Annotated in this window: 79 protein-coding genes and 2 pseudogenes; 38 read left to right on the top strand and 43 right to left on the bottom strand. The window is 54.7% G+C overall.

What is annotated here, in order from left to right; translation table 11 throughout:
• Positions 1-115 precede the first annotated feature (115 nt).
• The 10 genes from yiiM to rhaS form a co-directional block, all read right to left on the bottom strand.
• Positions 116-790 (bottom strand): 6-hydroxyaminopurine reductase, encoded by a 675-nt coding sequence (gene yiiM / locus RT197_RS18170; protein WP_312952548.1) that lies wholly within the window; start codon positions 788-790, stop codon positions 116-118.
• Between the two features lie 69 nt (positions 791-859).
• On the bottom strand, positions 860-1,480 hold the full coding sequence (gene sodA, locus RT197_RS18165; protein WP_103676840.1) for a superoxide dismutase [Mn]: 621 nt from the start codon (positions 1,478-1,480) through the stop codon (positions 860-862).
• Between the two features lie 189 nt (positions 1,481-1,669).
• Positions 1,670-3,745: a metallophosphoesterase gene (locus RT197_RS18160; protein ID WP_312952547.1), complete on the bottom strand. Its 2,076-nt coding sequence runs from the start codon at positions 3,743-3,745 to the stop codon at positions 1,670-1,672.
• Between the two features lie 72 nt (positions 3,746-3,817).
• The gene (gene ptsP, locus RT197_RS18155; protein ID WP_312952546.1) at positions 3,818-6,301 is read right to left on the bottom strand and encodes a phosphoenolpyruvate--protein phosphotransferase; all 2,484 of its coding nucleotides are present in this window, start codon (positions 6,299-6,301) and stop codon (positions 3,818-3,820) included.
• Positions 6,294-8,897 carry a glycoside hydrolase family 38 C-terminal domain-containing protein gene (locus RT197_RS18150; protein WP_312952545.1) on the bottom strand — a complete coding sequence of 868 codons (2,604 nt, stop codon included), beginning with the start codon at positions 8,895-8,897 and terminating at the stop codon, positions 6,294-6,296. Before RT197_RS18150 ends, ptsP begins: the two co-directional genes overlap by 8 nt.
• A 78-nt stretch (positions 8,898-8,975) precedes the next feature.
• Entirely contained in the window at positions 8,976-10,100 is a 1,125-nt protein-coding gene (locus RT197_RS18145) for a PTS fructose transporter subunit IIC (RefSeq protein ID WP_312952544.1), read from the bottom strand.
• Positions 10,093-10,407, bottom strand: coding sequence for a PTS fructose transporter subunit IIB (locus tag RT197_RS18140; RefSeq protein WP_312952543.1), 315 nt, complete (start codon positions 10,405-10,407; stop codon positions 10,093-10,095). The genes RT197_RS18145 and RT197_RS18140 overlap by 8 nt, the downstream gene beginning before the upstream one ends.
• Positions 10,408-10,427: 20 nt before the next feature.
• Positions 10,428-10,871, bottom strand: coding sequence for a hypothetical protein (locus tag RT197_RS18135; protein ID WP_312952542.1), 444 nt, complete (start codon positions 10,869-10,871; stop codon positions 10,428-10,430).
• Positions 10,872-12,095: 1,224 nt separating this feature from the next.
• A complete protein-coding gene (gene rhaR, locus RT197_RS18130) occupies positions 12,096-12,968 on the bottom strand; it encodes an HTH-type transcriptional activator RhaR (RefSeq protein WP_312952541.1) in 873 nt (290 codons plus the stop codon).
• Between the two features lie 75 nt (positions 12,969-13,043).
• Positions 13,044-13,880 (bottom strand): HTH-type transcriptional activator RhaS, encoded by an 837-nt coding sequence (gene rhaS, locus RT197_RS18125; RefSeq protein WP_312952540.1) that lies wholly within the window; start codon positions 13,878-13,880, stop codon positions 13,044-13,046.
• A gap of 290 nt (positions 13,881-14,170) precedes the next feature.
• Here rhaS and rhaB point away from each other — a divergent pair, with 290 nt between their 5' ends.
• From rhaB to rhaM, 5 genes are all read left to right on the top strand, one after another.
• Positions 14,171-15,634 (top strand): rhamnulokinase, encoded by a 1,464-nt coding sequence (gene rhaB, locus RT197_RS18120; RefSeq protein WP_312952539.1) that lies wholly within the window; start codon positions 14,171-14,173, stop codon positions 15,632-15,634.
• Complete coding sequence (gene rhaA, locus RT197_RS18115) at positions 15,631-16,890, top strand: L-rhamnose isomerase (protein ID WP_312952538.1); 1,260 nt, start codon at positions 15,631-15,633, stop codon at positions 16,888-16,890. Before rhaB ends, rhaA begins: the two co-directional genes overlap by 4 nt.
• A gap of 325 nt (positions 16,891-17,215) precedes the next feature.
• Complete coding sequence (gene rhaD, locus RT197_RS18110) at positions 17,216-18,046, top strand: rhamnulose-1-phosphate aldolase (protein WP_312952537.1); 831 nt, start codon at positions 17,216-17,218, stop codon at positions 18,044-18,046.
• Positions 18,047-18,199: 153 nt separating this feature from the next.
• Positions 18,200-19,348, top strand: a complete 1,149-nt coding sequence (gene fucO, locus RT197_RS18105; protein ID WP_312952536.1) for a lactaldehyde reductase — start codon at positions 18,200-18,202, stop codon at positions 19,346-19,348.
• Positions 19,345-19,659, top strand: coding sequence for an L-rhamnose mutarotase (gene rhaM / locus RT197_RS18100; RefSeq protein ID WP_312952535.1), 315 nt, complete (start codon positions 19,345-19,347; stop codon positions 19,657-19,659). Before fucO ends, rhaM begins: the two co-directional genes overlap by 4 nt.
• Positions 19,660-19,764: 105 nt before the next feature.
• Here rhaM and RT197_RS18095 read toward each other — a convergent pair whose 3' ends face one another.
• Entirely contained in the window at positions 19,765-21,159 is a 1,395-nt protein-coding gene (locus RT197_RS18095) for a carbohydrate porin (RefSeq protein ID WP_312952534.1), read from the bottom strand.
• 461 nt (positions 21,160-21,620) lie between these two features.
• Between RT197_RS18095 and RT197_RS18090 the strand changes: the two genes are divergently transcribed.
• From RT197_RS18090 to RT197_RS18075, 4 genes are all read left to right on the top strand, one after another.
• Positions 21,621-22,946: a 6-phospho-beta-glucosidase gene (locus RT197_RS18090; protein ID WP_312952533.1), complete on the top strand. Its 1,326-nt coding sequence runs from the start codon at positions 21,621-21,623 to the stop codon at positions 22,944-22,946.
• Positions 22,947-22,991: 45 nt separating this feature from the next.
• Positions 22,992-24,218, top strand: coding sequence for a PTS sugar transporter subunit IIC (locus RT197_RS18085; protein WP_312952532.1), 1,227 nt, complete (start codon positions 22,992-22,994; stop codon positions 24,216-24,218).
• A 164-nt stretch (positions 24,219-24,382) separates the two neighbouring features.
• Entirely contained in the window at positions 24,383-25,627 is a 1,245-nt protein-coding gene (locus tag RT197_RS18080) for a PTS transporter subunit EIIC (RefSeq protein ID WP_312952531.1), read from the top strand.
• Between the two features lie 110 nt (positions 25,628-25,737).
• Positions 25,738-26,466 (top strand): GntR family transcriptional regulator, encoded by a 729-nt coding sequence (locus RT197_RS18075; protein ID WP_312952530.1) that lies wholly within the window; start codon positions 25,738-25,740, stop codon positions 26,464-26,466.
• A gap of 3 nt (positions 26,467-26,469) precedes the next feature.
• Here the strand turns inward: RT197_RS18075 and RT197_RS18070 are convergent, their stop codons facing one another.
• From RT197_RS18070 to RT197_RS18035, 8 genes are all read right to left on the bottom strand, one after another.
• The gene (locus tag RT197_RS18070) at positions 26,470-27,732 is read right to left on the bottom strand and encodes an MFS transporter (RefSeq protein WP_312952529.1); all 1,263 of its coding nucleotides are present in this window, start codon (positions 27,730-27,732) and stop codon (positions 26,470-26,472) included.
• A 246-nt stretch (positions 27,733-27,978) separates the two neighbouring features.
• The gene (locus RT197_RS18065) at positions 27,979-30,114 is read right to left on the bottom strand and encodes an alpha-galactosidase (protein ID WP_312952528.1); all 2,136 of its coding nucleotides are present in this window, start codon (positions 30,112-30,114) and stop codon (positions 27,979-27,981) included.
• 116 nt (positions 30,115-30,230) lie between these two features.
• Positions 30,231-31,226, bottom strand: coding sequence for a substrate-binding domain-containing protein (locus RT197_RS18060; RefSeq protein ID WP_312952527.1), 996 nt, complete (start codon positions 31,224-31,226; stop codon positions 30,231-30,233).
• Positions 31,227-31,320: 94 nt separating this feature from the next.
• Complete coding sequence (locus RT197_RS18055) at positions 31,321-32,400, bottom strand: sn-glycerol-3-phosphate ABC transporter ATP-binding protein UgpC (protein WP_312952526.1); 1,080 nt, start codon at positions 32,398-32,400, stop codon at positions 31,321-31,323.
• Between the two features lie 17 nt (positions 32,401-32,417).
• Positions 32,418-33,233, bottom strand: a complete 816-nt coding sequence (locus tag RT197_RS18050; protein WP_312952525.1) for a carbohydrate ABC transporter permease — start codon at positions 33,231-33,233, stop codon at positions 32,418-32,420.
• A complete protein-coding gene (locus RT197_RS18045) occupies positions 33,230-34,114 on the bottom strand; it encodes a sugar ABC transporter permease (RefSeq protein ID WP_312952524.1) in 885 nt (294 codons plus the stop codon). The genes RT197_RS18050 and RT197_RS18045 overlap by 4 nt, the downstream gene beginning before the upstream one ends.
• Before the next feature lie 49 nt (positions 34,115-34,163).
• Entirely contained in the window at positions 34,164-35,411 is a 1,248-nt protein-coding gene (locus RT197_RS18040) for an extracellular solute-binding protein (protein WP_312952523.1), read from the bottom strand.
• A gap of 407 nt (positions 35,412-35,818) precedes the next feature.
• Positions 35,819-36,367, bottom strand: coding sequence for a helix-turn-helix domain-containing protein (locus RT197_RS18035; RefSeq protein ID WP_312952522.1), 549 nt, complete (start codon positions 36,365-36,367; stop codon positions 35,819-35,821).
• Positions 36,368-36,472: 105 nt separating this feature from the next.
• Here RT197_RS18035 and RT197_RS18030 point away from each other — a divergent pair, with 105 nt between their 5' ends.
• The gene (locus tag RT197_RS18030; protein WP_312952552.1) at positions 36,473-37,132 is read left to right on the top strand and encodes an AzlC family ABC transporter permease; all 660 of its coding nucleotides are present in this window, start codon (positions 36,473-36,475) and stop codon (positions 37,130-37,132) included.
• A complete protein-coding gene (locus RT197_RS18025; RefSeq protein ID WP_312952521.1) occupies positions 37,132-37,455 on the top strand; it encodes an AzlD domain-containing protein in 324 nt (107 codons plus the stop codon). The genes RT197_RS18030 and RT197_RS18025 overlap by 1 nt, the downstream gene beginning before the upstream one ends.
• A 20-nt stretch (positions 37,456-37,475) precedes the next feature.
• On the opposite strand, the gene RT197_RS18020 is transcribed toward RT197_RS18025, so the two are convergent.
• From RT197_RS18020 to RT197_RS17990, 7 genes are all read right to left on the bottom strand, one after another.
• Positions 37,476-38,030: an AAA family ATPase gene (locus RT197_RS18020; RefSeq protein WP_312952520.1), complete on the bottom strand. Its 555-nt coding sequence runs from the start codon at positions 38,028-38,030 to the stop codon at positions 37,476-37,478.
• Positions 38,027-38,464: a PTS sugar transporter subunit IIA gene (locus RT197_RS18015; RefSeq protein WP_312952519.1), complete on the bottom strand. Its 438-nt coding sequence runs from the start codon at positions 38,462-38,464 to the stop codon at positions 38,027-38,029. The genes RT197_RS18020 and RT197_RS18015 overlap by 4 nt, the downstream gene beginning before the upstream one ends.
• Positions 38,465-38,473: 9 nt before the next feature.
• Positions 38,474-38,743, bottom strand: coding sequence for a hypothetical protein (locus RT197_RS18010; protein ID WP_312952518.1), 270 nt, complete (start codon positions 38,741-38,743; stop codon positions 38,474-38,476).
• 63 nt (positions 38,744-38,806) lie between these two features.
• The gene (locus RT197_RS18005) at positions 38,807-39,649 is read right to left on the bottom strand and encodes a class II fructose-bisphosphate aldolase (RefSeq protein ID WP_312952516.1); all 843 of its coding nucleotides are present in this window, start codon (positions 39,647-39,649) and stop codon (positions 38,807-38,809) included.
• Positions 39,636-41,003: a PTS sugar transporter subunit IIC gene (locus tag RT197_RS18000; RefSeq protein WP_312952515.1), complete on the bottom strand. Its 1,368-nt coding sequence runs from the start codon at positions 41,001-41,003 to the stop codon at positions 39,636-39,638. Before RT197_RS18000 ends, RT197_RS18005 begins: the two co-directional genes overlap by 14 nt.
• Complete coding sequence (locus tag RT197_RS17995) at positions 40,996-41,310, bottom strand: PTS sugar transporter subunit IIB (protein WP_312952514.1); 315 nt, start codon at positions 41,308-41,310, stop codon at positions 40,996-40,998. Before RT197_RS17995 ends, RT197_RS18000 begins: the two co-directional genes overlap by 8 nt.
• Positions 41,311-41,321: 11 nt before the next feature.
• On the bottom strand, positions 41,322-42,302 hold the full coding sequence (locus RT197_RS17990) for a 6-phosphofructokinase (protein WP_312952513.1): 981 nt from the start codon (positions 42,300-42,302) through the stop codon (positions 41,322-41,324).
• A gap of 508 nt (positions 42,303-42,810) precedes the next feature.
• Here RT197_RS17990 and RT197_RS17985 point away from each other — a divergent pair.
• From RT197_RS17985 to RT197_RS17960, 6 genes are all read left to right on the top strand, one after another.
• Entirely contained in the window at positions 42,811-43,257 is a 447-nt protein-coding gene (locus RT197_RS17985) for a PTS fructose transporter subunit IIA (RefSeq protein WP_312952512.1), read from the top strand.
• Between the two features lie 8 nt (positions 43,258-43,265).
• The gene (locus tag RT197_RS17980) at positions 43,266-44,705 is read left to right on the top strand and encodes a PTS fructose-like transporter subunit IIBC (RefSeq protein ID WP_312952511.1); all 1,440 of its coding nucleotides are present in this window, start codon (positions 43,266-43,268) and stop codon (positions 44,703-44,705) included.
• The gene (locus RT197_RS17975) at positions 44,695-45,756 is read left to right on the top strand and encodes an aminopeptidase (protein ID WP_312952510.1); all 1,062 of its coding nucleotides are present in this window, start codon (positions 44,695-44,697) and stop codon (positions 45,754-45,756) included. The genes RT197_RS17980 and RT197_RS17975 overlap by 11 nt, the downstream gene beginning before the upstream one ends.
• 8 nt (positions 45,757-45,764) lie before the next feature.
• Positions 45,765-47,510 carry a putative frv operon regulatory protein gene (locus tag RT197_RS17970; RefSeq protein WP_312952509.1) on the top strand — a complete coding sequence of 582 codons (1,746 nt, stop codon included), beginning with the start codon at positions 45,765-45,767 and terminating at the stop codon, positions 47,508-47,510.
• 383 nt (positions 47,511-47,893) lie between these two features.
• Complete coding sequence (locus RT197_RS17965) at positions 47,894-48,178, top strand: hypothetical protein (protein WP_312952508.1); 285 nt, start codon at positions 47,894-47,896, stop codon at positions 48,176-48,178.
• A gap of 53 nt (positions 48,179-48,231) precedes the next feature.
• Positions 48,232-48,378 carry a hypothetical protein gene (locus RT197_RS17960; RefSeq protein ID WP_312952507.1) on the top strand — a complete coding sequence of 49 codons (147 nt, stop codon included), beginning with the start codon at positions 48,232-48,234 and terminating at the stop codon, positions 48,376-48,378.
• Positions 48,379-48,444: 66 nt separating this feature from the next.
• Here RT197_RS17960 and fdhD read toward each other — a convergent pair whose 3' ends face one another.
• Complete coding sequence (fdhD, locus tag RT197_RS17955) at positions 48,445-49,209, bottom strand: formate dehydrogenase accessory sulfurtransferase FdhD (protein WP_409529704.1); 765 nt, start codon at positions 49,207-49,209, stop codon at positions 48,445-48,447.
• Between the two features lie 419 nt (positions 49,210-49,628).
• Between fdhD and fdnG the strand changes: the two genes are divergently transcribed.
• The 4 genes from fdnG to fdhE are packed head-to-tail and all read left to right on the top strand — an operon-like array spanning position 49,629 to position 55,152.
• Entirely contained in the window at positions 49,629-52,679 is a 3,051-nt protein-coding gene (gene fdnG / locus RT197_RS17950) for a formate dehydrogenase-N subunit alpha (RefSeq protein ID WP_312952506.1), read from the top strand.
• A 12-nt stretch (positions 52,680-52,691) separates the two neighbouring features.
• Complete coding sequence (gene fdxH, locus RT197_RS17945) at positions 52,692-53,594, top strand: formate dehydrogenase subunit beta (RefSeq protein WP_312952504.1); 903 nt, start codon at positions 52,692-52,694, stop codon at positions 53,592-53,594.
• Complete coding sequence (gene fdoI, locus RT197_RS17940; protein WP_312952503.1) at positions 53,591-54,226, top strand: formate dehydrogenase cytochrome b556 subunit; 636 nt, start codon at positions 53,591-53,593, stop codon at positions 54,224-54,226. The genes fdxH and fdoI overlap by 4 nt, the downstream gene beginning before the upstream one ends.
• Positions 54,223-55,152, top strand: a complete 930-nt coding sequence (fdhE, locus tag RT197_RS17935) for a formate dehydrogenase accessory protein FdhE (protein ID WP_312952502.1) — start codon at positions 54,223-54,225, stop codon at positions 55,150-55,152. The genes fdoI and fdhE overlap by 4 nt, the downstream gene beginning before the upstream one ends.
• 175 nt (positions 55,153-55,327) lie before the next feature.
• On the opposite strand, the pseudogene RT197_RS17930 reads toward fdhE, so the two are convergent.
• Positions 55,328-55,514: pseudogene (locus RT197_RS17930) on the bottom strand (helix-turn-helix domain-containing protein).
• A 241-nt stretch (positions 55,515-55,755) separates the two neighbouring features.
• Here RT197_RS17930 and RT197_RS17925 point away from each other — a divergent pair.
• Entirely contained in the window at positions 55,756-56,679 is a 924-nt protein-coding gene (locus RT197_RS17925) for an alpha/beta hydrolase (protein WP_312952501.1), read from the top strand.
• A gap of 82 nt (positions 56,680-56,761) precedes the next feature.
• Positions 56,762-57,214 carry a helix-turn-helix domain-containing protein gene (locus RT197_RS17920; protein ID WP_312952500.1) on the top strand — a complete coding sequence of 151 codons (453 nt, stop codon included), beginning with the start codon at positions 56,762-56,764 and terminating at the stop codon, positions 57,212-57,214.
• A gap of 12 nt (positions 57,215-57,226) precedes the next feature.
• Here the strand turns inward: RT197_RS17920 and fabY are convergent, their stop codons facing one another.
• The 5 genes from fabY to RT197_RS17895 form a co-directional block, all read right to left on the bottom strand.
• Positions 57,227-58,168 carry a fatty acid biosynthesis protein FabY gene (gene fabY / locus RT197_RS17915; RefSeq protein WP_312952551.1) on the bottom strand — a complete coding sequence of 314 codons (942 nt, stop codon included), beginning with the start codon at positions 58,166-58,168 and terminating at the stop codon, positions 57,227-57,229.
• Between the two features lie 44 nt (positions 58,169-58,212).
• Positions 58,213-58,650, bottom strand: a complete 438-nt coding sequence (dtd, locus tag RT197_RS17910) for a D-aminoacyl-tRNA deacylase (RefSeq protein WP_312952499.1) — start codon at positions 58,648-58,650, stop codon at positions 58,213-58,215.
• A complete protein-coding gene (locus RT197_RS17905) occupies positions 58,647-59,507 on the bottom strand; it encodes a virulence factor BrkB family protein (RefSeq protein WP_312952498.1) in 861 nt (286 codons plus the stop codon). The genes dtd and RT197_RS17905 overlap by 4 nt, the downstream gene beginning before the upstream one ends.
• A complete protein-coding gene (gene yihX / locus RT197_RS17900; RefSeq protein ID WP_312952497.1) occupies positions 59,501-60,100 on the bottom strand; it encodes a glucose-1-phosphatase in 600 nt (199 codons plus the stop codon). The genes RT197_RS17905 and yihX overlap by 7 nt, the downstream gene beginning before the upstream one ends.
• Positions 60,101-60,217: 117 nt before the next feature.
• Positions 60,218-61,114: a sugar kinase gene (locus RT197_RS17895; RefSeq protein ID WP_312952496.1), complete on the bottom strand. Its 897-nt coding sequence runs from the start codon at positions 61,112-61,114 to the stop codon at positions 60,218-60,220.
• Positions 61,115-61,272: 158 nt separating this feature from the next.
• Here RT197_RS17895 and yihT point away from each other — a divergent pair, with 158 nt between their 5' ends.
• The 7 genes from yihT to RT197_RS17860 all read left to right on the top strand — a co-directional run bounded on the left by yihT (position 61,273) and on the right by RT197_RS17860 (position 71,091).
• Positions 61,273-62,151 (top strand): sulfofructosephosphate aldolase, encoded by an 879-nt coding sequence (yihT, locus tag RT197_RS17890; protein WP_312952495.1) that lies wholly within the window; start codon positions 61,273-61,275, stop codon positions 62,149-62,151.
• A gap of 15 nt (positions 62,152-62,166) precedes the next feature.
• Positions 62,167-63,408, top strand: a complete 1,242-nt coding sequence (yihS, locus tag RT197_RS17885) for a sulfoquinovose isomerase (protein WP_312952494.1) — start codon at positions 62,167-62,169, stop codon at positions 63,406-63,408.
• 902 nt (positions 63,409-64,310) lie between these two features.
• The gene (locus RT197_RS17880; RefSeq protein WP_312952493.1) at positions 64,311-65,198 is read left to right on the top strand and encodes an aldose-1-epimerase; all 888 of its coding nucleotides are present in this window, start codon (positions 64,311-64,313) and stop codon (positions 65,196-65,198) included.
• A gap of 65 nt (positions 65,199-65,263) precedes the next feature.
• Positions 65,264-66,139 carry a sulfite exporter TauE/SafE family protein gene (locus RT197_RS17875; protein ID WP_312952492.1) on the top strand — a complete coding sequence of 292 codons (876 nt, stop codon included), beginning with the start codon at positions 65,264-65,266 and terminating at the stop codon, positions 66,137-66,139.
• A 76-nt stretch (positions 66,140-66,215) separates the two neighbouring features.
• Positions 66,216-68,252, top strand: coding sequence for an alpha-glucosidase (locus RT197_RS17870; RefSeq protein WP_312952491.1), 2,037 nt, complete (start codon positions 66,216-66,218; stop codon positions 68,250-68,252).
• Between the two features lie 45 nt (positions 68,253-68,297).
• The gene (locus tag RT197_RS17865; protein WP_312952490.1) at positions 68,298-69,686 is read left to right on the top strand and encodes an MFS transporter; all 1,389 of its coding nucleotides are present in this window, start codon (positions 68,298-68,300) and stop codon (positions 69,684-69,686) included.
• A gap of 19 nt (positions 69,687-69,705) precedes the next feature.
• Positions 69,706-71,091 (top strand): MFS transporter, encoded by a 1,386-nt coding sequence (locus tag RT197_RS17860; RefSeq protein ID WP_312952489.1) that lies wholly within the window; start codon positions 69,706-69,708, stop codon positions 71,089-71,091.
• A 50-nt stretch (positions 71,092-71,141) separates the two neighbouring features.
• Here RT197_RS17860 and yihU read toward each other — a convergent pair whose 3' ends face one another.
• On the bottom strand, positions 71,142-72,032 hold the full coding sequence (gene yihU / locus RT197_RS17855) for a sulfolactaldehyde 3-reductase (RefSeq protein WP_312952488.1): 891 nt from the start codon (positions 72,030-72,032) through the stop codon (positions 71,142-71,144).
• 304 nt (positions 72,033-72,336) lie between these two features.
• Here yihU and RT197_RS17850 point away from each other — a divergent pair, with 304 nt between their 5' ends.
• Positions 72,337-73,134 carry a DeoR/GlpR family DNA-binding transcription regulator gene (locus RT197_RS17850; protein ID WP_312952487.1) on the top strand — a complete coding sequence of 266 codons (798 nt, stop codon included), beginning with the start codon at positions 72,337-72,339 and terminating at the stop codon, positions 73,132-73,134.
• Between the two features lie 51 nt (positions 73,135-73,185).
• On the opposite strand, the gene typA is transcribed toward RT197_RS17850, so the two are convergent.
• Complete coding sequence (gene typA / locus RT197_RS17845) at positions 73,186-75,009, bottom strand: ribosome-dependent GTPase TypA (RefSeq protein ID WP_312952486.1); 1,824 nt, start codon at positions 75,007-75,009, stop codon at positions 73,186-73,188.
• A 377-nt stretch (positions 75,010-75,386) separates the two neighbouring features.
• Between typA and glnA the strand changes: the two genes are divergently transcribed.
• The 4 genes from glnA to RT197_RS17825 all read left to right on the top strand — a co-directional run bounded on the left by glnA (position 75,387) and on the right by RT197_RS17825 (position 79,621).
• A complete protein-coding gene (gene glnA, locus RT197_RS17840) occupies positions 75,387-76,796 on the top strand; it encodes a glutamate--ammonia ligase (protein ID WP_312952485.1) in 1,410 nt (469 codons plus the stop codon).
• Positions 76,797-76,932: 136 nt separating this feature from the next.
• A complete protein-coding gene (glnL, locus tag RT197_RS17835; RefSeq protein WP_312952484.1) occupies positions 76,933-77,982 on the top strand; it encodes a nitrogen regulation protein NR(II) in 1,050 nt (349 codons plus the stop codon).
• 12 nt (positions 77,983-77,994) lie between these two features.
• Positions 77,995-79,404 carry a nitrogen regulation protein NR(I) gene (gene glnG / locus RT197_RS17830; RefSeq protein WP_312952483.1) on the top strand — a complete coding sequence of 470 codons (1,410 nt, stop codon included), beginning with the start codon at positions 77,995-77,997 and terminating at the stop codon, positions 79,402-79,404.
• 109 nt (positions 79,405-79,513) lie between these two features.
• Entirely contained in the window at positions 79,514-79,621 is a 108-nt protein-coding gene (locus RT197_RS17825) for a YshB family small membrane protein (RefSeq protein ID WP_312952550.1), read from the top strand.
• Between the two features lie 68 nt (positions 79,622-79,689).
• Here RT197_RS17825 and hemN read toward each other — a convergent pair whose 3' ends face one another.
• The 3 genes and pseudogenes from hemN to RT197_RS17810 all read right to left on the bottom strand — a co-directional run bounded on the left by hemN (position 79,690) and on the right by RT197_RS17810 (position 82,104).
• A complete protein-coding gene (hemN, locus tag RT197_RS17820; RefSeq protein ID WP_312952482.1) occupies positions 79,690-81,063 on the bottom strand; it encodes an oxygen-independent coproporphyrinogen III oxidase in 1,374 nt (457 codons plus the stop codon).
• A 188-nt stretch (positions 81,064-81,251) separates the two neighbouring features.
• Positions 81,252-81,758: a Der GTPase-activating protein YihI gene (gene yihI, locus RT197_RS17815; protein WP_312952481.1), complete on the bottom strand. Its 507-nt coding sequence runs from the start codon at positions 81,756-81,758 to the stop codon at positions 81,252-81,254.
• Positions 81,759-81,908: 150 nt separating this feature from the next.
• Positions 81,909-82,104, bottom strand: a pseudogene (locus RT197_RS17810) (hypothetical protein).
• Between the two features lie 239 nt (positions 82,105-82,343).
• Between RT197_RS17810 and yihA the strand changes: the two are divergent.
• Positions 82,344-82,979, top strand: coding sequence for a ribosome biogenesis GTP-binding protein YihA/YsxC (gene yihA, locus RT197_RS17805; protein WP_312952480.1), 636 nt, complete (start codon positions 82,344-82,346; stop codon positions 82,977-82,979).
• A gap of 296 nt (positions 82,980-83,275) precedes the next feature.
• Here the strand turns inward: yihA and polA are convergent, their stop codons facing one another.
• From polA to RT197_RS17780, 5 genes are all read right to left on the bottom strand, one after another.
• A complete protein-coding gene (polA, locus tag RT197_RS17800) occupies positions 83,276-86,062 on the bottom strand; it encodes a DNA polymerase I (RefSeq protein WP_312952549.1) in 2,787 nt (928 codons plus the stop codon).
• A gap of 369 nt (positions 86,063-86,431) precedes the next feature.
• The gene (locus tag RT197_RS17795) at positions 86,432-87,865 is read right to left on the bottom strand and encodes a YdgA family protein (protein ID WP_312952479.1); all 1,434 of its coding nucleotides are present in this window, start codon (positions 87,863-87,865) and stop codon (positions 86,432-86,434) included.
• 182 nt (positions 87,866-88,047) lie between these two features.
• A complete protein-coding gene (gene dsbA, locus RT197_RS17790) occupies positions 88,048-88,680 on the bottom strand; it encodes a thiol:disulfide interchange protein DsbA (protein WP_312952478.1) in 633 nt (210 codons plus the stop codon).
• 26 nt (positions 88,681-88,706) lie between these two features.
• Complete coding sequence (locus RT197_RS17785; RefSeq protein ID WP_312952477.1) at positions 88,707-89,693, bottom strand: serine/threonine protein kinase; 987 nt, start codon at positions 89,691-89,693, stop codon at positions 88,707-88,709.
• A gap of 73 nt (positions 89,694-89,766) precedes the next feature.
• A complete protein-coding gene (locus tag RT197_RS17780) occupies positions 89,767-90,036 on the bottom strand; it encodes a YihD family protein (RefSeq protein WP_312952476.1) in 270 nt (89 codons plus the stop codon).
• 69 nt (positions 90,037-90,105) lie between these two features.
• Here RT197_RS17780 and mobA point away from each other — a divergent pair, with 69 nt between their 5' ends.
• Both mobA and mobB read left to right on the top strand, forming a co-directional pair.
• Positions 90,106-90,693 carry a molybdenum cofactor guanylyltransferase MobA gene (gene mobA, locus RT197_RS17775; protein WP_312952475.1) on the top strand — a complete coding sequence of 196 codons (588 nt, stop codon included), beginning with the start codon at positions 90,106-90,108 and terminating at the stop codon, positions 90,691-90,693.
• Positions 90,690-91,220, top strand: coding sequence for a molybdopterin-guanine dinucleotide biosynthesis protein MobB (gene mobB / locus RT197_RS17770; RefSeq protein ID WP_312952474.1), 531 nt, complete (start codon positions 90,690-90,692; stop codon positions 91,218-91,220). Before mobA ends, mobB begins: the two co-directional genes overlap by 4 nt.
• Positions 91,221-91,281: the final 61 nt, after the last annotated feature.

Raw genomic sequence — 91,281 nt, 5'->3', positions numbered from 1 at the left:
CGCTGGCTTAAGCGATCCACATCTCCCAGCCGTGGCACCGATCACTCCCTCTCCCTCCGGGAGAGGGCTGGGGTGAGGGCTCACGGCGCACAGGCTTTAACAACAACTTAACCCGCTACTTACCCCACAATCTCCGGGAGCTATCCTCGATCCTCCCGCTAATACGCCGCTTTTGCATCGTGCGCGTCCAGCTCGCCGACAGCCCCGCCGCTGACAGCAGTCGGTGGTACTGCTCGTCGTCAAACGGCATACGCCACGCAATCACCCCGGCGTCATAAACGCTCACATCGCTTACCCGCGAAGCCAGCTCCAGCGGCGCGTCGGCGGCAACTTTGCCGCCAGCAATCACCCGGTACAGCCAGCCGGTTTTACCGCTGTTCTGCATAATGGTTGCCATGTCGCTGATAGCAAAATGAAAATTGAGTTTGAAGCATGGCGAGCGCGGCTGCGTCACCTGAATGAGGGTCTCTCCCCAGCGGAAAATATCGCCGATGTAAACCGTCTGCTCGGTCAGCCCGTCGGTTGACAGGTTCTCGCCAAAGGCGGGCGCGACGAACAGTTCGGCCTGTTCGGGGAATTCCTGCGCCCAGTGGCGGTAATGCTCGCGGGGATAATGACACAGCGCGCGATCCGGGCCGCCGTGGATCTTCTTCTCTGCCTGCTCATCGTTTTGCAGGCCCCGTTCGGTCAGGGTGAGTTCACCATCGACCTGCACTTTGTCTATCGCGCTGGGGCGGCTTCCGGGGTAATCCCGCACCTTGCCTGTAAAAACATCAACCGGGTAGCGCATCGCAGCTCCTTATGCGGATACAAAAAAAGCGAGTCATCAGACTCGCTTTTCAGGTTTCAGAATGCAACCTTATTTTTTAGCGGCAAAACGCGCTGCGGCTTCATCCCAGTTCACCACGTTCCAGAACTCTTTGATGTAGTCCGGGCGGCGGTTCTGGAATTTCAGGTAGTAGGCGTGTTCCCACACGTCCAGACCGACGATCGGGAAGCCGGAAACGCCTGCGACAGCTTCACCCATCAGCGGGGAATCCTGGTTCGCGGTAGAAACCACGGCCAGCTTGTCGTCTTTCAGCACCAGCCATGCCCAGCCGGAGCCGAAACGGGTGGCAGCAGCTTTCTCAAACTCTTCTTTGAATTTGTCTACGGAGCCGAAATCACGCTCGATAGCCGCTTTCAGATCGCCCTGAAGCGTGGTGCCTTTTTTCAGGCCTTTCCAGAACAGGCTGTGGTTAGCGTGACCACCCGCGTTGTTACGCAGAACGGTTTTCTTGTCAGCAGGGACCTGATCCAGTTTGGTAATCAGTTCTTCTACCGGCAGGTTAGCCAGTTCCGGCAGGCTTTCCAGCGCGGCATTGGCGTTGTTAACGTAGGTCTGGTGATGTTTGGTGTGATGGATTTCCATCGTCTGCTTGTCGAAATGCGGTTCAAGGGCATCATAGGCATACGGCAGGGATGGCAGTGTATAACTCATAATCATCTCCATTATTGTCGGGCGGCAGATGTGTTAACGCCGCGTAAGCAGTTGGTTCATTATAGTTAATTAAATGATATTGAAAATGTTTATCAATGCCGTAGTTTTAATAAGGTTATAACTTTTGGTTATGTGCCGTGATGCACAGGGAGACTGGCGGCGTTTTCGCCGCCAGTCTGGCAGGAAGAATTAGCGTGCTTTCATTTCCCCGGTTTCGCTATCAAGATGGAAATTGCGGCTCGGGCTGCCCTGAAGATATTTATCGATAACGCGGAAAATACTGCCGAAGCGCAGGCGGAAAATCGTCTCAAAATCACTGTCGGCGGTCACGGTCGGCATTTTAGCCGGTAAGGACTGCGCCAGGGTCCGGGTCAGCAGGCGATATTCACGCAGGCGAGTCGCCGTGATATCGCGCAGCGCCAGTTCATCCGCATTGCGCAGTCGATAGAAATCGACCGCCAGATCAAAACCGTTCCAGGCAGCAAACGCCTCCAGCGTCATACCGTTCTGCTGCACCAGCGCGCGGGCTTTGTCCTGCGCCTTGCGCCAAGCGGCGGCGTTTTTCTGCACGTACTGCGCCGGGAGATCGACTCGCGAGGGTGCACAAATCGCATGATTGTCGCTTTGCGGTACGCTCATTACCTCACGATACGGAACCTGCCCGTCAAGCTGGCTTAACGTCAACATGTCGGCACCGTTGAGGCTAAACAGCATCTGGCGGATTTCACACGGCCACTCTTCCGGGATAAAACGTAGCCGGGTCAGTTCAGTCATATGCCAGTTAGTAAAGTCGTAATAGTCCTTCGCCCCCAGCACGGCTTTGTTCCACAGATGCGGCGAATGGATCGCGTTCAGGTGATCCCATTCCTGCTGATAATGCTCAAACAGCTCGTCAAAGCGCGGCACGCTGTTAAGGATCACCGTATCGACATCAATGCTGCTACGGCTGATAACGTTAAGCGTTTTATAGGCCGGGACGTAGGCCGCCATTGAAGGTGCCTGAATATTAAACAGCAGGCTGCCATCCGGGTATTTGCGCACCCCGGTATCGTTGAAATGCATATGCCCGCCCACATGCACGCCAATTCCGGTTTTTGCCAGGGCGTGACTGGTATCCTCCTGCGGCGCACGCGCGAGCTGGAATTTACCTTTGCCAAAAATCTCTTCCAGATCCCCCGCCGCGCCGTTATCGAACTCCACCATCGGAAAATGGCTGAACGTGAGCAGCGTTTTCCCCTGCTGCTTAGCACGGCGAGCGACGTCGGTCATCCACGCCAGGGTCTGCTGTTTGTGGGTCAACATCTTGTTATAGCCCGCGTCGCCGGAACCGGCAAAATTGCTGGCCTGCGCGGCCTGGCTGGCATCGGCGTCTTTCGTCGGCAGATAGACGTTGGCATCCACTGCCATCAGCCACAGTCCCGGCACCGGCTCGACCAGATAGCTACTGTCCGCCACGGTGAAGCAGGGGCCGTAGCCCGGCTGTTTATATTTCCCACCGGTCCCCTGGGCGCAAATTTCATACTGCCGCTGACGGAAATCGCTCGCCCGTTTTGCTTTTTCCAGACTGTACGTTTCCGGGGTCCAGGAAGAATAAGGTGTTTCCCAGTAGATGTCGGCAGGCTGGGGTTCCATACCAAAGGGAGCCATCATTTTCATGATGTATGCATAACCGCTGCTGACCATCTCTTCGCTGCAAATCGTCGGCAGTTCCGCATCGGTTTTGATTACCGCCGTGCGCCCTTTATAGCCTTTGCACTCCTTCGCACCAGCGCTGAAGATGCGCTGCGTTTTACCCTGCGGCCCTAAGAAATCTTCTTCGCCGCCGGGCACATCAAAAGGCCGGTTGGGATCGTGATTACCGGGCGTGGCAAAAAAGCGCATACCGTATTTCTGCTGGTATTCCTGAAGGAGTTTGACCAGCCCGCGAATATGCACTGGCTGCCCGTCATCGCTGAAGTCGCCCGGTAACGCAATCAGGGTAATGCCTTTGCGCCCGGCATCATCAAGCGCAGCGCGCAGGGCAAAGTAGTTTTCATTGAATAAACGCGTGGAGGTGAGCTGGGCGTACATGGTGCGGATCATTGCGTTTTGCCCGCTTTTTTGATTTTTCAGGCCGCTGAATGCGCCATCCTGAAAAGTGCCGTAAACATCATGGAAATGAATATCCGGCATAAACGCGACACGGTACTGATAATTTTCCGCCGCGCACGCAGAGCCGATCAGCAAAAAAAGCGTGGCGACAGATGAAATCACTCGTTTTTTCATTCAGTTATCCTTACATAACAACAACATCCCGTCATACGGCCCGCCCGACAACCTTGCCGGGCGGGCTGTACGTTACCCTGCCAGTTCCTGTTCAAGCCGTGCGGTTATGGCGGCGGCATCACTGCCCGTCAGCAGTTGCTGGCGGAACGCTTCATGCATCAGCTTACGGGCGAGGCGCGAGAAGATTTTCATGTGATCGCCCTTCTCCTGCTCGCTGACCGTCAGCATGATCACCAGCGACACCTCCACGTCTTCGCCCCACATCAGCGGCGTGGTCAGGCGCATCAGCGATACGCTGCTGCTGAGTACCGCTGCCGATTTACAGTGCGGAATAGCGACGGCAAAACCGAGCGCCGTTGAAAAGACCGCTTCCCGCGCCCAGATCGCCGCTTCCACTTCCGCCCCTGAACGCACCCGCTGCTCAACCTCCAGGTTGTCCGTGAGGATTTTGATAACGTCCGCCTTACGGGTGGCAGGGTTATCCAGCAGCACCAGCGCCGGGTCGAAAATGGACCGCGTGCTGCCGCCAGCCTGCGCTTTCAGCAGGGCATCCACCTCCGCCGCGCTGTCGCACAAGAAAGCGCTTTGCTGCGTGTGCCAGCAGGCGGTGGTATCCAGCAAAGCCAGGCGCTGTTTCGCCTTGCCGATGCGCCCCGCAGACATGCTGATTTGCCGCAGTCCAGCCCCTAACAGCAACGGTATCGCTGCCGGATCGCCCCCCATTTCGCCGCACAGACAAATATCCAGCTTCGCCTGACGCGCGCGGGTGGTGAGATCGTCCAGCAGCATCAGAAACGCGGGATCGCAGTAGTTATACAGATGGCGCACCTGGGCATTCCCCCGGTCGCAGGCGAGGAAATACTGCACCAGATCGTTACTGCCGATGGAGACAAAATCGATGTACGCCGCCGCTTTTTCCAGCAGGTAAAGCACCGACGGCACCTCTGCCATAATTCCCAGATGCCATTGCCCAACGACCGCCCCTTCCGCCTGTAACTGCGCCGCCGTGTGCTGAAAGCGGGCGTGCAGCCATTTCACTTCTTCAAGCGTGGCGACCATCGGTACCATAATGTGCAGCGGTCCGGCGGCGCTGGCACGCAGCAGCGCCCGCATCTGGCGGGTGAAAATGGCCTCGAATGCCGGATAGAGCCGCACCGCGCGCCAGCCGAGGAACGGGTTATCCTCCGGCGGCAGGTTGAGATAATCACAGGGTTTGTCGCCGCCGATATCCAGGGTGCGAATAACCACTTTTTTGCCCTGCGCCTGCTCCAGTACGTGCCGATAAGCAAGATACTGTTCCTCTTCATCCGGCGGCGCGCTACGTTCGCAGAACAGCATTTCGGTGCGGAACAGGCCGATGCCCTCCGCGCCTGCGGCAAAAGCGCTTTCCGCTTCGGCGGCAAGGGCGATGTTTGCCAGCACCTGCACACGCTCTCCGTCGCGGCTGACGCCCGGCTGCTGCGTCAACGGCTGTAAGCGCTGCGCGATGCGCGCGATTTTCGCCTCTTCCATTTCGCGCCACCGCTGCGCGCAGTCATCGGGTGCGATCACCAGTATGCCGTAGCGGGAATCGATCAGCAGCGGCGCGCCGGCAGGCACCCGCGCGTCGGGCGCGCACAGCAGCGGAATGCCAAACGAGCGGGCGAGGATCGCCGTGTGCGAGGTTTCTCCACCCTCACCCATCACGATACCTTTCAGATACGGCCCGCGCAGCGCCAGAAACTGACCCGGCGTGATAAGTCCGGCGCTAATGATCACCGCATCCTGGGTGAATTCCGGCAGGGTAAACAGCGGCCGGGCGGTCAGATGCGCCGCCAGGCGCAGCCCCAGATCCTGTAAATCCAGCGCCCGCTGTTGCAGATACTGGCTGCGACTTTCGCGCAGCGGCTGGCTGAGCTGGTCAACGATCAGCCCCAGCGCTGCCAGCGCGTTACCTGCCTGCGGCGGCGCGCGCAGCGCGTCTTCCAGCAGAGTGTCGTTCAGCAGTTTCAGGTGTGCGCCCAGCACGGAAGCGGCCTCGCCCTGCGCGTGGCGCATCTCTTCCTGTACCTCCACGCGCACGCGGCTTAGCGCCTGTGCCAGCGCCTGACGTTGTGAGGCGGCATCCTGAACTGGCTCCCGGGCTGCAAGCGTGGCGAAATCTACCGCCCCCAGCGGCACCGCGATGCCGGTTGCCAGTCCCGGACTGACGCCGTTCCCGCGCAGGTAGCGGGAGGTCGTGGCCGCCAGAAAGACCGGCAACGGCTGCTGGTGCGCGTCAGATGCGGACGCAGGCAGCGCCTCATCGCACCCGGCCAGCTCGTTGACGATAAACGCCTCCAGCGCCTGATGCGCCGCCTGCTCGTCTTCACCGTCAATCAGCAACTCGCAGGCATCCTGATACAGCACGTCCGCGCCAATCAGCGCCAGCACGCTGCGCGCGTCAACCTGCCGCTGGTTACGCAGGTTATGGAAAGTAAAGCGGGCGCGAAACGCCATTACCCGCTGTTCAAACTCGCTGGCGGGCCTGGCGTGCAAACCGTTTTCCAGCGGGAAGATAAATGAAATTTTACGCACGGGCGTCTCCTTTCTCCGCAGGGGTGATGCGCCAGCTTACCGGGGCGCAGGGAGCGACGTCAGACGGGCAGGTGAAAACCGGCGCTTCCGCCAGTGTAACTTCCTCCACGCCGCCCGTGGTCACAGGGAACGTTTTATCGGTGGCGATCGCGCCGGGATTCCAGCCGCGCAGGATCAGCGCCTCGCCATTTTGCGCTTTTTTAAGCGTGCTGAAATGCAGCGGCGTCTGCCAGTTCAGCAGGCTAAAGTTCGTCGGGAAGCGGTGACCGTGCGGATTGGTTTTAAAGCGCGACCAGCCGGAATCCAGCCAGCCCGTCGCAGGCGTGCGCCAGTGTTCAATTTCCTGCCAGAACGCGCTGTCGGCTCCCTGATGCAGCGGCAGCAGCGCAAAATGGCAGTGAAACAGGCCCGGCAACTGCGAATCCGGCGACGGCAATACCATCCCGGAAGCGCGGCCCGGTCGCCACGGCATATTGGGCAGCCCCAGCCAGCCGACGCTGCGCAGCAGGGTGATCGCCAGCACGTCGGGTTTATCCGCCGGAATTTCATACTCGCGCAGCCCTTCCGTCACTACGCTCATTCCGTGCTGGCGATCGTGCATCATCACCATGCTTTGCATCGGCCACAGCGCGGCGGGCGCTTCCGTCCACTGCTCCTGCTGCCAGAGATCCAGCATCTGCGGACGATTTTCCCGACGGATCAGGCCGAACGGCTGATCGGCAAAATGGAACAGCTCGCGCACGCCGGTCGGGATTTCAACCTGCAACCGGTGATCGTGCAGCTTGTTGTCCACGGTAATGCGCACGTCCAGCAACGGACGCTGGTGATCGAGGGCGATGACCATGCTGACGTCCAGACGCGCGTTGCATAAATGCTGCTGACGGGCGGATTTATCCTGCGGCGCGGCTATTGATACACTAAGCGTCAGCGTATCGGCGAGGGTTCCGCGCTGCCATTCGGCGGCGGTCAGCGCGCCGTCGCTGGTAACGCGCCAGTCATCTTCCGGCGGCGAATAGTTGTAGGTATCCCCGGCATCGCCGCCGTCAACCAGCCGCAAAATATCGTCCCAGCGTTTACCGCTGCGCTTGTCGATAAGCGCGAGGCAGCCTTCGTCGAGCGAGAGGCGCAGCCAGGTGTTTTCCAGTGCGGAGATGGCGTCGTCCGGCGCACTAAATCCGGCGGCGATATCCTGCCGGAGATACAGCGTCAGATAGCCGCAGGCAGGCAGCGCCTTCGCTTCCAGCAGGATGTCGCACTTGCGATACCAGACCGTAGTGGTGCTGTTGGAAAGCTCCTGCACGATGACCGACATATCCTGCTGCGCCTCGTGAACGATTTGCCAGCGGCACGGCTGACCGTTTTCATCCACGATGCAAAAATCGCTGCCGGGCACGTAGAGAGTCAGCGCCACCTGCGCGTCGCGAACGTGCGGCAGCGGGTTAAAGACGACGATTTTTTTGCCCTGCTGACGCGCGGTGATCCCTTCCGCCAGCATTTTCATATTCAGTTCGAAAAGCTGGCTGGCGGTTTCCTGACCGGAGGTGAGACGCGCTTTAACCATCGCGTTTACCCGGTCGGCATTGCAGCCGCCGATGCTGTCATGAGCGTGGGACTTCATCGCTTCGCGCCAGATGTTATTCACCGCCTGCTGCGGATACGGTAGCCCCAGCCGCCAGACCACACTGAGCAGCGGCTCAAGCTGCTGGCTGACAAACTGCTCCAGCCGGGCGTTCGCCAGCTTGATATCCATCCGGGTTGAAAAAATCCCCCGGTGAATGCGCATGTATTTCGGGCTGAGCAGTTCGCCCTCAAACTCGGTCAGCGGTGCGTCTGCCAGCGCCTGAAAGTAGCGACTGAAATCGCTGCGCACAAAACGGTACTCTGACTGCTGCGCGTTGAGCGCATCGAGCATCGCCGGAACGCCGAATTCATAAGGCGACTGGTCGTTGCCGTTGGGCAACAGGATTTGCGCGGAGGTGCTGAATCTGGCCTGCTTTTGCAGGATCGTTGGCAGCACCTGCCACGCGTCCTGCGCGTCGGTTGGCAGCCATTTCGCGCAGCCGTAGCCCCACGGCAGCACCGCCGTGGTGACGCAACTGCCATCAGCACTGCGCCAGCGAAACTCGCTGTTCGCCACATCGTGCTCACACCAGCCGCGCCAGATCACCGCGTGGTCAATGGCAAACTGGCTGAGAAACATCGGCAGTTGCGCGCTCTGCCCGAACGAGTCGGGCACGTAGCCAACCGGCATCCGACTGCCCAGCGCGTTGCAGTCCGCCATGCCCAGCAGCAGGTTACGGGTGATCGACTCTGCGCCGACCACCAGAAAATCGGTCTGCGTATACCAGGGGCCAATCAGCAACCGTCCGTCGTCGATCAGTTTTTGCACCCGCGTGCGGTTTTCCGGGGCGATCTGGAAATAGTCCTTCAGCACTACCGTTTGCCCGTCAAGTATAAATGGCCCCAATGATTCGTCGGCTTCAAGACGCTGGAGCAAGTCCGCCATAAAATAATAAAGCACGGCGCGGGAATCATTTTCGGTGAAATACCATTCCCGATCCCAGTGGGTATGTTGAATCAAATGTACGGTTTTCATTTTTGTTCCTGCTTTTTCAGGCGCGAGCCAATCCCACGGAAAAATTCCGTTTATTTTTCTGGTCAGTAAAAGAAACGATTAACGGCTGGCTTTAAATTTCGGGGCTGCCGCCTCTTTTTTATTTTCATGCGTTGCGTCTTCCTGCGCGCCACGGAAGACAAATAACGATCCTCCGGCAACAATTGCTGAACCGCAGGCGATCGACAGCACATAGACTGGCCAGCTATTGACCGCCAGCCAGCCGTAGAAGCCGGAAATCGGTGCATGGTTGACCGCGCCCAGCCCGACCGCCATCGACGCGCCGACCGCAGAGCCGACCACGTTGACGATGATGATTTTCGGGTTAGACAGCGCAAACGGGATCGCCCCTTCCGAGACGCCAATCAGCCCCATCAGCGTGGAAGCTTTGCCCGCTTCGCGCAGCGATTCCGGGAAGCGTTTTGCCCACATCAGCGTGGCAATGCCGAGGCCGATAGGCGGAATAATAATCGCCACCTGCGCGGCGGTGTTGGGATCGTAAATGCCGGACGCCAACAGCGCCATCGCCGTCGTCACCGCCGCCTTGTTGACCGGGCCGCCGAGGTCAAAGCCCACCATCCCGCCGATCACCGCCGCCAGCAGGACTTTATTGGTGCCGGACATCGACAGCAGCCAGCTTTCCATCCCGTGATTCAGTGCCGCCAGCGGCGTGCCGATCACAAAGGCCATCACGATACAGGTCAGCAGCGTGCCGCCAACGGGCAGGATAAATATCGGCCCGGCGGAAGCCAGCGCTTTCGGCAGCTTAATGTATTTGATCAGCGCCCGGACGATGTAGCCCGCCACAAAACCCGCAGCCAGCGCGCCCAGAAAGCCCGTTCCCAGATTGCTCGCCAGCAGCCCACCGACCATACCGGGCGCGATACCCGGCTTGTTAGCCAGCGCAAAGCTGATATAGCCCGCAACAACCGGCAGCATCAGCGACAGCGCCAGACCGCCGAAGCCGTCAAACTTATGCAGTATTTGTATCACCAGACCCGCCTGTTCATGGCTGGCATCCCAGATGTTATCAATGCCGTACATCGACGCGCCAATACGCGCGATGCCCATGATCACCGCCCCGGCGATGACAAAAGGCAGCATCCACGAGACGCCGGTCATGATGGCATTTTTGACTTCCGCCCCCGTCGAGGGCTTCCCGCCTCCTCCCTGAAATTTAGCCATGCGACACCTCCTGCTCCACGGCTTCAAACACCGCGTCGCCGAATTTGATCGGATCGGAGACGCTGCACTCCAGTTTTACCATGCCGTCAAAACGCTCTTTCCCGCTGATGGCAACGTCGGCGGCGATGATCACCGCGTCGGCGCGCGCCAGGTCTTCAGCATCAATTTCGTTTTCGGCTCCCATACTGCCCTGGGTTTCCACTTTCACCTCGTGACCGCGTTTTTTGCCGGTCATTTCAAGCGCTTCAGCGGCCATATAGGTATGGGCAACTCCGGTCGGACAGGCGGCTACACAAACAATAAACATCATTTATCCTCTTGATTTCGTTAAGACAAAAAAAAGCACAATGGCGAAAACGCGCATTGTGCTTTGGGTATAAAAAGGGTTTGAGCGACGGCATCGCCGTCGGCCCCGCTCGCATGGCGGCAGGCCATTAACTGGTGCAGGCTGGAAATACGGAAGCTAAAACCTAACTCGTCACGCTTGCGAAGGAACAGCAGGCGCTGGCGCACGCGATGCCGTGATTTGATGACCTGACGCACCTGGCGGCGCACGCCGCTTTGCAGCGCCAGCCCGGCGCAGTCCCATAAACGCGACCACTCCAGCGCTATTTGTGTATCAGGGCAATCGTCGGTGGATAATTCGCTTTCTGCGAGATCGTCAGGAGAATTGAGCCAGCAAATATCATCCAGCGCAGCTTTAACGTTGTTATCCAGCAATAACAAAAAAGCTGCGAGAGTAATAAAGAATAAGATGATAAAAGCCAGCATTTCACCTCCGCATAAGAATCCTCACATTATAAAAGCGAAATCCGTTCGTCGAATGTGATTTATTGCACAGAGTTTCGATTAAATTTATTTTATAAAAAAAGCACCCACTATTAATGTCACAATATTATTCATGTCATAAATGAGTTGAAGCCACGGAAGGAACGGTAACGAATTGCCTCAAAATAGCTAAGTCAAAAGACCACACAATTCCGTTTCCTGATGGGAATATGGCAGATGCTCATGCTGAAATTGGTACTATTCAGCAGGTTTCACAAAAGGATCTGATATGCCAATGAAAGTGACAGGTCAGGCGGTTTGTGGTTATTTTCGTAGGGACATTGCCGCAATGGCTTCCAAAGCAGAGGTTAAGTCATTGAAAATATTGTAAGTAGCAGCAGGTAAAACCTGGTACTGGCAGCCTAAAATGCGAAGTATTAAAGAGGTTGCAAAAGGAAACCAGGCCTGATGATCCGAGCCTCAGAAAAAGATAAACCTGGCTGAAAGCCCGGTGACAATTTTCCCCCTCTCCCTAACCCTCTCCCTCGAGGGAGAGGGAACCGCCCGGCGTTATAACTGAATGTGCAATCTTTACGCAGGCTGAGTTGTCTACTGAATCTGACGCGAGGCACTGACCACTCCCTCTCCCTCGAGGGAGAGGGAACCGCCCGGCGTTATAACTGAATGAGCAATCTTTACGCAGGCTGGGTTGTCTACTGAAACTGACGCGAGGCACTGACCACTCCCTCTCCCTCGAGGGAGAGGGCCGGGGAGAGGGGGAACTGCGGGTACGGAGCCTCCCCTTATCCCTGACCCGGTTTCTCAAAGAAAATAATGTGAGGACTTAAGAAAAACAGGCCCGATGACCCGAGCCTCAGAAAAAGATAAACCAGGCTGAAAGCCCGGTGACGATTTTCCCCCTCTCCCTAACCCTCTCCCTCGAGGGAGAGGGAACCGCCCGGCGTTATAACTGAATGTGCAATCTTTACGCAGGCTGAGTTGTCTACTGAATCTGACGCGAGGCACTGACCACTCCCACTCCCTCGAGGGAGAGGGAACTGCCCGGCGTTATAACTGAATGTGCGATCTTTACGCAGGCTGAGCTGTCTACTGAACCTGACACGAGGCACTGACCACTCCCTCTCCCTCAAGGGAGAGGGCCGGGGAGAGGGGGAACTGCGGTATCTAACCAGCACGGAAAAGATGCTGGCGCTGTCCCGTCTCACGTTAACGCATAACGTCCCTGCTAAAGCGAGTTTCAAGGCAGTGGTTGCGCTGCCGCCATTGTCCTGGCGTCATGCCAGTCTCACGGTTAAAAACGACCGAAAAATAGTTACTGTCTTCAAAACCGCACTGCATCGCGATTTCGCCGATCATCATTTCCGTATGCTGGAGGAGGTATTGCGCGTGACAGATGCGTAACTGACGCAGGTACTGGTTGATGGTCATCCCGGTCTGGCTGCGAAACTGCTGGCGCAGGGTCCGCTCGCTGCATTGCTCCTGTTCGCAGAAGCGATCGAGCACGAAGGCGCGATCAAGGCTGCCCGCCAGCGCGGTAATGAGTTTATCCAGCAGCGGCTCGCGGGAGAGCGCGGAGAGATTATCGCTGGTATAGCGATGCCGTTTGAGGATCATCACCAGTTGCCCAAACAGTAGCCCGGCCATGTCGTGAGTCTGCGCGTCCGGGTGCGCGCTTTCATGCTCAAGCTGGCTAATCAACTGACGGGCCTGATTCATACCGCTGCTGCCCAGCCGCCAGTGCGGGCTGTGCTCGCGCCCGTCAAAACCGGGAATGTGCGCCGCCCAGTCGAGGTTGAGCGTCAGCCGGTCGGGACAGTAAATAATATTTTGCAGCACCAGATCGTTTACCGAGGCATAGGAGTGTTTATCTTCGGCGCGGATATAAAACAGATCGCCGCGCGTGATGCGGTACGGGCGGTCATTAAGCACGTGCAGGCCGTTGCCGCGCCACACCAGCACCAGTTCACAGAACTCGTGGGTATGTTCAGCAAATACGTTTTGCGGATAGCGATCCGCCACGGCAACCGCCTGGCCGACGTGCGGGAAAAAGTCGGCTTTTCGAAGAATTAACTGGCCCACTACGGGATCACCTCAGCGCCTTAGGATCGGGGATTATTAACCATCCGCCCGCCAAAAACGTTGACTCTCTTCGCGTTACTGAAGAACGGCGTCGCGGCCCTGGCGGATATCACGCGGTGACCAGGAGAACTCCCGGCGAAACAGGGTGGAAAAGTGATTGCTGTCGCCGAAGCCGCAGCGGTAGGCAATATCCGTCACGCTTTCGTCGCTGTGGCGCAGCAGGTGACGCGCTTTGATCAGCCGCAGACGGTTGAGGTAGCGCTGCGGCGTCAGCCCGGTGTACTGCTTGAGCTGGCGGTGCAGCGTGCGCAATGACAGCGAAAAACCGTCGGCCAGCGACTCCCAGCACACGTCTTCCGCAAAATGCTCCTCCAGCCAGACGATCAGCTGGTTCAGGCGGGCATCGTTATCTTCCGCATTCTGCGCGAGGCTGCTTTTACGCAGCAGCACCAGCAGTTGCATAAACAGCAGCTCGCGATTGGCTCTTTCCGGTGCATCCGGCGCGTCATCATGCTGCTCAAGCTGCCCGACAATCTGCCGCACCTGGGTCAGCGCAGTCTGGTTCACCCGCCAGTGCGACGGATAATTCCCGTCCTGCTCCTGCGGCAGCAGTAAATTCAGCCCGGACAAAAACTGGAACGCTTCCGGCGAGCGGTACAGAACATTGGTCAGACACAGATTGTCGGTATGTTCATACAGGTGACGGTCGTGATCGCGGACAAAGCAGATGGTGCCGCCGCTGATGGTGTACGGCTGGCCGTTAAAAACATGAATGCCGGTGCCGTGTTCAACAATCACAATTTCATGAAAATCATGGTGATGTTCCGGGAATGCCGCCTGCGGAAGACGCGGCTCAATCGCCACTGATGCGCTGCCCGACGGAAAAAAATCCACGCTGTGAAGTACGGTCATAAGAGTCGCCACCAGTGAGAAGAATTCTCAACATAGTAAATAAGGCGTGCGCTTCTCACCTTCAAGTTTTGACAGCAAAGCGTGCAAAGCCTGTCAGTTTTTCAAGAAACGGCGACGAATATGCGGAAATGAGGCCGCTGTCACATCCCCGCTTTTGCCGTAATTTGTGAGCTACCTCACGTTCATCTTTGCTTTCTTGCCAGCGGGCAATAACGGCTGTCCGTAGTAAGAAGGTTGCGGGCAGCGTTCTTTTTTAGACTGGGCGTAATCATTCTGAGAAGGACCGCATCATGACTTTTCGCCACTGCGTCGCTGTCGATTTAGGCGCATCCAGCGGACGCGTAATGCTCGCACGCTTTGACCGCCGCACCCTTACCCTGCGCGAAATCCACCGTTTTAGTAACCGCCTGCAAAAAGTGGACGGTTTTGACTGCTGGGACATTGACGGCCTGGAAGCCGAAATTCGCTGCGGGTTGGAAAAAGTCAGTGAAGAAGGCGTGACCATCGACAGTATCGGCGTGGATACCTGGGGCGTGGATTACGTCCTGCTGAACGCGCAGGGCGAGCGCGTGGGCCTGCCGGTGGCCTATCGCGATGACCGCACCACAGGCGTGATGGCGCGCGCGCTGGCGCAGCTCGGTAAGGAAGACATTTACCGTCGCAGCGGCATCCAGTTTCTGCCGTTCAACACGCTTTACCAGCTACGGGCGCTGACTGAGCAGCAGCCGGACGCGCTGAATGACGTCACCCATGCGCTGCTGATTGCCGATTATTTTAGCTACCGTCTCACCGGCAGGATGAACTGGGAATACACCAACGCCACCACCACGCAACTGGTGAATATCAATACCGACGACTGGGATAACACCCTGCTGGACTGGACCGGGGCAAACGCCGCGTGGTTCGGCACGCCTGCGCATCCGGGTAATGTGATTGGTCACTGGCGCAGCCCGCAGGATGCAGAGATCCCGGTTGTTGCCGTCGCCAGCCACGATACGGCCAGCGCGGTGATCGCCGTTCCGCTGGAAAGTAAAGACGCGGCGTGGATCTCTTCCGGCACCTGGTCGCTGATGGGCTTTGAGAGCAAAACGCCGTACACCAGCGACAGCGCGCTGGCCGCCAATATCACCAACGAAGGCGGCGCAGAAGGCCGCTACCGGGTGTTGAAAAATATTATGGGCTTGTGGCTGCTCCAGCGCGTGCTTGCCGAGCAGAGCGTCAGCGATTTAGCGGATTTAATCGCCCGCACCGAAGCGCTGCCCGCCTGCCGTTTCGTGATTAACCCGAACGACGATCGCTTTATCAATCCCGACAATATGAGCGCGGAGATCCAGGCGGCCTGCCGCGAGACGGGTCAACCCGCGCCGCTGTGCGATGCCGAACTGGCGCGCTGCATTTTTGACAGCCTCGCCATTCTGTATGCCGACGTGCTCGGCGAACTGGCATTTCTGCGCGGTCAGCCATTCCGCACGCTGCATATTGTCGGCGGCGGCTGCCAGAACCGGTTACTCAATCAGCTTTGTGCTGACGCCTGCGGAATTACCGTCGTCGCCGGACCGATTGAAGCCTCCACGCTCGGCAATATCGGCGTGCAGCTTATGACGCTGGATGAACTGACCGACGTCACCGATTTTCGTCAGGTGGTCGCCGCCAATTACGAGCTGACCACTTTTACCCCTCATCCTGATAATGAGATCGCCCGCTACGTCGCGCAGTCTCAGACCCAACGACAGACAAAGGAGCTTTGCGCATGACCACTCCACTTGAGCACGCCTGGGAACTGGCGAAACAGCGGTTCGCCGCGGTGAAAATTGATGTTGAGGAGGCTCTGCGCCAGCTCGACAGGTTGCCTGTTTCCATGCACTGCTGGCAGGGCGATGATGTCGCCGGGTTTGAAAACCCGGAAGGCAACCTGACCGGGGGGATTCAGGCCACGGGTAACTATCCGGGGAAAGCGCGTAACGCCGCTGAACTCCGCGACGATCTGGAACTGGCGTTCAGCCTGATCCCAGGACCGAAGCGCCTTAATCTACATGCCATTTATCACGAAGCTGACGCGCCGGTCGCCCGCAATGAGATCAAGCCGGAACATTTCAAAAACTGGGTGCAATGGGCGAAAGCCAACAGGCTGGGGCTGGATTTTAACCCGTCCTGCTTCTCACATCCGCTGAGTGCTGATGGCTTCACGCTGTCGCACGCCAACCCGGAAATCCGCCAGTTCTGGATCGACCACTGCAAGGCCAGCCGCCGTGTTTCCGCCTGGTTTGGCGAGCAGCTCGGTACGCCATCGGTGATGAATATCTGGGTTCCTGACGGCATGAAAGATGTCACCGTTGACCGTCTCGCGCCGCGCCAGCGTCTGCTTGAAGCGCTGGATGAGGTGATGAGCGAAAAACTAAACCCTGCGCATCACATCGACGCCGTGGAGAGCAAGCTGTTCGGTATCGGCGCGGAGAGTTATACCGTCGGCTCAAACGAGTTTTATATGGGCTACGCCACCAGCCGCCAGACCGCGCTGTGCCTCGACGCAGGCCACTTCCATCCGACGGAGGTTATCTCCGACAAAATCTCTGCCGCCATGCTGTACGTGCCGCGCCTGCTGCTGCACGTCAGCCGCCCGGTGCGCTGGGACAGCGACCACGTGGTGCTACTGGATGATGAAACCCAGGCGATTGCCAGCGAGATTGTTCGTCACGACCTGTTTGACCGCGTGCATATCGGCCTCGACTTTTTTGACGCCTCAATTAACCGCATCGCGGCCTGGGTGATTGGCACCCGCAATATGAAAAAAGCACTGCTGCGCGCGCTGCTGGAGCCGACGGAGCAACTGCGCCAGCTTGAGGCAGCGGGGGATTACACCGCGCGCCTGGCGCTGCTGGAAGAACAAAAATCGCTGCCGTGGCAGGCGGTGTGGGAGATGTACTGCCAGCGGCACGATACGCCAGCGGGCAGCCAGTGGCTGGATAACGTGCGCGGGTATGAAAAAGAGGTGCTGAGGTCGCGGGGATAATACTGCGCCCAGGCTGTTGGGAAGGAGTGCAGACGCTCCCCCTCTCCCCGGCCCTCTCCCTCAGGGAGAGGGAGAAAACCGGCACCGGACGTAACCGCGAACCCGGACAGTCCCCTCTCCCTCGGGAGGGGTACGTGCCACGGTGGGGGTAAGTGGATCACTCAACCCAACAACGACGCCGGACAGTCCCCTCTCCCTTGAGGGAGAGGGTTAGGGAGAGGGGGGAGCACCGAACCCCGAATCCTGAGCGCGAGGGGAAACCCACTCCGTTCTAACCGTAATGATCAGGCCGGGTAACCCGGCATATTGAAGGAAAGTGAACACTATGCAGACCATTATCAACGCCTGGTTTGTCCAGGGCATGATCAAAGCCACCTCCGATGCCTGGCTGAAAGGCTGGGACGAGCGCAACGGTGGCAACCTCACGCTGCGTCTGGATGACGCCGACGTAGAGCCTTACACGGCGGAGTTCCACGCGCAGCCGCGCCATATCGCCTTAAGCCAGCCAATGCCGCTGCTGGCGAACACCTTTTTCATCGTCACCGGCTCCGGCAAATTCTTCCGTAACGTGCAGCTCGATCCGGCAGCGAACCTCGGCGTGGTCAAAGTGGACAGCGACGGCGCGGGCTATCACATTCTGTGGGGACTCACCCACGATGCGGTGCCGACCTCCGAACTGCCCTCTCATTTTCTGTCGCACTGCGAGCGCATTAAAGCGACCGCTGGTAAAGATCGGGTGATCATGCACTGCCATGCCACCAACCTGATCGCCCTGACCTATGTGATGGAAAACGACACCGCACTCATTACCCGCAAGCTGTGGGAAGGCAGCACCGAATGTCTGGTCGTATTCCCGGACGGCGTCGGCATTCTGCCGTGGATGGTGCCGGGTACGGATGATATCGGTCAGGCCACCGCCCGCGAAATGCAGCAGCACTCGCTGGTGCTGTGGCCGTTCCACGGCGTCTTTGGCAGCGGCCCGACGCTGGATGAAACCTTCGGCCTCATCGACACCGCTGAAAAATCGGCGGAGGTGTTGGTCAAAGTGCTCTCAATGGGAGGCATGAAGCAAACCATCACCCGTGACGAGTTGATCGCTCTCGGCAAACGTTTTGGCGTCACGCCGCTGGCAAGTGCCTTAGAACTGTACGCCTAAGTACATTCCCCCTCTCCTTTACGAACAAGGCGAGGGAAACGGATTTCGCAAAATCACTATAAAGAGCCTGGACTCTGGCAGCACGCAAAAATCACAGATTGCGCACCGCCCACGTCAAACAGCCTGATGGGCCGGGCTTAAAGGAGAATTATTATGAGCTTTATGCTGGCACTTCCTAAAATCAGCCTGCACGGCGCGGGCGCTATCGGCGATATGGTCAATCTGGTTGCCGCTAAACAGTGGGGCAAGGCGCTGATCGTCACCGACGGGCAACTGGTGAAGCTGGGGCTGCTGGACAGCCTGTTCAGCGCGCTGGATGCGCAGCAGATGTCTTACCATCTGTTCGATGAGGTGTTCCCGAATCCGACCGAAGCGCTGGTGCAAAAAGGCTACGCCGCGTATCAGGATGCAAAGTGTGATTACCTGATTGCTTTCGGTGGCGGCAGCCCGATTGACACCGCCAAAGCGGTGAAAATCCTCACCGCCAATCCGGGGCCGTCTACCGATTATTCCGGCGTCGGCAAAGTGAAAAATGCAGGCGTGCCGCTGGTCGCCATCAACACCACCGCCGGGACGGCAGCCGAGATGACCAGCAATGCGGTGATCATTAACAGCGAACGTCAGGTGAAAGAGGTCATTATCGACCCGAATATCATTCCTGATATCGCGGTAGATGACGCCAGCGTAATGCTGGATATTCCGGCCTCCGTCACCGCCGCGACCGGGATGGACGCGCTGACCCACGCGGTGGAAGCCTACGTCTCTCTCGGCGCGCATCCGCTGACCGACGCCAATGCGCTGGAGTCTATCCGCCTGATCAACCTGTGGCTGCCGAAGGCGGTTGATGACGGGCATAATCTGCAAGCCCGAGAGCAGATGGCATTTGGTCAGTACCTGGCGGGAATGGCGTTTAACAGCGCCGGACTTGGGCTGGTTCACGCGCTGGCCCACCAGCCGGGCGCGACCCATAACCTGCCGCACGGCGTATGCAACGCCATCCTGCTGCCGGTCATCGAAAACTTTAACCGCCCGAACGCGGTGGCGCGATTTGCCCGTGTGGCGCAGGCGATGGGTGTCGATACGCGCGGCATGAGCGATGACGTGGCGAGCATGGAGGCGATCAACGCCATCCGCGCGTTAAGCAAACGCGTCGGCATTCCGACGGGCTTCAGCCAGCTCGGCGTGACCAAAGAAGATATCGAAGGCTGGCTGGACAAAGCGCTCGCTGACCCGTGCGCGCCCTGCAACCCACGCACCGCCAGCCGCGACGAAGTGCGCGAGTTGTACCTGGAGGCGTTATGATCCGCAAAGCCTTTGTAATGCAGGTCAACGCCGACGCCCATGAAGAGTATCAGCGCCGCCATAACCCCATCTGGCCAGAACTGGAAGAGGTGCTGAAAGCCCACGGCGCGCATCACTACGCCATTTACCTGGATAAGCCTCGCAACCTGCTGTTTGCCACGGTGGAAATTGAGTCGGAAGAGCGTTGGGACGCGGTCGCCAGCACCGATGTCTGCCAGCGCTGGTGGAAGTATATGCGTGACGTGATGCCCGCCAACCCGGATAACAGCCCGCTGAGTCGCGAGCTGAAAGAGGTGTTTTACCTGGCATAGGGGGCGTAGTTTTTCAGTTACCTGTTACGCCCTTGCCGCAGAAGCTAACCAGCACCCATAAAAAAACGCCTGAAAATTCAGGCGTTTTTTGTACTTCATACGTTATCAGAAGAAGTATTTGAAGCGGACGCGTGCACCGTAGCGATCGTCGTCGCTGGAGATTTCTTCGTCGCTCTGGATTTTCGAGTAGTAAGTACCCAGGTAGATGTTGAAGTTCTGCATATCCATCACGTTCGGGATCAGGTAGGAAGCATGAACGGTATGAATATCGTAGGCGCCTTCATCTTCAATCACGCAGTCGTTTTCACAGACAACGCCAGCGAAGTCGTCGATTTTGTTATGAGCATAGATATAGCCCAGTTCGAAGTTTTTCCACAGCACATTGGTTGCCGCAGTGAAGTCCTGCTCGTTTTGCGCATCCATGTAGGCGGTGTTCAGGTTAAAGACAACACCATTTTCCGGATCGGTTGTCAGGCCGTTCCAGGTCATGGTTAAGCCGTAACCGGTACGACCAGACTGATCGACGAGGTCGCCATTGTTGTCGTAGTAGCCATACGCATTATTAACAACGTTGCTTTCCATACCGGCGGAGAAAGCGAGTTCTTTCGTCGGCGTCCATTTAGCAACCGGACGCAGGTAAACCACGTTCTTCTCTTTGGTGATTTCTCGACCGTGATAGGTACGCGAGCCGCCAAAGTTGTCGTTGCTGGCATACAGCGAAGAGCCATCTTCAATCAGCGTGTTCAGCTCCAGATACAGGTCATCGATCTGTTTGCTGAGCATGAAGTTGCCGCCCGCATCAGAACGACCACGGCCTTCTTTCATCATATAGATGTAGCCCTGACCATCGGAGTAGAGATCGTTGGCGGTATTACCCGAGTGCTCAAGGAAGGTATCCTGATTGAGCGGGAACATATCGGCGGCTTCGAAACGACCCAGTTTCACTTTCCAGTCGTTTTCCTGACCGAAGTGGAAGTACGCATCATCAAGGAACATGGAACCGTACATATCGGCCAGCGGCTGAATAGAGAAGCCAGCAAAACGGCCATCGTCCAGTTTACGGTTGCCGTCGAAACCAATCAGGATACGACCGTCCATATCCCACTGCTCAGTGGTGCGGTCTTCACTCATGGTGGTCAACGTACCACGGCGGCTTTCACCATCCATGTTGAATTCCACGTCGCCGTAGATTTTAAGATCGCCGTAACCCGACAGCAAAAGGTTAGGTATAGAGGAATTTTTTTTGGTTTCATCGGCAGGCGTTGAACCGTTTACCGGAGTATTACCCTGTGCCTCTTTAATTTCTTTAATTTCAGTAGCCTGCTTGACCTGCAGTTGTTGAACCTTATTTTCTGCCTGAGCTGCGCGCGTTTCGGCCGCTTCCAGACGGGATTCAAGCTGTTCTAAACGCTGTTCCAACGTCATTTGTTGAGGACGCGCCCAACTGCTGTTGGCAACCGCTAATAAGCCTATTGCAACTGCGAGTGTTGTTTTCTTCATTATTACCATTCCTTTTCAATGATCCATTAATTTCTTAAAAGCCACAGTTGAGTATTGATATATACATGCAGTGAATATTATTTTTGTAATTACCCACATTCTGGAAATCACAGCATTTTCCCTGAAAAAAGAGATTGGTTTCCTAATAAATATCAGCACTCATCGCAGGCCAAAAGAGAGTATTATCAACATCCCCACAAGTAAATATTTTTGGAAACAGGAACGTGAGCGAGATAACACTATTTTCAAAAAAAGATATGAATCATCACTGTGATTTATATATAAACAAAACATAATCATTTGGTGAATATGTTTGGTTATTCTTAATGGCAACACCCGGTATTATATAGTTTTTATCACATCAATAAATTTTGTGATTTATCTCGCGATTTCATCTCGCGCAGGTTGGTATATTTTGCGACAATCTGGCGTATGCCAGTTAAGAATAATTAGGTGAGACGATGAAAAAGTTAAAAGTAGTAACATTGGGTGGCGGTTCTGGTTACACGCCGGAGTTAATTGACGGCTTTATCAAACGTCATGCGGAACTTCCGGTCAGTGAATACTGGCTGGTCGATATTGAAGCCGGGCGCGAAAAACTGGAAATTGTTGGAAAGCTGGCGCAAAGGATGGTGAAAAAAGCCGGTATTCCGATGACGGTCCACATGACAACAGATCGTAAAGAAGCGCTGAAAGATGCTGATTTTGTCACCACGCAAATCCGTGTCGGTCAGTTAGCCGCCCGTATTCAGGATGAAAAAATCCCCCTGAAATACGGCGTGCTGGGTCAGGAAACCACCGGCCCGGGCGGGTTTATGAAGGCGCAGCGCACCATTCCGGTTCTGCTGGAGGTTTGCAAAGAGATGGAAACCCTGTGCCCGGATGCGTGGATGATCAACTTCACCAATCCAGCCGGTATCGTGACCGAAGCGATTGCCAAATACAGCCCGATTAAATCGCTCGGCATCTGTAGCGGTGCCAACAGTATGATGATGGATATCGCCAACGCTTACGGCGTTGGACGCAGCGCCGTCACCGCCCGCGTCATGGGGCTTAACCATCTGATTTTCGCCGACCAAATCGCGCTGGATGGCGAAGATGTCACCGCCGATTTTATCGAGAAACTCGCGCAGGGCGTTGGGGCCAACAAACTGAAAAATATCCCCGATATCGGTCTGCCAGCGGATTTTATCCGCGCGCTGAAACTCTATCCGCTCTCCTACCTGAAGTATTTCTACCTCAATCGTGAAATGGTCGAGCATGAGCTGGAAGAACTGAAAAACGGCGGCACGCGCGGTGAGCGCTCGCTGGGCATTGAACATGCGCTGCTGGAAATCTACAAAAACCCGGAACTGTGTGAAAAGCCTGCCGAGCTTTCCAGCCGTGGCGGCGCGTGGTACTCCGATACCGCCTGCTCTATCATCAGTTCGATTTATAACAACAAGCATGAAGTCCACGTTGTTAACGTCCCTAACCACGGCACCACGCCGGATCTGCCTGACGACGCCGTCATCGAAACCAACGCCGTTATCGACAAACTGGGCGCGCATCCGCTGGCCTATGGTCATCTGCCAGCGCGGGTGCGTGGTCTGATCCAGAGCGTGAAATCCTTTGAGGAATTAACCGTTGAAGCCGCCGTTACCGGCGATAAAGCAACGGCGCTGCTGGCGTTATCCAGTCATCCGCTGGTGCCTTCCGTAGAGGTGGCCGGAAAAATCCTTGAGGATTATCTGGCGGCTAACCGTGAATTCCTGCCGCAATATAGTTTCACCACCGGACGTGGCTGAAGACGTTAAAGGGACTGAGTTATGCAAGACTTTCTGGAAAATAAGATGTTACCGGTCTTAATGAAGATCGGTAATAACGTTGTTCTGGTCGCGGTACGTGATGGCATTTCATTTACATTACCGTTTATCATTGCCGGTAGTTTTTTCCTCATTATTGCTAATTTACCCATTCCTGGATGGAGTGAGTTTCTTGGCAGCTATGCCGAAATGCTTAGCGTGCCGGTACAGGCAACATTTGGGGCCATCGGTCTGATTGCCGCGATTGGTATTAGCTTCAACCTTGCCCGGCATTATAAGCTGGACAGTCTGAGCTGCTGCTGTATTACCGTCGCGGTATTCCTGCTGGCCCAGCTTGATGATACGCATAAAATCAACGTAAATAATTTCGGCGCAGCCGGGTTATTCTCGGCGATTATTCTGTCGGTGCTGACGGTGTATATTGTCCGCTTCTTTGTCGAGAAGAAAATTTACATCCGCCTGCCTGACAGCGTGCCCCCGGCGGTCATGCAATCTTTCATCAGCCTGGCACCCGCGATGGCCTGCCTGACGCTGATCTGGCTGGTGCGGGTGGTGCTGAATTTCGACATCAACGCGTTCTTCACCCTGATCTTAAGCCCGCTGGTAATGGGGCTGGATACGCTGCCCGGCATCTTAATTCTGGTTGCGCTGATCTCCCTGCTATGGAGCTGCGGTATTCACGGGACCAACGTTCTCTCCGGCATTACCAGCCCGATATTCCTTAAGTTTATCGCCGAAAATACCGAAGCTTACCTGAATCACCAGCCGGTGCCGCACATTACCGCCGAAGGGTTTTACAACTTCTTCATCTGTACAGGCGGTTCTGGCGCAACGATGGGCCTGGTGCTGGCCATGCTGATATCGAAAAGCAGCTACTACAAATCGCTGGGCCGCATTTCCATCGCGCCCGCTATTTTTTGCATCAATGAACCGGTGATCTTTGGCGTGCCGATGGTATTCAACCCGGTGATGATGCTGCCGCTTATCATTACGCCAATGGTGATTTGTACCTGCTCATATCTGCTGATGCAGTACGGCATAATCGGTCGCCCGGTATTCCAGATCCCCTGGACCATGCCACCCGTTCTTAACGCCTATTTCGCCACCGGCGGCAACATTCCGGCGGCGATCTGGTCCGGCTGTATGGTGGTGATCTCAACGGCGATGTATTACCCCTTCTTCCGTGTGCTGGAGCGCAAACAGCGGGTGACGGAAAGAGAAGAAGCCGCAGCCGCACTGAACGCTGAAGCCTAAGTATTTAGCCGGGAGATGCTTGTCTCCCGGCTGAAAGTCTGGCGTCGCATATCCGCCCGGCAACGTTTTACTGCCGGGCGCTTTATCACCAGGAATAAAGCTGTACCTGCCCCGATCGACGCTACTGTGAGTCCACTCGCGATGTATTCTAACGGGATGTATAAATGCAAGATTTTCTGGAAAATAAGATCTTACCTGTCTTTATAAAAATAGGTAACAACGTCATTCTGGTCGCAATACGCGACGGCGTTGCCTTCACGATGCCCTGTATTCTCGTCGGCAGTCTGTTTCTTATCATCGCTAATTTACCCATTGACGGCTGGAGCGAATTTCTTGGCAGCTATGGCGAAATCCTCAGCGTACCGGTGCAGGCCACTTTCGGCAGTATTGGGCTGGTTTCCGCCATTGGTGTTAGCGTCAGTCTCGCCAAACATTACAAGCTGGACGGATTAAGCTGTTGTTGTATTACCGTCGTGGTTTTTATCCTTGCCCAGGTCGACGAAAACTATAAAGTCAACGTCGATAATTTCGGCGCAACGGGATTGTTTTCGGCAATTGTTCTGGCCGTGATAACGGTTTACATTGTGCGCTTTTTTATCGTACATAAAATTTATATTCGCCTGCCCGACAGCGTGCCGCCAGCGGTGCTCCAGTCTTTTATTAGCCTCGCCCCGGCGATGGCCTGCCTGACCTTAATCTGGCTGGTCCGCGTGGTGCTCAACTTTGATCTGAATGCCTTTTTCACAATGGTATTTAGCCCGCTGGTGATTGGGCTGGATACCCTGCCCGGCATCCTCATTCTGATCACGTTAATTTCCCTGCTGTGGGGATGCGGCATCCACTCTAATTTGTTCTCAGGCATCACCACTCCGATTTTCCTCAAGTTTATTGTTGAGAATACCGAGGCATACCTTAATCATCAGCCCATCCCGCATATTACCGCCGAGTTTTATATTTCTTTCGTCAGTATTGGCGGGACGGGTGCCACGCTGGGTCTGGTGCTGGCCATGCTGATATCAAAAAGCCGCTACTACAAATCGCTGGGTCGGCTTTCCATTGGCCCGGCCATATTTTGTATTAATGAACCGGTGGTTTTCGGCGTGCCGATGGTATTTAACCCGATAATGATGCTGCCGTTGATCCTCGCCCCCGTAGTGATTTGTACCGGCTCATGGCTGCTGATGTATTTTGACATTATCGGACGCGCAGTATTCCAGGTGCCGTGGACCATGCCGCCCATCCTGAACGCCTATTTCGCCACTGGCGGAAACATCCCGGCAGCCATCTGGTCCGGCTGTATGATCTTTATTTCAATGGCGGTGTATTACCCCTTCTTCCGCATCATGGAACGTAAACAACTGGCGAAGGAAAAAGAGGAAGCCGCAGCGGAGCAAATCGCTGTCGCATGAGTAATGTTGCTTTATACAAAATTTTATCTGTTTTAGACCCGGCGGCTCAGGCTTGCCGGGTCACTAATCCCTGATAAACTATCGCCTTCTTTTCCTGCTGGCCTGACGCTATGGTTGCTCGCTACATTCAAATAAAAAACGCGATTAAAAAAGAGATCCTGAGCAATCGCTGGCAGGTCGGCGAAAAAATTCCGTCAGAGCGCGAGCTGGCGGCGCAATATGGCGTCACGCGGGTCACGCTGCAAAAAGCGATGCATATGCTGGAGCAGGAGGGATTTATTGAGCGTATCCACGGCAAGGGCATGTTCGTCACCCGCGCGCTGGAAGATGATGTGTTTATGCTTAATGACGGCACCGGCGATTCCGTTTTAGGCTTTTCGCGTGAATTCCGCGAGCAGGCGAAAATCTCCAGCCGCCTGGTCTGTCATCAGCTTTTACCTGCCGATAAAACCATTGCCCGCTATTTAGAAATCCACGAAGGCGAGCCGGTGCATTTTATTCGCCGCGTGCGTTTGATTGATGACGTGCCGGTACTGGTTGAGGATTCATGGATTAACCGCAGCGTTATCCCCGTTATTCCGTCGAGACTGCTGGAAGAAGGGTCGCTTTATGAATATATCGAGCATATCACCGGCAAAAAGATAAAGTTTTATAACTCGGTTATTGAAGGCGATCTGTTTGGTGAGGAACTGGCGGCGCTTCTCTGCATCCCGGCCGGTCAGCCGATGCTGAAAGTGTCCGGGGTGACGAAGCTTGAAGACGGCACGGCGTTTAACTACTCCTTCAGCTATAACCGTGCCGATAAATTTAAAATCAAAAATAACTGGGTCGGGAAATAATCGCTATCCGGTAATGCGATCCGCCGCCGGGCGAAGTAACGGTTTCCCCGACAGGGTAAACGCAGAAACCAGCGTCATCATCAGCACGAAGCAGCCGAGGATCAGATAGGTATCATGGAAGCCGATCCGGTCATACATATTACCCGCAAACGCTGACAGAAAAATGGCGGCCATCTGTTTAGCGAACTGAAAACCAATCAAATAGATGGTTGCCGAAAGGCGGGTATCAAACACGCCAGTGATATATTTAAACACGCCAACCAGCAGAAATGGCACTTCCAGCGCATGTAGCATCTTCAGCGCCACGACTTCCAGCGCGGTGGTGGCGAAAGATGACCCGATAATACGCACCGTCATAATAAAACCCGCAATCAGCAGGGTATTCTTCGCGCCAATGCGGTTAATAATCCACGGCGAACAGAACATGATGATGGCGTTGCACAGCTCCCCGGCGGTAGTGGCAAAGCCGAAAGCCTGCGTTCCCGCCTGCGGCGTGGCAAAGAAGGTTTTGAAGAAGGTGGCAAACTGCTGGTCAAAAACATCGTAAACGCAGGCTACGCCGATGACATACAGGATCAGCATCCACATTTTGCGCTGGCGGAACAGCGAGAAAACCATCCGGGTCGTGATTTGCGGCTGGTTTGCGCCGAGGGCGTCCATCACCTGCGCGGTCTGATTGTTTCGCGGCTTCGCCACAATCAGCAGTACCATCAGCAGGAGCGCTGCCGCCGATCCCATCCAGAACACCCATTCAGGATTAATACTAAACAGCATCCCCGCCGTTGAAGCACAAAGTCCCCAGCCCAGGCAGCCAAACATCCGCGCTTTGCCATATTCGAACGCGCTGTTGCGGCTGACGCGTTCAACATAGGCTTCAATGGCCCCCGCTCCGGCAGAGAACACAAAACCGATGTAAATTCCGCCAGCGAGCGCCCCAAGCCAGATGCTGGTTTTCAGCAGCGGCGCAAAAACGTAGAGAAAAAAAGGCGCGAACAGAAAAAGCGCGATGGTGATGACCCACAGCAGATTTTTCTTCAGGCCCAGCTGGTCAGAGATCACGCCGAGGATCGGCTGGAAGCTAATGGCAAATAGCGAAATGCAGGAGAAAACAATCCCGGTCTCCGTTTTAGTCAGTCCGATAATATCCGACAGCCAGATGGGCAGAAATGGAAAACAGGTCGCCATAATAAAAAAGTAGAGAAAGATAAACAGACCAAAAATCCAGAACCTGGGATTATTTTTGTGGTTACATGCAAGCGTTGTCATTGTTGTATTCCTCAGATAACAGCCGGATACCCGCCCCGTTACCGGTGGCTGTGTTTAAACGTATGCGAAACGTTTCGGATAAATAAGGCACAGAGAAAATTGCCGTAAGACAACGGAGATGTCCTGTGCCATCTATTTTTACAATGCCGTTTGTAGAGCAGAAGAATTACGTCTTACACGTCGAATTAAACGTGCTTTATTCAGGCGATCCTCACCGGACCGCCTGAATAAAAGAGACCTGGCGAATTAGTGCTCGCTTTCCTGTTTCTCAATCAAGATCAGAATGGCGGTTTCCGGGTCGAGCACCGGTAACGCCATCCCCGCTTCCATCAGCCATTCACCGCTCGCGGTTTGCGGCGTGAGCATCCATTCCGGTAGCCGACGCATCGTGTGTCCGCCTTCGCCAGTGATGCGAATATCCGGGTGATCGAGCAGCGAAATCCGATAGCGCGCGTCCCTGTCCAACCCCGGTATTCGCAGCGGGGCCATCAGGGTGTAATCGGGCATTGCCAGCTGGCTGACCAGCAGCAGCGCCTGACGTTTATCCTCGCTGACGATGCCCTGCGCCAGGGTGGTGGCATCCGGCATGTCAATGCGCCACTGAGTACCGCTGTGGATCACCTCACGCCACTGTTTGTACAGCGCGGCGTAGTGTTTATACCCTTCGCGCTCCTGCTCATCGGCGCAGATCGGATCAAGCTCCAGCCCCATGTGACCAAACAGCGCGGTCAGGCCGCGAAACGCAATGCTGTGCTGGCGGAAGGTGGCGTGGCAGTGACGGTTGCCAATGTGCGCGCCCATTACCTCCGGCGGGAAGAAGTAGCTCATACCGCGCTGGATGGTGTTACGCTCCAGCGCATCGTTATTATCGGACGCCCAGAAACGGTGGCAGCGGGTCAGAACTTCATAGTCGATACGCCCGCCGCCGGACGCGCAGGATTCAAATTCGATGTGCGGGAAGCGGGCGCGCAGGGTGTCCAGCAGACGGTAATACTGCCGGGTTTGTCCGTCGGCGGCGGCTTTACCCTCGTGGCTGGGCTGCACCAGTTCGCGGTTCATATCCCACTTCACATAATCAATGTCGTGCTCACCCAGCAGCCAGCTCATCCGCTCCAGCAGATAGTCAAAAACCTGCGGAAGATTCAGGTTCAGCACCAGTTGGTGACGCCCCAGCGGCTGCGGATAGCCAGGCATTTCCAGCACCCAGTCAGGATGCGCGCGGTACAGGTCGGAATCCGGGTTAACCATTTCCGGCTCCACCCAGATGCCGAACTCCATGCCGTGTGCTTTGACGTGGCTGATGACAGGCTCCAGCCCGTGCGGGTATTTTTGCTCATCCACATACCAGTCGCCCAGCGCCGCGTAGTCGTCGTTGCGCCCCTTAAACCAGCCGTCATCAATAATAAATCGCTCAACGCCCAGCGACGCCGCCTCTTCCGCCATTTTCATGATCCAGGCCGGATCGTGATTAAAGTAGATCCCCTCCCAGGTATTGAGATGCACCGGGCGCGGTTTGTTATTGGGGAAGCGGATAATATTGTCCCGCAGGTAGCGGTGGAACTGCTGGCTCATGCCGTTGAGGCCCTGCGCGGAATAGCTGGCGTACAGCCGTGGCGTCCACAGCGTCTGGCCCTCGTCGAGCGACATTTCACCCGGCAAATATAGTGCTTCAGCCTGCACGTAGCGGCGACCGTCGGTTTTCACCTCTGCCCGCAGACGGTGATTGCCGCTCCAGCCCAGATGCACGCCCCAGACGTCGCCCTGCATTTCGCTAAAGGCTTTGCTGCCCGTGATTAGCGCCGGAAAGTGCTCATGGGAGCTGCGCCCGCGTCGGCTCTCCAGCACAACGCTGTCGTGCTCAAGCGTCAGGCGATGCGGCTGAAACTCGCGCGTCCAGCGACCGTGAAAAGCCATCACCTCGCGGGCGCGTTCGGCGACCGGCAGGGTTACCGCCAGTCGGTCAACCTGCCACGCGACGGGGCGCAGGTTGGTTACGCCGTGGCGCACCACCAGCACGCCGCTGCCGTCGAGCGTCAGCTCGCTCACCAGCCGCAGTCCTGCCTGCGCATCTTCAGCGGTCAGGGTCAGCGATTGTCCGTTCTGTTCCACCTGCACCGTGTTAAACACCGGCGAGCCGTCCAGCCCCTGACGGTGACCTTCAATACCCGGCGTACCAAACAGGCCGTGACCGGGTTCCGCCATCAGGGTGACGGGCGAATCGACATCCAGCTTGCCGTTAGCAATCGGGCGGATAAGACTGGCGCTATCCTGCGGCGAAAAGTGCTGAAGGTGCGGCCCCCAGTAGAGAATTTCGGCGAAAGGCCGGGTTTTGATCACCACGTCCACGGTGGCGCTTTCAAGGCGTAAGATTGATTCCTGCATCAGACATCTCCTGTCATCGGTATAACAGGAGTGTTGATCCGAAACGTTTCGGTCTACAACCAAAACGTTTTGGATCTGTGATCTGTATTAGAATTTCCCATCAATAATCAATGCGGTCAGGCGGTTTTCGCGGGGATAAATTCAGGCTGCCACAGCACCTGTAGTGAAGCGAGATCGTCGCCAGCGATAAGCTGTCGCACCATGCTGGCAATCTGCCTGCCGACGCCCTGACGGGTGGACTGGATCACCGCCCCCACTTCTGCTTCGACGAGGGTATCCTGCGGCAGACCATCGTAGACCACCAGCGACACGCGGTTGTCGCCTTCCAGCCGCCCCGCCAGGACCAGCGCCATCGCTGCGCCGTCGCCGTGGGTGTTGCAGTCGGTCACAATCGCGGTGGGCGGTTCAGGAAGCGCCAGCAGTTGCTGGGTGGTTTTGAATCCCGCGCGGCGGGAAGGCGGGATCGCCCGCAGTAGCTGGTCAGAAAGCCCGGCTTCGCGCAGCGCGTCGAGATAACCGTTGCGCCGCTGGGTAATAAACGCCTGGCTGTTGTTTTCACCCAGCAGCGCAATGCGTTTATGCCCCTGGGCGATCAGATGGCGCGTGGCCTGGTATGTCCCGGCGTAGTTATCGAAATCAAACCATGCGTAGGGTTTTGGCAACTGGCTGCGTCCCAGCGCCAGAAACGGAAAGCCCGCATTCTGAAGCTGCTCCAGACGCGGATCGCGATCCAGCGTATGGGCCACGATAAGCGCATCAACGCGCCGACTCTGCACCAGCCGCATATAGCTGTGCTTATCGCCCTGGTCATCATCGGCGATCAGCAGCAAATCAATTTCATGCCGCGCCAGTTCGTGGCTGATTTCGCCCACCATGTCCATAAAGACGCTGTTATTTAACGGGACGGGATGCACCGGGAAGACCAGCCCCACCGCGTCGATTTTGCCCATTTTCAGCCGACGGGCAAAGGTGTTTGGACGATAGCCGCGACGCTGCGCTTCTGCTTCAACGCGCGCCCGCGTCTCCTTTGATACATCATCGTATCCATTGAGTGCGCGGCTGACCGTAGTAACAGAGAGCTTCAGTTCTTTGGCAATGGCTTTAAGCGACATAGATCCCCGGTGCAACAGTAAAGAGGCCGTTAGTTTCCCGCAATGTTTACAGGGCGTCTATAGCCGTCATGCAACTTGAAGTATGACGGGTATATTAATAAATCCGCTGCTCATCCTCACCAAACATCAGCAGCGAGTGGCTAAAGAAACGGGCGCGGTACACCGCTCCGGCAACCAGATCCCGACCGCTGCGCGTTTCGAGGGTCAGCGTGCCGCCCTGCTCGCCCCGCGCATAGGCGAATGTTTCGCTGCCCAGATGCTCCAGCAGGTCGATCGTCACCGGCAGCTCACAGTCGCCCGCCTCGTCAAACTGCTTCGGTCGGATCCCCAGCAGCACCTGGCTTCCTTCGGCAACGGCGCTTTTTACCGGCACGTCCAGCAGCACATCAGAGAACTCCGGCAGCCGGACGCGCACGCCGTGCGCATTTTGCGCGACCACCGTACCGCGCAGCATGTTCATGCGCGGCGAGCCGATAAACCCGGCGACGAAGACGTTGGCGGGATTATCGTACAGCGCCAGCGGCGATCCGATCTGCTCGATTTTCCCGGCGCGCAGAACCACGATTTTATCGGCGAGGGTCATCGCCTCCACCTGATCGTGCGTCACGTAGACGGTGGTGCTTTTCAGCTCGCGGTGCAGGCGGGCGATTTCAATGCGCATCTGCACCCGCAGTTCGGCGTCAAGGTTGGATAACGGCTCGTCAAACAGGAAGACTTTCGGATCGCGCACTATCGCCCGCCCGATGGCCACGCGCTGGCGCTGTCCGCCGGAAAGCGCTTTTGGCTTACGCGCCAGCAACGGCTCCAGCTCCAGCGCTTTCGCCGCCAGCGACACTTTTCTCTCAATTTCATCTTTCGCTACGCCCGCGTGCTTAAGCGCAAACGCCATGTTTTCTTTTACCGTCATATGCGGATACAGGGCGTAGGTTTGAAAGACCATCGCAATGCCGCGCCGGGAAGGTTCCGTCTCGTTCATCCGCACGCCGTCAATAGTCAGCTCGCCCGCGCTCAGATCCTCCAGCCCGGAAATCATCCGCAACAAAGTGGATTTTCCGCAGCCGGAAGGACCGACAAAAACCACAAATTCGCCGTCGTTAATCGTCAGATCCACGCCCTTGATGATATCCACGCTGCCGAAAGACTTTTTCACACCGCTGAGTTTTACTTCCGCCATTTTCTCTTCTCCCTGGATTATTTCACTGACCCTAACATTCCCTGCACAAACTGTTTCTGCATGGCGAAAAAGACCACCAGCGTGGGCAGCGTTGCCAGTATCGCTGCCAGCATAATGACGCCAAAATCCGGCGCGTAGGCCGACCCCAGTGAGGAGAGGGCTAACGTAAACGTCTTTTGCTCATTCGATTGCAGAATGATTAATGGCCACAGATAGCTGTTCCAGGCGGTCATAAACGCGATGATAAACGCCGCCGCATAGGTGGAACGCATTACTGGAACATACACGAACAAAAAGATTTTCCACTCTTTCAGCCCGTCAACCCGCGCGGCATCGCGCAAGTCGCCGGGAAAGGCTTTCGAGCTTTGGCGGAAATAAAAAATCAGATACACCGAGGCAACGGTCGGTAGAATCACCGCCAGATGCGAGTCCACCAGGTCGAAGGTCGCCATCAGAATAAACAGCGGGATCATCATGGCGGCGAAGGGGATCATCATCGTCAGCAGCAGCCCCTGATAAATCCGCTCCCGCAGCCGCGAGCGGAAAATTTCAAAGCCGTAGCCCGCCATTGAGGACACCAGCAGCGTCAGCAGCGTGCCTGCAATGGCGATCTTGCTGGTGTTCCAGAACAGCATTCCCACGTCAAACGTCTGGGTAAATTTGACATAGTTAGCCATCAACGCGGCGCCAAAAAAGACCTTGCCCTTAATGATATCGACGCTGGTATTGGTCGCGCCAATCACCATCCAGATAAACGGAAAAATCGAGACAAACGCGGTGACGGACAGCAGCATATAGATAATGCCCTGACGAATATGTCGCATTCTGATCATGCATTACGCTCCCTTGCCAGCCAGAACTGAATGACCGCCAGAATCGCGACCATAAACACAATGAAATACGAGACGGTGGTCGCATAGCCAAAGTTGGGGACGAATTTAAATGAAAGATTGTAGATATACATCGACAGCGTCAGCGTGCTGTCCGCAGGCCCGCCGAGGGTAATATTCATCGTCTCATCAAAAAGCTGGAGCGTCCCGATCGTTGACGTCACGGTGGTAAATAAAATCACCGGTTTTAACATCGGAATGGTGATGGAAAAAAATTGCCGGGTGGGTGAAATGCCGTCAATACGCGCGGCTTCATAAATCGACTTGTCGATATTTTGCAGCGCCGCCAGATAAAAAATCATGTTATAGCCGGTCCAGCGCCAGGTAATGGCTAAAATAATCACCCCTTTTGCCCAGAAGGGATCGGTCAGCCAGGAAATCGGCTCGGCAATTACGCCAATTCCCACCAGCAGATGATTCACTACGCCGTCGTAAGAAAACATGCTTTTGAACAAGACGGAGTACGCCACCAGCGACGTGACGCAGGGCAGGAAAATCGCCGTACGCCAGAATCCTCTCCCCCGCAGGCCGGGCATGTTCAGCGCCGACGCGAGGATCAGCGCCAGCATGATCATGATGGGCACCTGAACGATCAGGAAGATCAGGGTATTAGCTAACGCTTTCTGGAACACCGGATCGTGGGTCAGGCGCAAAAAGTTGCCCAGGCCCACGAATTTCATCATGGCACCCTGCCCGGAATGAAAAGAAAACCACAACGATTTGGCGACCGGGTACAAAATAAAGATGCCCACTAACAGCAACGCCGGAAGGACGAAGCCCCAGCTATTGACGGAGATGGCACGCTTTTTTCGCGCAGAGATCATCAAGAATACCTCGAACGTGGGGGCGGGTTTTATCCCGCCCGGTCAGGATTTACTGAATTTGCGTGGTGACTTGCTGCTCGATGTTTTTCAAAAGCGCATCCACCGACTTACCCTCTTTCAGGGCAGGCAACTGCGCGCCCACCGCTGCATCGGCTTCGTAGGTGTACATGCCATAGTTGACGGCAGGAATGGCTTTCAGCCAGTCGCTGAAGGCGGTCCAGATAGGCGTATTGCTAAAATACGCATCGGGTTGCTGATAGGCCGCGCCCTCGCGTGACAGCAGGTTGGAACCCATCGCGCCATTTTTTTGCAGGATCTGCTGATAAAAATCGATGTTATTCACGTAGATTTCATTGAGGAACTGGATCGCCTGTTCTTTCTCCGCGCTACTTTCCAGCACGTACCAGCTTGAACCGCCGAGGTTAGAGGCGTGCGTTGCGCCTTCCACGTTCAAACCGGGGATCGGCGCGACATTCCACAGGCCGGACTGTTTCGCTTCTGCCTTAATCGAGCCGGTGATCCACACGCCGGTGACAACGCTCGCCACATCGCCACGGTTAAACGCCCCCACCCATTCCGCCCAGCCCATCACTGGCTTGACGATACCGGATTTATTTAACGCCGCCTGGGTTTCAAGCGCTTCTTTCAGCGCCGGGTTGCTGACGATATCCAGTTTGCCGTCTTTATCAAAATACCAGCGCCCGGCGGATTGCATCATGATGCGAATTAATCCGGCGTCATTAGGGTCGATGGCAATCATTTTCTTGCCGGTTTTTTCCTCGACCTTTTTGCCTATTTCAATGAATTTATCCCAGTTAATATTTTGCAGATCTTTGGCGCTATATCCGGCTTTTTCGATCAAATCCTGACGATAATACCAGGCCGTAACGCCGGTATCGAAAGGCACGCCGTAGGTTTTGCCTTCCACCGTCATCAGATCGATTTTGTATTTCGCAAAACGGGTGAAATCGATTTTGCCATTAAGCGGCGCAAAGGCACCGGGGAAGGAGCGCAGGTATTTCGGCGCGTTGTAATCTTCGACCAGCACAATGTCCGGCAGCGCTTTGGTCATCCCGGAGGCCAGCATCGTTTGCAGTTTTTGCTCAAGATCCGCTTTCGCTAAATCGACAATATCGAAGGTCACATCAGGGTGCGTTTTTTGATAAATGTTGGCGGCGTCCTGCATAATAGCCACGTTATAGTTGGGGTCCCATGACCAGACGGTGATTTTTTCAGCCTGTACCGCAAATGCGGCGCATAAAGCAGAAAGTGCGACAACGAATTTACCTTTATTCATAGATTACGTCCCTTTTTGTCGATAACCGGTTGTAAAAAACGTCCGTCATAATTAGATGTTTTATAAATACTTCTAATTATAAATATTCACCCAACCAATAATTCACCCCTTCAACCCCTGTGCCTGGACCTGGTATAACTGAACCGGGTGTTTTGCTGTTCGGGCGTTTTATGGTTGATCCGAAACGTTTCACTCCACAACCGAAACGTTTTGGTAATGTGATCGAGCTAGAATAATTTTTGTGAGCGCATCAAATAAAAGAAGCCGGGTTTATGAGAAAAGTGGCGTTGTTGAAACAGGGGATAAAGCATGTGAGATTAATATTCAGCAAGATCAAGTCACTGAATAAATAATTAATGAAAATGACGTGCTGGTGAGCGGGTCACAAAACTGTCCCGCCCACACGTTTAATTTTGCTCGGCAACCAGAATTGCCTGCGTATCCGGCTCCAGCGCCTGAAAGATGTGCTCTCTGTCGCCCGGATAACAAATATAGTCGCCCTCGCCTAACTCTTCCGCCGCGTCGATCAGCCCGACCAGCGCGCGCCCCTGGGTGATAATAATATGCTCGACCGATCCGGCAGGATGCGGATGCGAGATGCGGTCTGCGCCCGGTTGGGTCAGCAGCAGGTAGATATCGCGCCGCGCACCCGGCGGGCAGGTGGCGAGCAAAATGGCCTGATAGTGCGCCTGCTCCGCCACCACTTTGGTGCCTTCGCCCCGGCGGATCACCTGGGTGGTCGGATGCTGCGGCTCCAGCAGGCGGGCAAAAGGGATATCCAGCGCCACGCACAGTGACCACAGCGTCTCCAGGCTGGGATTGCCGTTGCCCGCTTCCAGTTGGGAAAGCGTCGATTTTGCGATCCCGGCACGGCGGGCGATTTCCGCCAGCGAGAGGCCGGTTCGCGTCCGCTCGCGCACCAGACTTTTGGCGATTGTGCTGATTGGCTGCGTCATACGACGACTCCGTGTTTTATTTACCGAACGAATCGTTCGCCTTGAAAAACGAATGCAATGTGTTCATTATAATGGATACACGTTCGATATGGCGACAATAGTATGTTGAATCATCCCTTCTCCAGCCTGACCGGCGACACGCGGAAAGCCATTTTTCTGGTGTGTCTGGCGGTGGGCGTGGTCGGCGCCTCTTACGGCTCGCTGGCGATGGCCTACGGTTTTCCGCTGTGGCTGCCTCTGCTCCTCTCCGTCATCGTGCTGGCTGGCGCGTCGGAATTTATGTTTATCGGCATTGTTGCCAGCGGCGGCCATCCCCTGGCGGCAGCGGTCGCCGGGCTGCTGGTCAATGCCCGCCATTTTCCGTTTGGCGTGACGGTGCGCGATCTGGTGGGAAAAGGCGCGCTGCGACTGCTGGGCTGCCACATTATGAATGATGAAAGCGTGGTGTTTGGCCTTTCACAGCCGACGCCGGAGCAGCGTAAAGCCGCCTACTGGCTGTGCGGACTGGGCGTAGCGCTGTTCTGGCCCGTCGGCACCCTGCTGGGCGCGGCGGTCGGTAAATTGCTGCCCGCCCCGGAAACCATCGGTCTGGACGCGGTCTTTCCGGCGATCCTGCTGGCGCTGGTCCTTCCGGCGCTGAAAAAGAGAACGACGCTGATCCGCGCCGCCAGCGGTGCCGCGATCTCGCTGGCGGCCGTCCCCTTTGCACCGGTGGGCCTGCCGGTGCTGCTTTCTCTGCTGGGCTTACTGACGAGGAAAAAATAATGGCTGACATCACGCTGATTATTATCGCGGCCGTGCTGCTGTCGGCAGGCACTTATTTGATGCGCCTCGGCGGGGCGACGCTCGGTAGCCGATTGTCACTTTCCGAACGCTCACAGGCGCTGCTTTCAGATGCGGCAACGACCCTGCTGTTTTCCGTGGCGCTGGCTACGGCGATTTACGAAGGCGGGCATTTCGCTGGCATGGCGCGGGTGCTGGGCGTGGCGTTTGCGCTGTTGCTGGCATGGCGCAAAATGCCGCTGATTGTGGTGATCGTGGCAGCGGCAGTGGTCACAGCGCTGCTGCGGCTGGCGGGAATACAGTAAAGCGCCCGCAGGCGCTTTGTTCATTCCAGATAAGGGGCAATCCACGCCATCAGTTCGCCAGGGTCGTACCCCCGATCCTGCTCAATCCGGTACACCGGCCCCAGCACCATCGGCGCGGCGCTGCGGGTTAGCGCGGCCAGTTCCGGCAAATATTCCTCGCCGGGATGACCGGGCTTTCGCTGTTCCAGCCGCTGCGCGTAGCGGGACACCGCCGTTTGTGCGGAGATCTGATTCCAGATCTCCAGCACCCCGCTGACCCCCGCATTTTGCAGAAAGCGCGCCAGCGCCTCGCGCGGCTGAAAACCAAACCAGGCATCAATGACGAACGTACATCCCGCTGGCCCGCGTGCCACGATAGACCAGATCACCTCATAGGCCGCCAGCCCAAGCCGACGGTTAAACCCACGGTCGATATCGGTAAACTGCGCCATAAAAGGCTCTTTAATCTCATCAATGGCGAGCAGCGGCAGGGTAAAGCGGTGGGCGATCTGCTGCGCAACCGTACTTTTGCCAGAAGCCGGAACGCCGTTCACCAGAATTACCGTTTTACCTTCAGAGTGAGAGTGCATGGTCATAGTATTGCTATCACCTCCTCGCGGGTGCGGGCGGCGCGCAGTTTCGCCATTCTTTCATCGTTGTCGAGCAGATGAATAATGGCGCGGATGCCCTCGTCAATGTGCGCATTGCTGTCCTTCGCGCCAAACATAATGACGATATCCACCGCCTCACTGTCGGCAAAACGTATCGGCGCGGTCAGCAGCACCAGGCTAAAACAGTTATGCCTGACACCGCACTCTGGCCTGGCATGCGGGATCGCGACCCCTTCGTCAAAAACGTAATACGGTCCGAAGGATAACGTATTTTCGATTACCGCCTGACCGTATGATTCTTCCAGATATCCCTTTTCGACAAGCGGCCTGGCGGCAAGGTTAATGACTTTTTGCCAGTCTCCTTCCGTTACGCCTGGCTGAATAGCATTAGCTTCGATGAGTAAATCTTTAATCGTCATCTTTGCTCCCTAAATATTACGGCGAATAATATTGCGTAAGCGATCAATACGCAGAAAAAGATCGTCAACCTGCTGGCGGTATTGCTGACTTTTGGCGAAAAGCGGTAGTGCCCGGTTATAAGCAAGCATTAATGCTTTTTGCCATTCGCTATTTTCAGGCGATGCCGCCAGCTTGACCTCCAGCAATGCTATTTCATCGGCAATGATTTTCGCCTGCTGATTATGCGCTTCGCCAGAGTCTTTCTCTTTTTTCAGGAACGATTTTAACGAATTAAACATAGAGCATTCCCATGCCGGTGATAATTATCTACCGGAGTCAATATAAACGCGTTATTGAAAATATTATTTAAACAGGGCAATCTTTTCCATTAATACCTGCGTTACCGCATCGTTAGCCGGAATAAGAAATTTCCGCACGCTGTCGTTAACCTTGCCCTTTTCAAACGCCGATTTACACTGTCCAACCCACTGCACATTCATTTCGGTGCCGACGTTCACTTTATTAATGCCTTCGGTCACGGCCTTACGCATATCCTCATCGCTCACCCCGGTGCCGCCATGCAGCACCAGCGGAACGCGGGCCACTTCGCTAATCTCGGCCAGTCGCTGATGCTGGATCTGCGCCTTCCCGGTATACAGGCCGTGTACCGTGCCGATGGAAACCGCCAGCATATCGACGCCGGTTTCATCCACAAAACGTTTAGCGTCTTCGACGGTGGTAAATGTAATATGCTCTTCAGCCACCGCTTTGCCGTCCTCAGATCCGCCAATCGCGCCTAATTCTCCCTCCACGCTGATATTACGCGGGCGGGCTAATTCCACTACCGCACGCGTATTTTTGATATTTTCATCCAGACTGAGATGAGAGCCGTCATACATCACGGAGCTAAACCCGGCATCGATGGCGGTCTGGATCGCCGCAATATCTGAACAGTGATCCAGATGCAAACAGGTTGGGACATTCTGACTTTCCGCCAGCGAGCAGACGGAATCAACCAATAAGCGATAGCCAAGATATTGCGCGGTGCCGGTAGAAATCTGGATCATTAATGGACTATTTGTCTGCTGCGCGGCGTTGAAAAAAGCGGGAAGCATTTCCAGACAGTGTAAATTAAACGATCCGACCGCCTTAAAATGACGGGCCTGCGCTACCTGATATAATTCATTAAAGTTATACAGAGCCATGAGCTTTCTCCTCTTTAGATTTAGCGGATTTACCATTCACGAACCAGGCAATAACCGCGATAAACACAATAAACAGTGCGACGAATAACCAGTTCCCCTGGAACGCGTGGCCTAATACCAGCCCTGAACTGATGACATCGGAATCGCTGAAGGTCACGCCGGTGAAGCCATAGCTTTCCAGCATCGGCACCAGGATGGCCGGTAAGAAGGTGATAAACAGGCCGTGGATCACCCCGCCGATAATGGCTCCGCGACGTCCGCCCAGCGCATTGCCGAAGATCCCGGCGGTGCCGCCCGCGAAAAAGTTGGTCAACAGGCCCGGCAGGATCATCGCCAGTCCAAACATTGGGAAAACCAACATGCCGATAATTGACCCCACCGTGGTGGCGAGGAATCCGACGATGACCGCATTGGGGGCGTAGGGAAACAGCACCGGGCAATCCAGCGCGGGTTTGGCGTCCGGCACAATGCGCATGGCGATGCCGCGAAAAGCAGGCACCAGCTCGTTCAACAGCAGACGCACGCCGCTGTAAAGGACGAAGACCCCGGCCACAAACTGAATGGATTGCATAAAGGCATACATTAAATAGTTCACGCCGTTCGCATACTGGGCAATAAACGCCGGGCCTGCCGCCAGCGCGGGGATCAGATACATGGGGATCATCACCACCGCCATCGATAAATACGTATCCTGGAGGAATTTGAAATTGTCTGGCAGTTCAATGTCTTCCGTTGAGCGCGAGCCTTTACCCACCACTTTAGCAACGGCGGCCTGCACCAGATAACCGATGGTGCAGAAGTGCCCCAGCGCCACGTCGTCAGAATCAGTGATCCGCCGGACAATCGGCTGCGCCAACGCAGGCATAACCACCGCCATCACGCCGCCAAAAATACCGCCGGTCAGAATTAGCGGCAGACCAGTCAGCCCGGCCTTATAGCCAATTACCGCACCAATCGTCGCCATCCACAGCAGCGCCTGCCCGGTCAGGAAGATGTATTTGAACGGCGTCAGACGGGCGATAAGAATGTTGACGGCAAAAATCACCATCAGCGTTAACGCCACCTCAGATCCCAACTCCCGGTTAGCCAGCCCGGCAATGGCCGCCACGTCGGTAATGTAACCCTTCATCCCGAAACCCTCGGTAAAAATGGTATTCAGGAAGGTCAGCGCGGCGACAATAATATTGATCCCCGCCATCATGATCAGAAAACCGAGCAGAGTTTTAAATGTCCCTTCGGTAATTTTGCCGGGTGATTTTTTCTGCAATATCAGCCCCAGCATGGCAATAAAGGCCACGAGGATAGAAGCCTGACCGAGCAGATCTTTTACGATGAATTCAACGAAGCTATTCATGATCGGCAACCTTCATATTATGCAGCTTTAAAAAGGCGAGGATTTTTTGCTCGATTTCCTCTTTGTCGGTCAGTTTATTCAGCACCACCACGCGTTTAATTTCTTCTTCGCTGGCATCGGCGGTTAAAATATCAGCGAACGTTTTTTGAGTCAGGATCATGTCCGATTTAAACGCATTGGCCTCCGAAACGGTGGTATGTTCTACCTGCGCAGGTATTTCAAGTTTTTTCAATACGGCTTTTGCGCTCATCTCTATTGCGAAGCTGGAGCCTAAGCCGCAGCCACATACACAAAGAACCTTAAGCATACAGAGTCTCCTCAAATAATATTGAGTTGTTTGGCTAATTTATAATGATGTCCTTCGGGGTCGACCAGCCTCTTTTTCATGCTGATCAAATCTATAGGAATAGGTTTATTACTGGAGTTAATAATAATAGCTTTATTTTTCATCCCGGACTGAATACAGCGCACCACTTCATTGGCCATAATCGTTCCCTGATAAATTTCCTCGCAGGTGGGATCGCCATTGCGCAGGCCAAAGCCGACAATCGTTTTGCGTATTCTGACGCCAATCCTGGGCTCCAGTTGGGCAATCATGGTATCTATCGCGCCCTGAAAACCGGGGTAATATTCTTTGGTATAGCCTTCAGAACATAATACGATCACGCTATTTTGCCGGGTCAGGCGATCTTTAATACGCTGCGCCAGCGCTTCTGTAGGGATCTGGCACTCCGGGATCAGCGCAATATCGGCATTACTTTTAAGCGCGGATTGCAGCGTCAATTCGCCACAGTAACCGCCCAGCAGTTCAACCATAAATACCCGGCCAGGCAGCGCTCTGCCGGTATTTCTTAAGCGAGAAACCTCCTTGATGACCTGCTCACAGGCTGTAGAAAAGCCAATCGTATAATCGCTTCCGTAAACGTCATTATCGATGGTCATGCCGACGCCAAAACAGTTCACGTCAAATTCACTGAGGATATTAAGAAACTGGAGTGAACCATCTCCGCCCGCCATGATAAGCACGTCAATACGCAGGGCTTTTAGTTTTTTACTGATTTGCAGATATTCGCTGCGCATCAGTTTGCGGGTCGTTCTCCCGGATGTGATGATCGGAATAGGCGCGATGGAAAAATCCACCAGATCGCGCCAGCAAATATTCTGGTGCTCTTTTTCCATCAGCCCCGGAATACCACCATTAAATAACGTAATTTCTGCACCCGCGATGCGGGCTATCTGAAAGATAAAATTATTGATCCCTGTTACATCACCTCCGCTAATAACGATGCCGATTTTCATTTTTTTAATCCCCAATAACCGTTGGCTGCAAATATTTTTCCCAGAGTTCAAGCTCGGTATTTGCAACGGATGTCACAAAGTGAGGATAAAGTAGCGGCTGATGCGTATTGACAGCGGTGTTGAAGAGGTCATTTTTGTGAAGGATGTCACAGTAGAAAATTCACTTTTTTAGCCGCCTTGCAGAAATAAAGCATAAAAATCATGCCGTTAATTTTTTCCGGTAACAAAAACGTTTTTTCCTGCTGTGGCGGAGACGGCGTTTAAAAATGGCAATGTTATTTTGTGAGTACGCTCTCATTTTTATTCGCCGGATCGGCGAACGATTTCCGGCTTTTTCAGCCGTCCAGGGTCGGCGGCATTTAGCGCTGTCCCTCAAATTGTGCTCCTCCTCACAAATTGATAAGGAGTTGATACGGAAATTGTCACCGCCCAGCGACATATTCTCGCTCAGCGCCGGGTCGTTCACCCGGTAATATGGCATTCGTACAAACATCAAAGGAGTGAACTTGTGGCAACTCTCACACTTAATTGCATCGATCTGAATATTGCTGGCAATAGCGCCTATTCCATCCTCAAACAACTGGCGGAGATGGCGTACCAGAACGGCTATGTCAGTAACCGTAACGCTTTTCTGCAAACGCTGCTGCTGCGCGAAAAACTCCACTCTACCGGCTTTGGCTCCGGGCTTGCCGTTCCGCATGGCAAAAGCGGCTGCGTCAGACAGCCGTTCGTACTGTTTGCCCGCCAGTCGCAGGGCGTTGACTGGAAGGCCAGCGATGGCGAACCGGTAAGCTGCTGGATTTGCCTCGGCGTGCCGCAGGAAGGGGAAGAAGATCAGGTCAAAATGATTGGCACCCTGTGCCGCAAAATCATTCACGCCGAATTTATCGATCAGCTTAAACAGGGTGACGCGCAGCAAATCCTCACCCTGTTAAGCAGTACGTTGAGTCAGTGAGGGAAAATATGAATTTACGTTTAGTCGCCATCACCAACTGTCCGGCGGGCATCGCCCACACCTACATGGTGGCGGAAGCGCTGGAGCAAAAAGCGCGCTCGCTTGCTCATACCATTAAAGTTGAAACGCAGGGTTCCAGCGGTGTGGAAAATCGCCTGACGAATGAAGAAATTGCCGCTGCGGATTATGTCATTCTGGCGACCGGTCGCGGCCTGAGCGCCGAAGACCGCGCCCGCTTCGCCGGGAAAAAAGTGTATGAAATCGCAATTTCCCAGGCGCTGAAAAATATCGACCAGATCTTCGCTCAGTTGCCGACGCATTCGCAGCTTTTCGCCGCCGATAGCGCCGTGAAGCTCGGTAAACAGGACGTGCAGCAGGGCAGCGTGATGAGCCACCTGATGGCGGGTGTTTCCGCCGCGCTGCCGTTTGTCATCGGCGGCGGTATTCTGGTGGCGCTCGCCAATATGCTGGTGCAGTTTGGCCTGCCCTACACCGATATGTCGAAAGGCGCGCCGTCGTTTACCTGGGTAGTGGAATCCATCGGCTATCTCGGCTTCACCTTTATGATCCCGATTATGGGCGCGTATATCGCCTCCTCCATCGCCGATAAGCCCGCTTTCGCCCCGGCGTTTCTGGTGTGCTATCTGGCGAATGACAAAGGCTTGCTCGGCACCCAGTCCGGCGCGGGCTTTCTTGGCGCAGTGGTTTTAGGGCTGGCGGTGGGCTATTTCGTGCTCTATTTCCGCAAGCTGCGTCTCGGCAAAGCGCTACAGCCGCTGCTCGGCTCAATGCTCATTCCGTTTGTCACCCTGCTGCTGTTCGGCGTGCTCACGTATTATGTCGTCGGTCCGATAATGTCCGATCTGATGGGTGGCCTGCTGCACTTCCTGAACACCATTCCACCGTCCATGAAGCTGGGCGCGGCGTTTCTGGTTGGCGCAATGCTGGCGTTTGATATGGGCGGACCGATCAACAAAACCGCGTGGTTCTTCTGCTTCTCGCTGCTGGAAAAACATATTTACGACTGGTACGCCATCGTCGGCGTGGTGGCGCTGATGCCGCCCGTCGCAGCAGGGATCGCGACCTATCTTGCGCCAAAACTGTTTACCGAGCAGGAAAGAGGCGCGGCCAGCAGCGCAATTGTGGTGGGTGCAACGGTCGCCACCGAACCCGCCATCCCTTACGCGCTGGCAGCTCCGCTGCCGATGCTGACCGCAAATACCCTCTCCGGCGGTATTGCCGGAATGCTGGTTATCGCTTTTGGAATCAAACGTTTTGCGCCGGGATTAGGTATCTTTGACCCGCTGATTGGCCTGATGTCTCCGGTAGGTTCGTTTTATCTGGTGCTGGCGATTGGCCTGGCGCTGAATATCTCATTGATTATTTTGCTGAAAGGTTTGTGGCTGAAACGTAAAGCCGCGCAACAGGAGGTTGCCCATGAACACTGATTTACTGCGTAAGTTATGCGATGCCAGCGGCGTCAGCGGCGATGAGCACGACGTCCGCCAGGTGCTGATTTCCACCCTGGAAAACGATGCCGATGAAATTACCTTTGACGGCCTGGGCAGCTTTGTCGCCCGCAAAGGCACGCAGGGGCCAAAAGTCGCCATCGTCGGGCATATGGATGAAGTCGGCTTTATGGTGACGCATATTTGCGAGAAAGGCTTTATCCGCTTCACTACCGTCGGCGGCTGGTGGAGCCAGTCGATGCTGAATCATCGCGTCACGGTGCGCACTCGCGACGGGCAAAAAGTCGCGGGCGTTATCGGCTCCGTCGCGCCGCACGCGCTGACGGAAAAGCAAAAACAGCAGCCGCTGACCTTTGACGAAATGTTTATTGATATTGGCGCGAGCAGCCGTGAAGAAGTGGCTACGCGCGGCGTTGCCATCGGCGACTTTATCAGCCCGGAAGCCAATTTTGCCCGCTGGGGCGAGGATAAAATCGTCGCCAAAGCGCTGGATAACCGCGTCGGCTGCGCGCTGATGGCGGAACTGTTCCAGACGGTGAACAACCCGGAAATCACCCTTTATGGCGTGGGCAGCGTCGAAGAAGAAGTCGGCCTGCGCGGAGCGCAAACGTCCGCCGAGCATATTAAGCCGGATGTGGTGATCGTGCTTGATACCGCCGTGGCGGGCGATGTGCCGGGGATCGACAGCATTAAATATCCGCTGAAGCTGGGCGACGGGCCGGGCGTGATGCTGTTCGATAAACGCTATTTCCCCAACCAGAAGCTGCTGGCCGCGCTGAAAGAGAGCGCGTCCCGCAGCGCCGCGCCGCTTCAGTTCTCCACCATGAAGACCGGTGCCACCGACGGTGGGCGCTATAACGTGATGGGCGGAGGCCGTCCGGTGGTGGCGCTGTGCCTGCCCACGCGCTATCTCCACGCCAACAGCGGCATGATCTCCGGGAAGGACTATGAGGCCGCGCTGACGATGGTGCGTGAATTGCTGATGTCACTGGATCACGAGAGCGTAAACGCCATGAAAGATTTTCGCTAAGGATCGGTATGCTCAACGAACGCCAGCTTGCCCTGCTTGATATTCTTGAACAGCAGCCCAGTGCCTTAAACGAGCTGGCGCGGCAAACTGGCGTTTCCGGGCGCACCGTTCTGCGCGATATCGATTACCTCAATTTTACCCTGAGCGGCACCGCCAACATCCACGCGGCGGGCGGCTCAGGCTATCTTTTAGAGATTTTTGACCGCCGCCGTTATTTTCAGCTTTTACAGCGCCATGATAATGATGACCGGTTGCTGGCGCTGCTGCTGCTTAACGCCTTCACCACGCGCAGCCAGCTGGCCGACGCGCTGAATCTGCCGGAAACGTGGGTCGCTGAAAGACTGCCGCGCCTGAAACAGCGTTACGAACGCGCCTTTAGCCTGCAAAGCCGCCCCGGTGCAGGGCATTTTATTGACGAGCCGGAAGAGAAACGCATTATTCTGCTGGCTAACCTGCTCAGAAAAGATCCGTTTATTCTTCCCCTCCCCGGCGTCAGCCCGCAGGTGCCAGAAGCGCTGGCTGAAATTGACGGCGGGGAACGGCTATTTTCCTTCATTCCCGGTGACTATATTGCCAGCGTGATCCTCGCCGTCTACGCGCTGCGTAATCGCCTGTCCCGCGACTGGCCGGAAACCGGACATGCCGCGCTGCGCCAGGGTATTGAACGCGCCGGATTATATTTAGGCACTGAGGCATTGAATGCGGTACACGGGCTGCTCACGCTGCATCAACAACAGGCCGCCGCCGTCAGTGCAGAAAATATCAAAACGTTATTACGCTCCCTGCCGGATATTGCCCGGCTGAATATTATCGACGACACGCTGGTCAGCGATCTGACCGGGCATATTCTGCGCTGTACCGCCGCTCCGGTCTGGCTGCCGGAGAATCGTCAGGGCAGTATGAATAACCTGAAAGCCGCGTGGCCCGCCGCGTTCGATATGAGTCTGCGCTTTATTAATTGTCTGCATGAACAATGCGATATTCCGCTGTTCGACAGCGATCTGGTAGGGATCTATTTTGCCTGCGCGCTGGAACGCCACCAGGATGAGCGCCACCCGGTGATCCTGCTTTCCGAACAAAACGCGATTGCCACCATCAATAAACAGGCGATTGAGCGTGAGATTATTAATTGCCGGGTCATTATCGCGCATACGCTGGCGGAGCTGCGCAATATCAGCGCTGAAGTTGAGCCCATGCTGATTATTAATAACAGCCACCTCTTCCCCGATGAATCTCAGGTTCAGGTGCTGGTGATTAAAAATATCATCAGCGCCGCCGGAATTGGGCAGATAAAGGATTTTCTGGCCTCGGCGTTTATTCGCCAGCAGCCGGAGCGCTTTTTCCTCGCGGCGGGAAGTTTTCATTATCACAACGCGCCGGATGAAAGCTGGCAGCTGATGATGATGCATATCTGCGAGCGTCTGGTGGCGGATCGGCATTTAACCGCCGATGAAGCCCGGCGAATTTGCCTGCGGGAACTGGATGGCGAAAACCTGATCGTCAATCACGTTGCGATTCCGCACTGCTGGAGCGAGCAGCAAACGCGTTTTCGCGGCTTTTTTATTACGCTTTCCACGGCGGTGCAGGTGAACGGCGAGCCGGTCAATCATGTGCTGATTGCCTGCGCCAGTTCCAGCGCCCGCCATGAACTGAAAATATTCAGCTATTTAGCCAGCGTGCTGTACCGTTATTCGGGCGAGGAAATTATTGCCCTGACGGGGCACGACGCGTTTCTGGCGCTGCTGCGCGAATAATGTCGCCTGGGTTGGATCACCGGAGGCACGATACTTCGTGCCCGCCCGCGTTGATATGTGGCAGCAGCGTTTTCGCTTTCAGAACAGGGAACGTCATTGCGCACGCGACACGTTTTTACAAAATAAGGAGACATCTTTATTTTCATTTTTTTCCATCTGTATAATTCTGGTTATTATTACGTAGTCTGCGCCATTTTAATGACCATACGATTATGCACTGACTCGTCGTGGCAATGGATTATTAACTCATTACCAAAAAATAATCACCCGACATCCCACCAGAAATATTATGGAGATTATAAGACCTGGATCACATTTCCATAGTAATCACGATGCTACTTTGTTTTCTCTTAATAAGAATTAACTCAACAAAGGAATTAAAAATGGAAATTGGCGCATGGAAAATCAACCCGTCGGTAAATACGGAAATTAATGCAGTGAGTGAAGAAGACATGGCTATTTTCAATCAGGCCATGGAGAATCTCACCGGAGTGAATTATACGGCACTGATCCATGCTGGTCAGCAACTTGTCAACGGCATCAATCACTTATACATCGCTCAAGGCAAGTCTATTACCCCTGGCAGCGAAACTATTACGCTGAACAAAGTTATTATTAACCGCCCTCTGCAGGGTGAACCGGTAATCGTATCAATCGAAAATATCTGACGACATCTCATTAATTCAACGTATTTCCCATCCACGAAAAAAGGATTTTTATTATGTGGGAATTAGCTGGTCGTGATGCTTTCATTCCGCTGGATTCACCGGTAGCTGGCTATGAAAATGGCGTACCTGAAATCAATGGATCAGCCCCACTTTTTATCATTCGGACCCGTTTCCACAACGGCGTGCAGCCGGGGAAATAGGTTGTGGGCAATACGGCGTGAGTTCCTTACGGCGGCAGCGCACGCGCCTGAACTGCTCAGGCCCGATTAATACAGCCGCTGCGGATGCGTATAGATCGTCGCCCGGCCCGGCTTGCTAAATCCCACCAGCGTCAGGTTACAGCGCTCCGCCACGTCGACCGCCAGGGTGGTCGCTGCGGAAACGGCAAACAGGATTTCCACGCCGCACATTGCCGACTTCTGCACCATTTCATAGCTCGCACGACTGGAAACCAGCACCGCCCCCGACTGCCAGCTTTCGCCTTCTTCCGCACGATGTCCCAGCAGTTTATCCAGCGCGACGTGGCGGCCCACATCTTCATGTCCGCCGACCAGTTCGCCGGAAGGTTGTACCCAGGCAGCGGCGTGTGTGCAGCCGGTGAGCTGACCGACGGGCTGAAACTGCGTCAGCTGGCTAAGCGCGCGATCGAGATGGTTTAAATCAAACGTTTGGGTAAAAGGTAACGGGGCCAGCGGCTTGCCGATATCATTAAGCTGTTCCACACCGCAGACGCCGCAACCGGTGCGGCCCGCCAGCGCACGGCGGCGCTCTTTTAATCCCATAAAACGGCGGCTGGAAAGCTCGATTTGCACTTCTAATCCATTACAGACCTGAACCACCTCCATACCGTAGATCTCCTGTCGATTTTCAATAATCCCTTCGGAGAGGGAGAAACCGACGGCAAAATAGTGCAGATCCTTGGGCGAGGCCATCATTACCACATGCGAAATACCGTTATAGACCAGCGCGACGGGGACTTCTTCTGCCAGGTGATCCGGTGCAGCAATTTCTCGTTGCGCGCGAGGCCAGATGAGACGTGACGCCGCGCCGACGGGTGGAAGGGTCTGAGACATGGTTTTTCCCGGAAATGAGAGCAAGTACGCCGCTATTTCAGCACGGATAGCCAGCAGGCGCAAACGCGCTGCCGGGGATGAATTTGTTCTGCATCAACGATATTATTCAGCGAAAATATGACACCGTTATATAAATTGATTTATATCACCCAATCCACGCCGAAAATCCCCGTTTTTCGCAAAAAATGTGCTCAAGGCAACAATATCAACCCTGATTGTATACATATCAGAAACACCACAAAAAATTATGGTATTCTCAGAACGGTTATTCCCTGGCGGCACGGCACATATCAAACCCTAAAAGCGGTAGCATCCAAAACCGGTCAGCCAGCAAGATCATAATTATTGATGAGTAATGTCGAAACAAGGAGCAAACCATGCAGGTCAGCAGAAGGCAGTTCTTTAAGATCTGCGCTGGCGGGATGGCAGGCACCACGGCAGCAGCGCTGGGTTTTGCCCCCGGCGTAGCGCTGGCGGAAACACGGCAATATAAATTGCTGCGCACCCGCGAAACCCGTAATACCTGTACATACTGCTCCGTTGGCTGTGGGCTATTAATGTATAGCCTCGGTGACGGAGCCAAAAACGCCAAAGCATCCATCTTCCACATTGAAGGCGACCCGGACCATCCGGTAAACCGTGGCGCGCTGTGCCCGAAAGGCGCGGGCCTGATTGATTTTATCCACTCTGACAGCCGCCTGAAATTCCCGGAATATCGTGCGCCAGGGTCAGATAAATGGCAGCGGATTAGCTGGGAAGACGCGTTTGATCGCATTGCTAAGCTAATGAAAGAAGACCGCGATGCCAACTATATCGCGCAGAATGCGGATGGCGTTACCGTTAACCGCTGGCTCTCTACCGGCATGCTGTGCGCCTCCGCATCAAGCAACGAAACCGGCTATTTAACGCAAAAATTTACCCGCGCACTCGGCATGTTAGCCGTCGATAACCAGGCGCGTGTCTGACACGGACCAACGGTAGCAAGTCTTGCTCCAACATTTGGTCGCGGTGCGATGACCAACCACTGGGTCGACATGAAAAATGCCAACCTCCTTGTGGTGATGGGTGGTAATGCGGCAGAAGCGCATCCGGTAGGGTTCCGCTGGGCGATGGAAGCGAAAATTCACAACGGCGCGAAGCTGATTGTGATCGATCCGCGCTTTACGCGCACGGCCTCGGTTGCCGATTTTTATGCGCCGATTCGTTCTGGTACTGACATTGCTTTCCTGTCAGGCGTCATGCTGTACCTGATAAACAACGAAAAATTCAACCGTGAATACACCGAAGCCTATACCAACGCCAATCTGATTGTGCGTGAAGACTTTGGCTTTGATGACGGCTTGTTTACCGGCTATGACCCGGAAAAACGCAAATACGATAAGGCCAGCTGGAACTATGAGCTGGACGAGCGCGGCTTTGCCAAACGCGATGTCACCCTCCAGCATCCGCGCTGCGTGTGGAATCTGCTGAAAAAGCACATTTCCCGCTATACGCCGGACGTGGTGGAAAACATCTGCGGTACGCCGAAAGCGGATTTCCTGAAAGTCTGCGAGTACATCGCAGAGACCAGTGCGCACGATAAAACCGCGTCGTTCCTGTATGCGCTCGGCTGGACGCAGCACTCCGTCGGGGCGCAGAACATCCGCACGATGGCGATGATCCAGTTGCTGCTCGGCAATATGGGGATGGCAGGCGGCGGCGTTAACGCCCTGCGCGGTCACTCCAATATTCAGGGTCTGACCGATCTCGGCCTGCTGTCGCAAAGCCTGCCGGGCTACATGACGCTGCCGAACGATAAGCAGAACGATCTCGAAACCTATTTCGCCGGTAACACCACTAAACCGCTGCTGGAAAACCAGGTGAACTACTGGAGCAATTACCCGAAATTCTTCGTCTCCATGATGAAGGCGTTCTACGGTGATAAAGCGACGGCGGAAAATAGCTGGGGCTTTGACTGGCTGCCGAAGTGGGATAAGGGCTACGACGTTCTCCAGTATTTTGACATGATCTCCAAAGGCGAGGTGAACGGCTATTTGTGTCAGGGCTTTAACCCGGTCGCGTCGTTCCCGAACAAGAATAAAGTGGTGGCATCGCTGTCGAAGCTGAAGTTCCTGGTGACGATTGACCCGCTCAACACCGAAACGTCCACCTTCTGGCAGAATCACGGTGAGTCGAACGATGTTGACCCGTCGAAGATCCAGACCGAAGTCTTCCGTCTGCCGTCCACCTGCTTCGCTGAAGAAAACGGCTCAATTGTTAACTCCGGCCGCTGGCTGCAATGGCACTGGAAAGGTCAGGATGCGCCGGGCGAAGCGCTGAACGACGGCGAGATCCTTGCCGGTATTTTCCTGCGCCTGCGCAAAATGTATGCCGCCGAAGGGGGCGCGAACCCGGAACAGGTGCTCAACATGAGCTGGAACTACCTGACGCCGGAAAATCCTTCCGCCGAAGAAGTGGCGATGGAAAGCAACGGCAAGGCGCTGGAAGATATTATCGATCCAGTGTCGGGTCAGGTACTGGCGAAGAAAGGCAATCAGCTTGCTTCGTTTGCACACCTGCGCGACGACGGCACGACATCCAGCGGCTGCTGGATTTTTGCCGGAAGCTGGACGCCGGACGGCAACCAGATGGCGCGTCGCGATAACGCCGATCCGTCAGGGCTGGGGAATACGCTCGGCTGGGCCTGGGCATGGCCGCTCAACCGCCGCATCCTCTATAACCGCGCCTCTGCCGACCCGCAGGGTAAACCCTGGGATCCGAAGCGTCAGCTTCTGTCTTACGGCAACGGCAAATGGGCCGGTGCGGATATCCCGGACTACAACACCGCGCCTCCGGGCAGCGATGTCGGGCCGTTTATCATGTTGCAGGAAGGCGTGGGTCGCCTGTTCGCTACCGATAAAATGGCGGAAGGGCCGTTCCCGGAACACTACGAGCCGTTTGAGACGCCGCTGGGCACCAACCCGCTGCATCCGAATGTGATCTCCAACCCGGCGGCCCGCGTGTTTAAAGTCGATATGGATGCCATGGGTAAAGCGGATAAGTTCCCGTATGTCGGGACCACTTACCGTCTGACCGAGCATTTCCACTACTGGACCAAACACGCGTTGCTGAACGCTATCGCACAGCCGGAGCAGTTTGTGGAAATCGGCGAGAAGCTGGCGAACAAACTCGGCATCGTGCAGGGCGATACGGTCAAAGTGTCTTCAAACCGTGGCTATATCAAAGCCAAAGCGGTGGTGACGAAACGTATTCGCACGCTGAGAGTGAATAATCAGGATGTGGATACCATCGGTATTCCGATTCACTGGGGTTATGAAGGCGTGACGAAGAAAGGCTTTATCGCCAATACGCTGACGCCGGTGGTCGGGGATGCGAATACGCAGACGCCGGAGTTCAAGGCGTTCCTGGTGAACGTGGAAAAGGTGTAACGGAGACGAGTTATGGCTTATCAATCGCAAGACATTATCCGTCGTTCCGCGACTAACGGTTTCACTCCCGCGCCCCAGGCGCGGGATCACCAGCAGGAAGTGGCGAAGCTTATCGACGTGACCACCTGTATCGGCTGTAAGGCCTGTCAGGTGGCGTGCTCGGAGTGGAACGACCTGCGGGACAGCGTCGGGCATAACGTCGGGGTGTACGATAACCCGGCGGATTTGACCGCCAAATCCTGGACGGTGATGCGCTTCTCGGAAGTGGAACAGAACGACAAACTGGAATGGCTGATCCGCAAGGATGGCTGTATGCACTGCGCCGATCCGGGCTGCCTGAAAGCGTGTCCGTCAGAGGGCGCTATCATTCAGTATGCCAACGGCATTGTCGATTTCCAGTCAGAGCAGTGCATCGGCTGCGGCTACTGCATTGCGGGCTGCCCGTTTGACGTGCCGCGCCTGAACCCGGAAGACAACCGCGTCTATAAATGCACCCTGTGCGTGGATCGCGTGACTGTTGGCCAGGAGCCAGCCTGTGTGAAAACCTGCCCAACCGGCGCTATCCACTTTGGATCTAAAGAGGATATGAAAGTGCTGGCGGGCGAGCGCGTCAACGAACTGAAAACCCGTGGTTATGATAACGCGGGCCTGTACGATCCGGCGGGCGTTGGCGGGACGCACGTGATGTACGTGCTGCATCACGCCGACAAGCCGAATCTGTATCACGGCCTGCCGGAGAACCCGGAAATCAGCCAGACCGTGAAGTTCTGGAAAGGCATCTGGAAACCCCTTGCGGCTGTCGGCTTCGCAGCGACGTTCGCCGCCAGCATCTTCCACTACGTCGGGGTCGGTCCGAACCGTGCGGAAGAGGAAGAAGACAATCTGCATGAAGAGAAAGACGAGGTGCGCAAATGAAAAGACGTGACACCATCGTGCGCTACACCGCGCCGGAACGCATCAACCACTGGGTCACCGCCTTCTGCTTCATGCTGGCGGCGATAAGCGGGCTGGGGTTTTTCTTCCCGTCCTTCAACTGGCTGATGCACGTTCTGGGTACGCCGCAGCTGGCGCGCATTCTGCATCCGTTCGTTGGGGTGGTGATGTTTGCTTCCTTCATCATCATGTTTTTTCGCTACTGGCATCACAACCTCATCAATCGGGACGATATCTTTTGGGCGAAGAATATTCGTAAGATCATCGTCAACGAGGAAGTGGGCGATACCGGACGCTACAACTTCGGCCAGAAGTGCGTATTCTGGGCGGCGATTATCCTGCTGGTCCTGTTGCTGGTGAGCGGCGTGATCATCTGGCGTCCCTATTTTGCGCCTGTTTTCTCCATCCCGACGATCAGATTCGCGTTAATGCTGCATTCATTTGCCGCAGTAGGGTTAATTGTGGTTATCATGGTGCATATCTACGCCGCCCTCTGGGTGAAAGGCACCATTACCGCGATGGTGGAAGGATGGGTTACCAAAACGTGGGCGAGGAAACATCACCCGCGCTGGTACCGTGAGGTCCGCCAGAAACAGGAAAAGTCATCTGAATGAGTATTCGCATAATCCCGCAAGATGAGCTGGGTTCGAGCGAGAAACGCACGGCGGATATGATTCCGCCGTTATTGTTCCCCAGACTCAAAAACCTCTACAACCGCCGCGCTGAACGCCTGCGCGAGCTGGCAGAGAATAATCCGCTGGGCGATTATCTGCGTTTTGCCGCGCTGATCGCCCATGCCCAGGAAGTGGTGCTGTACGATCATCCGCTGGAAATCGATCTTACCGCGCGCATCAAAGAAGCCGCCGCGCAGGGCAAGCCACCGCTGGATATTCACGTTCTGCCGCGCGATAAGCACTGGCATAAGCTGCTGCATTCGCTGATCGCCGAACTGAAGCCGGAAATGAGCGGCCCGGCGCTGGCAGTGATTGAAAATCTGGAAAAGGCCTCGGTGCAGGAGCTGGAACTGATGGCGAGCGCGCTGTTTGTTGCCGACTTCGCCTCCGTCAGCAGCGATAAAGCCCCGTTCATCTGGGCCGCGCTGTCGCTGTACTGGGCGCAGATGGCCAGCCTCATCCCAGGCAAAGCGCGTGCGGAATACGGCGAACAGCGCCAGTTCTGCCCGGTCTGCGGCTCCATGCCGGTTTCCAGCATGGTGCAAATCGGCACCACCCAGGGCCTGCGTTACCTGCACTGCAACCTGTGTGAAACCGAGTGGCACGTGGTGCGCATTAAATGCAGCAACTGCGAACAGACCCGCGATTTGCATTACTGGTCGCTGGACAACGAGCAATCGGCGGTAAAAGCGGAGAGCTGCGGCGACTGCGGCACCTACCTGAAGATTCTGTATCAGGAAAAAGACCCGAAAGTGGAAGCGGTTGCCGACGATCTGGCCTCGCTGATCCTTGATGCCCGCATGGAGCAGGAAGGATTTGCCCGCAGTTCCATCAACCCGTTTTTGTTCCCCGGCGAAGGCGAGTAAGACTATTGCAGGCTGCTTCAGCCTGCATGTTTTTTGACTTTAAGGATGAGCGATGGCGATGGAAACGCGGAACCTGCCCTGGCCAATATTATTTTTGGAGTTCTTTGACCGGCGAGGCCGAAGGCCGGGTCAAGCCACCCCTGCAACTTGAAGTATGACGAGTATAACCATTAACTTAATAACCCAGCGCGGTTATCACGTGTTTTGGATCATTGGCAATCGCCCGCAGCAACGTCTTCGCAGGCCCGGTGGGAGAACGACGCCCCTGCTCCCCGTTGCGTAATGTATCCACGCTTACCGTCAACACTCTCATTCATCTGGGACATACTTTGCGTCACTCGTTCAAACAGCGCCTTATCCATTCACCACCTCACATTTAAATATCATAACTGGTACGCCATTGGCTTATAGCACTCGTCAATGACGTATAGCGTTGTCCGATCACAGTAATGATGAAACGACGTTAAAGCTACAGCCTGTGCCCCCCCACATTTCACTTTTGCGAGCCGCTTTCCAGAATCCCAACCCTGCCAGAATCCGCTGTTGTCATCCGTTAATAATCAGGCTATAAGGCTGGATATCCATACAGTTAAGGAGAATAAAATGGCACTGGAAAAAGGTATCGCTCAACAGGTTGAGGATTTCATTGCAGCAGGTCGCCCCTCTGCGCGGGCAACGCATATTGATGACCGGAGAGCGGGGTATGTCGCCAGCGCGGTGCTGGCAGGCGAGACGGAAACCCGCGTTCAGGTGGAGGATATTGAACGCGACGGGATGCGTTTTCGCATGGTCTCGCCGCTTAATGCGTTCGGGCCATTGCCTGCGGTTATCTACTATCACGGCGGCTGTTTTATTAGCGGCGAATTTGCGACTCATGATAACCAGCTACGTCAACTGGCGTATTACAGCGGGTGCCGGGTCATTGCAGTGCAGTATCGTCTCGCGCCCGAGCACACGTTCCCGGCGGCGCACGATGATGCGGAGCAAGGCGCAAATATTCTCTGGAAATACGCAGAGCAGTTGGGCATTGACCGCCATCGCATTACGCTTGCCGGAGACAGCGCGGGTGGGCATCTGGCGCTGGTTACGGCGCTGCGTCTGAAGGCGGCACATCAGTGGCAGCCTGCGCAGCTTATTTTGCTCTACCCGATGCTCGACGCCACCGCCAGCTTTGAAACCTACACGCTTAACGGTGAGGATTACATCATCACCCGCGATATGCTGCTTTCCGGCTATGAAATGTACCTGGCGGATACCGACACCCGGCACCCGGAAGCCAGCCCGTTATGGCGGGAGGATTTAGCGGGGCTGCCATCCACGCACATTATCACCGCTGAATTCGACCCGCTCCGCGATGAAGGTGAAGCGCTGTATCAGCGGCTCACTGACCAGGGCGTGGACTGCACCTGCCAGCGTTACCTCGGCGTTATTCATGGCTTTTTCCAGTTAGGGGGTGTCAGCCAGGCGGCGAGAAATGTGATGCGCGACGTGGCGTGGCGGATAGGCGAGAACGCCGTTCTGGATTAAGGCTTTAGTTTTCAACTTGAAAACACATCGTCACTCATGCTGAATATGACAGGCTGACAAAATATTACCGGGGACACAAAGAATGAGAGCGGACAACTATCAGCATATTGATGCGGCGAGCGCGGAAAAGATGGTGGAGGCTTTTGCCCTTGCGGTGAAGCCGATCCCGTTGCTCGGCGTTGAGTACAACGAAGCCGGGTATCGGAAGGCGCTGGCGCTGATTGAATTTTTGGTTGACCGTGATGAGCTGGAAAGCCCTCTCTTTGACATCCTGTCACGCAAAATCAGTGAGTATGAACAGCGTTCTCCCCAGTTCGCAGCGCTCAATAATAAGCTGGAAGCCACGCCTTATGGCGTGGCGCTGCTGCGAACGCTGATGGATCAGCACGGACTGAAAGCGGCCGATCTGCTCAACGAGCTGGGTTCAAAATCAAATGTGAGCAATATTCTCAATGGCCGTCGGGCGCTCACGGTTCGGCATATAAAAGCGCTCGCGGCACGCTTTAAGCTCCCGGCGGAGGCGTTTATTGGCTAGAAGGGAGATCCATTACTCCTCTTCATTACCGCCTTCTTCCAGCGGGCCAAACGGCTTCGCGGGCAGTACGATGTAGATCCCTTCGAACACCGCGCCGGACGTTTCATTGCCAAACAACTCGACCTGAAGCTGAACGCGCGCTTTACGTCCGCGCGCCAGACGGTCGAGATCGCCGCTAAGCGAGCCTAAGTCGGCAATGGCGGTCGGGCGACCGCTGATCGGATGGCTGTAGCGAATATGCGCATCGGCCAGAATGATGGTGCCGCCGAGATGACGCTCGCGCAGCATCAGCCAGATCAATCCCCAGCCGGTCAGCGTCGCCAGTGAAAACAGGCTGCCCGCAAACAAGGTGTGGTGCGGGTTCTGGTTGCCGGTCTCCGGCATGGTGGTGATGAATTTTTGGCCGGTGTACTGCTGAATGCGCACGCCCATCTTTTCGCTAAGCGGGATATGCTGATACCACGCCTGCTGGAGCTGCCCGCACCAGTCGCCGCGATGCAGAATATCGTCCAGCGAAGCAATCGGTTTGATCATCAGAAAATGGCGCAGCGGAGTGGTTTGCGGGGTGGTGATTTCGCCCTGGTTCACAAAACCCAGCTTGGCGAAGAATTCCACGGCATCTTCGCGCGCGCTACAGGTGACGCGCTTGACGCCCTCCTGACGGGCAACGGACTCAAGGGTCATTGCCATCAGCGTTCCCAGGCCTTTCTCCTGGACGCCGGGATCGACCGCCATAAAGCGGATGGACGCTTCGTTATCGGCGTTGATGTAAAGTCGTCCGACGGCGACCAGCTTACCGTCTTCATCCACCACCATCTGGTGATGCGCCAGCGCGTCCCAGGCATCGCGTTCGGAGCCTTTTGGCTGATGCAGCGGCTTACGCAGCATCTCCCAGCGAAACTGATAGTAAGCGTCTAACTCTTCTGCTGTTTGCGGTACACGAAGGTGATACATAGCGGCACTCTCTTTTGTTACCCGCGACCACGCCGGAAGCTGGCTCATACCTGTAACCAGAAGGTGACTGGCCCATCGTTCACCAGCGACACCTGCATATCGGCAGCGAATCGTCCGGTCTGCGTGTTCATGTTCTGCTGACGACAACGCTCAACAAAGTATTCATATAACGCTTCTGCGCGCTCGGGCGCTGCGCCTTTGGAGAAGCTCGGACGCATACCGCGTTCGGTATCCGCCGCCAGCGTGAACTGCGACACCACCAGCACGCTTCCCCCCGCCTGCTGCACGTTGAGGTTCATTTTGCCGTCGGCATCGCTAAAAATACGATAGCCAAGCACGCGCTCGCACAGGCGATTCGCTTTCAGTTCATCGTCATCCTTTTCGACACCTAACAGGACCAAAAGTCCCGCGTCAATTTCTCCCGTCACCTCTCCCTCCACGGTGACGCTGGCACGGGTTACGCGCTGAATTAATGCAATCATGGCTGGTCTTCTTGTTCTTCTTTGAGTTTGCGGTACTCACCGAGAGTGACAGTTATTTCCGCCCCAAGCAAGACGATACACCATGTCCAGTAGACCCAGACGAACAAGATGGGGATGACAGCCAGCACGCCATAAATGAGCTGATAAGAGGGAAACATGGTGATGTAGAGAGCGAAACCTTTTTTGCCCGCCTCGAACAGCAGGGCGGCGACAAAAGCACCGATCACCGCATCACGGTTAGGCACCCGGGTGGTCGGCACGATGCTATACAGCAGCCAGAACGACAGCCAGGAGAGGATCAGCGGGAAAATCCGCAGGACATCGTCAATCACGCTGTTCAGTTCGCTGGCCCAGCGTAGCGACAGCAGATATGAACTGATCGCCAGACTGGCGCCCGCCAGCAGCGGCCCGAGCGTCAGGATCATCCAGTAGACAGCAAACGAGTAGACTTTCGGGCGCACGCGTTTACTGCGCCAGATAGCATTTAAGGCGCTATCGATGGCGTACATCAGCAGCAGCGAGGTGACGATTAATCCACATGCCCCTACCGCCGTCATCTTGCTGGAGTTTGCCACGAACTGCTCAATATAGCGCTGAATGACGTCGCCGGTGGCCGGAATAAAGTTGGCAAAGACGAAGTGCCGGAGCTGCACGCTGACGTCGGAAAACATCGGAAACGCGGCAAAAAGAGCAAAAATCACCGCTACCAGCGGCACCAGTGAAAGTAGCGACACGTAGGCGAGATTGCCCGCCAGCGTGGTCATATTATCTTCATCAATGCGGTGCCAGAGAAGTTTCAGCCACGCCACCAGCGGGCGAGTACGTTGCTTAATATTTTGATGAACGGTTTTTAACATAACGACTTCGAGAAATAGTCCGGGATAGTCTCTTTACCCGTTACCAGGATGGAGGTGATCCCTGACTGGTTGGCCCCTTCTATATTATCGACGTTATCGTCGAAAAAGACCGTATCGGCAGCGGAAAATCCTTCCGCCTGCAAGACCTGCTGGTAGATCCGCGCTTCCGGCTTACGCATTCCCATTTCCTGCGAGAGATAGATATGGTCAGCCGCTTCGCGGATTTCCGGGTACTCATCCGGCCAGAAAACGGTGTGCAGTCGGTTGGTATTCGATAGCACCACCACGCGATGCCCCTGCTCCCGCAGCTTATGCATGATGTCGATCACGTCCGGACGCAGAGCGACAAAAACGGCCTGCCAGCCGTGAGAAAACTGCTCAAAGCTTAGCGGCAGATTCATCTGCGCGCACAGCGCCTGCGCAAAGGCTTCATCGCTAATCTCTCCGCGCTCGTGCTGATGGAACGCCTCGCCCATGGTAAAGCTCTGCTTCAGCGTCGCCAGCGGTACGCGGCTAAAGTCGCTCCAGGCTCCCAACACACGGTTGAAGTCGATATCGACAATCACATTACCTAAATCAAAGATATAGAGCATTTTGGCCTCCTTTCTCGCCGTGGAAAACTAACTGTAGCGGGAAAGGAGAGGTTTGACTACGAAGTAAACAGGATAACCGGTTCCCCGTTCCATTAAACGGGGATGGCGTGCTTTTGCTCAGGCGACGCGTGACAGAAAGGCGTGAGTTTGCGCGCAGTCAGGAATGCCTGCTCGTCCGCCGGGGCGCGTGCATTTAAGCGCGGCCACGCCGCTGGAAAATCTGACGGCCTCGTCTGTTGCCTGACCGCACGCCAGACTAAACGCCAGCGCGCCGTGAAAAACATCCCCGGCTCCGGTGGTGTCCACCACCTCAACCGAAAATCCCGGCTGATGGCGTAACGCGCCATTGGTTATCCAGTCGCACCCTTCGCCGCCGCGCGTCACATAAACGTGACCATTTGTGAGCATTTGTGCTTGCTGAAGCGCACGGGCGGTGTCATTGATGCCCGTCAGACGCGCCAGACCCGGCTCCGAGAAAGCCGCATGATCGCTTAATGCTACCAGCTCGCTGATATCCTGCGGCGTAATGTCGCCGTCCAGCACCGTCATTACGCCTGCCCGGCGGGCAAGCGTGAAGGCAAGTTTTGCCCCCTCATGCCAGCGGACATCTGCCAGCACCACATCCCATTGGGAAAAGTCGATCTCCGACAGCCACCCGGCATCCGGCAGCAAATCCGGGCTGGGATAGTTGACAATAATCCGCTCCCCTTTTGCATCCACCATAATCGCCGACTGCGAAGACTTTGCCCCCGCGTAGCGCCGGGTGTAGCGGGTATCGACGCCCAAAGATTCCAGTTCCGCCAGCAGGCTGTTGCCCGTGTCGTCATCGCCCACGCGACCGATAAAGTCCACCTGCGCGCCCAGTTTCGCCGCCGCGACGGCGGCTGTCGCAGCCGGTCCGCCACCCACTTCCGTATAGCGCTTCGCCACATATTTACCGCCTTCCGTCGGTAAACCCTCCACGTAATAGATGCGGTCCATTACGGTAATACCTACACAAGCAACACGAATCATGATCGTTCCTTAAGCATTTCGGGATGGAATTATTTTAATTTCACAGAATGTTTAAAAAGTGACGGCCGTCAATTTTTTGACCATAACTTACAAATATGATCAAAAACAGCACGGAATAAATGACAAAAAATGACAAAAACGGAGCCAGGAGAGCGTTAATGAAGAGTTATACCGTTAAGGACATTACCAGGGCGTCAGGCGGTTTTGCCATGCTGGCGGTCGATCAGCGGGAAGCCATGCGCATGATGTTTGCCGCTGCGGGGACCACATCGCCCGTTGCCGACAGCGTTCTGACCGATTTCAAAGTGAACGCCGCAAAAACCTTATCCCCGTATGCATCGGCCATTCTGGTGGATCGGCAGTTCAGCTATCCGCAGGTGGTGGAGCAAAACGCCATCGCCAAAAGCTGCGCCATGATTGTCGCCGCCGATGCATTTATTCCCGGCAACGGTATTCCGGTCGATAGCGTGGCCATTGATAAGTCCATCAACCCGCAGGCAGTGAAACAGGATGGCGCGAAAGCGTTAAAACTGCTGGTGCTTTGGCGTAGCGATGAAGACGCGCAGCAACGTCTTGAGATGGTCAGAGAATTCAATGAGATGTGCCACAGCAACGGTCTGGTGAGCATTATTGAGCCAGTTGTCCGCCCACCGCGTCGTAGCGATAAATTCTGCCGTGAACAGGCGATTATCGACGCGGCCAAAGAGCTGGGCGACAGCGGCGCGGACCTCTACAAAGTCGAAATGCCGCTGTACGGCAAAGGCGCGCAACAGGATCTGCTCGCCGCCTCCCTGCGTCTGAATGAGCACATCAATATGCCGTGGGTGATCCTCTCATCCGGCGTGGACGAAAAATTGTTCCCACGCGCCGTGCGGGTCGCCATGACGGCGGGCGCATCCGGGTTCCTGGCCGGGCGCGCGGTCTGGTCATCGGTGGTGGGCTTACCGGATACCGACCTGATGCTGCGCGATATTTCTGTACCGAAATTACAACGTTTAGGCGAGATCGTCGACGAAATGATGGCCCGACGCCGTTAACAGGAGGACAAAGGAATGAAATGGTTTAATACATTGAGCCACAACCGCTGGCTGGAGCAGGAAACCGATCGCATCTTCAATTTTGGCAAGAACGCGGCGGTGCCAACCGGATTTGGCTGGCTGGGCAATAAAGGTCAAATAAAAGAAGAGATGGGGACTCATCTGTGGATCACCGCGCGTATGCTGCATGTTTATTCAGTGGCGGCGGCGATGGGCAGACCGGGCGCATATTCTCTGGTGGATCACGGCATCAAAGCCATGAACGGCGCGCTACGGGATAAAAAATACGGCGGCTGGTACGCCTGTGTGAACGATAAAGGCGTGGTGGATGCGTCAAAACAGGGTTATCAACACTTCTTCGCCTTACTGGGCGCGGCCAGCGCGGTCACTACCGGACATCCTGACGCCAGAGAGCTACTGAATGACACCATCGACGTTATCGAAAAATACTTCTGGAGCGAAGAAGAGCAGATGTGCCTGGAGTCCTGGGATGAAGCGTTCAGCAAAACCGAGGATTACCGTGGCGGCAACGCCAATATGCACGCGGTGGAAGCGTTCCTGATTGTTTATGACGTCACTCACGATAAAAAATGGCTGGATCGCGCTATCCGCATTGCGTCCGTCATTATTCACGATGTCGCCAGAAATAATCATTACCGTGTGAATGAACACTTCGATACCCACTGGGCTCCGATCCGCGATTACAACAAAGACAATCCGGCGCACCGCTTCCGGGCATTTGGCGGTACGCCAGGCCACTGGATTGAGTGGGGACGTTTAATGCTGCATATCCACGCTGCGTTAGAAGCCCGAGGCGAGCAGCCGCCCGCCTGGCTGTCAGAAGACGCGAAAGGTCTGTTCCATGCCACCATTCGCGACGCCTGGGCACCCGATGGCGCTGACGGCATTGTTTATACCGTTGACTGGGAAGGGAAACCGGTAGTGCGCGAACGCGTGCGCTGGCCCATCGTTGAAGCCATGGGTACGGCTTACGCGCTCTATACCGTGACGGGCGATCGCCAGTACGAAACCTGGTATCAGACCTGGTGGGAATACTGCATTAACTACCTGATGGACTATGAAAATGGTTCCTGGTGGCAGGAACTGGACCCGGACAATAAAGTCACCACCAAAGTGTGGGACGGCAAACAGGATATTTATCACCTGCTGCACTGTCTGGTGATCCCGCGCATCCCATTAGCGCCAGGTCTGGCACCCGCCGTTGCCGCCGGTTTGCTGGATATCAACGCTAAATAAGCAGGCATAAAGAGACGGCATAGCCGTAATGCTGGTCAGTTAAGGAAACCGGGCCTGATGATTTGGGCCTCAAAGAAGATAAAACGGGCTGAAAGTCTGATGCCGGTTTCCCGCCCTCTCCCTGGCCCTCTCCCCCGGGAGAGGGAATGGTCCGGCGTCGTGACTGGATTTGTCATCTTTACGCAGGCGAAGGGGGCCACCAAACACCACCCGGGGTACGTCCTGCCCCCTCTCCCTTGAGGGAACAGTGACCGGATTTGTCATCTTTACGCAGGCGAAGGGGGCCACCAAACCCCACCCGGGGTACGTCCTGCTCCCTCTTCCTTGAGGGAACGGTGACCGGATTTGTCATCTTTACGCAGGCGAAAGGGGCCACCAAACTCCACCCGGGGTACGTCCTGCCCCCTCTCCTTTGAGGGAACGGTGACCGGATTTGTCATCTTTACGCAGGTGAAGGGGGTCACCAAACTCCACCCGGGGTACGTCCTGCCCCCTCTCCCTTGAGGGAACAGTGACCGGATTTGTCATCTTTACGCAGGCGAAGGGGGCCACCAAACTCCACCCGGGGTACGTCCTGCCCCCTCTCCCTTGAGGGAACGGTGACCGGATTTGTCATCTTTACGCAGGCGAAGGGGGCCATCAAACACCACCCGGGGCACGTCCTGCCCCCTCTCCCTTGAGGGAGAGGGCTGGGGAGAGGGGGGAATTGCGGGTACTTAACACAACCAGGCCGGATTACCCGAGCCTCTGAAGAAGATAAATTTGGCTGAAAGCCTGACTCCTTCGCTTTATTTTCAGGCATTTGTATGAATTTTTATTCATACAAATGCTTAACTGACCAGCATTACGGCATAGCCGCGAATTTATTGCGCCTGTGCCGTTACTGTGTAAGGGAATATCGTATGCATAGCAGTGGGAAAACGTTTTTACTCACGGCGGGAGATTACCGCGCACAGATTGTTTCCGTTGGCGCTGGGCTTGCCGAATTATGCTGGCAGGGCCGTCATTTAGTCATACCGCACAAGCCCGAAGAGATGCCGCTGGCGCATCTGGGAAAGGTGCTGATCCCCTGGCCTAACCGCATCGCCAATGGCTGCTATCGGCATGAAGGCCATGAGTACCAGTTGCCGATTAACGAGCACGGCTCTCAGGCGGCGATCCACGGGTTTCTTGCGTGGCGCGACTGGCAGGTCAGTGAACTGACGGCGACAAAAGTCGCGTTGCAGGCGTTTTTGCCGCCCAGCTATGGCTACCCGTTTATGCTGATGTCGCAGGTCACTTACGCCCTGGACGACACGGGCGGCCTTTCTGTGGAGATAATCAGTAAAAATATCGGTAACAGCGTCGCGCCTTATGGCGTGGGTATTCATCCCTATTTGACCTGTCATTTAGCGCAGATTGATGACTGTCTTTTACAACTGCCTGCGGAACAGGTTTTTGCCGTGGACAGTCACGCTAATCCCACCGAATTACAGCCGGTTGATGCGATGGATTTAAATTTCCTGACTGAACGGCGGATAGGTCATAAGCAGATTGACCACACTTTTAAAACTCAATGCCCGCAGTGGGAAATGCGCATTACCGATCCACATCAGGCGCTGTCAGTCAGTTTATGTTCCGATCAGCCGTGGTTACAGGTTTATAGCGGTGAAAAGTTAGATCGTAAAGGTTTAGCCGTTGAGCCAATGAGCTGCCCGCCAAATGCTTTTAATTCCGGGACAGATTTAATTTTGCTGCTACCGGAACAACAGCATCGATTCTTTTTTACTGTTCGAGGCCAGAATATTTAACAGCACCAGCTTACGCCAATAGCACAATTATATTTTCGGGATAGCATTCACAATAAGGATTCGCTATGGATTTTTTTAACTTATTTACGCCAGACGGGGTGATGTTAGAGACTAATGTGGTCTGTATCGTCATCGCCTTAATGTTCCTTTATACCTTTGTGGGAATATGCGCAGGTTTCGGCGGCGGGCTGACCACCATGCCGCTGATTACCCTGATGCTGCCCGTCAAAATGGCCACGCCGCTGTCAGTGATTGTCGGAACCGCCACCGCGATTTATGCCACCTGGCTGTCGCGAAAAGACACAGACTGGCGCTCGGCGCTGGTGCTTATTCTTTTCTCGTTTCTGGGTATTCCGGTCGGGCTATACGCGCTTTCTTATTTACCTGACCATATAATGAAAACAGGACTGGGCGGGTTTTTGATCCTCTACTCCTTCTACAGCATGTTTATTCCCCGCCTGCCGGTCTATGACCGTCGCTGGATTGCCGCCCCGCTGGGCGCCGTTGCCGGAGCGCTGGGCGCGGCATTTTCGACCAATGGGCCGCCCGTTGTGATGTATGGCATGTTGCGTAATTTAGGCCCCGCCGCCTTTCGCGGTACGCTGAATGCTTTTTTTACGGCCAATAATATTGCCGTGGTCGGCGGTCTGGCCACCAGCGGGATCTTAACTATCTCCACCTTTAAGCTGGTGCTGTTCTGTATTCCTACCATGATCCTCGGTTCGCTGGTGGGGCAATATGTTCATAAGCGTATTTCCGTGAAGGTGTTTCGCATTGTGGTGTTTTTATTACTGATTGCTTCAGGCGCAATGTTAATTAAAGGTGCGCTGGGTATTACGGCTATCGCCGCTCTTCTGCCGCCCTTTGCATTATTAGCGGTATTACACCTGGCCTTTGGCAAAAAGATTGCCGAAATCCGTCAGGCGGATGAAGCGAAATAAAAGAAATTTTTCCAGGCGCTGCGGATCGCGCAGCGCGAACTATTCTCGCGTCACTTAATTTCAGGGAGATTATTCTATGAGTGCGCTGAATTACTCTTTGTCCAATATCCAGCTGGACAAAACGATGGATGGTTTTACGTTACGTTATCAACAGCGCCTGATCCTGCGCCATAGCGTAAAAACGCCCTGTTTATGGATCGGCACCGGCGTTGCCGATATTAATATGTTTCGCGGCAACTTCAGTATTAAAGACCAACTCAACGAGAAGATTGCGCTGACTCACGCGCAGATAAGCGAAACATCCGGCGGCTGGCAGGTGTATTTCAGCCGTGGCGCGAGTATTGGCGCAACGCTGCACATCTCTGCCGATGCAACGGGTCGCCTGACGCTGGAGCTGCAAAACGACGATCTGACCCACAACCGTATCTGGCTACGTCTGGCCGCCAACCCGGATGACCATATTTACGGCTGCGGTGAACAGTTTTCTTACTTCGACCTGCGCGGTAAACCCTTCCCGCTGTGGACCAGCGAACAGGGTGTGGGCCGCAATAAAAACAGTTATGTCACCTGGCTGGCGGACTGCAAAGAGAACGCGGGCGGCGACTATTACTGGACCTTTTTCCCGCAACCGACCTTTGTCAGCACGCAAAAGTATTATTGCCACGTCGATAACAGTTGCTACATGAATTTCGATTTCAGTGCGCCGGAGTATCACGAACTGGCGCTGTGGGAAGACAAAACCACTCTGCGTTTCGAATGTGCCGACACCTATATCTCCCTGCTGGAAAAACTGACCGCACTGTCAGGCCGCCAGCCGGAACTGCCGGACTGGATTTACGACGGCGTCACGCTGGGCATTCAGGGCGGCACCGACGTTTGTCAGCAGAAACTGGACACCATGCGCAACGCAGGCGTGAAGGTGAACGGCATCTGGGCGCAGGACTGGTCCGGGGTGCGCATGACCTCCTTCGGCAAGCGCGTGATGTGGAACTGGAAGTGGGACAGCAACAACTATCCGCACCTGGATAGCCGCATTCAACAGTGGAAAAAAGAGGGCGTGCAGTTCCTTTCCTATATCAACCCGTATGTCGCCAGCGATAAAGATCTCTGCGCCGAAGCAGCGAAACGTGGCTGGCTGGCGAAAGATATCTCTGGCAATGACTATCTGGTTGAGTTTGGCGAGTTTTATGGCGGCGTGGTGGATCTGACTAACCCCGAAGCTTACGACTGGTTCAAAGGCGTTATCAAAGACAACATGATTGCACTGGGCATCGGCGGCTGGATGGCGGACTTTGGCGAATATCTGCCGACCGATACCGTCCTGCACAACGGCGTCAGCGCTGAAATCATGCATAACGCCTGGCCCGCGCTATGGGCAAAATGCAATTACGAGGCGTTACAGGAAACCGGCACGCTCGGCGAAATCCTGTTCTTTATGCGTGCGGGTTACACCGGCAGCCAGAAGTATTCCACCATGATGTGGGCGGGCGATCAGAACGTTGACTGGAGTCTGGACGATGGCCTGGCTTCCGTCGTCCCTGCCGCGCTGTCGCTGGCGATGACCGGTCACGGCCTGCACCACAGCGATATCGGCGGTTACACCACCCTGTTCGACATGAAGCGCAGTAAAGAGCTGCTGCTGCGCTGGTGCGACTTCAGCGCGTTCACCCCGATGATGCGCACCCACGAAGGCAACCGTCCCGGCGATAACTGGCAGTTCGATAGTGATGCAGAAACTATCGCCCATTTTGCCCGCATGACCACCGTCTTCACTTCCCTGAAGCCGTATCTCAGACAGGCCGTCGCGCAAAATGCGGCGAGCGGCCTGCCGGTGATGCGCCCGCTGTTTCTGCACTACGAGGACGATGCGGCGACTTACAGCCTGAAATACCAGTACCTGCTCGGTCAGGATCTGCTGGTTGCGCCAGTGCATGAACAGGGGCGCAGCGACTGGACGCTGTACCTGCCCGCGGATAGCTGGGTCAACCTCTGGACGGGCGAAACCTGCGAAGGCGGAGAGATCACCGTGGATGCGCCCCTCGGCAAGCCTCCGGTGTTTTACCGCGCACAGAGCGAATGGGCGTCGCTGTTCGCCGCTTTACGCACTCTTTAATACCGTTCGCCCGTGGGGGAACTCACGGGCACATGAGGAATGATCATGAGTCAAACGACAGCCAACCCGGCCACTCTGCGCCTGCCTTTAAAAGAAAAAATCGCCTATGGCGTCGGCGATTTAGGCTCCAATATCCTGCTGGATATCGGAACGCTCTATTTACTCAAGTTTTATACCGATGTCCTCGGTTTACCCGGGACTTACGGCGGCATCATTTTTCTGATTGCTAAGTTTTTTACCGCCTTTACCGATATGGGCACCGGGGTGCTTCTCGACTCACGGCGCAAAATTGGCCCGAAGGGCAAATTTCGCCCCTTCGTGCTTTATGCCGCCCTTCCGGTGGCGCTGCTGGCAATCGCCAACTTCGTCGGCACACCGTTTGAAATTACGGGTAAAACAGTGGTCGCCACGGTGTTATTTATGCTGTACGGCCTGTTCTACAGTCTGATGAACTGCTCGTATGGCGCGATGGTTCCCGCCATCACCAAAAACCCCAATGAACGCGCGTCGCTGGCGGCATGGCGGCAGGGCGGCTCCACCCTCGGCCTGCTGCTGGGAACAGTCTGTTTTGTCCCGGTGATGAACCTGATCGAAGGGAGCGCGCAAGTACGCTATGTTTTTGCCGCCACGCTGTTCTCTCTGTGCGGCATGTTGTTTATGTGGCTCTGTTATGCCGGGGTGAAAGAACGCTATGTTGAGGTGAAAGCCGCTGATTCGGCGCAAAAGCCGGACTTACTGCAATCATTTCGCGCCATTGCCGGGAACCGCCCGCTGTTTATTCTCTGTATTGCCAATCTCTGTACGCTGGCTGCGTTCAACGTCAAACTGGCGATCCAGGTTTATTACACCCAGTACGTGCTCAACGATCCTATCCTCCTCTCCTGGATGGGTTTTTTCAGCATGGGCTGCATCTTCATTGGCGTTCTGCTGATGCCAGCGGCCGTGCGCCGTTTCGGTAAGAAAAAGGTTTATCTCGGCGGCCTGCTGATTTGGGCGCTCGGCGATATCCTCAACTACGTCTTTGGCGGCGGGTCGGTCAGCTTCGTCGCGTTTTCCTGTCTGGCATTCTTCGGCTCCGCGTTTGTGAATAGCCTGAACTGGGCGCTGGTTTCGGATACGGTGGAATATGGCGAATGGCGCACCGGCGTGCGCTCAGAAGGCACGGTTTATACCGGGCTGACCTTTTTCCGCAAAATGTCCCAGGCGCTGGCAGGCTTTTTCCCCGGCTGGATGCTGACGCAAATTGGCTATGTGCCGAACGTGGTGCAATCGGCGGATACGGTTGCGGGCTTGCGTCAGCTTATTTTTATTTACCCTTGCGCATTGGCCATTATGGCGATGATTACGATGGGCTGCTTCTACAATCTCAACGAAAAAATGTATGTGCGCATTGTGGAAGAAATTGAAGCCCGTAAAAACATGGCGCGACCATAATAATAAAGGAATATTTATTATGCCTGACCCTAATCCACTCACATTAAAACTGAAGCTGCGGGAAAAATTCGCCTATGGCGTGGGTGATGTTGGTTCCAATTTGATGCTAAGCATCGGGACATTATATCTTCTTAAATTTTATACCGATGAGTTAGGGATGCCCGCCTGGTATGGGGGCATTATCTTTCTGGTGGCGAAGTTTTTTACCGCCTTTACCGATATGCTAACCGGATTCTTACTCGATTCCCGTCAACGCATTGGACCCAAAGGGAAATTCAGACCTTTTATTCTGTACGCGGCGATCCCGGCGGCCGTTGTTGCCACATTACAGTTTATCGCCACAACGTTTAGTTTGCCGATCAAAACGGCTATTGCCACCGGCCTGTTTATGCTGTTTGGCCTGTGTTATAGCCTGATGAACTGTTCTTATGGCGCGATGATCCCCGCCATCACCCAAAACCCTGACGAGCGGGCGCAACTGGCGGCCTTTCGGCAAGGGGGCGCAACGCTGGGATTGTTGGTGTGTACGGTGGCGTTTATTCCGCTTCAGTCCCTGTTTTCCACCCCGACGCTCGGCTATGGCTGTGCGGCGCTGATTTTCTCCGGCTGTGGATTTTTATTCATGATGCTTTGTTACAAAGGCGTCAAAGAGCATTATATTGATACCGTTCCCGCCGGGCATAAGATCAGCATTCTCAAATCATTCTGTGCGATATTCCGCAATCCGCCTCTGCTGGTTCTCTGTATCGCCAATCTTTGTACCCTGGCGGCATTTAATATCAAGCTGGCGATTCAGGTTTATTATGCGCAGTATGTTTTAAACGATATTAATTTATTATCGTGGATGGGATTCTTTAGTATGGGTTGCGTTTTGGTCGGGGTGCTGCTGGTTCCGTCGACCGTAAAATGCTTCGGTAAAAAACAGGTCTATTTAGCCGGTATGGTGCTCTGGGCGGTGGGGGATATTTTGAATTATTTCTGGGGAAGTAGTTCCCTCACCTTTGTGATGTTCTCCTGCCTCGCCTTTTTTGGCACCGCGTTTGTGAACAGCCTGAACTGGGCGCTGGTTCCCGACACCGTCGATTACGGTGAATGGAAAACCGGCATTCGCGCCGAGGGCTCGGTGTACACGGGTTACACCTTCTTCCGTAAAATTTCTGCGGCGCTTGCCGGTTTTTTGCCCGGTATTATGCTGACGCAGATCGGCTATGTTCCCAATATCACCCAAAGCGATGCCACGCTGCTGGGCCTGCGTCAGCTTATTTTTATCTGGCCCTGCGCCCTGGCGATTATCGCAGCGCTGACGATGGGTTTCTTTTATAAACTCAATGAAAAACGCTTTGCGTTTATTATCGGGGAAATCAGTCAGCGGAAGAAAAATAAAGAAATCGTTGAGGTGGTCTGAGGCGGCGAGTATACAGGCTCCCCGCCGTGAATGAACGGCGGGGTTTGCCGTTAAAGCGCGTCCGGGCGGCCCGCCTGCTGACGCACCTGGGATAACAACGCGCTCCAGTCCTGACGCCCTCTGCCGTTTTCGCTCGCGCGGGTGTAGTAGGCTTCTGCCGCCATTCCCATGTTTAGCGGCGCTCCCGTCTGCCGGGCGACATCGACGGCGATGCGCAGATCTTTCAGCGCTAAATCCACCATAAAGGCCGGAGACAGATCCCCTTTCAGCACTTTTCCAGGCCATGTGGTTGTAAAGTGCCCTTTGCCTGCGGCGGTGCCGCTCATCACTTTGATCGCCACGTCCAGGCTAAGGCCCAAAGATTCACACAGCACGGCGGCTTCCGCCGAAAGTGCATTCAGCGCAATACTCATGTAGTTATTGATAAGCTTCACGCGGATCCCCATCCCCGGACCGCCCGCTTCCACCAGTTCATTCCCCATGCACATTAAAATCGGCCGGGCGCGTTCAACCTGTTCAGGCGTGCCACCAGCCAGGATCAGCAATGTGCCGTCAATCGCATTAACGGAGGTGCGACCTACCGGCGCATCCATCATGCTGATGCCGTTCGCATTCATCTCCGCGATTAGTGCATCGGTCTGTAAGGGATGGATCGTGGACATATCAATGACCAGCGCATCGCCGGAGAGCGTTTTTTTGACTCCATCGTCGCCGAGTAGCGCCTGGCGAACGATATTGCCATTTGGCAGCATGGTGATCACAAAGGCTGCGCCTTGCGCGGCGTCAGCGGGGGTTTTGGCGGCAATCGCGCCTTTTTGCACTAACGCCTCGACGGCCTGCGGGTTGACGTCAAACACCCGCAAAGCATGGCCTTTCTGCAACAGATTACTCGCCATCGGGCTGCCCATCTGACCTAATCCCAAAAATGCTATGGTTGTCATAACCGATCTCCTGTCTTAAGCTGGAAAAATAATTACAAATTGAGTATTTGATTGTCACTTTTTGATCATATTTGTAATTTATGCGGGAAAACAGGATACAGGTCACTAATTTGACCGCTTCTGTCATAAAATCGAACAAAACAGGACAACTGCGCCGCAGACTAGACAGAGATGCTCAAAAGCGCGCAAGCGCGGCTGAAAAATGCGTCTCCGTCGGAATGTGTAATCGTGAGCAAAACGAGTCATTTTTGTCACTTTATGCGTAAAATAGTAAAAAACTCAGGGGAAGGGCACAGGAGTATTCATGAGCATTATTGAAGTCACCGGGAATCCACGGCACGACCAGCTCGTTCACTATATTGCGGAACGAGGCTATATGAATATTGAAGAGCTTGCGCAGTTGCTGGATGTTTCTACACAAACCGTGCGCCGGGATATTCGTAAGTTGAGCGAGCAGGGTCTGATCACCCGACATCATGGCGGGGCCGGACGTGTCTCCAGCATCATGAATACGGCTTTTGAGCAACGGGAACTCTCCCTGACCCAGGAGAAACGGGCCATCGCTGAGGCGGTCGCGGATTATCTCCCGGAACGCTGTACCGTTTTTATTACGATTGGTACTACCGTCGAGGCGGTCGCCAGGGCTTTGCTCAGTCGTCGTGATTTGCGCATCATCACCAATAGTCTGCGCGTCGCGCAAATCTTGTATAAAAACCAGGATATTGAGGTGATGGTGCCGGGCGGTTCGTTACGCGCGCACAATGGCGGTATCGTTGGCCCCGCCGCCGTAAATTTTATTGAGGGTTTCAGAGCTGACTATCTGATCACCAGCATTGGCGCTATTGAGCATGACGGAACGCTGCTGGAGTTTGATGTCAATGAAGCCCAGGTCGCCAGGACGATGATGAAGCACGCGCGTAACACGCTGCTGGTCGCCGATCGCACCAAATTTACCGCCTCTGCTGCCGTCTCTGTAGGGAATGCGCGCCAGGGGCGCGCATTTTTTACCGACGCGCCACCGCCAGATTCCTTTAAACAATTACTGAGCGAAGAGAATGTAGAACTGGTGATCGCCGATTCGCTGCATCAGCAAGAGATATAAAAAAACCCCGCACAGCACGCTGCGCGGGGTTTTTGTTGAAAGCGGCGTTAATTACGCGTCTTTCGGGCCACGGTTAGCGCGGCGACGGTCGTTCTCGGTCAGGTGACGTTTACGCAGACGTACAGAGACCGGCGTAACTTCTACCAGTTCATCATCATCGATGAATTCCAGTGCCTGTTCGAGAGACATTTTGACTGCCGGGACCAGCGTGGTGGCTTCATCAGTACCAGAAGCACGCATGTTGGTCAGTTTTTTACCGGTCAGGCAGTTAACGGTCAGGTCGTTAGAACGAGTGTGAATACCGATGATCTGGCCTTCATACACTTCTGCACCGTGACCCAGGAACAGCTTGCCGCGATCCTGGAGGCTGTACAGGGCGTAAGCCACAGCTTTACCCTGACCGTTGGAGATCAGCACGCCGTTCTGACGCTGGCCGATTTCACCCGCGCGGACGTCGTCGTAGTGGCTGAAGCTGGAGTACAGCAGGCCAGTACCGGAGGTCATGGTCATGAATTCGGTACGGAAACCGATCAGGCCACGGCTTGGGATGACGTAATCCAGACGCACACGACCTTTGCCATCCGGCATCATGTCGCGCAGATCGCCTTTACGGATACCCAGCGCTTCCATAACGGAACCCTGGTTCTGTTCTTCGATATCCAGCGTTACCTGCTCGAACGGCTCCTGCATACGGCCATCGATTTCGCGGAAGATAACTTTCGGACGGGAAACCGCCATTTCGAAACCTTCACGACGCATGTTTTCGATCAGAACAGACAGGTGCAGTTCACCACGACCTGATACGCGGAAAGCGTCCGGGTCTTCGGTTTCTTCTACGCGCAGCGCAACGTTATGTACCAACTCTTTGTTCAGACGCTCAAGGATCTGACGAGAGGTGACGTATTTGCCTTCTTTACCGCAGAACGGTGAAGTGTTTACGCAGAAGAACATGGTCACGGTCGGCTCATCAACGGAGAGTGCCGGCAGCGCTTCGACGTTTTGCGGATCGCAAATGGTGTCGGAGATGTTCAGCTCGCCCAGACCGGTGATTGCAATGATGTCGCCCGCTTCGGCAGAAGCAGATTCAACACGTTGCAGACCCATGTGACCCAGTACCTGGTTCACTTTACCGTTACGACGCTTACCTTCAGCATCAATAATAGTCACCTGCATGTTCGGCTTAACCACGCCGCGTTTGATACGGCCGATGCCGATAACGCCAACGTAGTTGTTATAGTCGAGCTGGGAGATCTGCATCTGGAACGGACCGGTAGGGTCAACGTTCGGTGCTTCAACGTGCTTGACGATAGCTTCGAACAGCGGAGTCATGTCTTCCGCCATGTCTTCGTGATCCAGACCCGCGATACCGTTCAGCGCAGAGGCGTAAACGATCGGGAAGTCCAGCTGTTCGTCGGTTGCGCCCAGGTTTACGAACAGGTCAAATACCTGATCGACAACCCAGTCAGGACGCGCGCCAGGGCGGTCAACTTTGTTGATTACAACAATCGGCTTCAGACCATTAGCAAACGCTTTTTGGGTCACGAAGCGAGTCTGCGGCATCGGGCCATCCATTGCGTCGACAAGCAACAGAACGGAATCAACCATAGACATTACACGTTCCACTTCGCCGCCGAAGTCGGCGTGCCCCGGGGTGTCTACGATGTTGATACGGTAGTCGCGCCAGTTGATAGCGGTATTCTTCGCGAGGATGGTGATCCCGCGTTCTTTCTCCAGGTCGTTGGAGTCCATGACACGTTCGGTAAGCTCAGAACGCTCACCAAAGGTGCCAGATTGTTGCAGCAGCTTGTCAACCAGGGTGGTTTTACCATGGTCAACGTGCGCAATGATGGCGATGTTACGCAAATTTTCGATCACAACTTTGCCTCAGGCATTAGAAATAGCGCGTTATTGTACACGGATTAATCGCACTACAAAACAGGATCACAAAGATCCTCCGCAAACAAGTATTGCAGAGTTTGTTTGTGATCGCTTTCACGAAGCGAAATCAGGCTGCTAAACGCAAATTGCACCAATATGGTGCTCTATGTTCACATTGAAGCACTATACTGGTGCAACACAATCACCGTGGTGCAGCCCTTTTGCACTATGGTGCGCATCATAGCGCCTTTTAGGGGGCATTTGAAAGTTGGCACAGATTTCGCTTTATCTTTTTTAAGGCAATCACGCCAGTCTGACCGTTTGAAGACCTCGTTACCACGACGACCATGACCGAATCCGGGGAGAGTTAAAGTATGTCCGCTGAACACGTTTTGACGATGCTGAATGAACACGAAGTGAAGTTTGTCGATCTGCGCTTCACCGATACCAAAGGTAAAGAACAGCACGTCACAATTCCTGCGCATCAGGTTAATGCCGAATTCTTTGAAGAAGGCAAAATGTTTGATGGCTCCTCGATTGGTGGCTGGAAAGGTATCAACGAATCTGACATGGTTCTGATGCCGGATTCTTCTACTGCGGTGATTGACCCGTTCTACGAAGAATCAACCCTGATCATTCGCTGCGACATTCTTGAGCCGGGCACGTTGCAGGGCTACGACCGCGATCCGCGTTCTATCGCCAAACGTGCAGAAGAGTATCTGCGCTCTACCGGTATCGCTGATACCGTGCTGTTCGGGCCAGAACCAGAATTCTTCCTGTTTGATGACGTGCGCTTTGGCAGCTCTATCTCCGGCTCTCACGTCGCCATTGACGATATCGAAGGTGCCTGGAACTCCTCCACCAAATACGAAGGCGGCAACAAAGGCCACCGTCCGGCAGTAAAAGGCGGCTATTTCCCGGTTCCGCCGGTAGATTCCGCGCAGGATCTGCGTTCCACCATGTGTCTGGTGATGGAAGAGATGGGCCTGGTGGTTGAAGCACATCACCACGAAGTGGCAACCGCAGGTCAGAACGAAGTGGCAACCCGCTTCAATACCATGACCAAAAAAGCCGACGAAATTCAGATTTACAAATATGTCGTGCATAACGTGGCTCACCGCTTCGGTAAAACCGCGACCTTTATGCCAAAACCGATGTTCGGCGATAACGGTTCAGGTATGCACTGCCATATGTCGCTGTCCAAAAACGGCACCAACCTGTTCTCTGGCGACAAATACGCCGGGCTGTCTGAGCAGGCGCTGTTTTACATCGGCGGCGTGATTAAACACGCTAAAGCGATCAACGCCCTGTCTAACCCGACCACCAACTCTTACAAGCGTCTGGTTCCGGGTTATGAAGCGCCGGTTATGCTGGCTTACTCTGCGCGTAACCGCTCTGCTTCCATCCGTATCCCGGTGGTGGCGTCTCCGAAAGCACGTCGTATCGAAGTGCGCTTCCCGGACCCGGCGGCTAACCCGTACCTGTGCTTTGCTGCGCTGCTGATGGCTGGTCTTGACGGCATCAAGAACAAGATCCACCCAGGCGAAGCGATGGACAAAAACCTGTACGATCTGCCGCCGGAAGAAGCGAAAGAAATCCCGCAGGTTGCAGGCTCTCTGGAAGAAGCGCTGAACGAGCTGGATCTGGACCGCGAATTCCTGACCGCTGGCGGCGTGTTTACCGATGAAGCGATTGACGCCTACATCGCCCTGCGTCGCGAAGAAAATGACCGCGTACGCATGACGCCGCACCCGGTAGAATTTGAGCTGTACTACAGCGTTTAATTTTCGTTGTTAGTTGAAGTTGCCGTGGAAACTTTCAGCCCATCTCTGGATGGGCTTTTTTCTCCACCAAACTCACCCGATTCATCCACTTACGCTTATACTGCACTAAATTAGTGCACACTAAGGAGACTGCTAAATGGCAACCGGCGTGCTGCCCGATGCTGGGCAGATCCTCAACTCGTTAATCAACAGTATCCTGCTGGTCGATGATGACCTGGCGGTGCATTACGCGAATCCGGCGGCGCAACAGCTGCTGGCGCAAAGTTCGCGAAAATTATTTGGTACGCCGCTGCCGGAACTGTTGAGCTATTTCTCCCTGAATATCGGGCTGATGCAGGAAAGTCTGCGCGCCGGACAGGGCTTTACCGATAACGAAGTCACGCTGGTGATCGACGGGCGCTCTCATATTCTCTCGCTGACGGCGCAGCGCCTGCCGGACGGGATGATCCTGCTGGAAATGGCTCCGATGGATAATCAGCGCCGTCTTAGCCAGGAGCAGCTTCAACATGCGCAGCAGGTCGCCGCGCGCGATTTAGTGCGCGGCCTGGCGCATGAAATCAAAAATCCGCTGGGCGGACTACGCGGCGCGGCGCAGCTTCTTAGTAAAGCGCTGCCCGATCCGGCTCTGCTGGAATACACCAAAGTGATTATCGAACAGGCCGACCGCCTGCGTAATCTGGTTGATCGCCTGTTAGGGCCGCAACAGCCGGGTCTGCACGTTACCGAAAGTATTCATAAAGTCGCAGAGCGGGTGGTGACACTGGTGTCGATGGAGCTGCCGGACAACGTCAGACTGGTACGCGATTACGACCCCAGTTTGCCGGAGTTGCCGCACGATCCTGACCAGATAGAGCAAGTTTTGCTGAATGTGGTGCGTAACGCGCTTCAGGCGCTGGGGCCGGAGGGCGGGGAAATCGTCCTACGCACGCGCACCGCGTTCCAGCTGACGCTACACGGCGTGCGCTATCGTCTGGCGGCGCGCATTGACGTGGAAGACAACGGGCCAGGTATTCCTTCGCATCTCCAGGATACGCTGTTTTATCCAATGGTAAGTGGGCGTGAAGGCGGCACCGGGCTGGGCTTATCCATTGCCCGCAGTCTTATCGATCAGCACAGCGGAAAAATCGAATTTACCAGTTGGCCAGGCCATACCGAATTCTCGGTTTACCTGCCGATCAAAAAATAGAGGCGTGAGTTTATGCAACGAGGGATAGTCTGGGTAGTCGATGACGATAGCTCCATCCGTTGGGTGCTTGAACGCGCGCTCACCGGCGCAGGACTCACCTGCATCACTTTTGAAAGCGGTAGCGACGTGCTGGACGCGCTGGCGACCAAAACGCCGGACGTGCTGCTTTCCGATATCCGTATGCCGGGTATGGACGGGCTGGCGCTGTTAAAACAGATCAAGCAACGTCATCCGATGCTCCCGGTCATCATAATGACGGCCCACTCCGACCTGGACGCCGCCGTCAGTGCCTACCAGCAGGGCGCGTTTGATTACCTGCCAAAACCGTTTGATATCGACGAGGCCGTCGCGCTGGTCGAACGCGCCATCAGCCACTATCAGGAGCAGCAGCAGCCGCGCAACGTCGAGGTGAACGGGCCAACGACCGATATTATCGGCGAAGCGCCTGCCATGCAGGATGTGTTCCGCATTATTGGCCGTCTCTCCCGGTCATCAATAAGCGTGCTGATTAACGGCGAGTCCGGCACCGGGAAAGAGCTGGTAGCCCACGCGCTGCATCGCCATAGTCCGCGCGCCAAAGCGCCGTTTATCGCGCTGAATATGGCAGCGATACCGAAAGATCTGATTGAGTCCGAACTGTTCGGCCACGAAAAAGGGGCGTTTACCGGCGCGAACACCATTCGCCAGGGGCGTTTTGAACAGGCGGACGGCGGGACGCTGTTTCTTGATGAAATTGGCGATATGCCGCTCGATGTCCAGACACGCCTGCTACGCGTGCTTGCCGACGGTCAGTTTTATCGCGTCGGGGGCTATGCGCCGGTAAAGGTGGACGTGCGGATAATCGCCGCGACCCACCAGAATCTTGAACTGCGCGTGCAGGAAGGTAAGTTCCGTGAAGATTTATTTCACCGCCTGAACGTGATCCGCGTGCATCTGCCGCCGCTGCGCGAGCGCCGGGAAGATATCCCACGTCTGGCGCGCCACTTCCTTCAGGTTGCCGCCCGTGAACTGGGCGTGGAGACAAAGCTTCTGCACCCGGAAACCGAGGCGGCGCTGACGCGGCTTGCCTGGCAGGGTAACGTGCGCCAGCTTGAAAATACCTGCCGCTGGCTGACGGTGATGGCGGCGGGCCAGGAGGTGCTGATTCAGGATCTGCCCGGTGAACTGTTTGAGACCACGGTCCCGGACAGCCCGTCGCAAACGCACCCGGATAACTGGGCCACGCTGCTGGCGCAGTGGGCTGACCGGGCCTTACGTTCCGGGCATCAGGATCTGCTTTCTGAAGCCCAGCCTGAACTGGAGCGCACGCTGTTGACCACCGCACTGCGTCATACGCAGGGTCACAAACAGGAAGCGGCAAGGCTGCTCGGCTGGGGGCGTAATACCCTGACCCGCAAGCTGAAAGAGCTAGGGATGGAGTAAGCCAACTCCGCGTAATAAAGAGTATTTATTGCGCGTAAATTGCTGCTATTTTGTACTTTACTGTTCCGATGAGTTCGGTATGATCGGCCCGGTAATACCGGAGGTCATCATGCTGGAATCAGTGATTAATTTATTATCAAGCGGTGCAGCAAGCCACACGCCCCAAACGGCGATTGCGGCAATTCTGTGCGCGGCGCTGGTTAATTTTCTGAGTTAACATCTGAACGCCTTCCACCCCCGGCGGGTGGAAGGCGTTTTGCCCTTCCCGCTTTCCCGCCATCCCGATTAAATCACTCTGGAGAACTGTTGTAGCCGGGCTTTCTGACGCAGATAAACGTCAAAACACATGCAGATATTACGGATCAGCAGGCGGCCTTTGGCGGTCACTTCAATCGCGTGGTCACGGATGTCCACCAGCCCATCTTTTGCCAGCGGTGCCAGCAACGTCAGATCTTCGGCGAAGTAGCGCTCAAAATCCAAATCCCACGCCTGCTCAACCGCGTTCATGTCGAGACGGAAATTGCAGATTAGCGCCTTGATGACATCGCGACGAATGCAGTCGTCCCGCGTCAGCGCGATACCGCGCCACAGGGCGTTCCCGTGCTCGTCAACCTGCTGATAGTAGTGCTTCAGCTCTTTCTGGTTCTGCGCGTAGCTGTCACCCAGCATACTGATGGCGGAAACGCCCATCCCCAGTAAATCGGTGTCGCCCTGGGTGGTATAACCCTGAAAATTGCGGTGCAGCACGCCTTCACGCTGCGCGACGGCCAGCTCGTTATCCGGGCGGGCGAAGTGGTCCATCCCGATAAACTGATAGCCGGTTTCCGTCAGCGAGGAGATGGTTTCCTGCAAAATATCCAGCTTCTGCTGGGCGGTCGGCAGATCTGCATCTTTGATTTTGCGCTGGGCAGCAAATAACGTCGGCAGATGGGCGTAGTTGAAGACGCTCAGACGGTCCGGGTTGAGTTCCGCCACGCGCTTCAGGGTAAAAGCAAAACTTTCCGGCGTCTGCTTCGGCAGGCCGTAGATTAAGTCGATGTTTGTCGACGTGAAGCCAATGTCGCGGGCGTGGTTAAGCAGCGCAAAGATAAATTCTTCGTCCTGCTCGCGGTTGACCAGCCGCTGCACTTCTTTGTTGAAGTCCTGCACGCCCATGCTCAGGCGGTTGAAACCTTCCGCGCGTAAATGATCGAGCACATCCAGCTCAATTTCACGCGGATCGACCTCGATCGAGATTTCAGCATCGTCATTAAAGTGGAAGTTTGCCCGCAGCAGCGTCATCAGGCGGCTGATTTGCGCTTTATTCAGATAGGTAGGCGTGCCGCCGCCCCAGTGCAGCTGGCTGACGTGACGCCCGGCAAACAGCGGTGCGCGGTGGATAATTTCCTGCTCCAGCGCGTCGAGATACTGGTCGGCTTTATGCTGCTGGCGAGTCACGATTTTATTACAGCCACAGAAATAGCAAAGCTTGTGACAAAAAGGGATGTGGATATAAAGCGATAAAGGACGCGCCGGATAGCGGCCGACAGCGCGCAAAAACTCCGCGTGACCAAAGTCTTCAGAAAACTCCAGCGCGGTGGGGTAAGAGGTGTAACGCGGCCCGGAATAGTTATATTTTTGGATCAGGGCCAGATCCCAGTCGATTAACTGCACAGACATGCTCACTCCTTCCGATGATGTCGTCGGCGGGTACGGGATACCGGCCGCCTCCCGTTTCGGGCCACCAGCCGGTTGCGCAGCCAGCTTTGGCGCCGCGACAACCGTCGTAGTTTAACGAATAACCACACCAGATAACATACTACCGGAAGGAGTATAAGCAGGACGGGCAGACCGACCTGCTGCAAATGTTACTTTCCGCCTTTCAGCAGGCGCATCATATCTTCCTGCTTCTCGGTTTCTTCTTCGTCTTCGTCATCATCGTAAGAAAGACCCAGCTTTTGCATCAGCGCATCAATGCGATCCAGCTTCGCATCTACCCATGCCTGCTCTTCAGCATTCAGGGTTTCGCCCTCTTCCAGACGTTCCAGCAGCGCGTCCAGGCGCTCATCATTTTCCAGCAAATCCAGCTCATCCTGCGGTGAAAGCATAGGTTTCTCGCTCTTTGGTTTGTGCTGCCTGGTGACTGGCGCATCGGTCACACCCAGTGGAACAGGCGTTTTGCTACCAATACGCGGATCTTTTTGCTTATTCTGACTTTTGCCGCCGGATGCGCTTTCGCCGCCCGTCGCACGGCTGCCCGCCGTATGGCCGCGATGTTTTTTCTTACGCTTTTGCGCGCGAGCTTCCTGATTCAACTCTTCACGAGTTTTACGGCGTGCTTTGCTACGGGGTGCTGCCGGTGCTGGTTTTTTCATAATATGAGATCTTTGAGCCGTTTTCTTTAGTATAGAATTGAGGCGGAATCTAACAGAAAGCAAGCAAAGAAAAAAGGCGACAGATTACTCTGTCGCCTTTTTTCCTGACTCACACCCTCAACGGGCATTACATTCCGTGTCTGCTTACAACTAACCCTGTTTTTCCTTCAGCATGGAACAATCCTTGTAGCAGTTCCATTTCCTTTCAATACGTCTCCGGGACGTTGTCTTCCTGACAATCCTGCGTCTTCGCCTCCTGGCGCTCCTGACCCTCATCCTGAGTCGTAAATCCTGTTGGCTTCCTCGCCTGTGAGTCACACTTTACCGTACTGTGATGGGTATACAAGATATAGAGAAAAGCCGCTCAGGGTAATCGGAAAAACCTTAAAAAATAACGTCCTGATTTGTATAGGTAAATTTATTTTCAGGCCATAAACGTGGGTGAGATGTCGCATAGTGAGAATGGTCAATATCTTACAAAGTGCAGGGCTTTTTCTTACAGATGTTGCCTGGCTGAAAAAACAGTCTTTTTTCTGTGTTCAGGTATAATCGCGACCAACGCCAGAATTAACGGAGACGGCCATTTTGACCAGTTTTAATTATCAACAAACGCACTTTGTTATCAGTGCGCCGGATATTCGCCATCTTCCCGGTGATAGCGGCATCGAAGTGGCTTTCGCTGGCCGCTCCAACGCGGGCAAATCAAGCGCCCTGAATACGCTGACGAACCAGAAAAACCTTGCGCGCACCTCGAAAACCCCTGGCCGCACGCAGCTGATTAACCTGTTTGAAGTTGCCGAAGGCCGCCGTCTGGTTGACCTTCCCGGTTACGGTTATGCCGAAGTCCCGGAAGAGATGAAAATTAAGTGGCAGCGCGCGCTCGGTGAATACCTCGAAAAACGCCAGTGTTTACAGGGCGTGGTGATCCTGATGGATATTCGCCATCCGCTGAAAGATCTCGACCAGCAGATGATTGAATGGGCGGTCGAAAGCAATATTCAGGTGCTGGTCTTACTGACTAAAGCCGACAAGCTCGCCAGCGGCGCGCGTAAAGCGCAGCTTAATATGGTGCGAGAGGCGGTTCTCGCCTTTAACGGTGATGTGCAGGTTGAAGCGTTTTCATCACTGAAGAAGCTGGGCGTGGATAAACTGCGCCAGAAGCTGGATAGCTGGTTTAGCGATCTGCCTTCTGTCGTCGAGGACGAAGAGAGCGGAGAGTAAATCAGGCGCGGGCATTGTCCGCGCTTTTTCTTTCGCGCAATAAAAAACGCCCCGGTCATTACTGACCGGGGCGGCTAAAATATTCAGCCAAATCCGATTACGTGAAGTAAAAGGTCTGAAAGATAGAACATCTTACCTCTGTACCCTACGCAAATAACTCTACTCTTTTTTTAGCGACCTGCGAAGCACTTTTTGTAGTTTTTTTTCATTCTTTACATAGCGAATTCTAATACTCATCACAAAATGCGATAAGTTATGTTGCTTACTTACGAAAAAGCGCTGCGTTAAGACCTTCCTTAGTGCGCCTGATCCCAGTTTTCGCCGCTATCGACTTCCACCAGCAACGGCACATCCAGACGAGTGCAGTTTTCCATCAGTTCATGGATCTTTTTCGCTACGCTGGCAACGTCATCTTTATGCACTTCGAATACCAGTTCATCGTGAACCTGCATGATCATCTGCACGCGCGGTTTTTCGGTTTCCAGCCAGGCATCGACGGCAATCATCGCTTTCTTGATGATGTCCGCCGCTGTGCCCTGCATCGGCGCGTTGATTGCCGCGCGTTCCGCACCCGCGCGACGCGCGGCATTACTGGATTTGATGTCCGGCAAATACAGACGGCGACCGTCCAGCGTTTCTACGTAGCCACTTTCTTTCGCCTGAGCGCGGGTGCGCTCCATATAGTCCAGCACGCCAGGATAGCGCTCGAAGTAGAGATCCATATACTTCTGCGACTCTTTACGCGGGATGTTGAGCTGACGCGACAGGCCGAAAGCGCTCATGCCGTAGATCAGACCAAAGTTAATCGCTTTGGCGCTGCGACGCTGCTCGCCAGAGACGCTTTCCAGCGGCAGGCCAAAGACCTCGGCAGCGGTGGCACGGTGAATATCTTTTCCTTCGGCAAAAGCCGTAAGTAAGCCTTTATCCCGCGACAGATGCGCCATGATGCGCAGCTCAATTTGCGAGTAGTCCGCAGAGACAATGACGTAATCCTTCGGCGCAATAAAAGCCTGACGGATACGGCGGCCTTCGTCGTTACGTACCGGAATGTTTTGCAGGTTAGGATCGGTTGAGGACAGCCGCCCGGTCGCCGTTACCGCCTGATGATAAGAAGTATGCACGCGCCCGGTTTTCGGGTTGATCATTAACGGCAGTTTGTCGGTGTAGGTGGATTTCAGCTTTGCCAGACCGCGATATTCAAGAATTACTTTCGGCAGCGGATAATCCAGCGCCAGCTCTTCCAGCACCTCTTCCGAGGTGGACGGCGCACCGCCCGGCGTTTTCTTCAGCGGCTTGATGCCCTGCTTCTCAAACAGAATTGTTTGCAGCTGTTTGGTTGAAGAGAGGTTAAACGGCTCGCCCGCGATGTCGTGCGCCTTTTGTTCCAGTTCGGTCAGGCGCAGCGCTATTTCCCCGGAATGTTTGTGCAGCACCGCCGGATCGATTTTAACGCCGTTACGCTCAATACGGGAAATCACCGGCACCAGCGGCATTTCTATGTTCTGGAAGATATTCAGCGGGCCTGCGTGCTTTTGCAGTTCCGGCCACATTTTCAGATGCAGTTGTAGCGTGACGTCGGCATCTTCCGCCGCATAATGCCCCGCCTCTTCCAGCGCGATCTGATTAAAGGTCAGCTGATTCTTTCCTTTACCGGCAATTTCTTCGAAGGTGACGGTTTTATGTTTCAGCCAGCGGTCGGAGAGCGAATCCATATCGTGACGGCCAACGACGCTGTCCAGGGTATAGGATTCCAGCATGGTATCAAAGGCAATACCGCGCAGCTCAATACCGTAGTTCTGCAATATGCCGCGATCGAACTTCAGATTTTGCCCAACCTTGAGGGCTTTTTCATCTTCCAGCAGCGGCTTAAGTAATTCGAGCACACGCTCGCGGGGGATTTGATCCGGCGCATCCAGATAGTCATGCGCGACCGGAATATAGGCGGCAACGCCTGGCTCGGTGGCAAAGGAGATCCCCACCAGGTTCGCGCTGATATTATCCAGGCTATCGGTTTCGGTATCAAACGCAAACACCGGCGTTTTCTTCAGTCTGGCGATCCACTCTTCTAGCGTTTTTTCATCAAGAATTGTGACGTAATGCTCGGAGGAAAGCACGGCGGTAGACGGTGCCACATCGGCCTCAACCACCAGCGTTTCCTGGGGCTTAGTGGCAGTTTTCGCGCTTTTAGTCTGCAGCCATTTCCCCGCTTCAACATCGGCGGACCAGCGCTTGAATTCGTATTTTTTGAACAGTTCCAGCAGTTCTTCCGCCGTTGGCTGCTGGACCTGCAACTGCTCGCAGGTTAACTCCAGTTCAACGTCGGTTTTAATGGTCGCCAGCTGATAAGAGAGGTAAGCCACCTCTTTATTCTGCTCCAGTTTTGCCGCCATTGTTTTCGCGCCACGAAATGTAAGACCGGCGATTTTTTCCGGTTCGGCATAGAGCGCATCGAGGCCACCCAGCCCCTGAAGCAGCGCCTGCGCGGTTTTCTCACCGACGCCGGGAACGCCCGGAATGTTATCGGAGGAGTCCCCCATCAACGCCAGGAAGTCGATAATCAGCTCCGGCGGCACGCCATACTTGGTGGCGACCTCTTCCGGGCCGAGGATCGTGTTGGTCATGGTATTGATGAGAGTAATATGTGGCGTAACCAGTTGCGCCATGTCTTTATCGCCAGTGCTGATCAATACCGGACGCCCGGCTTTTTCCGCTTCCCGCGCCAGCGTGCCGATAACGTCATCCGCTTCCACACCGGAGACGGCCATGAGCGGCAGGCCCATCGCTTTCACCATGCTATGCAGAGGCTCGATCTGCGCACGCAGATCGTCCGGCATTGGCGGACGGTGAGATTTGTAGTGTTCAAACAGCTCGTCGCGGAAGGTTTTGCCTTTGGCATCAAAAACCACCACCGCGTGGGTCGGCTGATACTGCATAATCAGGCTACGCAGCATGTTGAGCACGCCGTACATCGCGCCCGTAGGTTCTCCGGCGCTGTTGGTCAGAGGAGGAAACGCATGATAGGCCCGGTAGAGGTAAGAAGAGCCATCGACCAGGATAAGTGGGTTTTCGGGGATCTGAACCATAATTTCCATGCCTGTTTATCTGTTATGGGTAAAGGATGCCACAGACAGGATAAAAACTTGAAATTTTCACTCCGTTTGACCGAAAAGATTTTCAGATCCAGAAGATCGATCGCAGAGTTAACCTGTGGATAACTTTGTGCATAGATTTTTATGCTCACAGGAAACGTGAAGTGTTGAATAGCGAATCGCTTATAAAAGCTTTTCATTTCAGGTGATTATTAACGATCCCTATGGCTTTAAGGATCGATGGGTGTAATTTAATCAATGTGGATATAAGTGGTCTTATTTTTATGCCTGCTACTAATTTTAGCCGTAGCAGGTTTTTGCCCGGGCGACATTTTAGTCGTCCGGGCGGCGCGGCAGAACCTGTTAATGAGGAAGTCCGAACCGACCAAATTTCTGGCGGAACTCATCCAGCGTCATTTTCTCACCGTTCATGGTGACAAACCCGCCGCTATAATTTACGTCCAATTTAACGGTATTGTTTTCCAGCGCGATAAGTTTAAACAGGTTTCCCAGCCCAACCAGACCGGTAATATTTTTCGATGCCTCCGCCTGTGCCGCCTCTTCAGATTTACCACCTGCGACAATCAGCATATTTTTGGCCATCTCCGTGGCCATATCGACGGGCACGGCCAGCTTAACGTTAATATGTTTCACCATGCTATCAAGTACAGCGGTTTCACCTGCGCCAGCGTCGGGGGCTTTATTCACATCCGCAGCCTGCACTTCTATGTTAAACGTCGCTTCGCCTTTCGCATTTTTCCAGCTTACCGGCAATTTAAATACCGGCTCACCTTTTTTCAACTGCACGGCTTTAGGTGCCAGCGATAAAATCCTTTCATGCATAAAGTCAGGATTGTCACGCTGGGCTTGCGGAACTTGCAGGTACTCTTTGCCAAAATGCCGATAATAATTCAGGAAATTGTTGAAAGCAGCGGCATCCACACCATCAAAGCTAATGCCTGTTTTTCCGCTACCAAAATCCTGGCCTTGCACTTTTAACGAAGCCAGCGTGTATCCGCCCCCGGCATTGAGCTTTCTGCCGTCAGCGCTTAGCTCGGCACTTCCTTCCAGGCTAAAGCCATTTAGCTCCGCCGCTGGTTTACCTTGACTATTGATGGTGATATTACCAATATCGACCTTCTGCAACCCCGTCATAAAGTCAAACGGGCTCTTTGTCTGGTGACCTGAAAACGTTGCGTCGGGTATGACGATTTCAATTCCTTTCTTATATGAAAAGGTAATTTTGTCAATTTCACCTTCAAACTCAATATCGTTACGTGTGCTATTAACATCGACGTGGTATGACGCGCCCTCAAATATTAATTTCCCGGTTTCTCCTTGATATTCGGCAGGAACAAAGGTGACATCAGAAGAGATTGCGCCGCCATACGCGAAATCGATCTTTGCTTCTATGAGGCTTTTTCCTTTAGCAGCATCAAATAACGGTTTTGTTACTGCATTGTTTACCAGGGTTAGTTTTGCTGTCGCTATCGCAGGCAGAATGTTGCCGGAACCGATTCGAGCAAGCGGGAACGGACCGTGGTCAATCACCACATCCACCGGCATGCTTTTATCCGGCGAAACGTCAATGATGAAGTGGGTGCTCAATAAACCACGCTGATAATTTTTGATGGTAACGTTAAGCGGTATACCTAATTTGTCACTGGCATACGTGCCAGCTTCTTTCAAAAAGGCTTCTGTGCTCTTCTCCAGCTGTTTTCCGCTATACCATGCTCCACCAGTCCATACGGCACCCAGAACAACAATCACGCAAACCGCGACTACTGATTTTTTCATATTCATCATCCTTAATAAAAAGACATCAACAATTCATGTGGATTATTGATTTTTCCAAGTAAAAACATTGTGTTACATGATAATCCTTACAGTATTTTTTTCAGTTCCTGAGTCATATTTATTTCAGACAAAAAAAAGCGCCTGAGGTAGTCGCTCGGGCGCTTCAGAAGATCAGGCTGACGTTATTTTTTCTCGACCAGCTGCTTCACGGTGTCCGCATACTGCTGCACAAACATATCCAGATTGTTGTTATCCATTTTCATGCCCTGCGGGTTTACCTGATATTTGCCATTAACATACATGGCAGGTACGCCCTGGAGTTGCAGATCGGCAGCGGCTTTTTCCTGCTGGGCGACTAAAGATTTCACCACAAAGCTGTTCCACGCGGCGTCGTACTCTTCACCTTTCACACCCGCATCAATGAATACCTGGCGAACATCGTCAGCATTGAGCACGGTCTGGGTTTTTTGCACCCCGTTGAACATCGGAGCGGTGATTTTATCTTCAACGCCCAGCGCGACCGCAACGGCCCACGCCTGGGTCATGACTTTGCCCATGTCACCGCCGAGGAATTCGACGTGATATTTGGTCATTTTAGTGCCTTCTGGCAGTTTCTTTTTCACCGTATCTGAAACGTGCAGCACCTGTTCAAATTCATAGCAGTGCGGGCAATAGAAGGAAAAGAACTCCAGTACCTGGGGCTGTCCTGGTACGGGTTTATCGAGGGTAATATATTCCTTACCATCAGTGATTTGCGCGGCCGATGCGCTGAATGCCAGAATCATACCTGCCAGTGCCAGCCAGATTTTTTTCATTGTTACCGTTCTCCTGAATATATAAATTAATACATTGGCGTTAATTGTAGAGGGGGTTCCTGTAAAACCCGAATCTGTTCTGTGAATATTTGCTTTTGCCGATACCAGTAATCTTCCTCGGCAAGCCATGGAAAATTAACCGGGAAAGCCGGATCGCCCCAGCGACGGATTAACCATGCCAGATAATAAATGAGCCTCATCGCACGCAGAGGTTCTATCAGCCCTAATTCGTCAGTATTAAACTCGCTGAACTCCTCATAGGCTTCAATAATGGTCTCCAGCTGCATACGCTGCTCAGATCGTTCACCGTTTAATAGCATCCAGAGATCCTGTATTGCGGGACCATTACGGGCGTCATCAAGATCGACAAAGAGAGGGCCATCGCGCCAGAGAATATTACCGGCATGACAGTCGCCGTGCAGGCGTATGGTAGTGAAGCGATTATGCCACTGACCATTAACGGCTGCGATTAGCGCATCGGTGGTTTCCAGAAAGGCGTCTTTTTGCCGGGCGGGGATCAGCGTACTGTCCTCGAACACCTGCCGGGGTTCAGTCAGATATTCCTGCAACCCTATGGTTGGGCGGTACTGGAAATGCTGTTTACGCCCGGTCTGATGCAGTCGCCCAAGATAGCGTCCGACCCACTCCATCTGATCCAGGTTATCCGCCTCAAACTGACGTCCTCCAACGCTCGGAAATACCGCGTAGAAAAAGCCCTGATGGCGCAGCAACGTTTGCCCGTTGAATTGGAGGGGAGCCGCCACGGGAAAGTCATCATGTTGAAGCTCCAGCGCAAACTGGTGTTCTTCCTCGATCTGTTCCGCCGACCAGCGCTGCGGGCGATAAAATTTTACGACGAAGCGGCGGCGATCTTCATCCTGAAACTGCCAGACACGGTTTTCATAGCTATTAAGCGCAGTAAGACCGGAATCCACCCGGATGCCCTGTTCAAACAGGGCATTCATGATGGTATCCGGGTGTAATGTCTGGAATGTGAAAGCCTTATCGTTCATCCTGGCATCCAAAAAACACGAATGATTCAGGATATCATTTCAGAGCGCTTTCGGAGGCTCCGCTTACAAGGTTTTACTCTTTAATTACGCCACGCGCGCGAAGGAGAGCGGTTTTAAAATCCTCTTCGTAGTCTTTCTGAATGCCGGGGATAACAGCCTCTTTGGAGGAGTCGCGCATTTTCAGGTGATAGATCAGGATATCGTCAGACAGGTCGGCGAGATCGCCTTCATAACCTGACTCTTTCGCCAGTTTCTGTAAGAATTGGATTAGGTTCAGCTCCGGCTCTTTTTGCCAGGCTGGCTGGAGGAGTTCAATCACTTCATTCAGGCGTTTACATTTCATAGCAGGGCTCCTTACTTTTAGTCAGAACACGTTAGCAGGGTCAATCCCACAATAAAAGAGGTGATACGGGTGAATCAGTGCCGGGAAGTTACCGGGGTCGTACTGGCAGGGGGTCGGGCGACGCGGATGGGCGGAAAAGATAAGGGTTTACTGGAGCTTAACGGTAAACCTTTATGGCAGCATGTCGCCGATACGTTGCGTAAGCAGGTGACGACGCTCGCGATCAGTGCGAACCGCAATCTTACGATCTATCAGCGCAGCGGTGACACCGTTTATCAGGATCTCATGGGCGATTTTCCCGGTCCCCTTGCCGGGATGCTCTCGGTAATGCAGCAATCTGATAGCGAGTGGTTTTTGTTTTGCCCCTGCGATACACCGTTTATTCCCTGCTGCCTGGCAAAACGTTTGATCGGCCAGCGGGGAGATGCGCCGGTAGTGTGGGTGCATGATGGCGAGCGGGATCATCCAACGATTGCCCTTGTCAGTCGTCAGTTGATTCCGGCGTTAAATGACTATCTGCTGCGCGGGGAACGGCGGGTGATGGTGTTTATGCGTCAGGCGGGGGGTCATCACGTTGACTTCAGCGATCTAAAAGCGGCATTTATTAACGTTAATACGCCTGACGATTTGCAGGCTATGCAGGAGGTGAGTCAATGATGCCCCTACTGGCTATCGCTGCCTGGAGCGGCAGCGGGAAAACCACCCTGTTGAAGAAGTTGATTCCGGCACTACGCGCCAGAGGGATCCGCCCTGGCCTGATTAAACATACTCATCACCATATGGATGTGGACAAACCCGGTAAAGACAGTTACGAACTGCGCAAGGCCGGAGCTGCCCAGACGATTGTAGCCAGCGCGCAACGCTGGGCACTGATGACCGAGACACCAGATGAAAAGGCGCTTTCTCTGACTTATCTGGTGAGCCGGATGGATCATTCCACACTGGATCTGGTGCTGGTCGAAGGGTTTAAGCATGAGGCAGTAGCTAAGATCCTGCTTTTCCGCCGTAGTGCCGGGCATGATGTCAGCGAGTTAACGCTGGATGAGTACGTGCTTGCGGTCGCCAGCGATGTTCCTTTGACGGTGGGCGTGCCGGTGCTGGATTTGAATGATCCCGAAGGGATAGCAGATTTTATTGAGAAATGGATTGCGGGTGGATGTCAGGTCAATGTTGGTCGCTATTGAAAATGTAGAAACGCAAAAAGCCCGTCCTTGCGGACGGGCTTCTGCTTTATCTGATGCCTGG

This window comes from Superficieibacter sp. (assembly GCF_032071645.1).
Classification (GTDB): domain Bacteria; phylum Pseudomonadota; class Gammaproteobacteria; order Enterobacterales; family Enterobacteriaceae; genus Superficieibacter.
This window is presented reverse-complemented; position numbering and strand designations above follow the sequence as displayed.

What these genes read in the sequence shown, in the direction of transcription:
- glnA (WP_312952485.1), top strand. Translation starts at nt 75,387, where the DNA reads ATGTCCGCTGAACACGTTTTGACGATGCTGAATGAACACGAAGTGAAG.
- yihS (WP_312952494.1), top strand. Translation starts at nt 62,167, where the DNA reads ATGAAATGGTTTAATACATTGAGCCACAACCGCTGGCTGGAGCAGGAA.
- RT197_RS18045 (WP_312952524.1), bottom strand. Translation starts at nt 34,114, where the DNA reads ATGATCTCTGCGCGAAAAAAGCGTGCCATCTCCGTCAATAGCTGGGGC.
- RT197_RS18095 (WP_312952534.1), bottom strand. Translation starts at nt 21,159, where the DNA reads ATGAAGAAAACAACACTCGCAGTTGCAATAGGCTTATTAGCGGTTGCC.
- RT197_RS18050 (WP_312952525.1), bottom strand. Translation starts at nt 33,233, where the DNA reads ATGATCAGAATGCGACATATTCGTCAGGGCATTATCTATATGCTGCTG.
- RT197_RS18000 (WP_312952515.1), bottom strand. Translation starts at nt 41,003, where the DNA reads ATGAATAGCTTCGTTGAATTCATCGTAAAAGATCTGCTCGGTCAGGCT.
- fdoI (WP_312952503.1), top strand. Translation starts at nt 53,591, where the DNA reads ATGAAAAGACGTGACACCATCGTGCGCTACACCGCGCCGGAACGCATC.
- RT197_RS17880 (WP_312952493.1), top strand. Translation starts at nt 64,311, where the DNA reads ATGCATAGCAGTGGGAAAACGTTTTTACTCACGGCGGGAGATTACCGC.
- RT197_RS18055 (WP_312952526.1), bottom strand. Translation starts at nt 32,400, where the DNA reads ATGGCGGAAGTAAAACTCAGCGGTGTGAAAAAGTCTTTCGGCAGCGTG.
- fdxH (WP_312952504.1), top strand. Translation starts at nt 52,692, where the DNA reads ATGGCTTATCAATCGCAAGACATTATCCGTCGTTCCGCGACTAACGGT.
- yihI (WP_312952481.1), bottom strand. Translation starts at nt 81,758, where the DNA reads ATGAAAAAACCAGCACCGGCAGCACCCCGTAGCAAAGCACGCCGTAAA.
- RT197_RS18070 (WP_312952529.1), bottom strand. Translation starts at nt 27,732, where the DNA reads ATGACAACGCTTGCATGTAACCACAAAAATAATCCCAGGTTCTGGATT.
- RT197_RS18035 (WP_312952522.1), bottom strand. Translation starts at nt 36,367, where the DNA reads ATGACGCAGCCAATCAGCACAATCGCCAAAAGTCTGGTGCGCGAGCGG.
- RT197_RS17960 (WP_312952507.1), top strand. Translation starts at nt 48,232, where the DNA reads ATGTGGGAATTAGCTGGTCGTGATGCTTTCATTCCGCTGGATTCACCG.
- RT197_RS17995 (WP_312952514.1), bottom strand. Translation starts at nt 41,310, where the DNA reads ATGCTTAAGGTTCTTTGTGTATGTGGCTGCGGCTTAGGCTCCAGCTTC.
- dsbA (WP_312952478.1), bottom strand. Translation starts at nt 88,680, where the DNA reads ATGAAAAAAATCTGGCTGGCACTGGCAGGTATGATTCTGGCATTCAGC.
- RT197_RS17865 (WP_312952490.1), top strand. Translation starts at nt 68,298, where the DNA reads ATGAGTCAAACGACAGCCAACCCGGCCACTCTGCGCCTGCCTTTAAAA.
- glnG (WP_312952483.1), top strand. Translation starts at nt 77,995, where the DNA reads ATGCAACGAGGGATAGTCTGGGTAGTCGATGACGATAGCTCCATCCGT.
- glnL (WP_312952484.1), top strand. Translation starts at nt 76,933, where the DNA reads ATGGCAACCGGCGTGCTGCCCGATGCTGGGCAGATCCTCAACTCGTTA.
- RT197_RS17895 (WP_312952496.1), bottom strand. Translation starts at nt 61,114, where the DNA reads ATGATTCGTGTTGCTTGTGTAGGTATTACCGTAATGGACCGCATCTAT.
- RT197_RS18010 (WP_312952518.1), bottom strand. Translation starts at nt 38,743, where the DNA reads ATGTTTAATTCGTTAAAATCGTTCCTGAAAAAAGAGAAAGACTCTGGC.
- fucO (WP_312952536.1), top strand. Translation starts at nt 18,200, where the DNA reads ATGAGCTTTATGCTGGCACTTCCTAAAATCAGCCTGCACGGCGCGGGC.
- RT197_RS18150 (WP_312952545.1), bottom strand. Translation starts at nt 8,897, where the DNA reads ATGAAAACCGTACATTTGATTCAACATACCCACTGGGATCGGGAATGG.
- sodA (WP_103676840.1), bottom strand. Translation starts at nt 1,480, where the DNA reads ATGAGTTATACACTGCCATCCCTGCCGTATGCCTATGATGCCCTTGAA.
- RT197_RS17785 (WP_312952477.1), bottom strand. Translation starts at nt 89,693, where the DNA reads ATGAACGATAAGGCTTTCACATTCCAGACATTACACCCGGATACCATC.
- yihX (WP_312952497.1), bottom strand. Translation starts at nt 60,100, where the DNA reads ATGCTCTATATCTTTGATTTAGGTAATGTGATTGTCGATATCGACTTC.
- RT197_RS17980 (WP_312952511.1), top strand. Translation starts at nt 43,266, where the DNA reads ATGAATTTACGTTTAGTCGCCATCACCAACTGTCCGGCGGGCATCGCC.
- RT197_RS18085 (WP_312952532.1), top strand. Translation starts at nt 22,992, where the DNA reads ATGTTACCGGTCTTAATGAAGATCGGTAATAACGTTGTTCTGGTCGCG.
- dtd (WP_312952499.1), bottom strand. Translation starts at nt 58,650, where the DNA reads ATGATTGCATTAATTCAGCGCGTAACCCGTGCCAGCGTCACCGTGGAG.
- RT197_RS18020 (WP_312952520.1), bottom strand. Translation starts at nt 38,030, where the DNA reads ATGACCATGCACTCTCACTCTGAAGGTAAAACGGTAATTCTGGTGAAC.
- RT197_RS17965 (WP_312952508.1), top strand. Translation starts at nt 47,894, where the DNA reads ATGGAAATTGGCGCATGGAAAATCAACCCGTCGGTAAATACGGAAATT.
- RT197_RS18080 (WP_312952531.1), top strand. Translation starts at nt 24,383, where the DNA reads ATGCAAGATTTTCTGGAAAATAAGATCTTACCTGTCTTTATAAAAATA.
- RT197_RS18025 (WP_312952521.1), top strand. Translation starts at nt 37,132, where the DNA reads ATGGCTGACATCACGCTGATTATTATCGCGGCCGTGCTGCTGTCGGCA.
- RT197_RS18015 (WP_312952519.1), bottom strand. Translation starts at nt 38,464, where the DNA reads ATGACGATTAAAGATTTACTCATCGAAGCTAATGCTATTCAGCCAGGC.
- RT197_RS18145 (WP_312952544.1), bottom strand. Translation starts at nt 10,100, where the DNA reads ATGGCTAAATTTCAGGGAGGAGGCGGGAAGCCCTCGACGGGGGCGGAA.
- RT197_RS17975 (WP_312952510.1), top strand. Translation starts at nt 44,695, where the DNA reads ATGAACACTGATTTACTGCGTAAGTTATGCGATGCCAGCGGCGTCAGC.
- RT197_RS17970 (WP_312952509.1), top strand. Translation starts at nt 45,765, where the DNA reads ATGCTCAACGAACGCCAGCTTGCCCTGCTTGATATTCTTGAACAGCAG.
- RT197_RS17780 (WP_312952476.1), bottom strand. Translation starts at nt 90,036, where the DNA reads ATGAAATGTAAACGCCTGAATGAAGTGATTGAACTCCTCCAGCCAGCC.
- RT197_RS18065 (WP_312952528.1), bottom strand. Translation starts at nt 30,114, where the DNA reads ATGCAGGAATCAATCTTACGCCTTGAAAGCGCCACCGTGGACGTGGTG.
- yihT (WP_312952495.1), top strand. Translation starts at nt 61,273, where the DNA reads ATGAAGAGTTATACCGTTAAGGACATTACCAGGGCGTCAGGCGGTTTT.
- rhaS (WP_312952540.1), bottom strand. Translation starts at nt 13,880, where the DNA reads ATGACCGTACTTCACAGCGTGGATTTTTTTCCGTCGGGCAGCGCATCA.
- hemN (WP_312952482.1), bottom strand. Translation starts at nt 81,063, where the DNA reads ATGTCTGTGCAGTTAATCGACTGGGATCTGGCCCTGATCCAAAAATAT.
- RT197_RS17870 (WP_312952491.1), top strand. Translation starts at nt 66,216, where the DNA reads ATGAGTGCGCTGAATTACTCTTTGTCCAATATCCAGCTGGACAAAACG.
- RT197_RS17860 (WP_312952489.1), top strand. Translation starts at nt 69,706, where the DNA reads ATGCCTGACCCTAATCCACTCACATTAAAACTGAAGCTGCGGGAAAAA.
- rhaM (WP_312952535.1), top strand. Translation starts at nt 19,345, where the DNA reads ATGATCCGCAAAGCCTTTGTAATGCAGGTCAACGCCGACGCCCATGAA.
- RT197_RS17925 (WP_312952501.1), top strand. Translation starts at nt 55,756, where the DNA reads ATGGCACTGGAAAAAGGTATCGCTCAACAGGTTGAGGATTTCATTGCA.
- RT197_RS18090 (WP_312952533.1), top strand. Translation starts at nt 21,621, where the DNA reads ATGAAAAAGTTAAAAGTAGTAACATTGGGTGGCGGTTCTGGTTACACG.
- RT197_RS18005 (WP_312952516.1), bottom strand. Translation starts at nt 39,649, where the DNA reads ATGGCTCTGTATAACTTTAATGAATTATATCAGGTAGCGCAGGCCCGT.
- RT197_RS17905 (WP_312952498.1), bottom strand. Translation starts at nt 59,507, where the DNA reads ATGTTAAAAACCGTTCATCAAAATATTAAGCAACGTACTCGCCCGCTG.
- rhaA (WP_312952538.1), top strand. Translation starts at nt 15,631, where the DNA reads ATGACCACTCCACTTGAGCACGCCTGGGAACTGGCGAAACAGCGGTTC.
- mobB (WP_312952474.1), top strand. Translation starts at nt 90,690, where the DNA reads ATGATGCCCCTACTGGCTATCGCTGCCTGGAGCGGCAGCGGGAAAACC.
- RT197_RS17795 (WP_312952479.1), bottom strand. Translation starts at nt 87,865, where the DNA reads ATGAAAAAATCAGTAGTCGCGGTTTGCGTGATTGTTGTTCTGGGTGCC.
- RT197_RS17850 (WP_312952487.1), top strand. Translation starts at nt 72,337, where the DNA reads ATGAGCATTATTGAAGTCACCGGGAATCCACGGCACGACCAGCTCGTT.
- RT197_RS17920 (WP_312952500.1), top strand. Translation starts at nt 56,762, where the DNA reads ATGAGAGCGGACAACTATCAGCATATTGATGCGGCGAGCGCGGAAAAG.
- RT197_RS18060 (WP_312952527.1), bottom strand. Translation starts at nt 31,226, where the DNA reads ATGTCGCTTAAAGCCATTGCCAAAGAACTGAAGCTCTCTGTTACTACG.
- fdhE (WP_312952502.1), top strand. Translation starts at nt 54,223, where the DNA reads ATGAGTATTCGCATAATCCCGCAAGATGAGCTGGGTTCGAGCGAGAAA.
- fabY (WP_312952551.1), bottom strand. Translation starts at nt 58,168, where the DNA reads ATGTATCACCTTCGTGTACCGCAAACAGCAGAAGAGTTAGACGCTTAC.
- RT197_RS17990 (WP_312952513.1), bottom strand. Translation starts at nt 42,302, where the DNA reads ATGAAAATCGGCATCGTTATTAGCGGAGGTGATGTAACAGGGATCAAT.
- rhaB (WP_312952539.1), top strand. Translation starts at nt 14,171, where the DNA reads ATGACTTTTCGCCACTGCGTCGCTGTCGATTTAGGCGCATCCAGCGGA.
- RT197_RS18040 (WP_312952523.1), bottom strand. Translation starts at nt 35,411, where the DNA reads ATGAATAAAGGTAAATTCGTTGTCGCACTTTCTGCTTTATGCGCCGCA.
- rhaD (WP_312952537.1), top strand. Translation starts at nt 17,216, where the DNA reads ATGCAGACCATTATCAACGCCTGGTTTGTCCAGGGCATGATCAAAGCC.
- RT197_RS18160 (WP_312952547.1), bottom strand. Translation starts at nt 3,745, where the DNA reads ATGAAAAAACGAGTGATTTCATCTGTCGCCACGCTTTTTTTGCTGATC.
- RT197_RS17825 (WP_312952550.1), top strand. Translation starts at nt 79,514, where the DNA reads ATGCTGGAATCAGTGATTAATTTATTATCAAGCGGTGCAGCAAGCCAC.
- RT197_RS18075 (WP_312952530.1), top strand. Translation starts at nt 25,738, where the DNA reads ATGGTTGCTCGCTACATTCAAATAAAAAACGCGATTAAAAAAGAGATC.
- RT197_RS18135 (WP_312952542.1), bottom strand. Translation starts at nt 10,871, where the DNA reads ATGCTGGCTTTTATCATCTTATTCTTTATTACTCTCGCAGCTTTTTTG.
- yihU (WP_312952488.1), bottom strand. Translation starts at nt 72,032, where the DNA reads ATGACAACCATAGCATTTTTGGGATTAGGTCAGATGGGCAGCCCGATG.
- RT197_RS18140 (WP_312952543.1), bottom strand. Translation starts at nt 10,407, where the DNA reads ATGTTTATTGTTTGTGTAGCCGCCTGTCCGACCGGAGTTGCCCATACC.
- yiiM (WP_312952548.1), bottom strand. Translation starts at nt 790, where the DNA reads ATGCGCTACCCGGTTGATGTTTTTACAGGCAAGGTGCGGGATTACCCC.
- RT197_RS17875 (WP_312952492.1), top strand. Translation starts at nt 65,264, where the DNA reads ATGGATTTTTTTAACTTATTTACGCCAGACGGGGTGATGTTAGAGACT.
- polA (WP_312952549.1), bottom strand. Translation starts at nt 86,062, where the DNA reads ATGGTTCAGATCCCCGAAAACCCACTTATCCTGGTCGATGGCTCTTCT.